Below are 115,343 nucleotides of genomic sequence, written 5' to 3'. Positions count from 1 at the left end.
GTACCCGTCCTGGATGGCCTGGGCGAACTCTTCGGGCGTGGTCTTTCCGAGCAGAAGAGCCTGGCACTCGGGGGTCATGACACCCATGCCGATTCCCGGAGTTGCATTGGCGATGAAGTCCACCGCCCCTCCGGATTCGAGAACGGTGTTGAATGCCTGGGTGGTCTCCTGGACCAGCTGAACATCACTCGTGGGTACGGGCAGGTCGGTGGGGCCGCCCGGGGAGCAGCCGATCGCGTCGACAACCATCTGACGCGCTGACTCATCGGTGTGAATCCAGTTGAGGAAGTATGCCGTGACGTCCTTGTTCGCAGCGGTGGCAGGAATGACGTAGTTGGCGGGAGACGCCATCGCCTTGAGATCGGCACCCGCCTGGGCTCCTGGAAAGAGGAAGAAGCCGACCTTGTCCCCCATGACCGAGGCGAGTCGCTGGGCCTCCCAGTCGCCGTTGGGGACGAAGAGCGCATCGCCGGCCTGGAAGTCGGCCATTGAGGTGGAGTAGTCGACCGAAACGGCGTCGGAGGGAATGACCCCGTTGCCGACCCATTCCTGGATCTTCGTGGCGGCTTCAATCATCGCGGGCTGGACAAAGGTGGCCCCGGACTTCTGGAAGATCCAGTCGTTGATCTCTTGCGAGTCGCCGTAGGCGTTCTGGAGCATCTGGAGGAGGTAGGGGGTCCCCACGTCCTTTCCGGCCATGGCGATGGCCTTCTTGCCCGCGGCTACCGCGGCGGCGCAGGCGGCGTCGAACTCGTCCACAGTGGCGGGCGGCATCGTAACGCCCAATTCGGAGGCGAGCTCCTTGTTGTAGAAGATACCGGTGACGTTGTAGCCGATTCCTACCGCGTAGAGGGAGCCGATGCCCCGCTGACCGCTGTCGTCCATTCGCGCGATCGCGAGCAGCGGCTGGGACCAGGAGTCCCAGCCGTAGGCCTCCGCATAGGGATCCATGTTGGTAACAATCTTATCCTTCGCCGCGGCGCTCAGCGCCGGCATGAAACACAACTCGGGAGGATCGTTGCGGGTGAGGATGCGGGATATGTTCTGTGCCAGTGTAGCATTCGCCTCAGCAGTGATCTCGAAGGTCACCGTATTGTGCTGAGCGGTGAAAGCCTCGCCGAGAGCCGTCACCGCGTCAGCGGCCTCGGTGCTGGTCATGATGCGAATCTTCACGGGCTCGGTAGGCAAGGTCGTGGAGACGGCCTCGGGCGCCGACCCTTCGGCGGAGGCTCCGCCGGATCCCGGCGCCGAGCATGCGGCGGTTGCGGCCGCAACCAGCGCCACGGCACTGGTACCCAGCATGCGACGGCGATTCATAAGAGGAAGGTGCTTCGCACTCACGTCTGACTCCTTCGGTCGTCGTTGACAGGATGATCATCTTCCGGAGCGACCTGCGCGGCCGCCGCCATGTGGTCTCCGTTTCGGGGCCTCCCACCGCCGAATGGCGGTGGGGCGTCCCGAGGGTGCCGCGGCCCTCGCCGAGGTCGGCCGCATTCACCGGAGTCCGTCACAGTTGTCCCCGCCAGGCACAAATCACGACTGAAGGCCACTACCTAATCTACCGAGAAGCTGGTAGAAGACCTCTGTGAAGACCGTACGCATACTCATGCGCAGCCTGCGCGAGTACAGGAAGGCATCGTTGCAGGCGCCACTGTTCATGGTGGGCGAGGCCGGACTCGAGTGCATCCTGCCCCTGATGATGGCCGAGCTGATCGACACCCTCACCGGCAACTCCATGGGCCCGATCCTGAGGATCGGCCTGGCCCTCGTCGTGATGGCGATGATCTCGCTCGCCTGCGGCGTCCTGTCCGGCGTGCGCGCCGCCACCGCCGCCGCCGGCCTGGCCCGCAACCTGCGCCAGGACCTGTTCTACCGGGTGCAGGAGTTCTCCTTCGCGGACATCGATCGCTTCTCGACGTCGTCACTGGTCACCCGCATGACCACCGACGTCACCAACGTGCAGAACGCCTACCAGATGATCATCCGGGTGGCCGTGCGCGTGCCCCTGATGGTGATCTTCTCCATCATCATGGCGCTGACGATCAATGCGCGCCTGGCACTGATCTTCATCATCATGCTGCCCTTCCTCGGAGGCGCCCTGGTTGGCCTCGCCGCCTACGTGTTCCCGATCTTCCAGCGCATCTTCAAGAAGTACGACGCCCTGAACAACTCCGTGCAGGAGAACCTCTCCGCGATCCGGGTGGTGAAGTCCTTCGTCACCGAGGAGCACGAGAAGACGAAATTCCGCGCCGCCTCCCAGGAGGTCCGCAAGGACTTCACCTACGCCGAGAAGATACTGGCGCTCAACGGCCCGATCATGGTCTTCTTCATCTACGTGGCACTGATGCTGGTCAACTACCTGGGCGCCCGGGTGGTCGTGGCCAGCGGCGCGACCGAGCTGACCACCGGCGAGTTCTCCTCCCTGATGACCTACGGCGTGCAGATCCTGGCATCAATGATGATGCTCGCGTTCATCTTCGTAATGGTGTCGATGTCGGTGGAGTCCGCCAACCGCATCGCCGAGGTCATCGAGCACCGCCCCACCCTCACCTCCCCCACGGGCGGCCTGAAGGAGGTTCCCGACGGCGAGGTCCGCTTCGAGGGGGTCTCCTTCCGCTACACCGCCGACGCCGAGGCCGACGTCCTGCACGGCATCGACCTGACGATCCCGTCGGGCTCCACCCTCGGAATCGTGGGCGGCACCGGCTCGGCCAAGACCACGCTCATCCAACTAATCTCCCGCCTGTACGACGCCACCTCCGGGCGGGTGAGCGTGGGCGGCGTCGACGTGCGCGAATACGACCTGGAGAGCCTGCGCGACGCGGTCGCCGTCGTGCTGCAGAAGAACGTCTTGTTCGCCGGCACCATCAAGGAGAACCTGCGCTGGGGCGATCCCGACGCCACCGACGCGGAACTCATCCACGCCTGCGAGCTGGCCCAGGCCGACGAGTTCGTGCGTCAGTTCCCCGACGGATACGACACTCGCATCGAGCAGGGAGGCACCAACGTCTCCGGCGGGCAGAAGCAGCGGCTGTGCATCGCCCGCGCCCTGCTGAAGAAGCCGCAGATCCTGATCCTGGACGACTCGACCTCCGCCGTCGACACCCGCACCGACGCCCTCATCCGTCGCGCCTTCGCCGAGGAGATCCCGGACACCACGAAGATCATCATCGCCCAGCGCCTGAGTTCCGTGGAGCACGCCGACCAGATCATCGTCCTCGACGACGGCCGCATCCTGGAGCGCGGCACGCATGCGGAGCTGATGGCCCTGGGCGGCGAGTACCAGCAGATCTACGAATCCCAGAACCGCACCAGCCAGACGCAGGAGGTGGCGTGACCGTGGCGCGCACCCGCAATCAGCAGCCCCGGGACCTGCGTCCCGACGCCGACCAGCCGGACCCGCACGACCTGCCGCATATCGAACACCCGGCCCGCCGGCTGCTGGCCTATGTCTTCCACTACTACCCGTGGCAGTTGATCGTCGTCGCCGTCAGCATCGTGATCGCCTCGGTGGCCTCCACCGTCGCCTCGATCTTCATGCAGCGGGTGGTCGACGAGGTGATCACCCCCGGGCTGAGCACGGGCCTGGACGCCGTAATGCCCACGCTGGTGCGGATCATCACCGCCATGGGCGTGGTCTACGCGCTCGGCGTGCTCACCAACTTCCTGTACTCGCGGATCATGGCGGTGGTCACGCAGGGCTCGCTCAAGCACATGCGTGACGACATGTTCGACCGCATGCAGTCCCTGCCGATCAAGTACTTCGACACCCACGCCCACGGCGCGATCATGTCGACCTACACCAATGACACCGACGCGGTGCGCCAGCTGATCGGCCAGTCGGTGCCCACCCTGATCCAGTCCGCCCTGACCCTCGCCGCCATGCTGGCGATGATGCTCTACTACAGCCTGTGGCTGACGATCCTGGTACTGGTAGTTGCCGCGATCATGGTCGGCGCCACCCGCAACCTGGGTGGGAACTCGTCGCGCTACATGGTCGCCCAGCAGCAGTCGCTGGCCACCGAGGAGGGCTTCGTCGAGGAGATCATGGGCGGGCAGAAGGTGGTCCAGGTCTTCAACCACGAGGAGGCCGCCAAGGCCGACTTCGACGCCCTTAACCGGCAGCTGTTCGCCGACTCGGAGAAGGCCAACCAGTACGGCAACATCCTCGGGCCCGTCATGGGCAACCTCGGCAACCTGCTGTATGTGCTGATCGCCATGGTGGGTGGCCTGCTCATTCAGCTGCAGGTGACCAACATCGGCTTCGCCGGCATGGGCACCATCACCGTCGGCATCATCGTCTCCTACCTGACGATGGTGCGGCAGCTGTCCCAGACCATCAACCAGGCCTCCCAGCAGGTGGCGCTGATCGCCATGGGCCTGGCCGGCGCCGGCCGGGTCTTCGCCCTGATCGACGAGCAGCCCGAGCAGGACGGCGGTTATGTGGGTCTGGTCGACGCCGTCGAGACGGCCGACGGCGGCGTTCAGCCCGCGGACCACAAGACCGACGTGTGGGCCTGGCGCCACCCCCACCAGGCAGACGGCACCGTCACCTACACGCGGCTGCGCGGCGAGATCGTCATGAAGCACGTCGACTTCTCCTACGACGGCGTCAAGGAGGTTCTCCACGACGTCTCCCTGTGGGCCGAGCCGGGGCAGAAGATCGCCTTCGTGGGCGCCACCGGCGCCGGGAAGACCACGATCACCAACCTGATCAACCGCTTCTACGACATCGACGACGGCAAGATCCGCTACGACGGCATCAACATCAACAAGATCGCCAAGGCGGACCTGCGCCGCTCACTGGGCGTGGTGCTGCAGGACGTGCGCCTGTTCACCGGCACGGTCATGGACAACATCCGCTACGGGCGCCTGGACGCCACCGATGAGGAGTGCATCGAGGCGGCGAAGCTGGCGAATGCCGACGGCTTCATCCGGCGCCTGCCGCACGGGTATCAGACGGTGATCTCGGGCGACAGCTCGAGTCTGTCCCAGGGGCAGGCGCAGCTGCTGTCGATCGCGCGCGCCGCCGTCGCCGACCCACCGGTGATGATCCTGGACGAGGCGACCAGCTCCATCGACACCCGCACCGAGGCGCTGGTGCAGGCCGGCATGGACAACCTCATGCGGGGGCGGACGGTGTTCGTGATCGCCCACCGGCTGTCCACGGTGCGCAACTCGGACGCGATCATGGTGCTGGACCACGGCCGCATCATCGAGCGCGGCAGCCACGAACAGCTGATCGAGCAGCGCGGCACCTACTACCAGCTCTACACCGGCGCCTTCGAACTGGAGTGATCCCGCTTCCCCGTCGCCGAGGTCGGTAGATCTTACGTACCGAGGTCGGTAGATATGGTTACGGGGATGAGCCATATCGACCAAAACCGGCGCTTCCGGTTTGGGGGTGTGGGGACGGAATCATGCGGAAAACACGTCAGGCGGTGAACGGGGCATTCGGCTCTCATGTGCGCCGACCCCCGCGGCGCACATGGGAGACAACCAGCCTCCTTAGGCCCAAAACCAAGAACGTTGAAATACCAGGCAAAACTCGCTGTCCGGTCAGAGCGACAAGCTGACTGAGCGTGCGCCGCTCCCGGGAGTACCCGCTCGACCGGATCCTTACCACCCACCAACCGCCCAACGCCAACACCACCCACACCCGCCCACCCACACCCACAAACCGGAAGAGCCTATTCAGCCCTTCCGGTTTGTGGGTGTGGTGATTGTGCCAGGGTGGGTGTCTGCTGCGCCGGTTGGACGTTAACAACGCTACTTAACCGTCTGCTGTATACCTCAGTGCCCTTCAACAGACCGTTAAGTAGCGTTGTTAACCCCGAAGTGGCGTTGCAGATGACCCCCGACGACCGTGCTGCCTGCGGCAAGAGCGTCCTCGCCGGCCCAAGGACGACCCCGCCGCCCGACGACGACCTCATCGCCCCGACCACCAAGCCACACCGCGCAACCCGAGCTGGAAACACCACGCCCTCGAACCGGAAGAGCCCATTTTCACCGCCCCATTCGCCAGAGCAGCCGTCCTTTTCAATCGATCTCAGCACGTAACTTCAACCGATCTCGGCGAGAGGGGGCGGGGCCGACGGCGGCGTCAATGCTGCCAACCGGCGCCCGCCCCTCTCACCGAGGCGACGCCCGCACTTGTCGGGGCCGTCCGTCACAGGCTCTCGAGGATGCTCTTCCCGAGGGTCAGGTGGCGGTCGAGCTGCTCGTCGGCGTCGTTGAGGTAGAAGGCGTGGCCCTCATACTCGGAGATGAAGGCGCCCTGGAAGCCGCCGTCGGCCAGGATGGACAGCGCCTTCTCATACGGGATCGTCGGCTCGAAGACCTTGCCATCCGCGTCGAGTTCCAGGTGGTAGAACTTGCCGTGCACGTACTTCACGTAGGGCACCATCGCGGCGAAGGAGTCGAGTTCCGCCGGCGCGAAGGACAGGTAGCCGAACCATTCGGAGATGGCGACCTTCTCCCCCTCGCCGCCGCCCATGTTCTTGGCGACGTGCTCCTGCATCTCCTCCTCGGTCATGCCGTTGTGGCGGTTGGCGATGATCCAGTCGAGGGTCTCCCGCTTGGCGCCCAGGCCCACGTAGCGGTTGATGGCGATCTCGGTGGGCCGCTCAATGAACATGCCGAAGTCGGGCACCAGCCCGAAGGACTCGAGCCGGTTCTTCTCGATCGTCTCCATGAATCCGCGGGTGGTGGCGTCGGCCGGCGTGTGCGGAGCGTGGATCTCGAAGCCGATCTGCACGCCGTAGCGCTCGGCCAGGTCGTTGACGGCGGGGGCGAGCTCCGGCTCGAAGCCGGTGGCGCGCAGATACTTCGCGCCGAGGCTGCGGGCGGTCATGATGTCCAGGCGGATGTCGGAGAGGATGTCCTCCCGGCTCATCTGGTAGCCCGTGATGCGCCCCAGGTCCACGTAACCGCCGTAGGAGAAGACCTCCACACCGTGCTTCGCGCCGGCGGCCAGCACCGCGTCGATCTCCTCGGGCCGCGGGGTGGGGTACTGCTGGAAGGTCTGGGCGCCGACCAGCTCCACCTTGCTGACGCCCTTGGCGGCGACGTGCTCGAAGATCGTGTCAATGCTCCAGTCGTCGTTCTCAATGAACTCCTGGGTGTAGCTGTAGCAGGAAATGCCCTGTTCAATGCCGTTGATCGTTGCCATGGTGGTCTTGCTCCTCAGTTCTCAGAGTTCTCGGCCACGGTGAGGGTGGCTGATGCGGAGGCGTCGAACATTCCGTAGACGCCGGGGGCGAACTGCATGTAGACGACGCGCGCCTCGCACACGAAGTCGACGTCGTGCGGCCCGGCCGCCAGCGGCTCGCCGGTCACGTGCAGGCGGATCGGGGTCTTGACGCCCCAGTACTCGGTGAAGGCCAGCGGCACCTGCTTAAGGCGCAGGAACTTGCCGTTGATCTCCACCAGGATGCGGTCGTCGTCGACCCGCTCGCCGTCGATGCTCAGTTCCATCCGCTCGACGGCGGAGATCGGGGTGCCGCGGTAGTAGTTGAGGCCGACGTCGAGGACGTAGCTGTCGGAGTCGTTGGCGAGCCGGCGCAGCACCTGCTCGTCGAAGCCGAGCTTCATGAATTTGGTGGGCATGGGTGATTCCTTCGGTTGGTTCGAGTTTGGTAGCTAGTGAGGCAGCAGTGAGGTGAACACTGTTTCAGGCCACCGCGACCCTGCGGGTGAAGCGGTTCTCGGAGACGAACGGCAGGTAGGACACGCGCAGGCGCAGGTTCACGTGCACGTCGTGCTCGCCGGGGGTCAGGCCGCCGGGCCGCAGCACGGTGATGGTCGCGAAGGTGCGCAGCTCCCAGCGCACGTCCGAGACGTCGGCGAGCTCGGCGAAGGTGCGGGTCACGCCGTCGTAGGTGAAGCGCAGATCCTCCGCGGGCACCGCCTCGCCGTCGACGACGACGTCGGGCGTCTCGATCATGGACAGTCCCAGGCCGCGGTAGTAGGGGATGTGGGCTTCGAAGGAGAAGCCCACCACCTCGCCGTCGGGGCCGGTGACGTTGCGGACGCTTCCCTCGCGAATGATCATCTCGTCGAACATGTCAGTTCTCCTTCCCGATCAGTGCCTTGAGCATGTTCTGGTGGGTGGCGACCTGCGTGACGGAGTCGACGGGCTCGGCGTCCTCGATGTGGCGGTTTCCCTCGTACTCGCTGGAGAGGTAGCCGTCGTAGCCGATCTCGTCCAGGACGGGGACGATCTCGTGGTAGGGGATGGAGTACTCGTGCCAGTAGTCGAAGCCCTCCACCTGGTGCATCTCGTAGAACTTGGCGTGGATGTGCTTGATGAACTCGGCGTGGTCGCGCAGGCAGTCCACGGGTTGGGCGATCATGTGGACGCCGTTGCGGGCCAGGCCCAGGGTGACACCATCCGTGCCCTGCCGCTCCAGGCGGTCGAAGAGGGCCTGGGTGTCGCCGTGAGAGTTGTAGGTGTCCACGATCTCGCGGGCCAGCTCCGGGTCGGCGCCGTCACGCAGGGCCCGGTCGACGACGACGCGCGGCAGCTTATGGACGAAGATGCCCATGTCCGGCACGCAGCCGACAACGTCGGAGCCCACGCGCGCGGCGACCTCCAGATGCCGCTTGATCCAGTCGTCCTCGAAGGAGTATGGCGAGTGGACCTCCACACCCATCCACACGCCGTGGTCGCGCGCGTAGGGGGCGGCAGACTCAACGACCTCGGGCGGGGTGTTGACGATGATGCGGATGCCCTTGGCGCCGAGCTTGGCGGTGTGCCGGATGTCCCGTTTGAGGGAATCGACCATCTCGGAGTGGTTGAGCAGGCGGCCGCGGTAGCGCTTGGTGTCCAGGAACATGTCGTGGACGGTCGGCGTGGTGCCGTACTTCGCCATGAGGTCCTGCCACCAGGAGTAGAAGGAGTCGGGCAGGTCGGGCTGACCGGGGAAGGGGAAGCCGGGGATCATCTGCTCGCCGAGGGTCTCGATGCCAAGCGCGCCCTCCTTGGCGGCTGCGGCGACGCAGTCCTCGAGGTCCATGGTGCCGTGAACGTATTCGTGCTGGTACGAGTACAGGCTGACTCCGCGTTTGATCTGTGAGGTCATTGATGCGCTCCTCTCTGAGTGCGGATTGCGGGTGAGTGTGGTTCGGCCCCGGCCCCGCGGTGGGGACCGGGGCCGAACCTGTTGCTGTCCGTCAGGCTGCGCCCGAGGGCGCGGCCGGGACGGTGCGGCGGGTATTGATGGATTAGGACTGCGGCAGGGGCGACGGCGTCTAGCGGGCGGGCGAAACTGTCGGGCCGGGTAAGCGACGCCGTCGGGCCGTCAGTCGAAGTAGACGGGCTTGCCGCCCTGGGCCGCGGACTTGTAGATGCCGTCGAGGATCTCGGTGACGACGACCGCCTGGTCCGCGGTCACGTAGGGCTCGGTGTCGTTCAGGATGGCGTCGAGCCACAGGCCGGCCTCTAGGCCGCCCATGTAGGCGAAGCCGGTCTGGGCCTCGCCGGCGGCACCGGCGGAGAAGTAGGCGCCACCCTCGCCGAAGCCGGTGTTAACCTGCCTACCGCCCTCGATGGAGTTGACGTCGACGATCAGGTTGGCCGAGCCGGCCGGGTCCTGGATGGTCTCGGCACCGGCCTCGGTGCCCATGATGGTGATGCAGCCCTCGCGGGCGGCCTTGATGTTCAGGGCCCAGGAGGCCTCGACGAACAGGGAGGCGCCGTTCTTGAAGGTGACGAAGCCGAAGGCGGAGTCCTCGACCTCGTAGGTGGCCGGGTCCCATTCGCCGCCGATGTTGCCCTCGGGCTTGTCGGCCAGCTTGTAGTTGACCACGCCGGTGACGGAGGCGACGTCGTAGTTGTTCATCAGCCACAGGGCGACGTCGATGGAGTGGCCGCCCAGGTCGATGAGCGGGCCACCGCCCTGCTTGGTCTTGTCGGTGAACACGCCCCAGATCGGCACGCCGCGACGGCGGGTGGCGTGGGCCTTGGCGGCGTAGATCTCGCCGAACTTGCCCTCGTCGGCCAGGGCCTTGAGGAACTGGTACTCCTCGCGCTGGCGGTACTGGAAGCCGACCGTCAGCTTCTTGCCGGTGCGCTTGGCGGTGTCGCGCATCTTGCGGGCGTCCTCGCCGGTGACGGCCATGGGCTTCTCCACCATGACGTGCTTGCCGGCCTCCAGGGCGGCACAGGTGATCTCGCAGTGGTTCGCGTTCCAAGTGCACACGTGGATGACGTCAATCGAGTCGTCGTTCACGAGGTCCTTGTAATCGGTGGTGGTGTAGGCGTCCGTGTTGCCCCACTGAGCCTTGCCGGCCTCGGCGCGCTCAATGTCGAAGTCGCAGAAGGCGACGATCTCGCACTTGTCCTTGTGCTGCGCCAGGCCCACCAGGTGCTTCTGGGTTCCGATGAATCCCAGGCCCACGATGCCGATGCGAAGCTTCTTGCTCATGTCTGAACTCCTGTGTTCGGGTTGAGCCCGCCGGCGGTGGCTGGGCCCGGCAGGATGCGTTCCCGCCTCACAGGATCGATTCAACTCGGCCGCCATAGCCGAACCCAAGCCCACACACGCACACTTGCGCCTCGTGCGTGCATAAGTGGCAGTCGGCGTCGGCCCCACGCACCCGCCAGCAGAGGGGACCGGTAGCCGGTGCAGGCGTTGATCTGTCCCATTCCCCAGCCCTCGTCACCGATAGGGTCTCCGCCGCCGGTGCGGGGTTGGCAGTGACGGGGCGGGGTGGCGGCGGTTGACGACCCGGAATGTCCAAATCCGGCATAAACGTTCACCCCCGGTTCCCCTGCATTTCGAAAACCGTTGAAATCAAGCCGTTCTGCACAACCGACCGAACGGCCCCTTTCCGCGTTTATGCCGCTCTTGGACAGTTCCGGTCAAGCATCAGGGCAGCGACTGCACTGCGGATGGCTTAGTGTCTTTGTTGGATGCTCATCCCATAGACAGGGCGATGATTCCATGGTTTCCCCCGTCGACCGCGGAATCATGGAAAGCCTCCAGTGTGCAGCCCCTACGCGCCCACTCCAACCACACCCAACCCGGACATAGCCTCCGCCACATCAACCGACGTCGGCACGTAACTTCCACCGACCTCGGCACGTAAGATCAACCGAACTCGGCACGTAAGATCAACCGAACTCGATGGAGGGGACTGGAGGGGCTAGCGGAGGTGGACGGGGCCGAGGAGGCCGTGGGGGACGCTCGGGTGTTCCACCGCCCAGGGGCCAGTCATGTAGGCGTCGGCCGCGAGGGTGGCGTTGCGCAGCGTCGTGCGCACCTCGATCTCAATGATCGGCTCGCGGCCCGCGGCCACGGCCGCCGACAGCGCGCCCCCAATCGCGATGGCCGCAGCGTCGCGCAGCACCGGCCCGAAGACCCGGTCGCCCACCCGCACCACGGCGCTGCCGCCCAGCTCCCCGAGCGTCAGCACCGCATCCGCGAGCGCAGCCCGGCCAGCGTCGCCGCCACTGCCCACTTCCGCGCGCACCCGGTACAGGCCGGTGCCGGAGACGTCCTTCAGCGCCGCGATGTCGCGCCAGTCGCCAGGCCCCTGCCCTGGCAGGACGATGGTGCGGGGCCCGGCGGGCTCCTCGCTGATGACGGTCAGGCTCCAGTCCGTCAGCACGAACTCCTCGCCGCCGGCACTAACGCGGGCGGTGGCCGCCGAACCTCCACGCAACGCGGCGGCGTCCACGCCATACGCATCCGCTGCACCGCCCACGGCCCCGGTTCCGATCACCGCCCCGGCCACCGCACGGGCGCCGACTTCATCGACTGTGTCGCCACTCCCCGCGGTCGCGGCGGCCGCCACTGCGCCCTCCCCCGCGGGCACGACCCGCAACATCACCAAGCCGAGCGGCTCCAGGCAGGCCTCCACCCGTGTACGCCCGCCGGCCACCTCGGCACCCACACGCGTGATCTCGCCGGCGTCCAGGTCCAGGACCTCCACGCGCCCGGCCCCCTCGATCTCCAGCGGCAGTGCCACCGCCTGCGCGGCGGGGTTGTAGACGAGCACGTAGCGGCCCTCGACGGCGTCACGCACCTGGGTCAGCAGCACCGGCCCGTTCCAGGCCACGCGGGGCCGCACCCCGAGTGCCGCGAGCGCGCCGGCCACCTCCGCCCAGGCGTCCACCCGCTTCACGCGCGGTCCCGCGAGCGCGGAGGCGATCGCCTCACGGACGGCCGCGCCGGCGTCGGCGCCGCCCCAACCGGCATCCCCGGTGGGCGGCCGGCCGACGAGCACAATCGCCAGTCCCTCCGCGGCGGCGCACGCCAGCCCACGGGCCGCATCCAACGGGATCGCGCCGCCCTGAAGCGCGGCATCCAGCACCAGTGCCCGGTAGGCGGGCCCCTCCGGGAAGAGCACAACTCGCCCCGCTTCGAGGCCGACGACACCTGCCTCGGCCAGGCCGACCGGGTCGAGTAGCTGCACGTTGTAGCCGGCGCGCTCCAGGGGCTCCGCGTCGATGAGCCGGTCGGGGGCGGTCGCGTCGGCCTCGGCGTTGCCGCGGGCGGCGGTGGTCAGGAAGCCGTCCCGGTAGACGGCCACGTCCGCTCGGGGCGTGCCGGTCTCCAGCACCGCGGTGCCGCGCGCCCAGTAGTCGGTCAGTCCCTTCCAGTGCGGCCACTGGGGGAAGTGCCGGTGGTTCCAGGACTCGGAGACGATGGTGCCGAAGCGGCCCCGGGTGGGCCAGGGCGCCTCGGGGTCCTGGGCGGCGAAGCCGTGCACGAAGGGCTTGGTGACGCCGACGGCCCACTCCTTGTCCAGCATGTGCCGGTAGTCGGCCAGGGAGAAGTCGTAGCACTTGTCCATCTGGGCGCCGAGCTCGGTGGACACGCGCGCGGCCCCGCCCTGGTGGGCGCCGGCCACGCAGCTGCGCTGCCAGTCCAGGGCGAAGCGCCAGTTCGGGTGGTCCATGTTGATGGGCGCGCGGTCCCCGGAGTTCAGGGACTCCACCTCCGCGCGCCCGCCGCAGCGCACCAGCTCCCGGAAGGAGCGGACCGGTTCCAGGTTCTGCCCGTAGGCGGCCTGCGCCTTGTGCCGCATGCCGTGCCCGACGGCCCAGTCCTGGATGAGGGCCAGGTGGTCGGTGACGTACAGGTCGGTGACGGTGCGGTCGTAGTCCGTGCGCACGCGCCGCCCCAGCGAGGTCGGGGCGCCGTCGGGATCGGCGGAGTCGAAGTCGGGGCGCGGCGGCGTCTCGGGCACCCAGTACCGGCACTGGCCGTGGGCGATCAGGAGCGGCAGGTAGCGGGTGGGGTCGTAGCCGCGCCGGGCCTGGAAGCGCTCACGCAGTTCCGGGCTCCAGAACAGGCAGTCGGCGTTCAGTTCCAGGGAGTCCTCGAACAGCTCGGTGGCGGTAGACCCCTCCGCCCCCAGTGCGGCCGCACCCGCCTGCCCGAGCTGGTGCTCATCCAGGTAGGCCAGGGCGGCGCGGGCGGCGGCGGCGTCCAGGAAGCTGGTCACCCCCTGCTCGCTGTCGCGGCTCCAGAAGGCCATGAGCGCCCACTGCCCCGGCCCGGGCTCCCAGTCGACGACGGCGCCGGTCCCCTCACCGCGCACCTGCCCGGTCAGGTCGGTCAGGGTGGTCTCGTCCAGCAGGGTGGAGTGCTCGGGCTCGATGATCTTGGTGGGCTTGCCCCAAGGGTTGCCGGAGTCCACCACCCGCGGTGGTGTGCCGCGTCGGACCACCCGGGCGGAGACGACGGCGACCAGCTTCCCGCCGCGCGCCAGCTCCGCGTCGTCGAAGGGGGTGGGCACGGGGGTGGTGACCGCGCCGCGGCCACCACCGGGCCCATGAATCTCGGCGGCGGCCCGGCCAGCGTCGCCCCGGGCATCCGCCCGGCCCTCGCCCTCAACCCACCTCACCCCGTACTGGAGCTCCTGGGCGGCGTAGGCGGTGCCGCGGGTGGTGTTGGGGGTTTGCAGCGGCCAAGCGGCGCCGAGCGTCATGGCCACGCCCACCCCCCGGTGCCGGGCCTCGGCCAGGACGGCGGCCAGCGCCTCACGCTGGGCGGCGTCGGCCCAGAAGCCGGGCGAGAAGGCGATCTCCACCTCCCCGAAGCCGGCGGCGGCGATGGCCCGCAGCTCCACCAGCAGTTCCTCAACCGGAACCGGTTGCTGCCACCACCAGCGGATGCCGGGCCGGTCGGTCATCTCCGGGGTGGCGAAGCGCGCCCGGGTCAGGGCGGCGCGGGTGGCGGGTCGGCGCAGGTCGGCGGGCGCGGTCATTGTGTGCTCCTGGCTGTGACGTGCGGCCCTTACAGGGCCCGGTAGCGGAAGTCGGTGATGCGGGCGCTGCCGGGTCCGGCGGCGAAGACGGCGGGCCGCAGCGAGACCAGGTCGTTCGCGGTGTTGGCGTGGTAGCCGGAGCACTCCAGGGTGAGTGGGTAGTGGGTCCATTCCGTCTGCCCGAGGGTGCGGTAGTACATCTGCACGATGTGCTCGTGCTTCTCCAGGGCGAGTTCCAGGGCGCGGGTGCCCTCCGGCAGCGGCTGACTCCCCCAGGTGCGGGTACCGCCGGTCCAGGCCTGCAGGCGCCCGGCGGCCAGCTCCAGTCCGAGGAAGAGCCGGTGGTTGAAGAACAGCAGCAGGCCCGCCGTCGTCCCGGCTCCCGTCGGCTCGTCCCCGGTGCCGGCGGCGTCCAGCAGTTCGATGCCGACCTCCACCCGGTAGGAGCGGTCAGGGGCGCGCACGGTCATGGGTGAGGCCGACGCCGGGTCCTGGCCCTTCCCGGCCAGCACCAGGCCCGCCTCGGTGAAGGCCGCGCGGGCGGTCTCGTCGGCACCCGGCCGGTCGAAGGTCCAGCGCCAGCCCCAGGCCGGGGCGTGGAAGTCGTCGGACAGGACGACGCCGTGGGGCCGCTGCTGGCTGCCGCCGCCGGGCAGGGGCAGGGGCGCGGTGAGGTCGCCGCCGCGGGCGACGGGCCAGCCGTCGTCGGTCCAGTCGACCGGTTCCAGCAGGATCTGCCGACCCAGCCCCTGCGCGCCCCGCTCGTAGGCGTGGTAGATGACGTACCACTGCCCGCCGGGTCCCTCCAGCAGGGTGCCGTGGCCCCGGGACCACCAGGGCTGGGCGGCGTCGGTGCAGCGCACCAGCGGGTTGGTGGGCATGTTCTCCCAGGGGCCGTCGATGCTGCGGGAGCGGGCCACGATGACCATGTGCCCGGTGGCCGGGCCGGCGGTGCCGCCGACGGCGGAGACCAGGTAGTGCCAGCCGTCCCGCTGCACGTGCTTGGGGCCCTCCAGGGAGTAGGCCTCCACCACCCAGTCCTCCGGGTAGTGCCAGCCGTCATAGACGTGCTCCACCTCGCCGACGGTTCCCAGGCCGTCGGGGGTGAGCCGGACCCGGGCGACGCCATTCAAAAACAGGTAGCGTTCGCCGTCCTCCCCCACGGCGTGCCCGGGGTCGATGTAGCCGCGCAGGCCCAGGTCGATGGGGCCGTGCCAGGTCCCCTCGACGTCGTCGGCCCACATCACCGCGATGGTGGGGGCGTCCACGCGCGACCAGGAGGTGGGCATGAAGGGGATGTACATGTAGTAGCGGCCGGCGTGCTCAACCAGGTCGATGGCGAAGACGCTGCCCCAGGGCTCCGGGCAGGTGGGGCCGACCGGCTCCCAGTCCACCAGGTTCTCCGAGCGCCACAGCACAATGCCGGGGCTGGACTCGAAGGAGGAGTAGGTCAGGTAGTACCGGTCCCCCACCCGTAGGACGGTGGGGTCGGGGTAGTCGCCGCCCATGACGGGGTTGCGGTAGGTGCCGTCGCCGAGGTTGGCGCGGCGCTGGTTCTCGATGCCACGCCCCCAGGCGGGGGCGGCGGACGGGGCGGTGCTCGATACGGCATTCGGGGTCGTGGCGGTCATGCGGTTGCTCCGGTGGTGCGACGGCGGTTGTGTACGGCTTGCGGGTAGTTGAGAGGGGTGCGGGCGCACTCAGCGCAGCACGTCGCCGATGAAGGCGGCGAAGTGGGCGCAGGTGGCCTTGGCGGTGGGCAGGCCGGGCACGGACAGGTGGCCGTGGGTCTCCCCCGGCACCGTGTGCTGCTCCACGTCGACGCCCGCCTGTGCGAGCTGGTCGGCGAAGCGCTCCCCGGAGGCGCGCAGGTCGTCGGCCTCGCAGTTCTCGATATAGGTGCGCGGGTAGCCGGCCAGGGACTCGGCGTTCCCGGGCATGGCGTAGTCGAAGTGCTCGACGCCGGTCATCTCGGGTCCGAGGAGCTGCCCGATGAGGTAGTCGTTCTGGGCGACAGCGGCCTCACGGCCGGCCCACAGGAGGGGCGGGAGCGTAGCGAGTACGGCGGCGAGTTCCGCGGATGGCTCCGGCAGCGGGTAGTGCACCAGCGGGTAGGCGAGGAAGACGCCGGCGGGGGCCTGCCCGGCGTCGCGCCCGTGCAGGCCGACGGAGGCGGCCAGGCAGGCTCCGGCGCTGCCGCCGCCGACGGCCACCCTGGCCGGGTCGGTGGGCAGTCCGTGCCCGCCGGCGCGCACCCACTGGTAGGCGGCCCAGCAGTCGTCGTGCGGGATGGGATGGGTGACGCCGTCGACGGCGAGCCGGTAGTCGACGCTGATCACGGGCAGCCCGGTGGCGTCGGCCAGGCGGGCGGCGGTGTGGTCGGCCTCGGGCATGTCCAGGTCGCCGAAGATGAAGGCGCCCCCGTGGATCCAGACGACGGCGCCGCGGCGGCCGGCGGCGTCGGGGGCGGCGAGCCCGTGCGGGGTGTACACGCGCACGGGCACGTCCCCGTGCGGGCCGGGGGCGGCAGCGTCCCGGCGGGCCACCTCGGGCAGGTCGACGGGCTCGACGGGTAGGTCGTAGCGGTCCGCCTGAGCCATCACCGCCGGCGTCCACTCCGGGCCGCGCTGAGGCAGGCCGTCCAGGACGTGAATCCGCTCGCCGTGGATGCCGGCGACGCGGCCGACCTTCTCGGGGCCCGCGGTGACGACGACGGGGTCGTCGGGTGAGTTGAAGCGCATGGGTCGTACCTCCTCGTACGTGCTTGCAGGTGCTTGTGCGCGGGGTCAGTCGGTGACGGTCAGCAGTAGGGGATCGGCGTCGGGGTCGTCCCCGAGGCGGATCTCGAAGTCGCCGGGCTCGACGCGCCAGCCCTCCCCGTCGTCATCCCACAGCGCCAGGTGGCTGCGGTCCAGCCGGAAGGAGACCGCTTGGCTGCCGCCGGCGGGGACGGCGACGCGCTGGAAGCCGGCGAGCCTGCGCACGGCGGGGGCGAGCGAGGCGAGCACGTCGCGGGTGAACAGCAGTACCACGTCCTCACCGTCCCGCTCCCCGGTGTTGGCGACGGCGGCCGTGACCTCCACGGCGGCGCCGACGTCGAGCTCCGCCCGGGAGATGGTGGTGCGGGAAAGGGCGGCGTCGCGGTAGGCGAAGCTCGTGTAGGACAGGCCGTGGCCGAAGTGGAAGCGGGGGCCGAGCGGCAGGTCGCGGTACTTAGAGGTGAAGAACTCCTGGAGGTTGGCGGGGCCGTCCAGGCCCATGTCGAAGACGGGCTTGACCATCTCCCCGCCGCGGGTGGCGGGGCGTCCGGTGTTCTCGTGGGCGTCGTAGGTGGCGGGCAGCTGCCCGGAGTGACGGGGGAAGCCGATGGGCAGGCGACCGGAGGGGTTGACGGCGCCGGTGAGGACGTCGGCGATGACCTCCGGGCCGGTGGTGCCCAGGTGCCAGGCGGCCAGGACGGCACCCGGCTCCTCGATCCAGTCCTCCACGACCAGCGGGCGCCCGGCCACGAGCACCACGGCCAGGGGCGTGCCGGTGGCGGCGACGGCGTGGACGAGGGCGGCCTGGTCGCCGGGCAGGTGCAGGTCGGCGCGGGAGGTGGCCTCGCCGGTGAGTTGGCTGGGTTCGTCCAGGGCGAGGATCACCAGGTCGGCGTCGGCGGCGGCCGCGGCGACGGCGTCGACCTCCTCCCCGGTGACGCCGAGCGGGTCCTGCCCACCCAGCACCGTCAGCTCGGGGGCGGGCGTGCCGGCGTCGGCGGCGCGGGCCTCCAGGGCCGCGGCCAGCGCGTCCGCGAGTGAGCGGGTGGGTGGGGCGGCGAAGTGCTGCACCCAGGCGCCCAGGTGGTCGGTGTGGGTGGCGGCCGGGCCGGCCAGCAGGATGCGGCGGGCGGTGGGGGCGATCGGTAGGGAACCGTCGTTGGTGAGCAGCACGGGGCACTTCTCGGCGGCGGCGCGGGCGGAGGCCAGGTGCTGCGGGGTGGGGGCGGTGATCTCGGCGCCGGGGTCCACGTAGGGGTTGTCGAACAGGCCGAGGGCGAGCTTTAGGGCCAGGACGCGGCGGACGGCGTCGTCGACGCGCGCCACCAGGGCCGGGTCGTCGCCGTCCAGGAGGGCGGGGTGGTCGGGGTGGGCGTCCGGGTCGTGCAGGTGCCCGCCCATTTCGATGTCGAGCCCGGCGGAAAGCGACGTGCGGGCGGCGTCGGGCAGGTCGGCGGCCACCCCGTGGGGGATGAGGTTCTCCACGCCGGAGGCGTCGCCGACGATGGCGCCGGTGAAGCCGAGCTCGTCCTTGAGGAGGCCGGTGAGCAGGCGGCGGTTGGCGTGCACCGGGCGGCCGTTCACGGTGTTGAAGGAGGCCATGACGGAGCCGACACCGGCGTCCACGCAGGCGGCGAAGGGCGGCAGGTAGACGGAGTGGAGCCGCTGGTCGGACATGTCCACGGTGTTGTAGTCGCGACCGCCCTCCGCGGCGCCGTAGCCGATGAAGTGCTTGGCGGTGGCCACCACGGTGCCGGGCTCGTCCAGGCGCTCATGCTGGTAGCCCGCAACCATGGCGGCGCCGAGTTCGGCGGTCAGCAGGGGGGCCTCGCCGAAGCCCTCGGCGACGCGCCCCCAGCGCGGGTCGCGGGCGACGTCCACCATGGGCGAGTAGGTCCAGGTGACGCCGCCGGAGCGGGCCTCGGCGGCGGAGACGGTGGCGCAGGAGCGGGCGACGGCGGTGGAGAAGGAGGCGCCCATGGCCAGCGGGGTGGGGAAGATGGTGCGTTGGCCGTGGATGACGTCCAGGCCGATGAGCAGGGGGATGCCGTGCGGGGTCTCCTCCACGGCGGCGCGCTGGATCGCATTGGCGTCTGCCGCGTTGCCGGGCCAGAACAGGGCGCCGATACCGGCACGCGCCGCCTCCAGACACTCCTCGGTGGTCATCTTGAAGGTGACCTGCACCTGCGCCAGCTTCTCCTCCCAGGTAAGGGACGCGAGGATGGACTCGATGCGCTCGCGCTGGGCGTCGGTGAGCTGTGCGGCGGGGCTCTTTGGGCTGGTGGCTGGGTGGTTGGCGGCGGGGGCGGCGGTCACGGGAGGGCTCCTCGTTGAGCGGGTTAGCGGGTGGATGGTCGTGCGGCGTTGACTGGGTCGGGCGGGCGCAGGAGGGTGCCGGCCCTGCGGCCGATCATCCGCCTGCACCCGCCCGCGGCGTAATTAGATCTCGCCGCGTTCCTCGGCGGCGCGCTCGGCCGCCTCGGCGAGGCGCTCGGCCTCCTCACGGCTTACCCCCTCGGCGAGAGCCTCGGCCCGGGCGGCACGCTTGACCTCGAGCTCGGCGGAGATCTTGGCCATCGTCTTCGTGTCCAGCTTCCAGAACAGGAGCGGGATAAAGGCGAGGAAGGCCATGATGGCCGGCACCAGGTTAGCGGCGATGTTGATGCCGGTTAGCGCGCTGGCGCTCTGCACCTTAAGCGCCCCGTCATAGCCGAACCAACCCATGATGTACAGGGCGGCGGCGCCACCGATCGCGTTGGCGAACTTGGTGGACAGTGAGACGGTCGCGTAGGAGGTGCCGTCGGCGCGGATGCCGGTCTTGTGCTCGTAGTAGTCGACCGCGTCCGGAACCATGGACAGAGCGATCGGGGAGGCGAAGCCGGACAGTCCATAGAGGAACTGGAGGACGAGTAGCACGGTGAGATTGGTCTGCCCGAAGAAGAAGATGAGCAGAAGGGTGATCCCTCCCGAGAGCACCGAGATCATCATCATGTTGCGCTTGCCCAGCTTCAAGGCGAAGGGTGGCAGGAGAATGCCACCAATAATGCTGCCGACCTGGAATGAGCTCATAACACCGGCCATGAGGAGAGAGTTCCCCAGAATCCAGGAGCAGTAGTAGAACATAACGCCGATGCGGCCGAAGAGGCCGAAGAGCATAAGCAGCAGGGTGAAGAAGACGACCATGAGCTGGCCATTGCCGAGGACCGCCTTGACCGTCCGACTGAAGGGGACCTTCTGCTGCTCCGGCGTCATGGTGATGCGCTCGCGGACGTTGATGCCTGTGATGAGGAAGGACGGCAGCGCAATAAGCGCATAGATCAGCATCGTGAGGAAGTAGGAGCGGGAGTCCAAGCCACGCTCCTTCCCTGCCTCAGAGGCGACAAGAGCAAGTAGCAGGAAGGGAGTCGCCACATTCATAATAAGCTGGGCGGCCTGGGAACCGATGTTGCGAATCCAGTTGAGCGTCACGCGCTCGCCGGAGTCGGTGGTCATGACGCCGGCCAGCGAACCGTAGGACATATTGGCGACGGTGTAGAGGAAACACAGCAGTACATAAGTGATCGCCGCCCACACGGCTTTGCTGATCGAGCCGCCATGGAAGGGCATCCAGAAGGCCAGAATCATGGAGATCGACAGCAGCGGGGCACCGAAGATCACGTAGGGGCGGAAGCGACCCCACCGGGACTTGGTGCGTTCGGCTATGTAGCCGAACCCGAGGTCCTGGATGCCGTCCAGGACGCGGGCTAGTAGCAGGATGTTGCCGGCAACTGCCGCTGGGATGAGGGCGACGTCGGTGTAGAAGGTCATAAGGTAAGAACCGACGGTCGTCCAGATGAATTGGGAGCCGAACTCGGCGAAGCCGTAGGAGATCTTCTCCTTGAGGGGGACCTGGGCCCCCGTCTTGGCGGGTGCCGCAGACTGCGTCGTCATGACGGGCCTTTCTGTGATGCGAAGTGCGGGCTGCTCTGCCCGGAACTCCCGAGGCCAGGGACTGCGACGTCCGCACCTCGTTGCGTTCTGCGCTACAGTCAACGCGGGGCAGCCGTGGGCGACAAGCACACCGCCCCCTCCTTCCGCACTGCCCGTGCATAAGGTTGAGCCTTCGACACTCGCACGACCATCCCGCTCACAGCCCCGACGCACTAGCTGCCATACCCACGGTAAACAAACCCTCAGCACATTGACAGCCAGGTATTGGGGTCACATCGACCGCCTTCAAGTTTCGCACGATTGAGGCATAAGTCGCGGCATTGTTGCCATCATTCCGGTTGACGCATACGAAAGTGGGACGGACACTGCCTGTGTGACACCTCGAGACCGCCAGCACGAAGGCGTGCAGCCGCCCGACACCTCAGCGCCAGCCCGGGGTACAAAGACGAGCACACCAGTCCCGCTCCGCACCCCCTCCTTCGCCCACGTCTCCCAACTGGCGGAGCTCATCGCTGAGGCACGCCAGTATCCTCAAGGCGTCTCCCGTGCTGACCTGTCCGAGACCCTGACGCTGGGCCGGAACGCCGTCGACCGGCGACTCAAGATCGCCGTCGAGCTCGGGCTGCTCGCTCCCGCCGGCCGGGGCGTGTCAACCGGCGGGCGCGCCCCGGAGATGTGGCGCTTCAATCCGTCCGCGGCCACAATCCTGGTCCTGTCGATCTCCTACCGTTCCAGCACCGCGGCACTGACGGACTTGAGCGGTGCGATTCTCGATCGGATCAGCTGGGAGGAGGGCATTCTCAGCGATCCGCAGACAGTCACCCGGCACGCCCTGGAGCATCTGACCGCACTGCGCAACCGCCACCCCGAGCTTCCACCTACCTGGGGCGTGGGCGCCTGCATCCCGACGGCCGTGGACTTTCGCGATGGGAGTCTGATCGCCCCGGCTACGGCCAGGGCCGGCGGCGCCTCCGACACCCTGAGCTGGACCGGCTTCCCGCTGCGCCGCCGACTGGCGCAGGCGCTGGGCCTGCCGGTCTGGGTCGACGACGAGGTCAATGTCCTGGCGCTGGCCGCCGCGAAGCGCATCGGCGCCCCGCAGGACCTTTTGTATGTCCGCCTCAGCCTGGGGCTCGGCATGGGCATCGTCTCCCGCGGGCAGGTGCACCGGGGTGCCGCTGCGGCCTCCGGGGAGATCGCCCACATCCAGATGACGGGATCGGGGGGGACGCGCCTGCCGCTGCGGACGCAAGGGGTGCTTGGAGACGACGCTCTCCGGCGGCGCCATGGAGGAGGCTGCCGTGACCCCGCAGGCCCTGAAGCGCTCCTCCTATCTGCGCCGACTCGACGAATCCGGAGGCGTCCGCTGCGAACACGTCTTCCGCGGCGCGGCGGAGGGCGACCCCGTGTGCATGCGACTGCTGACCGAGGCCGCGGACCGACTCTCCGTGGTGCTGGCGGTACTGACCACCACATACAACCCCGGGGAGGTCGTGTTGGGCGGCGGCGTGGCCGAGGCCGGCGAGTTCTTCTCCCGCGCGGTCGGTCAGGCTCTGCGCCGTCGCGTCCTGCCGGCCACCTCCGAGCGCCTGCGCGTGCGCATGGGCAACGAGGACGACGCGTTGGCAGGTGCTTGCCGTATGGTCACCGACCGCCTGCTGTCCGCTCACGTAATGCACGTCTGGCTTTCCCACGGTTCCCCGGTGGGGGTGCAGGAGCTGCTCACCCACCGCCGCCAGGATGCGTAACACGAACGCGCGACACATGGCGACGGGTCGACGGCCCCGCACCAATCGGATTATGCGCGCCACCTGCTACGCCCTTGACCCCGGGGATCGTCCCCACTCTCATTTGAATTTGAACGCCTGCCAAATACGGGAACCTGTCGCCGCCCGTCGCCTGGGGCATCGGAGATAGCGGAGTTGACGTAGTAGAGGGTCACTAATTCCGCGCGGCTGCGTGCCTTCAGCTTCGCGCGTAACCGGCTGACATAGGTCTTCACCGATGTGGGAGCCAGGAACAACTCGTCCGCAATCTCAGAGTTGGTCTTGCCCATGGCAATCAGGCGCAAAACCTCAGACTCACGTTGAGTGAGACTCACGGGTACACCCAGGCCTGTCTCAATCTCCTTCACCGTTGAGTCCTGGGCCGAGCCACGCAGCATGTCCAAGACCCCGCCAGTAACTTCGGGGGACAGTACTCCCTGCCCGGAACCCACAAGGCGCACCGCCCTCAGCAAATCCCTCACCGGACTGTTCTTAATGACGAACCCGGAGGCTCCGGCGGCAACCGCCGCCTCGACATCCTCAGGCTGATCGAATATCGTGACCACGAGTACGCGAACATCCGGCGCCTTTGCCACCATCTTCCGTGTGGCCTCAACCCCGTCCATCGCCGGCATATGGAGATCCATAAGCACCACATTTGGTCTCGTCCCCGGCAGCTTACGCAAGGCATCGAGGCCGCTCTCGGCCTCACCGACCACCTGCATGTCATCCTGAGCGCCGATCAACTTACCGTAAGCTGATCGTGCGACCGGATCGTCGTCGACTATCATTACACGGATCACCCTGAATCATCCACCTTCGATCCGATCGCGGTGCGCACGGGCACCACGATCTCTATATTGAACACGCCATCCCGCTCCATTATCTCAGAGCGCCCGCCCAGAGCTGAGATACGCTCCTTAATTCCCGACAGCCCCATCCCGTGCGCGGAGTCACGCGTCATGCGATCGAAGTGATTACGTGCCCGCACGCGAAGTTCGGGGCGCCGGACGTCAATCTCCAACTCACCAGCGCTGCCACTAGCATGCCTACCGATATTAGTGACCAGTTCCTGCACGACGAGGTACAAGTCATACGCAATCGGCGCGCCCGCCAGACTCCCGAAGTCCATAACAGCGTCGACCTTGAAACCATTCGCACGACTCCGATCAACCAGCGCGCCGATATCTTCTGTCGTCACCACATACCGATCCGCCTCGCCCGCACGGACTCCGCCCAACACAGATCGGACTTCCTCAAGCGCATCGCGACTAGCATCCTCGATATCGTGAAAGGTGCGCAGCACCTCTTCGTCGCCGCTCTCATCGAGTTCCGCAGCAACGGCCGCACGTATACCAATTCCACTCAACGTGTGGGACAGTATATCGTGAAGATCTCGCGCCACCTTAGCCCGGTCCTCAAGTACACGCGTGCGTTCACGGGCTATTTCCGCCCTCGCTTTTTCCTCCGCCTCCGCCTTACCCTGCACGCCAAGCAGCCAGGATCCGAACAGCAGTACCGCACTCATAACAACCTGCAGCGTCAACGCTTCTCCCGCCGGCGCCCTGACACTGAGTAGACAAAACAGCAGCATGGACGCGACTGCCAAGGCAGTTGGCACTACGTATCGCAGACCGCGCATCAATCGCCCCGCACAATACAGCGCCCATGATGCAACGACGAAGGGCTCACGTGTAAGCTCAAGCAGCCATCCGGCTGCAGTAAACGCAGCGATGCCCAACACCATTAGCCACGGCCGAGACCAAAAAAACAATACGGCCAACGCATAGCCGCAGACCATAGCGAGTTGAAGCAAACGCATCGCCAAAGTGCCCGGATCCTTCGTGAGCCAGAACCCGACATATATCACGCAGACGATGGCGACGCCCGTGCGAGGCAGCGTTATCCACGGCGACGCCACTGCCGAAAACCTGTTATGCGATGAGCTGCTCCTCGGCCAGGCGCCGATAGAGCGCATTAGATTCGAGCAGTTCATCGTGCTTCCCCCCTTCCAACCGCACGGCAAGAATCTGACCAGTCGATCCGCCGAACTAGCCGCAGAAACGCACTCCCACACCAGAAGGCCGATGCACCCCCATCCTCGGGCATGCGTATCTCTTCATCGCATAACATGGCAATGCTGCTGTCACTTCCTATAGCCGGTTGTCGAATCACTGACCCGAGGCCTTGCCGCGTCATGTTCACACGGTACACGGCTAGATGGACGCGAACCCTGGCACGTCGGGCGCTACGACACCTTCATTTTGACCCGTCATGGCTCGCGGTCCGTCCCGACCCTAGACCTCCAGCTCACCTACGCCGTAAAGACCGTTCGCAGAATACCGCACAACGGCGCCACCATAGAACCGGGCAATAACTCCTAGGTTATTCATACGCAGCGCCTCTGCCCCCATCCTCGGCCTTCTTCGCTACCAACCCGTGCAGTTGCACTTGTTTACTTTGGAAGACACCTCACAGAACGCCGGCGAGTCCGGCGGGCGCCCACCGCAGCGCGCTCCATACCTCGGGGCGCCCTCACCTCTACAACGCTGGTTCGAGCACCCGTGCACACTCGCAAACTGCAGTAGTTAGTTCGCGCGCCGGTGCCGTGCCCCGCTGTTCGTTAGAACACCACGAAACTCAGTCACCGGTCAGACCCTGAATGACGGCGAAGTCAACTCAGGGAGACATTTTCCCGCGGACTATGTACCAGAGAAACGCTCGCACGATAGCATCCACCATAGTAACCGTACCTACAGGAGGGTATTAATGCAGGCATTGGCAAAGCGCTTGCGGATCGCGTTACTTCGCGTTCCGCAAGAGCACCCCGACTCCACTTCATGTGCCAGCCTCGCAGGCCGGCCAAGCGCGACCCCAATGACTGCCGCAATTGCAGCGGAGGTACGCAAAACGGCCTCGCTCACAACCATTCGTCAGTGTGTGCTGCTAGGTTTGACAGGAATTGCAGCGGTGTCCTGGTTCGGCGTTCTGCAAACAATCAGCTACACCCAGGCGGGCCGGCCTGAGGATACCGGCGGCATAGCTGCAGCAGACTGGCCGCTGCTGGCATTGCACTATGGCAAGGTCATCCCAGTCCTCCTGGGCGCATGGATCTTCGGGCAAGACATGGCAACCGGAACACGGCGCATGATGTTCCTGGCATCATCTTCACGGATCAGGATCGCGTGCGGAAAAATGTTCCTGGCGACACTACTTACTAGCGCGACGGCATTGGCGTGTTCGCTTGGCGCCCTTACCCCATTCCTTGGTGCATCCGAGCGCGCAGCGGATGGTGTAGGCGGATTCCAGCTCAGCCCGGCACGGTTTGGCTGGCTCATCGGATACTGGGTAGTCATAGCGCTGCTGTCTGCAGCGATTACAGCGGCAACGCGAAATACGGTCATAGCCGTGGCGCCGTTGCTAATATGGACTATCGGTCTCTCCGACCTGTTAACCAACGCCTTGCCGTCATTAAAGATCGTCTTCGATCAGGTTTTCAAGACTGCCTACCAAAGCGGCTTCACTCCTTCGGCGTCTGAACTCACCGCCACGGCAATTCAACTGATCGTCGTAATGACGATAGGGGCCGTCATATTCATCCGTCGGGACTGCGGGTAATCACCACAACAGAACACCATGAAATCCGAACCATTCCAACATGAGGACATCCAAAATGATTGAAGTATCCGAAGTATCCAAAAGGCACGGAAAGGTGCTGGCTGTTGATAGGGTCAGCTTTTGCGCACCCTCCGGCATGATCACAGGACTGCTCGGCCCGAATGGAGCAGGAAAGTCATCGGTCATGCGTATCATATGCGGCCTAGATCGTGCTGACGGCGGTACCGCGACCGTCTGTGGGTCGCATTATCGGCAGCACCCATTCCCCATGAGAGTCGTCGGCGCACAGTTCGAGGGATCGGGCACACATCCCTCCCGCACAGCGGTAAATCATCTGCGGTGGGTGGCGCGCGCAAATCGCATCTCCGACGATCGCGTGGAAGAAGTCTTGAGCATAGTGGGCCTGCAACCCGGCGACTGGAGACGGCCAGTTGGCGGATTCTCGCTCGGAATGCAACAACGTCTTGGAATCGCCACGGCTCTTCTAGGCGATCCCCAGGTGATGATATTCGACGAGCCTGCCAACGGACTCGACCCGTTCGGAATTCAGTGGCTGCGGGACCTTCTTGCGCGGCTTGCACATGCCGATAAGACCGTGCTCCTCAGTTCTCACCTGATGGGCGAGACTGAAGTTATTGCTGACCGAGTCGTTCTTATGGACCGCGGCCACGTGATCGGTGAAGGCCGAGTCGAGCAACTCGTCGCGGAACATGGCTCGCTCGAACAGGCGTTCTTCAGTCGTTTGGCGGACCACAGGAATACAGACGTTCCTCCTACCGGAGGCGATAAGCGATGAGCTTCGTCGATGTGCTAGCCAGCGAGACCCGCAAGGCATTGACTCTGCCGTCCCTACGACTGACTGTCACCCTCACCATTCTTCTCATGGCATCATACTGCGCACTTGATGCTAGGGGTGCTCGCTCTGCGCTTCTTTCCGGTCAGGACGCCATGGGCCCACAAGAATTAGGAGTGTACGCCCTGGCGAATCTCGCATTCCTCCCCGTAATCGCGGCGGTTCTTATAGCATCTAGCGAGCACGTGGGCGGACAGCTGACCGACTCGATCCTAGCCGTACCGCGCCGGCACCTGCTCGTCCTTGCGAAACTGACGCTTGCCGCCATGCTGATCTTTGCCGAGGCCGCACTGCTGTCCATTATGATATTGGCATTTTATCAAGGCGGTCTCGGCTCCATTTCGGTATTCGCGTCGGGCGCGGGCACCCATTACCTCGCATCACTGGCCATGGGGACCGCGTACTGGACTCTCCTTGGTCTGTTCAGCACCTCTGTTGCTATGGTTGTACGATCTCAAACCACGGTGCTGGCAGTCATGATTCTGCTTACCGGCGCTGGCATGGCCTTCCTAATGATCAATAAAGTATTTCAGTACCTGCCGACCAATGCGGGACTGATGATGTTCATTGGCGATCAAACGGAAGACCTGGCTAATCCGCCCGACCTCGAACCGACCCCTGCGACTGCTGTCGTGGTGGCTTGGGTTTTGGCCGCGATTGCCACGGCGTTGGTAGCCATCAAGCGACGGGACGTCGGCGCCAGACAAGTCACGCCCCAGTAGCTTCGCCCGGGCCTGCGCAACAAGTTCACAGAGATCTCAAACGAATCCAGACAGACCAGCACGTCGCACCCCGTCGAAGCAGAAGCGTGAGTGCGTGTGCATTGACACCACCGTTCGTCACGCCCGCATTAGCTGTCGGCGGTGGTGAAGACGGCGCATCGCCGTTCTCAGCGCCGCAGCACGCGCACCCGCACCGCGCCAGGCGGTCCAGCGGCAGCAGGTTCAGGCCTGAGTCGTGCCAGTTTAGTGCCCTGCGGCGTTCAGGTTGTTGAGGATTTGCTGTGCGGTCTGGGTGGTCTGGGGCTGGGCGATGATGTGGTGGCCGTTGATGGTGATGGTGACTTCCTGGAGCGGCCGCAGTTCGCGGACGAGCCGCTTGATGCTCACACCGGTGGCTTGTTGTAGGTGGCGGGCGACCGCCAAGGCGGCCATGACGACTGTGAGGTGGGCCTGGATGGCGTCGTGGGTGTGGTGGAAGACGGGCCTGGCCCGCAGGTCGTGCTTGCTCATGCGGAAGGACTGCTCCACGTGCCACAGCTCGTGGTAGGAGGCGATCACCTCACCGGCGGGCATCACCGTGGCGGGGATGTTGCTGACGTAGCCCTTGAGCCCCGCCAAGCGGCGTGCTCTGGCTAGAGCCTTCTCATCCAGGACCTGGTCGCCCTTGCGGGTGGTGACGAAGCGGGTGCCCTTGGGGCGCCGCTCCCCAGCGACCACCGCCCTAGCCCGGTTCTCCTGCGCGGTCAGGGTCTTGTTGTCCCGAGCGAACCGCCTGGCGCTGTAAGCCCAGATCGCGCGCCACGAGCTCGGAAACTCCGCCGCGCTCCAGACGGGCTCATCACGCGTCTTGTCGTCCCTCTCGGTCGAGCGCGTGCATCGACGTGGGGTGATCGTATCGATCACCTGCCCGTCGGTGAACGCGTCCCCGCGCCAGGCGAAGTGCGCCGCCAGGTCCGCCGGCGCCTTGGTCATACGGGACCCGACGATGAACCCCAACCCGGCCTGATCGAGCGCTTCGAGGTTGGCCGCGGAGAGCATGCCGGCGTCTGCGACCACGACCAGGTGATCAATCCCGGATGCCTTCCGGAACTCCTCGACCATGGGGATCAGCGTGCTGGTTTCGGCCTTGCTGCCCTCCCAGCAGCCGATCTGTAGGGGGAAGCCGGCCCTATCCACCAGCAGCCCGACGATGACCTGCGGGTCCACCCTGCGTTCCTTGGAGTAACCCACCCGCCGTAGGTCGTCTTCCTTCTCCGCCTCGAAGTACAGGGTCGTAACGTCGTATAGGCACAGGGACAGGTCGCCGCGGCCGGTGACGTGGGACAGGCAGGCGGCCGCTATCCGGTCTCGCCACTGGCGGCCCGCGCAGCGGGACAGTGAGCGGAACAGTGTCCTCCTGGAGGCCGGCTGGACACCCAGCCCGGAGATCACCCGGGGTACCTGCTCCTTACTGGTGGGCTCGACCAGACGGGCCAGCACCATCTGCCTGAACCCCTCATCCCCACCCACCGCTTCATCCAGCCCCAGGGCCTCATACGCCCCCCGACAGGACATCCCACAGCAGAGCCGACCGCTTGGACTCAACCACCGCCGGAGCCACCACCCGGGCAGAATTAGCGACCAGGGACTCAAGATCAAGAGCCCTCTGGCCCGACCCGGCGGTGATCTTCTCCCGCCCAGCCTGAACCAGGGCGGCCAGCTCCGCCTCATCGTGGGCCGAGCCCAGGTGCTCCACAATCCGGCGCACACCGTGCTCCTTAGCCACGATCTGCACCGCCGTAGCCCCCGACGCGGTACGCACCTTACGAACATACGGGCTCACACACCATCACTCTACCGCCACCGGATTAGTGCCCCACAACCACCAACCCAACCACACCACACCAACGAAAAACCCCGATCATGACGCACCGTCACCAAAAGTGGCACGAGTCAGGTCAGGCGCTCATCACCGTTGAGGTTGCATCCGCCCAGCCACCCCCACCTCGCAGCTCTGCTATCATGGTGATGATAAAACGTCTTCGATGCGGGATTGAGGATACCCATGCCAGTCATCCGCCCGATCTCCGACCTGCGCAACAAGTTCACGGAGATCTCAGCAACTGTCCATGAGGACGATCGCCCTGTCTTCCTGACCCGCAACGGGGTGGGCGACATGGTGGTGATGAGCATCGAACACTACGAGGCGCTTGCGCTCAACCGGGAGATCACCGAGGCGCTGGCCGCGGCGGAAGTCGAGATGGAGACAACCACGGAGCGTTTCACCTCGGAGGAAGTACTCGCGTACGCACGCGCCGCGATCGACAACGCCAACGAATCCAGACAGACCAGCACGTCGCACCCCGTCGATACAGAAGCATGAGATCGTACGTAGTCCGCTACCTGCCCAGAGCACAGCAAGAACTCGCCGATGCTGGGCTATCGGTACTCGAGGTATCTGGAGACGTTGATTCCGCAGTGCGGACAGTGCGACACATCGTCACTGTCATCAACTCGTTGAGCACCATGCCGAGTCGCCACCGCGTCTATACGCCATCTCGTTCGCTCTCGCGCGAGTATCGATATGTACGCGCCGACCAGCACCTCGCCTTCTACTGGGTCGATGACGAGTCTGCAACCGTAACCGTCGTCCGGATTATCCATGTGCGCGCGGACATCAGCCGGCACCTGGAGTGAGTCCCAACCGGCTCCCGTCTTTGCACCATCACCCAAACTAGTCTGCTCCCAGTCACCTCCACCGCCGCAGCACGCGCACCCGCACCGCGGCCAGGCGGTCCAGCGGCAGCAGGTTCAGGCGCTCGTCGCCGTTGAGGTTGCGGCCACTGACCCACTCCCCCGCCTCGTAGCGGCCCTCGACGGCGTCGTCGATCTCTACGATCTCTCCCGGGGCACCGGCCGCCTCCAGCATGAGTCCCTGGCCGATCGCCAGCACCTCATCCTTTCCCAGGTCGATCAGCACGCCCATGGCACGCGTGTCCGCCGGCGCGGGCATGAGCGCCTCCTCCAGGTTCTCCTGCTCACCGCGCGCCTGCGTGCGCACCTGCACACCGGCATCCAGAAAGATCTTGCTCAGCACGTCGACGGCGCCGCGCACGGTCCAGGTCAGGCCGCCCAGCTCCACGACGGCGGTCTCCTCCGCCTCCAGCAGCACGGGCCGGATGCGGCCCTCGCACTGCGCCGCCACAATCACGTCCTCCGCCCCGGCGAGCAGGTGGTAGGCGGCGGCGAACTGTCCGTCGGGGCGCAGGTCGTCCACTCCGAAGACGTTGAAGCCGACCGCCCCCGAACCGACCGCCCAGAAGACGTTGCCGACAGCCACCTGTGACTCGGGCACCAGCAGCGCATTGTCCTCCCGCACGTACCCGGACACGGCGCCCTTGACGTCGTCGACGTAGATGTCGGGGCCGAGCAGGGCCAGCGTCGGCGCCGCCGCCTTCCACACGTCCACGACGCCGGCCACGGGCCCACCGCTGGGGTACTGGCCCGGCAGCTCCTGCCCCGGCTGGGGGCCCAACCAGGCGTTGGCGTAGTAGGCGACGTCCAGGTGCTCGGCCGCGGCGGCGGCCAGCGCCTCGCAGTAGGAGGCGAAGCCCCAGGCCATGAAGACCTCGTCGGCGCCCGGGCCGTCCCCGAACACCTGGGGCCAGTTGCCCGCGGCGGGTGAGCCCTGCTCGCGCCACAGCCGCGAGGCGGTGCCGGTGGCCTCGGGGTGCGCGGCGAGCCAGTCCAGCAGCGCCGTCGGCACCGGGGCGGACCAGGCGGCCTCGGCGTCCGCCGCATGATCGCGGGAGGCGCCCAGCAGGCCCGTTTCGTTCTCCACCTGCACCATGACCACGGTGCCGTCGGCGTCCACTTCGGCGATATGGCGGGCCAGGGCGGTGAAGGCGCGCCGGTCGGCCTCCAGCAGAGCCGGAGAGAACACCGACAGCACGGGGGTGCCGGGTCGGGTGAAGGCACCGGTGGCGCCGTCGGCGCCGGCCTCCGCGCGCGGGAAGCGCCCGGTGTCGGCACGCACCCAGCGGGGCGCGTAGGTGGAGGCGGCGTTCTTGAAGGCGCCGAACCACAGCAGGGTCAGCGCCAGGCCGCGCTCGCGCGCCAGGTCGATCAGCGCGTCCACGCCCGTGAAGTCGAAGGTGCCCTCGCGGGGCTCCACCAGGTGCCAGCTGGCGGTGGCGGTGACGGCGTTGCCGCCGAGCTCGACCACGCGGTCGAAGGCGACGCGGGCGAGCTCGATGTCGGAGCTGGTGGAGTTGTGCAGTTGCCCGCCCAGCAGCAGCCGGGGGCGTCCCCCGACCACCAGGTGGCGGCTGTCGATACGGTTCATGGGAAAGTCTCCTTCGGCTTTCGGAATGGTCGGGGCTGTGGGCGGTTGCGGAATCTGGCGTCCGACGACGGCGGCCCGGTGGCGAGGAGCCAACCGGGCCGCCGTCGTCGGGATGTGCCTGGGCCGGCTCAGACGGTGACCGTGCGCTTCATCTCGCCGGAGAAGGGCACGGGGATATAGGCCACGCGCGCCGAGACCCGCAGCAGTACCTCGTGCTCACCGGGGGCCAGCCCGCCGTCCTGCAGCACGCGCACGGTGGCCTCGTCGGCGTACTCCCAGCGGAAGAAGGTGACCGTCTCCATCTCCCCCAGGGTGAACCAGTGCTTGCCGTCGTCGGCGGTGAAGCGGATGTCCTCGCGGGGCACGGCCTCACCGTCCACCTCGACCTCGACGTCGTGCACCATCGACAGCGGAATGCCGCGGTAGTAGGGAATGCGGGTGCGCATCTCGAAACCGATGGTCTTGTCATTCTCCTCAACGTTTGCCAGGGAGTTCTCGGTAAAGATGTATCCGTCGAACATGGGTGCTGCTCACTTTCCGTCGTTCTGGGCGGCGTCGGCGCCGCCGTTCTTGCCGTCGCTTAAGTGCCGTTCCATGAGCTCCTGGTGACGGCGCACCTGCTCGAGGTCGGTGATGGGCTCGCCCGGCAGTACGAAGCGCTGCCCCTCGTACTCACTGCACACGTAGCCGTCGAAGCCCAACTGGTTGAGCCGGGTGAAGATGCGGCCGTAGTCGATGGAGTACTCCTCGCCCTCATCGGTGACCTCCCAGAACTTGCCGTGGAAGGACTTGATGTAGGGCAGGTACTCGTCCAGGGTGTCCAGAGAGGTGTTCTCATACCCGGTGGACATCATGGCGTAGAAACGGTCCTGGAAGGTGTGGAAGTGCCGGGTAAGCTCCTCCGGGAACTCGTAGTCGTCGGGGTTGTCCGGGTTGCGGGGGAAGAACTGGCGCGGGTCGATGCCGCGGGCGAAGATGTCGTCGATGTACTTGATGACGTCCTCGTTGACCCCGAGAGTCTCGCGGAAGTAGTTCGTGGACACCCGCGGGTGCCGCTGGCAGTAGATGCCGAAGTCGACCACGAGTCCGACGTGCGGGTTGTCGACCTCCTTCATCTCCTTGATCCAGGCCTCCGTCATGGGGTGATCGAAGCTCATACCGGCGTGCACCTCGACCGCCATGGTGATGCCCAGCTTCTCCGCCAGCGGCAGAGTCGGGCGGATCACGGCCGGGTCCGTCTGGGAGACGATGCGCACCAGCGGGAAGCCCAGCCGGTGAGTCAGGCGCAGGTCCGCACTGAGCAGCTCGACCTGCTCCTCAAGCGTCAGCCAGCGGTTCTTGTACAGCGAGGAATTGATGAAGATGTCATTGGAGACTCGCTCGAGCGGGTGCCGCTCCATTATCGCGTCCCACTCGGCGAGGGTCTCCTCGCTGGCACGCGCGGCACCGCGGATCATCTCGTCAGAGAGGATCTCGATGCCCTGTGTGCCCATTTCCTCGACGGCGGCGACGGTGCCCTCAAGCCCGAGGCCGCCGCGTCCATAGGCGTCCTGCAGCGAGTACAGGGAGACGCCCTTCTTGATAGTCATGTATCCGTCCTCTCTCCGTCCTTGGAGGGTTCCTCGAGGGTGCTGAGTTCGTTGCGGCCGGCAGGCGCCGCGGGCGGGATTGCCCGCGGGCGATAGCCGCAGCTGTCTCGGGATGCCCCGGATGCACCGAGGTTATGGCGCGACGGTTGGGGGCGGCCAGGCACCCGGACACCGCTTCTGCACGATCACGGCATTAGCGGTTCTTCGGGTTTGAGGGTGTGGTGGTTCGGGTGTGTGGGGTCGTTGTCGGTCCGGCCGGATCATTGTGGCTTCCGGGTCACGTCGTCGCGGGTTAACCCACGTCCTCGATGAGTCCCCACCGACCCGCCCGGGCAAACAGCAACGCGCAGCACTGATACCGTCCTCGTCGGCCCGACGACGTTCTCGTCAGCCTGACGACATTGTCGTCGGTCCGAACACGACCCTGTGAAGTCGAAGACGTCCTCGTCGGCCCGACGACGACCTTGCGAGCCCGAAGACGTCCTCGTGAGCCTCAGAACGACCCGTCCCGGCCGGGCGAACACGTCCTCTTCAACCCGAAGACGACCCCGACCGGCCGAGTACGACCTCCTGCGCCCGAACGCGACCCTCGCAGCGTAGCCCCGCGCCGAACCATCACGGGATACCGGCACGAGCGTGGCGCCTCGGTCCGGCGTGTCGCGGGGAGGCCCGCCGGTTCGCACCGGGACCCCCGCACTCGGACCGGTTTCTTCAGTTGGTCCGTCTGAGAGTGCGTCTGAGGCGGTCCATCCGCAGGCGGGCGGTCCAAGTGGATGCGGGCAGTCCAATCCCTGGACGAAGGGGGCGCCGACGAGCGCCTGGGAGCACGCCTTGCCTACGCCAAGCAGGCAGGGGTGGGGAACATGCCGGCGCCGGGGCCCCCGGCGGCGTGCGAGGGCGACGCTGCACGACCCTCGTGTGTGTTGCACGACCCCGGGGTGGTCGTGCAACACACACCAAGGTCGTGGAACGCGGCCCGAGGTCGTGCAAGTACATAGGGGCGGGGTGAACATCACCACCACCCCGACACACGCACCCGCGACAACCCCACCACCACACCCTCAAACCGGAAGAGCCGCATTAGCTTCGCCGATGTCGTCCGGCCCGCGGTCTCTCAGCCTGAATTAGGCTGAGGGCACGTCGACGCCCATCCCCGTGCGGCGCCGCGGTCATTCACACCGGGAGGCAGCCGTGTCCAGTCCCATCGCCGCAATTGACACCGATGTGCTCCTGACCGTCAACCTCATCCGCACGGGCCGTGCGATTACCCGGCAGCAGCTGGCGCGTATGACTGGAATGAGCCGCAACACGATCTCCTCGCTGATAAACACGGCGATCGACGCCGGGCTCATCGCCCCGGACGGCTCGGCTCCCTCGACCGGGGGCCGAGCGCCCGCCACGTGGAGATTCCGTCAGGAGGCCGGGCTCGTGCTCGCAGTGGGCGTGCACACCTCGACGCTGCGCCTCGCCGTCACAGACCTCGCCGGGCAGCCGGTGGAGCGACGCACCCTGGACTGGCCCATAACCCGCGGCCCGGAAGCGACCCTGACCCGGGCCGCCGAAGAGCTGCAGGACATGACGCGCCGCCACGAGCCACCGGTGTGGGCGGCCGGAGTCTCACTCCCCGGCCCGATCAACCAGGAGACCGGACGCCCGTCGAGCCCGCCGATCATGCCCGGCTGGGACGACTTCGACGTCGTCGGCACCCTCGAGCCCGCCCTGGGCGTGCCGGTCGCCACGGGAAACGACGTCAACATCATGCTGCTGGGTTACGCCTCCACCCTGCCCGACCAGGGCAGGCGGGAGTCGGCAAACATCCTCTACCTGCAAGTCGGCACCGGAATCGGCGTCGGAATCATGTCCAACGGACACCTGCACCTGGGTGCTGCAGGCGCCGCCGGCGACATCGGGCACGTGCAGGTCTCCGGAACTGACTCGGTGATCTGCCGCTGTGGCCGTACCGGATGCCTGGAGGCCGTGGCTGGCGGGTGGGCGCTGCTGCGTGACGCCCACCGAGCCGCGGTGGAGGGGTTGAGCCCGCACCTGAAGGAATGTCTGGATCGGCGTGGCGAGCTGACCGTCGAGGACATCGTCACCGGCGTGAACGCCGGCGATACCGAATGCGTCACCCTGATGGTGCGCTCCGCGACCGCCGTCGGCGATGCCCTGGCCATGGTGGTCAGCTTCTTCAACCCCGGACGGGTGGTATTGGCCGGGCCGATGCCGCAGGGATGCCCCATGTTCCTGGACGTCATCCGGCGCATCGTGTACGAGCGCGCACTGTCCTTGGCCACCACCGACCTGGAGATCCTGCCCGCGGGCAGCGGACTCGACGACGAGCTGCGCGGCTGTGCCCTGCTCGCCGTCAACTCGGTCTTCACCGCCGCCACCGCCTGACCCGCTCCCCTCCCTCTCTCCCCGAGGTCGGTTGAAGTTACGCGCCGAGGTCGGTAGTAATGTCGCAGCCGCACCGTCGGCAGCCGCTGCCCCTGCACGAAGGAGTTCCCATGATCCGCATCATCGCCACGTTCACGGTCCGGCCCGACGCCGTCGGAGAGTTCACGGCCAAGGCGCACGAGTTGGTGGAGGGTTCGCGCGCGGAGCCCGGCAATATCTCCTACGAGTTGCTGCGCGCCCGCGACGACGCCACGACCCTCACCTTCCTGGAGGCATGGGCCGACGACGCCGCCATTGAGACGCACAACGCCTCGGCGCACTTCACAACGATCATTCCCCAGCTGATCGCCCTGTCCACCGGCGATCCGACGATCGTCCAATACGAGCCGGCCTGATTTCCATCGCCCCAGGAAATGCGGCTCTTCCGGCTTGAGGGCGCGATGGTTCCGGCTGCCTCATTCTCCGTTGATCAGTGCCTGGAGCATCTGCTGGTGGCGGGTCAGCTGCTCGACGTCGGGAATCGGGTCCCCGGGGATGATGAAGCGCTGCCCCTCGTACTCACTGCACAGGTAGCCGTCATAGTCGAGCTGCTTCAGGCGAGCGACGACGGCCGGGTAGTCTATGGAGGCCTCCTGGTAGCCGCCGACGCCGTCGGGAACCATTTCCCAGAACTTGGCGTGGAAGGACTTGATCCACGGCAGGTACTCGTCCAAGGTGTCTAGGGACGTGTTCTCGTAACCGGAGGCGTTGGTCGCGTACACCTCATCCACAGGCGACTTGAACAGGCGCGTGAGCTCCTCGGGGAACTCGTAGGCGTCCCGGTTCTCCTCCCCGGTGGCACGGGGGAAGGCTCGGCGACCGTCGGATCCGGAGGCGTAGATGTCGGCGATGTACTCGACCACATCTTCGTTGAGCCCTTGTGCACGGAAGTAGTTCGTAGCGATTTCGGGGTAGCGGTGGCAGTAGATGCCGAAGTCGACCACGAGTCCGACGTGCGGGTTGTCCAGATCCCGCATCTGCTCGATCCAGGCGGCGGTGAGGGGGTGGTCGAAGCTCATGCCTGCGTGCACCTCGACCGCCATGGTGATGCCCAGCTTCTCCGCCAGCGGCAGTGCGGGCGGGACCACGGCAGGGTCGGTTCGGGAGACCAGGCGCACGAGCGGGAAGCCGAGGCGCTTCGCCAGCCGCAAGTCCGCCTGAAGGGAGGCGACCTGCTCCTCCAGGGTCAGCCAACGATTCTTGTACAGCGAGGAGTTGATGAAGATGTCGTTCGCGACGCGCTCCAACGGATGCCGTGCCATGATCGCGTTGAACTCATCAATAACTGCGTCGCTCGCATTCTGGGCGCCTTCGAGCATCTGGTCGCTGAGGAACTCGATACCCTGAGCGCCCATGTCCTCAACCAGACTGATGCACCCCTCCAGTCCGAGACCGCCACGCCCGTAGGCGTCCTGCAGCGCATACAGGGTTACTCCACGTTTGAGAGTCATGTTTCCGTCCTTTCTTCTGCATGTGGGAAGGAAGGCGGCCGAGGCCGGGCACGCGGAACTGCGAGCGCGGACGACCGCACAGTTCCGGGGGAATAGCCCTTTCAACCCCGGTACCCGGGAGTCTGCGTCGGCTCCCGGCCAGCCCGGTCATCTCCGGTCCAGAGCGGACGTGCCCCTACGCCGTCGACGCCGAACGCCCACGACGCTACGGTCCGCGCCGCTTCCGGGCCAGGCACCGGAGACGGGCTTTCGCACGATCAGCAAGAAAGTGAGAGCGGCAGTCGCAAGAGTTACGACGGCACCGCCCCATAGCGAATCAGCGGCCAGAAGTGTCCATCCGTGACCACTGCCTCCGAGATACCTTGACCGGCCGGTTCGCGCAAACGGCCATTCGATCAGGGACGCAGCGCATCCAGCGGGAAGGTCAGCGTGCCGTCGGGCAGCGTGGCCGTGAATCCGGTTCCGGTGATGACGGCCCGGAACGCCGGCGGCGGTGCGTCGATCTGCGCCACCGCCTGCGAAAGCCGCGCTGCCCCGGCGGAAACCTGACCTCCCCCGAGCTTGACCTCCACCGCGGCCCACGAACCGTCCGGCATGGTAATCACGGCATCGATCTCATGCCCGTTCGAGTCACGGTAGCGATGCACGCGGCCGCCCACCGCCTCGGCGTAAACGAGTAGATCGTGGACAACGGCGGACTCGAACAGGAAGCCGAGCGTCTCAAGGTCGCGCGTCAGGCGCGCAGCGTCGGCCCCCAGGGCGGCAGCGGCCAAGGCCGGATCGGCGAGGTGGTAGGCATTGCTTCGGCGCAGCTTCGCCTTCGAGCGCAGCGCAGTCGCCCACGGCGTCACGGCCTCAACCACAAACACACGTTGCAGCAACTCGAGCAGTTTCGCGACGGTGGCCTCAGACGGCGCCGGGAGCACGCGGGCGATATCTCGGCGCAGCGTTGCCTGCGAGACCTCGCTAGCCGTGGATCGTGCTAACGCCACCAGCATCTGTTCTACGAGGACGGGCTCAGAGCGCAGCGTGGCGAGTCTCCCGAGGTCCGTGGTAGCGGTGTCCTGAAGGTAGCCGTTCAACGCACGGGTACGCACCTGCGCGTCGGCTGTGCGCAAGGCCGGGAAGCCCGGAGTAAGCACATTGTTGACTACATCGGCGAGCGGGCTGGTGCGCATTGATGGTGTCGGCTGCGAGCCGGAAAAGAGGTCTTGCAGCCCGATACCCGGCGTTGTCAGTTCACCGGCCTTCTCCGCCCAGGTCATGGTGCGCTGACGGATGCGGATGAATCGGCTCGCTCCGGTGTGCCTCACCGAGTCGGCGGTAGGCACGGCCGAACCGGTGAGGATGAAACGCCCAGGTTGATTCGAGAAGTCGACTGCCCGGCGAGCAAGGTTCCAGACCTGCGGGACGGTCTGCCACTCATCGAGCAGCCGTGGCGTCTCGCCCTCGAGCAATATGCGCGGGTCGACGTCGGCGGCGGCCTGCGCCTCGGGGGTGTCGAGCAGAACGTACGATCCGGCGTGATGTAGGCCGGTCATGGTCTTTCCGCATCCCCGCGGCCCCTCCAACACGATGGCACCGACGGACTCGAGGGTTTTGCTGACCGCCGCATCCACGGCGCGCGGGAGGTAGGCAATACCCACTTCCTGTGCCGTATCCATGCCCGCAGCATAGCTGAAGGTAGGGATTTGCAGGAGCCGAAGGTAGGGATTTGCAGGACCCGAAGGTAGGGATTTGCAGGAACCCTTCCGCCCGGGGCGTGCAGTTCCGCGCGCACCCGCACTGTCTGTGGCGCCCTCCCCCGCGCGAGGATGGCGGGACCGGTCAAGGAGGATCCCGCCATGTCAGTTCCCAGCGTCCAGCTCTACGCCGTCCGCGACGCCCTCGCCGCAGACCTGGAGGGCACCCTCGCCCGCATCGCCGAGATCGGCTACACCCGCGTCGAGGCCTTCGCCTTCGTCGAGCAGGCGGAGCGGCTGCGCCGCGCCCTGGACGCCGCTGGCCTAACCGCACCAACCGCGCATGCCTCGATCATCGAGGCCGAGGATCCCGAGCAGGTCCTGGCCGCGGCCACGGAGATCGGTACCCGGCTGCTCATCGACCCGTACCTGCCACCGGATCGCTGGCGGACCGCCGACGACGTCGCCCGCCTGGCGGAGAAGACGAATACGGCGGCAGCACTTGCAGCACAGGCGGGGATGACACTCGGCTACCACAACCACGCCTGGGAGACAGCGACCCTGATCGGCGGCAAGCATGCGCTGGAGGTGTTCGCCGATGCGCTTGAGCCGGGTGTGGCCCTGGAGGTGGATACGTTCTGGGCAACCTTCGGCGGTGCGGATGCCCCGGCACTGCTGCGGCGCCTGGGCGACCGGGTCAGGGCAATCCACGTCAAGGACGGCGTCCTGCCCTCCACTCCCCCGCGACTTCCTGAAAGCATTGAGGGGATCACCGCCGTCATGGCGCAGTACACGGCCCAACAGCAGCCGGCCGGCCGTGGCGCGGTAGACATCGAAGCCTCGCTGCGTGCGGCGCCGCAGGCGCTGCGCGTGGTCGAGTTCGACGACTATGCGGGCGACATCTTCGAGGGCATCGCGGCCTCACTGACCTGGCTGCGCGAGCACGACGCCTGAAGGCGCGTTCACTCTAGGCCTTCTGCACCATGCGCGCAGAAGGCGGGCGTCTGGGCCTGTCCACGGCCGAACCTGCATCGGTAGCTTCGCATTTGTCGGGGGGCTCGGATCGGGCGATGCCGCCGCATCAGCCTCCGGACGGCCGTTTGTCTGCGAAGGAGCTTTGTCATGCCGCGTCCCATCAATCTGTTCACCGGCCAGTGGGTGGATCTGCCGTTCGAGGAGGTGTGCACGCTGGCGGAGCAGTGGGGCTTCGATGGCCTGGAGGTACCGGTGGCCGGCGACCACCTGGACGTCTACCGCGCCGCCGAGGACGATTCCTACTGTCAGCAGTGGAAGGACACCCTGGCCCGTCACAACCTGAGCGTGTACGCCATCTCCAACCACTCCACGGGCCAGTGCATCTGCGATGACCCCATCGACTTCCGCCACCGTGGCCTGCTGTCCGATCGCGTCTGGGGCGACGGCGAGGCGGAGGGCGTGCGCGAGCGCGCCGCCGAGGAGCTCAAGCTCACCGCCAAGGTGGCCGCCAAGCTCGGCGCCAAGGTCGTCACCGGATTCACCGGCTCCAAGATCTGGAAGTACGTGGCCATGTACCCGCCGGTGGGCGCCGAGGTCATCGCCGACGGATACGAGGACTTCGCCCGCCGCTGGAACCCGATTATCGACGTCTTCGACTCCGAGGGGGTCAAGTTCGCCCTCGAGGTCCACCCCAGCGAGATCGCCTACGACTACTGGACTACCAAGGCGACCCTGGACGCCATCGGCAACCGCGAGGCCTTCGGCATCAACTGGGACCCCTCCCACATGATCTGGCAGCAGATCGACCCGGCCGTCTTCCTCACCGACTTCGCCGACCGCATCTACCACGTCCACTGCAAGGACACCAAGACCCACTTCGACGGGCGCAACGGCCGCCTGTCCAGTCACCTGCCCTGGGACGACCCGCACCGCGGCTGGACCTTCGTCTCCGCCGGCCTGGGCGAGGCCGACCTGGACGGCTACTTCCGCACGCTGAACCAGATCGGCTACGACGGTCCGATCTCGATCGAATGGGAGGACTCCGGCATGGACCGCCTGCACGGCGCCCCCATGGCCCTGAAGTTCGCGCGCGAGCACGTCTACGACCTGCCCGACGCCGCCTTCGACTCCCACTTCGACAACCGCTAAACCGTTAAGGCGGAGCCCAGAATCGAGCTCCCCGACGCACCGCACCGGCGCCCCACAGCTTCCGGCAGGAAGGTGTGGGGCACCGGCGTCTCATGCGGGTATCCCCATGGCCGGACCGTGGCGCCTTGTGGCACCCTGGGGATCGTGGATGCTTCCCCCGTCGATGATGACGCCTCTCCCGCCTCCGCCCCGGTCACCCCGGCTCAGCGTCGCAGCACAGAGATGCTGCGCGGTCTGCGCTTCGGCGCCCTGGCCGTCGCAGTGATAGCCGGCGTCTGGGCATGGCGACAGGCCGGCCGCTACTACCACGTATTCTGGTTCCCCGAAGAAGAGAATGCGCTTTCGCTGACGCGGTCCATGCCGGTAGTTGCATTCCTGTTGTGGGGATCATTCGTCTGTGTTGCCCGGTTAGAACGCCCCAGCGGCTTTCACAGGGGCCTTTCACTGTTTACGACGGCAGCAGTAGGCTCGCTGGACTGCGCCGTTTTCGCTTGTCTGTGGTGGGGCGAGTCGCAGGAGATCCAGATGTCCTATCCGGCGCTCGCCCAGCTCGCGGTCGCAGCACTCGCCCTCGGCGCCGCAGGGGTCGCGGACATACTCATCCGCGACCGACGCAACCACCACGCAAAGCCCCGTTCCCGCCGAATCCGTCTACTCCGCCCCACCCGGCCGGCCGCCGTCGCGACGGCACTGACACTCGCTGTTGGCGCTGTGACTCTAGCCCTGCCCGCCGAGCACTACGCGGCCAAGTCCGTGCAGGTACCCGCCGCCCCGGCCCAGCCGGTACCCGAGTCCCTGAGCGATTCCGTCACCTGGCGACGGGCCATTCAGATTCCTAATGCGGGAGACCTGCAGCCCATCGGCGGTGTGATCGCCGGGGCAGCCGGCCCCATCGTCATAACCGACCACGGCGCCATGGGCCTCGACCCGAGCACCGGGGAGACCACCTGGTCCTACACCCGCGGCGGCAAGCTCGTGACATTCGGGGACGACTACTGTTGGAAAGAGGGCAATGCCTGGTGCTACGCGGCCATCAGCCCGGACCGGAGCCGACTCGTGCTCGGCTACGACGCCGGCAGGGTTGGCACACCGCTGGTCGTACTCGACACCACCACCGGGGAGGTCGTCTTCGAGTACATCAACAATTATGATTCCATTGCCCGTTTAGGACCAAACATCCAGGTCACCGACCAGGTACTCAGGGCGGGACGCAACATCCTATCACTCAGGGACGGCAGCATTCAATCAACTCTTCCCTACAGCACATTCTATGAATACGAGAATCCGCATTACTGCGGCGATAGAAACATAAAGCGCTGCTGGAAATACCCCGGGCCGACGCAGGGCGGGCACTCCACCCTGGTTTACGGCACCATCTGCGGAAACCCCAGCCACCCCGAGAACATAGAACCGAAGGACGACCGCAACCGCTGGTGCGAGTTGATCACCGCACCGGACGACGATCCGACCGCGCTCACCCTGGCCGACGCCGTAGTCCCGACGTCCCGGGACGCACCGGAATACGTCGGCGGCTGGACCGTGCGCTACGCGGACCCAGACGCCGCCTACACCGAACTAAGCCGACACCAGGATCCCAAGGAAGTGGACACTCTCAGCTTCCCCCTCGAAGCCGTCAGCCTAGACACCCTTGCCGGAGTCGATGATGCCGAGCCCGTTGCCCTCGGCAGCCTGAACCGCCCCGAATACAACCGCAGCACCCGCACCCTCGCCGTACTCGGAGCCGCCCCCACGGCGGAGGAGGCAACCGTACAGGCACGCTTCGACCCAGTCACCCGCACGGTTTACCACGTCGACGACGCCGACTCCGATCCCACCGGGCCCGGATACCTCGACGACCTGCGGCTCACCGCACCACAGGCCCAGGAAGGAATAGACCTGGTGCGCAGCGACGGCAGCCTCGCCCTGCACCTGGACTACTACTCCGAAGACCCCGCCCAGGAGCCGTATTACACGAGCAATGACGCCCCATACATCGTCCAGGCCCCCGGAGTTATCACCGTCGTGGACCTCCACAGCGCCCGGGACAGCAGTGGCGACGGCTATAGACACGAACTCGTCATCTACGGCGTCGGCTAACCGGGCTACAGCCGCGTCCGAGCCCGCCAACGGGCAGTCCGCCCCATGGCCGGGTGCGGTACCTCCTGCCACCCTGGGAACATGCGCACTCCCTCCCGCGACGACGTCGCCGCCACAGCCACCCCACCCCGACGCCGCAGCACCGAAATACTCCGCGGCCTGCGCGCCGGCGGACTACTCACCGCCCTGACCGCAGCAGCCTGGGCCTGGTGGCAGACCGCACACTACAACGGCACATTCCAACTCTCCGAGGACGTCCGAAACCTCGCTCTCGGTGGCGGCCTTATCCTGGTGGCGGCCGCATGTTGCGTCTGGTTACTGCTTGCTCCCGCGACATCGCAGACAAAACGGCGTCGTGCACTGGTACGCGCGCTCGTACCCGCAGTATTGTTCGCCGCCGCTTCGCTCCTATTCTGCTGGACATGGTGGCGCGAGTCGCAGGACATCCAGATGAGCTACCCGGTACTCGCGCAACTCGCCGTCGCGGCCGCCGGACTCGCGGTCGCCGCCGGCTCCGACCTGCAACTGCGTCGTACCGGACCGCACACCCCTAAAGCGCCGGCACGCGCCGAGCAACACCCACACACGACGACTATCGCGACCGGCGCCGCTGCGGCGCCGCTCGCCGCGGCCGTCATCGCGTTGACCATCCCCTCACTGATGTACGCCCCCACATCGGTACAGGTCGCCGCAACCGAACCGGCGCCGATCCCCGAAACCTTGACCGATGAGGTGCGCTGGGAACGAGTCATTGAGTACGACCGCGACGATGACATCAAGGGCGTGATCGCCGGAGCAGCGGGGCCCATCGTCGTCACCAAGCACGGCGCCATGGGGCTGGCCCCCGACACCGGCGAGACCACCTGGTCCTACACCCGCCCCGCCGACCTAGATTCCATAGGCCGCGATTGCAACACACGCGAGCAGGCATACTGCACCGCGGTATTGACCCCGGATCGCACCCGGCTGATCATGGGTTACGGGTACCACCCTTTGGAAACGGAATTCGTTGTACTCAATACCTTTACCGGAGAGGTCGTCTTCGAGCACGTGTACAGGGATCTCTCCAAACTTGAAGAGAACCGCGGTAGGCCCTGGATCTATTGGTACCCCAGCGTGCAAGTCACCGATCACGTGCTCGTGGTCGAGCAGGAGGTACTGTCTCTGACCGACGGCAGTCTGCTGAGAACGCTGCCAGACGAACGTGCACCGAAGCTCAACCTAGGCAACCGCTCCGAATGCCCCCGTGACGATTCTCCCCGGTGTGGGGGATATCTGCCCCCGTCCCGTGCCGGCCACTCGACCCTCATCCTGGGAATCACCTGCTGGAGCCCGGACAATGATCCAGAGAATTATGTCGATTATCCCTGGTGCGAAATGGAAGTGGCGCCGGACAGCGACCCCTCGGCAGTGAGCACGGCCAGCGGAATCGTCCCGCCAGACCCTGACCGCTGGGAATCCGACTCTGTAGTCGTGGACGGGTGGACCGTGCGCTACGCCGACCCGGACGCCGCCTATGAGGAACTGAGTCGGCACAACCTGATGGAGGAGGCGACCTCTCTCAGTTTCCCTCTGGAGGCCGTTAGCCTGGACGCCCTAGCCGGAGTCGATGATGCCGAGCCCGTCGCCCTCGGTAGCCTGAACCGCCCCGAACACTACGAGGGCGCACACACCCTTGCCCTCCTGGGCGCCGCGGGGCCGAATGAGACGGCCACGGTCCAGACCTGGTTCGACCCTGTCACTCGGCAGGCCTTCACCCGCGACGACATCGACGCCCACCCCTCTGGTCCTGGCTATCTCGACTCCCTGCGCCCCACCAAGTCACGGACGAACGACAGTATCGATCTGCTTCACCCCGATGACACCATCGCCATGCACGTGGACTACCCCAATCAGCAGGAGATTCTCGACTACGAGTCCGAGTACCCTCCGTACCTCGTACAGGCGCCCGGAACAGTTGCGATCGTCGACCACTGCAGCATCTGGCGCACAGACACGAATGACCCCGCCCCCACGGGCTACGAAACGGTGATTTACGGCGTCGGCTGACCCAGCAAGGCTTGCCACGCCTGGCCATGGGTAGTCCGTCCCACGACCAGGCGTGGTGCCATCTGTCACCCTAGAGTCATGCCTGCTTCCCCTGCCGATGACGACGCCCCCGCCGCACCCGCCCCTCCCCAACGGCGCATTCCGGCTGCACGATAGCTATCTAAACGACATCCTGTGGTTCGCTTTCATCGTGCTTGCAAGCACGTGCCTTGTCTGGTTACTGCTCTTCTTCGATACCCCAGGACCGCCACCGAAGCGGACCCGGCCGGCGATACCCTCGCTACTGGCCGCATCACCCGCAATTGCGGCCTCGTTCTTATTCGCCCGGCTGTGGTGGCACGAGTCGCAGCGCATCCAGGCGACCTACCCCGTACTTGCCCAACTCGCCGTCACCGCAGCAGGAATCGGAATCGCCGCCGGCTCAGACATAGGTCTGCGTCGCGCCATGTCGCGCGCCGCCAAGACCGCCAAAACACCGACCCGGACCGCACGCAGTCCCCGCATGACCGGCGCGCCTACCCGCGCCGCGGCGGCGACCCTCGCCGCCGCCGCCGTCGCACTGTCCGTACCCTCGGCAGTATTCGTAGCTACGTCGGTACAGGTCACCGCAGCCGAACCAGAACCGATCCCCGAAACCTTGTCAGACGGGGTGCGCTGGCAACGGGTAATCGATCACGACTACGACGATGACATCGCGGGCGTGATCGCAGGCGCGGTCGGCCCCATCCTCATCACCGACCACGGCGCCATGGGGCTGGATTCCAGCACCGGAGAGACCACCTGGTCCTACAGCCGCCCCGCCAGGCTCCACGAGATCGCCCACGACTGCTCCCCGAGCACACAGGCGCACTGCGACACGGTTTTGAGCCCCGACGGGACCCACCTGGTCATCGGCTACGGTCACTATCCACTGGAAATAGTGTTCGTCGTCCTCAACACCACCAACGGAGAGGTCGTCTTCGAGCACACCTACAAGAGCAAGTTCGACCGCGATGAAGACATAGACGAGCTTTGGGAATACAACCACCCAGTTGTACAGGTAACCGATCACGTGCTCGTGGTCGAGCAGGAGGTGCTGTCGCTGACCGACGGCAGTCTGCTTGACACTATGCCGGATGCGCAGGCTCTACGCGGCGATGTCCCGAAGTGTCCAGCTGACGACTCGGTCGGCTGCCGGCGCCGTCGTCCGCCTGCGAGCGCCGGGCACTCTACCCTTGTATTGAAGACCGTCTGCTGGGGCCGCGACGATTATCCGGACAACGACTTTAACGATGTCGATTACACCTGGTGCGAGATGGGCGTAGCGCCGGACAGCGACCTAACGGCGGTGACCACGGTCCGCGCCGTTGTTCCCTCTGACGAAGCGGACTCGGATGTCGGCCCGGTGGTGGGCGGGTGGACGGTGCGCTACGCCGACCCCGACGCCGCTTACGAGGAGTTGATCCGGTCCAACCAGTCGGAAGACCCGGATTCCCTCAGCTTCCCACTTGAAGCCGTCAGCCTGGATGCGATGGCCGGATTCACTGACGCGGAACCGGTTGCCCTCGGCGACCTCAACCGCCCCGAACGCAATGAGACTGCCCACACCCTCACCATCCTAGGCACCCCCGAACCATACAAGCTGACGGCTCGCACGCACTTCGACCCCGTTACCAAGCAGGTTTACGCCGACGCGGACGCTCCGTTCGTTGGCCCCGGCTATCTCGATTCTCTGCGCCCCTCCGAATCACGGACGGATGACGGCACCGACCTGGTTGGAACCGACGGCACCATCGCCATGCACGTGAACTACCCCGACCCGCAGCCGAACCTCGAGTACCAGACCAGATTCTCCCCTTACCTGGTGCAAGCACCCGGGGCGGTCGTGGTCGTTGACACGCGCCAGATCCACCAGCGAGGCAACTACGACCCCACACCCATCGGTTACGAAACGGTGATTTACGGCGTCGGCTGACCGGGCAAAAGCCGCGTCCGGGCCCGCCAACGGGCAGTCCGCCCCATGGCCGGGTGCGGTATCTCCTGCCACCCTGGGAACATGCGCACTCCCTCCCGCGACGACGTTGCCGCCTCCGCCCCAACCGCCGCACCCCGGCGCCGCGGTACGGAAGTACTCCGCGGCCTGCGCGCCGGCGGACTACTCACCGCCCTGACCGCAGCAGCCTGGGCCTGGTGGCAGACCGCACACTACAACGGTACATTCCGACTATCCGGTGAGGATCTGGATGCCATTTCGTGGGTCGCCATCGGGTCGCTCATGCCCGTGCTGTTCTGGGGCTACTTCGCGCTTTTGGCGCGACACGAACGCCCTGGCCGCCTACAGACGACACTCATACTGCTTCTGGTGGCGGCTGCGGCCTTGGCGGGAGCTGTCGTGTTCGGCCGCCTGTGGTGGCGCGAGTCGCAGGACATCCAGATGAGCTACCCTGCACTGGCGCAGTTCGCCGTCGCCGCGGCCGCTCTGGGCATCGTCGCTATCAGCGACATTCTCATCCGGGGGGCGCAACGCATATCGGACCAGGCCGCGCACTCGACGGCTCCATCTCCCCCGTCCCACGCTGCCACTGGTGCTGACTGTCATCTTCACCCTCACCATCGGTGGAACGGTGCTGGCCGCACCCGCCCGCCTGTATGCCGCCGAGTCCGTACAGGTTGCCGCCGCCCCTGCACCAGCAATACCCGAGTCCCTCAGCGACACCGCCGCCTGGCAGTTGACTTTGGACTACGAGGACACTCGCGTGGAGGGTGTCGTTGCCGGCGCGGCAGGACCGATTCTCGTCACCGATCACGGCGCCATGGGACTCGACCCCCACACGGGCGAAACCACCTGGTCCTACACCCGCCCCGCCAAGACCGTGCACTTCGGCGCGGGGTGTTGGGAGGCCAGCATCTGGTGCTACGGCGTTCTGTCCCCGGACCGGAACCACCTCGTGCTGGGCTACGACGCCGGCAGGCTCGGAACGCCGCTCGTCGTGCTCAACACCGCCAACGGCGAGGTCGCCTTCGAGCACTATTACAGCGACCGCACCTGGAGGGGCAAGAACCGGGGGACTGAATTCGACAGACGCGAGGGGCCCAGCATCCAGGTCACCGATAACGTGCTCTGGGTGGGGCAGGAGATCCTCTCGCTGACGGACGGCTCCCTCCAGGCGACGCTGTCCGACGACTATGACGCGCGCTACGGCAGTGAGGACTGTCCCCGTGACGATGTGCAGTCTTGCAGGCAACTGTTTCCCCCGGAGCACGGCGGCCACTCCACCCTGGTTCTTGGATCAACCTGCTGGAACCCGAACTATGTCTATGAGGAGAACGACCAAAGCGTTTGGTGCGAGGTGGCCATCGCACCGGACGACGACCCCACGGGCATCATCACGGTAGACGCCGTCGTACCCAAGTCTGCTGCATGGCCGCGCCTAGTCTTCGCGGACGGTTGGACCGTGCGCTACGCCGACCCCGAGGCAGCCTACGCAACTCTGTCCGAGCAGACCTCAAGGGAACAGACCGAGAAACTGAACTTCCCCCTGGAGGCCGTCAGCATTGACGCTCTCAGCGGCACCGAATCCGCACCGTCCATACCTTTGGGTGAGTTCAACGGCCCCATCGACGACTACTGGATGCATCCCCGCACCATCACCCTATTTCAAGCCCAGGCAAACCCTGACGAAACCGGTTCCAGATCCGTGTTCGACACCACCAGCGGTCACATCTACACCTATGACGAACTGGCCGAGCAGACCTCCGGCTACACCTACCTCGACTCCCTGCGCTTTAGCAGCAACGGCGCAAGCACCAATGTCATCCGCACCGACGACTCCATCGCCCTGCTCCTCAGGAACCTGGACCTGAATCGCAGCGCCCTACCTGGCGATGACCTCGACACCAATCTCTTACAGGCACCCGGCGTTATCGCCGTAGTGGCCCGGCAATACACCTACACCGTGAACGGCGACCTCGACCGCACGACTACAGTCATTGTCGGTTTTTGTGGTTGACCGGCCCATTCTCCTCGCCCCCAGCCCGCCCACGGGCAGTGCGCCCCATGGCCGGGTGCGGCGCCTCCTGCCACCCTGGGAACATGCGCACCTCCCCCGCCGACGACACACGCCTCCGCCCGCCTCGCCCGGCACGGGCGATCCGTGAAGCAGCTCTGACTACCGCCGTCGCCATCGGCCTGGTATCGCCCATGCTGGCGGGCTGCACCGACTCGGTCCCGACGTCCACGCCGTCGACGGCCTCCCCTACCCCCACGACGGCGGCCGTCTCCACCACCGCCCCCGCAGGCATGGCCGCAGACATCCCGGAGGCCCTGGGGCAACAGGTGCGCTGGCAACGCGTCATTGACGATGACGACGCCGAGATCTACCACGTCGAGGGCGTGCTGGCCGGGGCCTCTGGACCCATTGTCGTCACCGGCCACGGCGCGATGGGCCTCGATCCCGAAACCGGTGAGACCACCTGGTCCTACCGCGATCCCGAAGGCACCATGCCGGTAACCGGATACGGCGTCGTCTCTGCCGAACGGGCCCACGGCCAGGCGGTACTGAGTCCGGACGGCACCCGCCTGGTTCTCGGGCTGAGCTCGAGCACCAGCAACTTCGCCACCCGGCTGGTCGGGCTCAACACCGGCACCGGAGAGGTGCTGTTCGACCATGAGGTGACCGGCTACGCGATCGTCAGCGAGCGGGCCGTTGACCTGCATATCCAGGTCACCGATCATGTGGTCATGGCCGAGCGGGAAGTGATCTCGCTCGAAGACGGCTCCGTCCTGGCCACCCTGCCCCCGGACCCGGCCGTCGTCGACGGCGACCGGCAATGCCTGCGCACCGACGTCGGCTCCTGCGAGAGCTTTTGGCCCGGCTCCCAGGGCGGGCACTCCACCCTCATTCTGGACTCGACCTGCTGGAGCCCCGGCCAAACCGCGACCAGTTGGTGCGAGTTGACCCTGGCGCCCGATGACGACCCCACGGTATCGCGACAAGTCGGCGGCTTCGTACCCATCGACCGGAGCACGGGCGACGCCGAGGGGCAGAGCAATGTCGCCGGGGATAACCTTGACGACGTCTATCCCGTTCTGACACCGCCCGTACTCGACGGTTGGGCCATCCGCTATAGCGACGCCGACGCCGCCTACGCCTCCATGCGCGATGAGGACGCGGACCCGCTCTCCCTTCCTCTGGAGGCCATGAGCCTGGACGCCCTCGTGAGCACCAACGACGCCGCACCGGTGCCGCTGGGCACCTCGGGGCAGACCGTGCGTGACTACGGCGCCCGCACTCTGGCCGTGGCAGGCGCGGACGGGAAACCCGGCGACGCGGTGGTCTTCGACCCGGCCACGCGGCAGGTACAGGGCGTCGACCAGGCGCTAGAGCAGGGAACCGGGGCGATTTATCTGGATGCGCTGACCGTCACCAGATCTGGCAGCGACCTGGACATCACTCGCCCCGACGGCTCCGTTGCCCTGCACCTGACCGAATACGACGCTCGCATCGAGCACACCGACGCCTACCTGGTTCCGGCACCCGGTGTGATCGTCGCTGTAGAGCATCACCGCACTACCACAGAGGACGGGAAGACCGATGAGTCCGAAGTCGTCATCTTCGGCGTCGGATAGCGGCTCCGCGCCCGCCCGCGGTGACGGTGCCCGGCGCCGCGGGCGCCTCAGCCGACCGGCGTTCCTCGCCACCGTCCTCACGCTCGCCATCGGCGCCGCAGCGCTGGCCATCCCGCAGAGGATGTACGCACCGGAGTCCGTGCGGGTGCCGCCCGCCGCCGTCGCCCTCAGGCCCGATACCCTCGGTGAGGAGGTCGCCTGGCAGCGGGTCATCCGCTACGACGACCGCGACGCCGTAACCGGGGTTACCGCCGGAGCGGCAGGCCCCGTCATCGTTACCGCTCATGGCGCCGCGGGCGTGGACCCCGCGACCGGCGAGCAGACCTGGTCTTATACCCGCCCCGCCTCACTCCGCAGAATCGGAAATCCCTGCGAACGTGATGGGGTGCCCGAGCCGCATACCGACGCCTCGTGCTACGCGGTGCTCACCCCGGATAGAAGCAGACTTGTCTTGGGCTACGACGCCGGCCCGCTCGGAGTTCTGCTGGTCGTGCTCGACACCACCACCGGCGAGGTCGCCTTCGAGCACATGTATGCATACCGCGGTGGCGAGGACAGCCGCACCAGTGCTGGGAGACACGTTGACGTCCACGTCACCGACCGGGTGCTCATGGTGGGAGAGGAGGTGGTGTCACTCGAGGACGGGAGCCGACTTGCCACAGTTCCCGGAAGAGCGCTTCCCGACGTCGGCTTCACCAATGACTGTCCCCGCGACGACGTGGAGCTGTGCGAGAGGTTGGAGGGGCCTTCACGCGGCGGTCATGCGACGCTCATCCTCGATCTGACCTGCTGGCGGCCGGACCACGACTACGACAAGAACTCGACCTGGTGCGAGGCGCGGATCGCCCCGGATGACGATCTCACTGCCATCCAGACCGTCGCCGGTGTTGTCCCCGCAGAGAGCGGCGGCCCGGAGGTCATCGAGGGGTGGGTCGTGCGTTATGCCGACCCCGATGCCGCCTACGCGGAGCTGTCCCAAAGCTCTCGAGAGGACGTCGACGCCAGTGAGGGGGCGGCCGGGCGCGGCCTCCCCCTTGAGGCCGTGAATCTGGACTCTGTCTCCGGTTCCGAGCCCGCGGAGACGGTGCCGCTGGACGGTGTCGGTGCGGTCCATTCCTACCGCATCCGGCATCCGTACCGGGTGCTCACAGCCGAGGGCGGGCCCGAAAAGGCGGAGCGGTCGGCCGGGGACGCGGCACCTGACACGGCGGTTGAGGCCTTCATCGTCCCTTCCGCAGACGGGGTGTATACCGCTGCCGAGCTTGCGGGGCAGACGTCCGGAGCCGCCTGGTTGGAGACGCTCCAGGTACACAGGTCAAAAGGCGAAGGCGTAAGCGTGATGCGCCCGGATGGTGAGGTCGTCCTGCACCTGAACGACTACCCCGCCGCCGCCAATTGGCTCCCGACCTCCGGGGTCGGCTACATCCTCCGGGCTCCCGGCGTGACCGCCGTCGTCGATCAACACGCGATCGTAGAGAGCACCGGGGACGCCTCCTACGAACTCATAATTACCGCGCTGCGCTGACTCGGTTGGCGCGGGCAGCCCGCCCCATGGCCGGACGCGGGGCCTTCTGTCACCCTCGTCTCATGGCCACCGACGACGACGCCCCGCCCTCCCAGCCCACGCCCGGCTCGCGGCCCCTACGACGGAACCGGATCCGGAACCAAACCCGGCGCGACAGCATCCTGCGCGGCCTGCGCACCGGCGGACTACTGGCCACCGCCATGGCAGGGATTGCCGGCGCCTGGGCGCGCCGTGGAATCACCGTCGACACGGAACTCCCGGAATGGCTGCGTCCGGACGCCAGACTCATCCCGGTCCTAATTCTTCTCGCCTCAGCCATTTGGATAGCGACGAGTATGCTCCCAGAACGCAAGCGAAGGTTATTCCCCGGACGCAGCATCCTGGCTGTACTGTTGTTGGGCATGCTGCTTGTCGTCGCCGCATGCTGGTCGTTGATCGGGCTGATGTCTGTCAATGACATATCCCTCATCCTGATCCTGGCTATTCTCGCCCCGATCTTCTGGGCAGCGGCCGTTTCTATGACGGAAGATCTTCGCACGAGTCCTCGCGGGAGGCACACAACCATTGCAGTCATAACGATTCTGCTGGGAGCACTGCCCAGCACCGGCACCTACCTGCTCGGCAGATCGTGGTGGCAGCAGTCGCAAGATATCGGGCTTCCCTATCCGGTGCTATGGCAATACGCCGTCGCCGTCGCCGGACTAGGAGTCGGCGCGGTGGCCGGAGTTCTTCTGCACGCAACCACTGCTGGAACCTACAAGGAACGGCGTCACATGCTGAGGCTCCCGCACACAGGCCGGACATCGACAATCACCATGAGCCTCACTGTCGGCATAGCGGTCATAGCCCTGATGGCACCGTCCCAAGTATACGTGTCGCAATCAGTCCAAGTCCCCGTCACAGACGGACAGCCCGTACCCGAAACACTCGGCAACCATTTCGCTTGGCAACGCGTTTTCGACCGTCAAGACGAGGGCCGGGTCCATGGTGTCATCCCGGGTTCGGTCGGGCCAATTGTCATCACCGAACACGGCGCCCAGGGCCTTGACCCCAGCACCGGCGAAACCACATGGTCTTACCACCGCGAAGCTCAAACCACACTTCTCGCCTTCAATAGTGCGCCCTGCGACGAAGAAGAGCAGGCGCACTGCCACGCGGCGCTGTCGCCGGACCGCACCCACCTGGTAATCGTCTACGCCGGCGCCGGCGGAGACCTGTTCGTCTCGTTGAACACGACCACCGGCGAAGTCGCCTTTGAGCGCACCGTCACGGATTGGCGGGACAGAGAGGTTCCAATCCAGATCACCGATCACATCGTCACGGCGGGCACCGAGCTTCTGTCTTTGACGGACGGGAGCGTCGTGGCCGAGCTACCGGACCATGACACCGGCAGCGATCAGAGTGAGGCACAGTGGCCAAAATACGTGCACAGTTCAGATCCTGAGGCGCCCCGAGTCTATTCGCCCTTCCTTCAGGGTGGGCACTCGACCCTCATTCTTGGAGTCAACTGCTCAGACCTCGGCATTGGTTCCGAATATGCCACGTGGTGCGAGATAACCGTGGCCCCGGACACCGACCCCGAAGCGACCAGGACTGTGGAAGGCATCGTTCCTGTATTTGAGGACTGGGATTACACCGGGATCGCCATTGCCGATGGTTGGACCGTGCGCTACAGCGATCCCGCAGCCGTCCATGAGAGTCTTGGCACTCGATTCGGAACCGACTCGCTCGGATACTCTATTGAAGCAGTCAACCTCGATGCCCTTTCCGGCGTCGATGCCGATGCACAGCCGGTAACGCTGGGAGACTCGGACCGCCCTATTCCCCCCAACGCTGCAAGCACGCTCGGCATCCGCGATCCGGAAGCGTACGCCTACCGCTTTTACCGCCCGGCCCTTTCGGCCGTATTCGATCCCATGACGGAGCAGGTGCACTCCGCCGGGGATCTGACCGAGCAGGCCACGGGCCGCGGCTACCTCGACACCCTGGTCGTGGAGAAGAGCGTTGACTACTCGGGCCTGGACGTCCTCGACCTGAACGAAAAGGTGGTACTGCATCTGAGCCTCAGCCAGATCGCTTCCCCGGAAGACTTCGCCACTGCGAACGACACCCCGCTTGTCAGCAACGGATACCTCGTGCCAGCGCCCGGAACCGTGGCACTCGTCTATGAGCGCCTCGCCGTGGACAGCGCCAAGCACCCAACCAAGGAACAGATCGTCGTCTGCGGTCTGGCATAGAGGCGGATACCGCCAAGGGACGGCGCGCTCAGTGGGCAGCCCGCCCCATGGCCGGACGCGGGGCCGCCTGCCACCCTCTTGCCATGGCCAACGACGACGCCCCGCTCTCCCAGCCCACGCCCGAATCGCAGTCCCCGCGACGGAACCGGGTCCGGAACCAAACCCGGCGCGACAGCATCCTGCGCGGCCTGCGCGCCGGCGGACTACTGGCCACCGCCATGGCAGGAGCCTGGGCCTGGTGGCAGGCCTGGCGGAACCCGGGCATGTTAGGCCCACACGGCAGCGGCTTGGATCCGCTCTCGCTCTCCTTCATCCTGCTCCTCGCAGCTGCGACGGTCTGGGCCTTTTACGCCTGCATAGTCGAACCGGCAGACAGTCCCCGCCCCCGACGTACGCTCCTGCTCGCCGCGCTGCTTGTACTGATTCCCTCAACCATCGCTGTAGTTCTGCTCGGCAGGTACTGGTGGCAGCGCTCCCAGGCCATTGGTCTGCCCTACCCAGTGCTCTCCCAACTCGCCGTCGTCTCCGCCGGGATCGGCGTCACAGTCACCGCCGGCCTCCTGCTGCACCTGGAACGCGGCAGTCGTACACCTTCCAAACAGCTCCTACGCCGCCGCCCCACCCGAACCACGACGGCGGTCGCCGTCCTCACCATCGCCGTCGCCACCGCCGCACTCGCCCTGCCCGCCAACACCTTCCAACCCCGATCCACGCAAGTCACCGCCACCGAAGCCGAGCCAATCCCCGAGATACTCGGCAACCATGTCCTTTGGCAGCACGTCTTTAACGGCGACGAAACTGACGTCCGCGGCATCATCTCCGGAACAGCAGGCCCCATCGCCATCACCAACCACGGCGCCCAGGGCCTGGACCCCCACACCGGCGAAACCACCTGGTCCTACACCCGCCCCGCACACACCTCGGTGTTTAACCGTATGTACGACACATCCTGCCAGGGTGCGGAGCAGGCGGCATGTCACGCGGTCCTGACCCCCGACCGCAGCACCCTCATCGTCCGTTACGACGCCGGACCGTCAAACGCACTGCTCGTCGCGCTGGACACAATGACGGGTGAAGTGCGCTTCGAACACATGTATCACTTTGTTGGGGACAACCGGTTCTCGTGGGATCGGGGACCGAACGTACAGGTGACCGACAACGTGCTCGTAATCGATCAGGAGATCCTGTCCATCACCGATGGCAGCCACATGGGGAGCCTGCCCAGAACCGACCTGCCCGACTGCCCGGGCGACTCGAGCTGTTCGAACTACGACCTGGATTCCGAGTGGGTGTTCTCCCCATTCTTCCAGGGCGGACACTCAACCCTCATCCTCGGAGCGACATGCCGGTACTATGACGCCTCCGGATTTGAAACGTGGTGCGAACTCATCCTCGCTCCCGATAGTGACCCCGCAGCGACGATGAATGTAAGCGGCATTGTCCCCTCTGACAGCTCAATCGCGACCCGCGGGCCGACCGTCGTCGATGGCTGGACTGTGCGCTATCGCGATCCTGAAGTGGCTGGGCAAGAGCTAGACCGGGAGCAGAAACAAGGTCGTTTGAAGGAAGACGCCCTCGCCAACCTCGATCTGCCCATTGAGGTAGTGAGCCTCGATGCTCTCTCGGGCACCGACACGGACCAGCAGCCGGTCCCCCTCGCATACCCTGGCCGTCCCATGGCCAATCGCGCCACTCGCACCCTCGGCATCAGTGGCACCGAAAACGTAGGTGAGAGGTACCAGCATCCCGTGCTATCGGACGTCTTCAATCCCGTCGACGCCCAGGTGTATCCCATTGAGGAGTTGACCGAGCAGGCCACGGGCCTCGGCTACCTCGACACCCTCGCCGTGACACAGCCGAATGACGTCCGCGGAACAGGCCTAAGTGGATGGAAGAGCCTTGATGTCCTCAACCCAGACGGCTCCGTGGCCCTGCATCTGGACTATGAGGACATCACCGATCCGGCCGATATCGCCGCCGCCGACGGAACCCTGGCCTACTACCACGACGGCTACCTCGTGCCCGCGCCCGGCGTCGTGGCTCTGGTCTATGACCGCGCCGTGCTCCAGGACAACGACGACGGCGCCAACAATTTCACCGCCCGCCAAACCGTGGTGGTCGGCCTCGGCTAGGAAACCGCCGCGGTCAGCTGCGGACGGGACCGCCCGGAGTGCACTCTGAACGACCTTGGGGACGTTCCACGACCTTGGGGTACGTTCCACGACCACCCCGGGGTCGTGAAACACACCCCAAGGTCGTGAATCGCGCACCGCGCCCCCTAGTCCGCCGTCAGCTGCCATCCTTGGATCATGTGTCCCTCCCACGGCTCCACCTCCCACGACGCAGCACCGTCCTCAGGCGCTCGATCCGCCGATTACGGCACCCGCCCCGCCCCGGAGTTCCCGCCCCCTCCGCCGTCGTCCATGCGTGAAGCCGCCGCCGAGCCCCGGAGCACCTTCGAGGTCCTATGCGGTCTGCGCGCCGGCGGAGCGATCACCGCCGTCGTGGCCGCAGCCCGGGCCATGATCCAGGCATCACGCAACCCCGGCATGCTGGAAGCCGCGGCCGACGTGCTCATCCCCGGTCTCGCCCTACTGACGCCCGTGGCCCTACTGGTCTGGGCGTACTATGCGCACCTGGTCGGCGTACGCCCCCGTCATCACCGCACCCGGATCGTCACTCTGCTCGTGCTGCTCCTGGTCATCGTGCCGGCATTCGCTGTGACGGTCCTCCTCGGCAGACTGTGGCTGCAACAGTCCGGGGAGATCGGCATGGATTATCCGGGGCTGTTCCCACTCACCATCACCGCCGCGGGGCTGGCCCTGACCGTCACCGCCGACGTCCTGCTGCGTTTGACCCGACAGCGGCACCCAGCGGCACCCCGACCGCTCCGACGCCGCCTGCGCCCCACGCCGACAGCGCTGGCCGCCGCAGTTCTCACGCTGGTCATCGCCGCCTCCACGGTCATCGTCCCGTACCTGTCCTTCCCGGACCGCGCCCGGTCCGTGTGGCTGACCGCCGTGCGCCCGGTGACGGTCCCCGACACGATCGACGACGACGTCGCTTGGCAGCGGGTGTTCGACGAGACCGAGCCCGTCCGAGGCGTCGTGGCGGGAGCGTTCACCCCCATGGTCATCACCGACCACGGCGTTCTCGGACTCGATCCCAACAGCGGCTACACCGATTGGATCCAAACCCGCGCGGCGTCAACCATTGCGATCGCCGACTGCGACGGCGACCAGCGGGAGGCGTCCTGCTACGCAGCCCTCAGCCCGAACCGCGCACACCTGGTCGTCGCCTACGGCGCCGGCCCGACCCGCACCCTGCTCGTGGGCATCGACACCGCCACCGGGCGCATCGCCTTCGAACACATGCACCACCACTCCAATCCTGATTGGTCAGGCACCGAGAACCGCCTACAGATCACCGACCACGTGCTCATGGTCGACGACGACGTGTTGTCGCTGACGGATGGTTCCCTCCTGACCACAATGCCGGAGACACGTCTCCCGGTCTGCGAGGACGACTGGGGCTGCGCCATCTCCGGCTGGGAGCCCGCCTCGTTCTTCCAGGGCGGGCATTCGACCCTCATCCTGGGCACCTACTGCCCGAGCGACCGGGAGGGATGGTGCGAGCTGACCCTCGCGCCCGACGATGACCCCACCGCCATCACCACCGTCGACGGCATCGTCCCCGCCGGACACCATGGCGGCCCGGTCGTGGTCGACGGGTGGACCGTGCGCTACCGCGCCCCCGACACCGTCTACCAGAAGCTCGCGGACCAGAGCCAGGACACCGCCGAGACAACCACCCATCCCCTGGATGCCGTCAACCTCGACGCCCTATCCGGCGCCGCGCCCACATCCGTCGTACCCCTGGGTGACCTCGCGGCCCCGGTACAGAACCACGCCGCCAGGACGCTGCGCGTCCAAGCCGGTTCCTCGGCCGACTCCACTGACGCCGTCTTCGATCCCGCTACCGGGCAGGTCGGCACCGTCCAGGCGCTGACCGAGCGGGCCTCCGGCCGCGGGTACCTCGACACGCTCACGACCGGGCGCTCCGGAAGCACTTCTTCGCCGGATGACGTCGGCTTCGACATCGTCGCCCCGGGCGGCGCCACCGCCGTACACCTGGACCGCGACGCTATTGAGGGCCACACCGCGGTCTCCGCGGCCGACCAGCGCTACCTCGACGACGGTTACCTGGTGCCGGCGCCCGGCATCATCGCCCTGGTGTGCTCGCGCTCGGCCACGGCCGAAGACCCGGATGGCTCCACCCGGGCCTCCTCCGGAGCCGGGAATTCCGGAAGTACTGAAACCGTCGTCGTCGGGCTCAGCAACCGGCAGGCGGCGCCCATGGGGCGACCCGCCTGAGGCACTTGCCGTATTCCCAGTATGGGCCACCAACCCGGGCACTTTGCCGTGGGCGATAAGGCTAGGCGGACCTCAATACGCGAGGATAGCCTCGTCTCATGACCACTGATTCAGCGAACGCAAATGCCACTCCCGACTTCGACTCCCGCTCGGTGGCCCGCGTGGCGACCGACAGGCCGGCCGACTACGGTCGCCGCCTCGTCAGCCACATGAGCCGCAAGATCGACGGCGAGTGGAACGGCGCCGACTCCACCGGGCATCTGGTCTTCAACCGCGATGGGGTCGTGACCGGCGTCGCGGAGTTGGCAAGCGAGGAGGGCGCGCTCGTACTGACGCTGTCCGCCTCCGCGCAGGAACTGGCGCGTCTGGAGGAGGTCGCCGGTCGGCACCTGGCGCGCTTCGGCTATGAGGATGGCTTGGTCGTCTCCTGGACGCGCGACGACGGTTCCGCCGGCACCACGCAGGGCCCGCTGACCAAGGAGGACCTGGACCGCCTGCGCGCCGAGTACAAGGCTCGCGCGGCCCGCGAGGGCGAGTCCGACGCCGCCGAGGACTTCCCGGACCTGCGCGGCTGACATAGCTTCCGTGATACTCACGCTCTGTCCCGTCTGTCCCGTCGAACATGCGCATCGAGTCCGCATCCAGTCGACTCCCAGCCCGACGCGGTAAGACATCAGCGCCACGTAAGCGCACCGCACAGGAAGGCTCACCATGCCCGACGCCATCACCCCCATTTACACCATCGAGGCCCTGGCCTCCGGTGACGGCCGCAACGGCCACGTCACCTCAACCACCGGCCGCATCGACACCGACCTGGCCGTGCCGAAGGAGATGGGTGGCTCCGGTGCGAACCTGCCCAACCCGGAGGAGCTGTTCGCCGCCGGTTACGCCGCCTGCTTCCACTCCGCCCTGCAAGCGGTCGCCCGGTCCCAGAAGGCTGATCTGGGTGACTCCAGCGTCGGCGCCCGGGTCTCCATCGGCTCCAACGGCGAGGGTGGTTTCGGCCTGGCCGTCGAGTTGGAGGTTGTCATTCCCGCGCAGCCGCATGATGCGGCGCAGGCGCTGGCAGAGGCCGCCCACCAGATGTGCCCCTACTCCAATGCCACTCGCGGCAACATCCCGGTGACCATCACCGTCTCCGACGACTGAGGCCGGCCGCGGGCGAGCAATATCAACCGATCTCGGCACGTAACTTTGACCGATCTCGGCGAAGACGAGGACGGCGCCATTACTCGCCAACGGTGATGTGGCCGGCGGGGTCCTGGACCCGCAGCATGAGCAGCAGGCCGACGGCGAGCACCGTCACGATCCCGAGAATGCCCCAGTAGCCGGCACCGGCGCCTACCACGTGCGTGCCCACCCAAATGGATGCGCCATACATCATGGGCGCCATGAATGACACGGCCCGCCCGGTCGTGGCGTACAGGCCGAAGATCTCGCCCTCACGCCCCTGCGGTGCCAGCCGGGCCAGATAGGAGCGGGCCGCGGACTGGGCGGGCCCCACACAGCCGGACAGCACCAGGCCCAGTATCCAGAAGACCCGTGCGCCCGCCGTGTGCAGGACGAACACGAGTAGGCCGGCCGCTACCAGCACCGTCAGCGCGCCCAGGATGACTCGACGGGGGCCGAGCAGGTCGTCCAGCCGCCCGGCGGCAATGGTGGCGACGCCGGCGACAACATTGGCGGCAACGGCGAAGACGATCACCTCGCCGGAGGTGAAGCCGAAGGTGTTCTGGGCGATGATCCCGCCGTAGGTGAACACCCCGGCCAGCCCGTCGCGGAATACCGCCGCCGCCAGCAGGAACCACAGCACCTCTGGATGGGTGCGATACAGTCCCACGAGCGTGCGCCACAGGTGCTTGTAGGAGGCGGCCAGGGGCTCGTGGCGCATGATCCGCGCCGGCGCCTCAACCGGATCCACGGGCTCGCTCTCCAACCCGGCCAGGGCGCGCTCGTCCCCACCGGCGGCGGCCTCGATCGCGGCCCACCGCCGCCAGGCGTGCTTGCCGGACTGGGTGACCAGCACGGGGATCGCGCACAGACCGAACCAGCCGGCGGACACCAGCATGGAAACACGGATATCCATGCGGTTCTCGTCCGTCACCCCGAACCAGCCGACCTCCGGGTTGATGAAACCGACGTACAGGATCAGCAGCAGCACAATGCCGCCGAGGTACCCCATGCCCCAGCCGAGCCCGGAGACGGCGCCCACCCGGTCCTGGGTTGCCAGGCGGGACAGCAGCCCGTTGTAATTGACGGAGGCCAGCTCGAAGAACACGTTGCCGACCCCGAGCAGCGTGATGCCCAGCCACAGATAGCCGGGCTCGGGCAGCACGAAGTACATGGCCGCGCTGACGGCGACCACGATCGCCGTGTACGCCCCCAGCCAAAACACGGTGCTGCCGGAACGATCGGCGCGCTGCCCGGTGACGGGCGCGAGCAGGGCGATACACGCCCCCGCGATGGCCAGACCCACCGAGAGGGCCGACTCGTTGGCGGCGGGATCACCAAACGCTGAGCTGGTGAGGTATACCGAGAAGACGAAGGTGGTGATCACCGCGTTGAAGGCCGCCGAGCCCCAGTCCCACAACCCCCAGGCGAGGACCGGCCAGGTCAGCAGCTTGCCGCGCGCAGACGCGGCGCGCTCACCGTCCGCCGCGCCGGCCGGGGTGAATTCGGCATCCCGTCCAGGAATATGTGGCCTCATGGCCTAGAGCCTAAGACCGAATACCCTCCCGGCGGGCGAGTACGTCGGCCAAGGCCAGGTCCAGTGGCGTAGTCACCTTCAGGGCGAGCGGGTCCCCGGCGACGACGACGACCCGGCCGCCCATCGCTTCCACAAGAGCGGCGTCGTCCCTGGCGGCGTGGGTCTCATCGGCGGCGCGGAGCGCCCCCAGCTGGTGCGCGGCCTCGAGAGTGGCGCGGGCGAAGCCCTGCGGGGTCTGGATCGCCCGCAGCCGTGCCCGGTCCGGGGTGCCCACCACTCGCTCCACCCGCTCCCCCGCGTCGGTCACCTCCTTAACGGTGTCGACCACGGGCAGCCCGGGGACGACGGCGTCGTGCCCCGCGCGCACGGCGGCGACGATGCGCCGGATCAGGTCGGGCGGGGTCAGGGCGCGCGCGGCGTCGTGCACCAACACCACTTCAGCCTCGGGGCGCGCCTTCAGCGCGGCGTCCAGTCCCAGGGCGACCGAGGCCTGTCGGGAGTCCGGCGAGCCGGCAACCACGACGACAGCCCCTTCACCCGCAAGGTCGACAACCTCCGCGGTGAAACGGTCGATCTCGGCGCCGGGAGCGGTGATGGTGATGTGGTCGATGACGCCGGAGGCGAGCAGGCCGCGGGCGGCCCGGTGCAGCAGGGACTCGCCGCCAACCTCCACCAGCGCCTTGGGCCCCCGGGCGCCGAGCCTGGTGCCGGAGCCGGCGGCGGTGAGTACGGCGACGGCGATCCCAGCGGTCTTATCCGACATGCGCGGGACCTTACCAGTGTCGCGGGACCGCGTGGCCGCAGCCGGGTTTCAGACCGCGACGAGTGTCAAGACAACACGAACCGGGGGTGGATGCCTTCAGGCCGCCGTGCCCGAGGCGAGCACCTCGTCGAGCGTGTTCTCGGCCTCTTCCTCGGGGGTCTTCTGCGCGAGCGCGAGCTCGGAGACGAGGATCTGCCGGGCCTTGGCCAGCATGCGCTTCTCCCCGGCGGACAGACCGCGGTCGGTGTCCCGACGGGACAGGTCGCGCACCACCTCGGCGACCTTGATGACGTCACCGGAGGCGATCTTCTCCTGGTTGGCCTTGAAGCGCCGCGACCAGTTGGTGGGTTCCTCCGTCAGCGGCGCCCGCAGCACCTCGAAGACGCGCTCGAGTCCGGACTCGTCGACGACGTCGCGCACGCCGATGAGGTCGACGCTTTCGGCCGGGACCAGAATGGTCAGGTCGCCCTGAGCGACCTCGAGCTGCAGGTAGGTCTTCTCCTCGCCCCTGACCTTGCGCTGACGGATGTCAATGATCCGGGCGGCTCCGTGGTGGGGGTAGACGACGGTCTCGCCGACTTCAAATGTCATGTGTGAGGTCACTCCAGAATTTGTCGCGGGACTCCATTTTATCAGGAAATAACGCCGGAAGATCGGGGAGCTAGCTCACACGAGCCCGGGGTCAGTCGGCAGCGACCAGCCGATAGCCCACGCCGCGCACGGTGGTAAGCAGCGTCGGGGAGCTGGGGTCCGCCTCGATCTTGGCGCGAATCCGCTTGACGTGCACATCCAGCGTCTTGGTGTCCCCGACGTAGTTGGCGCCCCACAGACGCTCAATGATCTGGGCGCGGGTCAGCACCCGGTCGGGGTGGCGCAGGAACAGTTCCAGCAGTTCGAACTCGCGCTTGGGCATGGGCACCACCTGCCCATCCACGCGCACCTCGTGGCGGCCCACGTCCATGGCGACCCGCCCCGCCGTCAGCACCGGCTCCTCGGGTGCATCGTCCGCGGTGCGGCGCAGCACCGCGTGCACGCGGGCCACGAGTTCCCGGTAGGAGTATGGCTTGGTGATGTAGTCGTCGGCGCCGAGTTCCAGTCCGGCGATCTTGTCCATCTCCGCATCCCGGGCGGTGAGCATGATGACCGGCACACGCGAGCTGCGGCGGATACGGCGGCACACCTCCGCCCCGGACATGCGCGGCAGCATCAGGTCCAGCAGAACCAGGTCGATGGGCCCGCTGCCGCCGGGCGCCCCCGCGCGCTCAAAGCGCTCCATGGCGGCGGCGCCGTCCTGCGCCTCAACCACCTCGAAGCCGTCGCGGCGCAGGTTCAGCGCCAGTGGCTCGCGGTAGTTCTCCTCGTCCTCCACCAGCAGGATGCGGGTCACGACTGCTCCTTCCCCCGGGCGGGCTCGTCGGAGATGGCGGCGATGGCGGCGAACGAGGCGCCGGCGGCCCCGCTGGCCACCGCCTGGACCGCCTCGGGGTCCGGCCCGGGCCGGTCCGCCTCGGTGCGGTGGCGGGGCAGCACCAGGGTGAAGGTGCTGCCGCGCCCGGGCGCCGACCACAGCTCCACCGTGCCGCCGTGGTCGGCGGCCACATGCTTGACGATCGACAGGCCCAGCCCGGTGCCGCCGGTGGCCCGCGAGCGCGCCTTGTCCACCCGGTAGAAGCGTTCGAAGACGCGCTCCTGCGCCTGCTTGGGGATGCCGATCCCCTGGTCGACGACGGCGATGCGCACCAGCTCCGGGTCGTGGGCGTCCACGCTCAGCCCCACGCTGACGCGGGTGCGCGGGTCGGAGTAGCGGATGGCGTTGTCCAGCAGGTTGCTGACGGCCGTAACCAGCAGGGAGGCGTCACCCAGGACGTGGAGGTTCTCGGCACCGCCCGCGACCAGGGCGACCTCCTTCGCCTCGGCCTCCACCCGCACGCGGTCCAGGGCGTCGACGACGACGTCATCCAGGCTCACGTCCTCGGGCTCGACCAGGGCGTCACCGTCCTGCAGGCGGGACAGCTCGATAATGTCCCCCACCAGCAGTTCCAGGCGGTGCGACTCGCGGTTCATGCGTGCGGCGTAGTCGACGACGAGCGTGGGATCGTCGGCGTTCTCGCGCACGGTTTCGGCCAGCAGGGAGATGGCACCGACGGGGGTCTTGAGTTCGTGGGAGGCGTTGACCACGAAGTCGCGCCGCATCTCCTCCACGCGCCGTGCGGCGGTGCGGTCCTCGATGAGTACCAGCACCCGGCCCCGCCCGATTCCGGCGACGCGCACCTGCAGGTGAAAGTTGCCCGCGCCCGGCAGTCGACCGCGCGCCACCGTGATCTCGGCCTCCTCGGCCTGACCGGAGGAGCGCACGCGCTCGACCATCTGGGCGACCTGCGGCTCGCAGACCTCGTCGTCGCGCACCAGGTTGTAGGTGTAGGCAGCGGCCGAGGCGCGCAGGACCTCGCCGTCGTCGTCGAGCAGGACCACGGTGGAGCTGAGCGCGGCCAGCACCGGGATCAAGCCGTCCCGCTCAAGGGTCGAGCCAGAGGTGATCCCGTTGCCCTGTGCGTCGCGCGTGGCGTGCCCGAGCGCGAGTCCTGCCGCCGCGCCCGCGGCGACACCGGCCACGGCAACGGCGATGATCAGCCAAACGGTTCCCACGCCCCCTAGGGTAGAGGGGTGGGCGGGCCGTTCGCGAGCCCCGAGCGCCGACACGTGGGAGGCAGCCGTGCGCGACATCTTCAACCAGGAGCTCAAGCAGCTGGGAACCGATCTGGCGTCCATGGCGGAACAGGTCGCCACGGCCATCGAGCGCGCCGCGGAGTCGCTGCGCAGTGGCGACATCGTGGTGGCCGAGCAGGTCATCGACGCCGACGAGCGCATCAACGACCTCCAGCGCGACATCGATGACATGTGCGTAATGCTGCTGGCCCGCCAGCAGCCCGTGGACCGGGATCTGCGCAACGTCATCTCCGCCCTGCGCATGGCGCAGACCCTGGAGCGGCAGGGTGACCTTGCCCGCCACGTCGCCGCGATCGCGCGCGGCCGCTACCCGCTGCCCGCGGTGCCCGAGCCGGTTTTCGGGCTGATGGTGCAGATGGCCGACGCCGCCGTGCGCGCCGGTCATGATGTCAGTCGTCTGATTCAGACCCAGGACCTGCAGCTGGCCGCGCAGATCCAGGAGCGCGACGCCGAGCTGGACGCGCTGCACCGGAAGTCCTTCCAGATGATCCTCGACCCGGAAAACGAATTGACCCGCCAGCAGGTGGTCGACGCGGTGCTCATGGGGCGCTTCCTGGAGCGCTTCGGTGATCACTCCACGTCGGTGGCCCGCCGCATGGCTTACCTCGTCTCGGGTATCACCCCGCCCAGTCCCAGCGAGTCCTGAAATATGCCTTTCCGCTCAAGGGCTGGGGTGGTGAGTTATCGGCGTGGGTGTGGTGTCGACGATCGGGGTTTTGGCTGCTGTGGTGCGGGAAAACTGGGTGAATATGGCCTGGCGGGTGATTCCGGGGCGGTGCTCGACACTCGTGGGTAAACGCGCAAGCCGTGAGACCGCGGCCCCCGCGCAGGGCCATGCCCGATCTGCCAGACCCCGATGAAGAAGTCCGGCCGCACCGCCGCAGGCAGCCGACGGTGAAAAGCGAACCACCTGCCCGACTTCCGCGCCCCGCCCGGCCTCGCCTCATACCAGGCACGCCCGGTCCGTAACCGGCGAGGCGTACTCCGGACGCTCATCGGCGCCGAACCACATAGGGGCCCGTTATGTGCGGGGTGGCGGTGATACTCATCCCGCCCCTATGTATGTACTGCACGACCCCGGGCCGCGTTCCACGACCTTGGTGTGTGTTTCACGACCCCGGGGTGGTCGTGCAACGCACACCAAGGTCGTGCAGTGTCGCCCAGGGTCGTGCAAAAGCACCGCCACCCCGCACGCCGCCGAGCTAAAACACCACGTTCGCGCCGATAACCCGCGGTGGTTGCCCGATGCCGGCAGCCGAAGATGAGCATCGGGCGGGGCTGAACGACGTCATGAACGTCGTTCAGCCCCGCCCGATTAGTTCGACCTTGGCCGCCCCGCGCGAAAGCCCCTGTGGGCCGGCGATTACGCGGGTGGCCGCGGATCACTTGCCCTGGTTGGCGACGGCGGCGATCTTCGCCTCGGCCTCGGGGTCCAGGTAGCGCCCACCCTTCTTAATGGGCTTGAGGGTCTCCTCATCGAGCTCGTAAACGAGCGGAATCCCGGTGGGAATGTTCACGCCGGCGATGTCCGCGTCCGAGATGTCGTCCAGGTGCTTGACGATCGCGCGCAGCGAGTTGCCGTGGGCCGCGATCATGATCGTCTTGCCGGTCTTGATCTCGGGGACAATCGTCTCCTCCCAGTAGGGCAGCAGACGGGCAAGCACGTCCTTCAGGCACTCGGTGGTTGGAATGGGCTCGCCGGCATAGCGCGGGTCGGTGTCCTGGGAGAACTCCGAACCGAGCTCGATGGCCGGCGGCGGCACGTCGTAGGAGCGGCGCCAGAGCATGAACTGCTCATCGCCGTACTGCTCGCGAATTTCCTTCTTGTTCTTACCCTGCAGGGCGCCGTAGTGGCGCTCGTTGAGCCGCCAGTGCCGCTCCACCGGAATCCAGTGCCGGTCGGCCGCGTCCAGGGCCAGGTTCGCGGTCATGATGGCGCGACGCAGCACCGAGGTGAACAGCTTGTCGGGCAGGACGCCGGCCTCCTTGAGGAGCTCACCGCCGTGGACGGCCTCGGCGCGCCCCTTCTCGGACAGCGGGACGTCAACCCAGCCGGTGAACAGGTTCTTTGCATTCCATTCGCTCTCGCCGTGGCGGAGCAGCACAAGGGTGTAAGCCATGTGGCCCATTGTGCCAGGCCCAAGCAGATGCCACCAGGTCCCGAGTCCGAAAAGGGCCCGGGACCTGGTGCCTACGAGAGCGCGCAATGCGCGCGGCGGCGTCGGGGGGCGTTGGCGCCCGACGACGGCGCGGCTCAGGCGTTGTTGTTGCTCGGGTTGTTGGCCGCCATGTAGGCCTCGCGTACCGGAGCGGGGATGCGCCCGCGGTCGGAAACCTCGTAGCCATTAGCGCGCGCCCACTCGCGGATCTTCTGCGTGACACCGGCTGCCGGGCGACGGCGAAGCGTGCGGCGGCCACCGCGGCGACGGGCCTTAATGGTCCACTCCTCGATCGACTCACGCAGCGCGGCTGCGTGCTCCTCGTTTAGGTCGATCTCGTACGTGACACCATCGAGGGCGAAAGTGATGGTCTGAGTCGCCTCGGACCCATCGATGTCATCAACTAGAACAATCTGCGTCTTCTGCGCCATATTGGTCCTCCTTGCCACAGATTTGCGGGTTCCGCCTCTACTACGGAATCACCCGCGAAACAGGATACGCATATCTGCGCAATTAAAGCAAGAAACTCGCCGAATACGGCACGCCGGCCGGTGGACGCGCACGAGCCCTCGGCACGCAAGAGCCAATGGAGCCACCTGTGGGAATCGAACCCACGACCTATTCATTACGAGTGAATCGCTCTGCCGACTGAGCTAAGGTGGCCTGCCGCCAAAGCGGCGAAACGCAGGCTACCGCCTGCCGGCGCCGCCACGCAATCCAGCACCCCAATCACACCGGGTGGTTTACAGCACAGCGGCGCCGCCTGCGTAGGCTGTCCATATGCACGTCCACTTCACCTACGCCGGTGGGACCATTGGCATGGTTGACTCCCCCCACGGGCTGCAGCCAGGTGCCGACTTGGAAGCCTGGCTGGCCGACCTACTAGCCGCATTCCCCGCACCGAAGCACATGCCGGTGCCCCCACGCAGTGCCGGGCGGATCGCCCCGGACCGCACTGACGCGCAAGGCCGAAACACCTCTCTGACAACGCTGCACCCTTTGCTTGATTCTGCCCAGGCGGCACCACAAACCTGGCAATCGATCGTCAATGACCTGTATGCCCATGCCGGCGTTGCCGACGCCTTTGTGGTTCTGCACGGAACCGACACCATGGCCTACACGGCCTCCGCCCTGTCCTACGCCCTCACGGAACTGAAGCAGCCGGTCATCGTCACCGGCTCCCAGCTGCCGCTGGGAGTATCCGACTCCGACGCCGTCGCAAACGTCGTCGGCGCCTTGCAGGCGCTCACCCAGGGCGCACCCCGCGGTGTGCACCTGTTCTTCGGCGGGCGCCTGCTCGCCGGCAACCGCGCCACCAAGATCTCCACCTGGAGCCTGACGGGTTTCGACTCCCCCAGTGCCGCGCCGCTGGCCCTGGCCGGCGCCCCCTGGCACTGGACGGCCAGCACCGCGGCCGGTGCGGCAGCAACCGTGCCCGGCGTCGTCTGGAAGGAACCGGCCCCCTTCGGCCGGCACGACGTGATCGTCGTCGACGCCGTCCCCGGGTTGAGCGCCGCGCGCCTGGCGCAGCTGCTGACGCCGCCCCCCGTGGCGGTGGTACTGCGGGCCTTCGGCGTCGGCAACCTGCCGCCGGAGCTGACCGCCGTGATTGCCCAGGCGGTGGCCGAGGGCGTGGCGGTGGTGGTCTCGTCCCAGTGCCTGCAGGGCGAGGTGGAACTCGGCCGGTATGCCGCCGGCGACGGGCTGGCCGCGGCCGGCGCGGTGGGCAGCGGCGACATGACCCTGGAGGCCACCTACGCCAAACTGCAGTTCCTGGCCTCCCAGGGGCTGCGCGGGGCGGAGCTCGGTGCCTGGATGGGGCGCAATCTGGCCGGTGAGCTCACGGTCGAATAGTCAGCCGCGGCAGGTGAGCCCCGCCTCGGGCAGAACGCCGGCCAGCAGGTAGTCGTCGACGGCGGTGGTCACACAGTCGCCGGCGCGCCCGTAGGCGGTGTGCCCATTGCCCTCCCAGGTGAGCAGGTGGCCGTCGTCGAGCTGCTCGGCCAGTGACTGCGACCAGGCGTAGGGGGTTGCCGGGTCCCCGGTGGTGCCGACCACCAGGATCGGAGCGGCGCCGGTGGCGTGGATCGCGGCCCGCTCGCGCGTGGACTCGTGCCCCCAGGTCTGGCAGAACAGGTCGGAGTAGCCCAAGTCGGCGCCGAAGGTCGGGGAGGCCTCCTCCAGCTGCGCGTGTTCCGCCGCCCAGCTGTCGGCGTCGCCCTCCACCGGGTGGTCCAGACAGTTGATGGCGTTGATGGCCTCATCGCCGTTGCCGGAGTAGGAGCCGTCATCCTCCCGGGAGGCGAACAGGTCGGAGATGAACAGCAGCAGCGTGCCGTCGTCCTGGTTCATGGCCTGGTCCAATGCCTCGGTGAGCACGCTCCAGGACTCCGACTGGTACATGATCCCGAGGATCGCGGACTCGGCCAGGGAGTAGGTCAGAGGCCGGTCGGGGTCGGAGGTGGGAATCGGGGCGCCCTTGGTGACCTTGAGGAAGTCCTGAATCTGGGCGACACCGGCGTCGACGTCGCCGTGCAGCGGGCACTTGTCACCGCTTTGGCAGTCCTCAACATAGGTGCGCAGGGCGTTCTCGAAGCCGGCCGCCTGGGCGAGGGTCGTCTCACCGGCGCTGAGCGTCGGCTCGATGGCGCCATCCAGCACCATCCGCCCGACGTTGCCGGGGAACAGTTCGGCATAGGTGGCCCCCAGGTAGGTGCCGTAGGAGTAGCCGAGGTAGGTCAGCACGTCTTCGCCGACGACGGCGCGCAGCATGTCCAGGTCGCGGGCGGTGGAGATGGTGTCCACGTGGTCGAGCAGGTCGGCGGGGGTATTGGTCTCGCACTTGCCCTCATACCACTGGACGTACTCCACTACCGCCTCCTGGGCGGCGGCCTCGTTGTCCGCACCGTCCGCATCCGCGGTGGACTCCGCAATCTCGGAGGAGGCACGGTCCTCGTCCAGTTCGGCGTCGGTCAAGCAGTCGATGGCCGTCGAGTTGCCGACACCGCGCGGGTCGAATCCGATCACGTCGTAGGAGGCGATCAGCTCGTCGGAGAAATAGCCCTTGGCGGTTTCCACGAGGTCGACGCCCGAGCCGCCCGGGCCGCCCGGGTTGATGAACAGGGTGCCGATCGCGTCATCGGTTGCGGCGCGCCGTTTCATGGCGAGGTCGATCGTCTGGCCATCGGGGTCGTCGTAGTCCAGCGGGGCGGTGACGTAGGCGCAGGAGTAGTCCGCGTCGCCGTCAGTCTCGTCCATGCCCACGTTGGCGCACGGATACCAGTCGACCTCCTGCGCGTAGAAGTCCTCCAGGCCCGCGGGCACGGCGCTGGTCGACGCCGTCGCCCGGGCGGCGGGAGAGGGACTGGGGCCCGAACCGGATAGCGGACTGTCACACGCCACGAGGCCGGCGGCGGCGAATACGGCGGTCAGTGCCGCAAGCGCGCGGCGGCCAGGTAACTTGAACGGCTTCACCCGTGCAGCTTACGGGGTGGCCCCTCCCCCAGGCGGACGCGCGGCCGTGGAGCTCTCCCCATTGCGACGCAGCCGTTAGGCTCTGTCACCACGTCCCAGGGCCTATCCCGCCCCCTCTGGTCCCACCTGAACCTTGACGGGGACTGGGCGGGCCTCCCACGGCGGCCGGGCGGCGCCTACGCTGATCCCATGAGCCAGCAGCCGCCCGTATCCGCCGACGCCCGCGCCGAGATCAAGGACTTCCTGACCACCCGCAGGGCAAAGGTGACCCCGCAGATGGTGGGGCTGCCCGTCGTCGCCGGGCACCGCCGGGTGCCGGGGCTGCGCCGCGAGGAGGTCGCCATGCTCGCCGGGGTGAGTGTGGACTACTACACGCGCCTGGAGCGGGGGAATGCGGCCGGCGCCTCCGACGAGGTACTGGAGGCCCTCGCCTCCGCGCTGCTGCTGGACGACGCCGAGCGGCAGCACCTGATCGACCTCGCCCGCGCCGTCACCCCCACGGGCCGGATGCGGCGCCGTCGCGGGCGGGCCAAGAGCTGCGCCGTACGGCAGGACACCCAGTGGCTGCTGGACGCGACGCCCATGCCGGCCGCGGTGCGCAACGGCTCGGGCGACTACGTGGCGACCAACACCATGGCGCGGGCGCTGTACTACCACATGTTCGTGGACCCGATCCCGGAGGTGGCCGCGGAGCACCCGAGCATGGCCCGCTTCATGTTCCTGGACCCGCGTTCGCGGGACTTCTTCCCCAACTGGCAGATGGGTGCGGAGGACCTGGTGGCGATGCTGCGGCTGAGCGCCGGCGAGGACCCGACCGACCCGTGCCTGCAGGCGCTCATCGGTGAGTTGTCCACGCGCAGCCGGGAGTTCGCCGACCTGTGGGCGCGCCACGACGTCCGCTACGTGTGCCGCAGTGAGAAGGTGGTTAATCACCCGATCGTCGGCCAGATTCACCTGTGCTACGAGCCGGCCGCGATGGCGACCACCCCCGGAATGACCATGCTCGTCTACGGCGTGGAGCCGGGCAGCCCGAGCGAGGAGGCGCTGCGGCTGCTGTCGTCCTGGGCGGCCACCGAGCTCGCGCCGGAGGACACCGCCGCGGCACAGCCGGCCGAGCCGCGTTAGGCGGAGCCGGCGGGCTTCCTTGGCAGCGCCTAGGCCTGGGGACGCAGCTGCACCATGAGGGATTCGACCGCCAGCAGCGGAGCGGCATTGGACCGCAACCGCTCACGGCACTCCTCGATGGCGGCGATGCGCGCCAGCGACTGGCGCGGCCCGGTGGAGGCGGCCACCTGTGTCACCGCATCGGAGAGGTCGATGTTGACCTGTTCGACGTCGCTGCCGAGCTGGACCACCAGCACGTCCCGGTAGAAGGACAACAGGTCGATCATCGCCCGGTCGAGCACGTCGGTGCGAGCACGCCGGGCGCGCCGCTTCTGATCCTCTTCCAGTTGCCGGACCTGGGCGCGCAGCGACGGCGGAACCCGCCCGCCCTCCTCCAGCCCGAGGGCTCGCAGCAGAGCGGCCTTCTCCACGGCGTCGCGTTCGGTGGTGGCCTGCGCGGCCTCCGCCTCGGCCGCGTCGACCAGATCGGCGGCGGCCAACACGGCGTCCCCCACACTGCGCAGGGAGATGGGCGCCAGCAGCAGGCGACGGCGCCGCTCCCAGGCGCCGGGGTCGGTGGCCAGGTGGCGGGCGAGCCCGATGTGGGACTGGCTGGCGCGGGCGGCGCGGGCGGCCAGCTCCGGCTCGGCGCCGTCGCGGCGCACCAGCAGTTCGGCTACGGCGTCGGCGGGCGGGACGCGCAGCGTCACCAGCCGGCAGCGCGAGCGGATGGTGGGCAGTACGTCGTCGGCGCTGGGCGTACACAGGATCCACACGGTCTGCGGGGGCGGCTCCTCGATGGACTTCAGCAGCACGTTGGTGGTGCGCTCGGCCATGCGGTCGGCGTCCTCCACCAGGATCACCCGCCAGTTGCCGGTCCAGGGACGGCGCTGCGCCTCACCGATCAGCGTCTTGACCTCATCCATGGTGATCAGGAGCTTCTCGGTGGCCATGCGCACCACATCGGGGTGGCTGCCGCTGAGCACGTCGCGACAGGCCTTGCACACCCCGCAGCCGGGAACTTCGCCGGTGCACTGCAGGGCGGCGGCGAAGGCGCGGGCGGCGACGGACCGGCCGGAGCCGGGCGGACCGGTCACCAACCAGGCGTGGGTCATGGCGGAGGCGTCGACGGCGCCGGCCTCACCGGCGACTATGGCCTCACCGGCACCGGAATCGCCTCCCCCGCGCGCGGCTACGACCACGCGGGCGGCCTCGGCAGCCGCCCTGAAGGCGGCGACGACCCGCTCCTGCCCGACGACGTCTTCCCACACGCTCATACGGGTACCCGGAGGCGAGGGAATGAGCCGTTGATCACCGGCGTCGGGATGGACTGATTCACCCCACCAGGCTAGCGGCAACCGCCGACGCGTTCAGCCCGCCGATCCGCCTTGCTCGCCCGTGCCGGCGGACAGCTCGACCGAGCTTCAGGTCCCGCCGAGCGGCCCGAGTGTCAAAAACGATGACAAACGGCTCGCGTGGCCACGCGCACCGGCTCGACATCCGCATGATTCCGCCATTTTCAAGAGCGTCGTGGACGTCGACGCCCCCGTTTGTCATCATTTTTGACTCTTAGCCACCCAACCTTGGGCGCGCCGACACATAACCGTGCCGCCAAACGCCAGCGACTGGGCCGCGGCAGCACAAACTATGAGACTCGGCGCCGCGAGGAGGCGCGCACCACGAGGGTGGGAGTCATCAGGCGAACGGTCTGAGACGTCTGTTCACTCAAATACGTCCGTAAGAGCCTGGCAGCGGTTTGTCCCATCTCGCCCGGTTCTCGATGAACGGCCGTAACATCGGGAGTCAGTACACGCAGAACGGCAGAGTCCTCCAGGGACACGACGGCGACGCCGGGCCCGATGTCGCTCTGATCCTGCTTCAGCACGGACAGACCACCAACCGCGAGCACTTCGTTGTCGTAGATGATTGCGTCGGGGACGCGCCTGCTCCCGATGAGTTCGGCAGTGGCCTGACCGCCGGAGCGCTCCGAGTAGTCGGGAGCCTGCACGACCATGATCTCGACTCCCTCACGCCTGCCGGACGCGGATAGGGCGTTGGTGCGCCGCGCATTGTGCATGACGCCGGCGGCACCGGAGACGTAGGCGATACGAGCGCATCCCTGTTCGATCAGGTGCATCAGGACCATGTCCATCATGCCCTCGTCGTCCCCGACGACGGCGGGCATACCGGACACATCCGGCTCACCGACCAACACATACGGAAGGCCGAGTTCACCAAGAACTGCCAAGCGCGGATCCTCGCTGCGCGGGTCGACCACAACAACCCCGTCGACACGGCGCTGCGCCCACCACGAGCGGTAAGTAGTGATCTCCTCCGCCGTTGTCTCGACAATCTGCAGCACGAGGGCGAGTCCGTCTGCCGCCAACTCCCCCTGCATACCAACGATGAATTCGAAGAAGAAGCGTTCGGCGGCGACAGCATGGCTCGGCTTCGCAATGACCAGGCCCACAGCACCCGCCCGGGAGGCAGATAGGGCCCGCGCGGCGGCATTCGGCGTCCAACCCATCTGATTCGCAACGGCAACCACCCTGCTGCGGGTGCTCTCCGAGACGCCCGGACGGCCGTTGAGGGCGAAAGACACAGCCGATGGGGATACACCGGCTACCTCCGCAATATCACGGATGGTGGGACGTTCCATGATGGCAGTATGCCATAGCTGATCGTCTTATGAAGTTCCGTCGAAAACGCTTGACCCCCTACATAACACGGTTTAGCCTGGGCTGCCATCAGGCAGTCCGCCACCGACGACGGACACTCGCCGTCTCATCCGCCCGCGCCGATGGAGGCCGCCGTGCACGACAACCGCCCGATGCTCCTTAAGCACATTGACCGCATTCTCAATGAGAAGGTCCGCCCGGCCGGCCTCGAGACAATCGCCCCCTTGCACGTCGAGGCCTGGGAGGTCACCGATGACGCCGGACCTGTGGCTGGCGTCCCAGGGGCAGGCGCTCCAGTCCCCTTCTCGGTTGCTATGTCTTCCCACACCCCCTACCGCACCTTCACGGTCCCCGGAGACTGGGGACCCGCGTGGGGCACTACCTGGTTCCGGGTGAGTGTTCAGATCCCCGCCGAGCTGCGCGGCGAGCACCTTGAGCTGGACATCGACCTCGGCTGGGCCTCCCATTCCCCCGGCTTCCAAGCCGAAGGACTGGTGCGAACCCCTGACGGAAGCATCCTCAAGGCCATCAATCCGCGGAATCAATGGGTTCCCGTGTCACCGACGCTACTGGACGATGCAGGACGCCTCACGTTGTACATCGAGGCCGCATCCAACCCGCTGCTTCTCGGGGTTCCTCCGTTTCAGCCCACGGCCGCGGGATCCCGGTTCACCCAGTCCTGTGCACCGCTATACACGTTCCGCACGGCTCGTCTTGTCCGAGTTCACGACCAGGTGCGCGCCCTCGCCGCGGATGTCGACACCCTGTTGGGTCTCGCACGGACACTGCCAGAGGATTCTCCGCGCATGTGGAAGGTCCTGATCGGCACCTCGGAGGCGATCGACCGGCTCGACCCCGCAAATGTTCGCGCCGCGGCCGCTGAAGTGCGTGAGCTGTTGAGGCCGCTCCTGGCCACACCCGCCGATCATGACGCGGTGACTCTCGGGGTGATCGGGCACGCACACATCGACTCCGCCTGGCTCTGGCCCGTCCGGGAGTCACGGCGCAAGGCGGTCCGCACTCTGGCCAATGTGATACGCCTGCTCGAGGACGGATCACCCATGATCTTCGCCCTCCCCGCCGCTCAGCACGCCGCATGGGTCAAAGAGGAAGATCCGGCGCTGTTCGAACGCCTCAAGACCCAGGTTGAGGCTGGTCGCATTGTTCCGGTCGGCGGTTCCTGGGTCGAGCCCGACGCGGTCCTGCCCTCGGGCGAGTCCCTGGTGCGCCAACTGACCGAGGGAACGGCCTTCTTCCGTGACGAGTTAGGAGCCGTATGCCATGAGATCTGGCTTCCCGACTCATTCGGCTACACCGGAGCGCTGCCGCAGATCGCCCACCTCGCCGGTTACGACAACTTCCTCACGCAGAAGATCTCCTGGAACCAGGTTGACGTGTTTCCCCATCACACGCTGTGGTGGGAGGGGATCGATGGCACACGGATATTCACCCATTTCCCTCCTGCGGACACCTATGGCGCCGAGGCTAGCGCGGAACAGATACAGCACGCCCAGCGCAACTTCAAGGAGAAGGGGCGGGCCACCACCGAGCTCTTCCTCTATGGCTACGGCGACGGCGGGGGTGGCCCGGTCCGCGAGATGCTCGACCGCATAGAACGCAGTCAGGATCTCGCCGGTTCGCCCCGGATGGAGCACATGACCTCCGAGGAGTTCTTCAATCGCGCTCGCACGGAGTATTCGACGGCTCCGGTATGGGTCGGGGAGTTGTACCTGGAGAAGCATCGCGGAACACTCACCAGCCACGCCGCCATCAAGCGCGGCAATCGCGAGGCCGAGGCGGCGCTGCGCGAAGCCGAGACCTGGTGCACGACCGCCTGGGTACGTGGTCTACTCGCCGAAGACGTCTACCCCGCCGCCCTCCTCCGCCGGCTGTGGCGCGCCACCCTGCTGTGCCAATTCCACGACATCTTGCCGGGATCATCAATCGCCTGGGTTTACGAAGAGGCCGAAACCGCGCTTCAGCGGGTCATAGCCACCGCGCGCGCCCTGGCCACAAGCGCGCGTCGTGCTCTGGCCGACCAGACTCCGACCGCTCTTCTTTCCGAGCCCGCCCCCGCCGCTCCCCGCGGGACGCTTCCTCCCCCGGAGCACAACGCTGCGCCCGGCGATGCTCCATGCCGGCTGGTCTTCAACACGGCGCCGGCATCGCAGTTTGTGGACGGCGTGGAGATTCCGCCTCTGGGAGCCGCATTGGTGACGGCCGCAGACGCCAGCGCCAAGGCCGAGCAAACCGACGTCGTGATCACGCGATTGGAGGACGGCGGCGCGATCCTCACAGTCGACGACGCACATGCGGAGCTCGATGCGTCGGGAGCGGTCGTCTCACTGTCATTTAATGTTGACGGCAGTCGCCAGGAGATCATTCCGCCCGGGCAACGACTCGGCTGCCTCCAGATCGCCAACGACTTTCCCAACGAGTGGGACGCCTGGGACCTGGATCCCTTCTACCGCGCCTCCATACATGAACTCCCGGGCCGGTTGGTCGAGACGCGCGCGGAGAACGGGGCGGCGCAAGCCGTCGTCGAGGTGCCCTTCGGGAACTCGCACGCCCGACTGACATGGACCCTGACAGGCGACAGGATCGACCTCAGAGCCGACGTCTCCTGGCACGAGAAGGAAAAACTGCTGAAGCTGGCATTCCCCGTCGACGTGCACACCGACTCCGCAACCTATGGGGCGCAGTTCGGCCACGTACGCCGTCCCACCCATGAGAACACCTCCTGGGACGCTTACCGCTTCGAGGTGTGCGCTCACAAGTGGATTCAATTGGGCGAACCCGGCCGCGGCGTAGGCATCGACAACGACGCCACCTACGGCTGGGACATAACCCGCCACCCCCGTAAAGGCGGTGGCACCTGGTCACTGGTACGGGCATCGCTGCTACGGTCCGCCCGCTTCCCAGATCCGAACCAGGACCAGGGCGACCACCTGTTCCGTTTCTCAGTGCTCCCCTCAGCCGGAACACGACAGACCCGAGAGGCGGCGTACCGTCTGGATCTACCGGTGTGGGAGTGCGCCGCTCCAGGTGACGCCGTCGGCGTCGTCCCACTGGTTACCGCGACCGGCGCCGTCATCGAGTCGCTCCACCCGGCCGATGACGACTCCGGGGATGTGCTCGTGCGCCTGTATGAGGCGGAGGGCGTACGCACCCGCGTAACGCTGCGTTCCGAAGACCTGGTCGGAGCCGTCGGCACAGACCTGCACGGGCATCCCGACTCCACGCTGGGCGTTGATATAGCCCCCGTCACGGGTGAGACGGGGGCCTGGGGCTTCGAATTGCACCCCTTCGGAATCGCAACCGTGCGGATGAGTCAGAAGCCGAAGCACGCAGGAGGCCACTGACAATGAGGTTCGGCGTCAACTACACGCCCCGTGTGGGGTGGTTCCACTCCTGGCTGGATCTGGACCCCGCACTCGTCTCCGAAGACATGGCCACGATACGGTCGATCGGGGCGGACCATGTGCGGATCTTCCCGTTGTGGCCACTGCTGCAGCCCAATCGCTCTCTCATCCGACCAGCGGCCGTCGACGATGTTCTGCGTGTAGTAGATATCGCGGGCCAGGCCGGTCTCACGGTTACCGTCGACGCACTGCAGGGGCACTTGTCCTCCTTCGACTTCCTGCCATCGTGGGTGACCAGCTGGCACGATCGGAATCTCTTCACCGATCCGAAGGCAGTGTCGGGCCAAATCAGGCTGGTGCGAACTCTTGCCCGAGAGCTCTCTTCGCGCCCGCACGCCGACGGCTTGAGCCTGGGCAACGAGTTCATACAGTTCGCCTCCGCCCGACACCCGCACCGTTCACAGCTGAGCGCCGACGAGGCCGAACGCTGGCTGACCACGCTTTTGGGGGCCGCACGAGAGGCGTGGCCCACCGGCGAGCTCACACACTCCTTCGACGACGACCTGTGGTTCGACGATTCCCACCCCTTCACGCCTGCCCATGCACTTCTGGGAGACACTACGACGGTGCACTCGTGGGTGTTCATGCAAGTAGGCCCGCGGTACGGCAGCGGACATCCCGCTCTGCCGCTGTTCGCACGCTATCTCGTCGAGCTGGCCCGCGCCTGGGGAGGACCGCGCCGATCCATTTGGTTGCAGGAGGTCGGCGCCCCGGTTACATACGTGCCCAACAACGACGCGCCCGCTTTCATCACCGACACCATCGCGCACCTCACGGGGTTGGACGGCATGCCGTCAGCGCGGAACCTGGAGGCGATCACCTGGTGGTGCTCCCATGACGTCTCGCGCGACCTGACTGATTTCCCGGAGCTTGAGTACTCCCTCGGCCTCATCGACTCCACTGGAGCGATCAAGCCCGCAGGACGCGCCTTCCGCGAAGTCGTCGATGCCGCGCGCGACTCAGCATCCACGCACGCAGCATCACCGGGAGACCAGCCGCGGTTCGTCCTTCCCACAGCGGATCCCGCGCGCCGTTCCACGACCGGCCCGAACTCGGAGTTGTTCGACCAATGGCTGCGAATGGCTTTGCAGGGCACCATCCCCGAACTCCGGCTGCCCTGAGGTACTCAATCCGTACTAAACCGGTGTAGTCTCTATCCAGTGGCACGGACGCCACCGCTTCAAAGACGAAGGGAGTCCACCATGAAGCTCACCCGCCGCTCTCTACTCATGGGCCTGTCCGTCACAACGGCAGCGACTCTGTCCGCCTGCACCGGGTCCACCGGCTCCAACAGCTCGGGTTCGAACACCGGGGCCGCATCCGGGTCCGGAGAGCTGTCCGGCGAGATCACCTTTCAGACCTGGTCACTCAAGGACGACCGCTTCACACCGTACTTCGAAAACCTCATCAAGTCCTTCCAGGACGACAATCCCGGCACCACCATCAACTGGATCGATCAGCCCGGAGACGGCTACGAGGAGAAGGTCCTCCAGCAAGCAAACTCCGGCGAATTACCCGACGTCATAAACCTTCCCGAGGGCTTCGCCTACAAACTCGCTCAGGTCTCGCAAGTGCTGGATCTGAAGGCGGCGGACGCAGACCTCCTGAGTTCCTACGTTCAAGGCGGTCTGGACGCCTACACCTACGACGGCATCGAGGGCGTCTACGGCTACCCGTGGTACCTGGGCACGGACGTGTGCTGGTGGAACACCGAAATGCTGGAGCAGGCCGGCCTGTCCATTGACGACGCCCCCACCGATCTCGACTCGTACATCGATTGGTGCACCACCGCCGCACAGAAGGGGGTCTACCTGGCCTCCACCATGCCCGGCCTCACCGAGATCAGCGACTACGGAGTCGACATCTTCAATGGCGAGGAGTTCGCCTTCAACACCGACCAGGCAGCCGAAATCGTCAGCCGGTACGCCGAGTTATACGAGATCGGAGCCATGCCGGCCGAGGTGCTCAACGACGACTATGCCGGCAATGCCACCATGTACACCCAGGAAAAGGTGGGATACACCACGGCCACCGGCTCGTTCGTCACCCAGCTGACAAACGACGCCCCGACCCTCCTCGACAAGACGGACTGCTCAGCACGCTTCACCACGCCGCCGCTGTACATCCAGGGCATCAGTGTTGCCGCGAACTCGGCGAATCCCGACTTGGCGCTCGCGTTCGCCCAATACGTGACGAATAACGACAACCAGGTGGAGTTCGTCAAGATCGCCCAGGGCTTCATGCCCGGCACCCTCGAAGGCAATGAGGATCCGGATGCCCTCACTGAAGACATCTCCGACCCCCTGATGAAAAAGGCAGTGGAACTGGCGGCGGCCGCGATGTCCAGCGCCGAGACGGTCAAGCCGATCCAGTACACCGACGATATGGACACCTACACACAGCAGCAGATCGCGCTCGCAATGAAGGGAGACATCTCCGCCAAGGAAGCGCTGGATGCCGCCGTTCAGTACTGCAACGAGAATCTCAACGTTTAACACTCCATGACGGGGCGGGCGCATGCCCGCCCCGTCTCCCCGTTCCCACGTCCGGGCCTGCGCTTCACGCAGCCACTCACCCACCGGAGGCCAACCGCATGCGTCTGCGTCAACGCCTTACCCCCTACATCTTGGTCGCACCGGCGACGATCTGGGTCCTGGTATTCGCCCTGTGGCCGTTCCTCAATACCGTCATGCTGGCCTTCACCGATGCGAGACCGCTACGTCCCGCCCAGTTCATAGGCCTGGACAACTTCAAGAGGATTCTGGACGATCCACAGGTCGGCTACGCCCTGACCACCTGTTTCGTCTACGTACTCGTGTGCGTTCCACTACTGACAATCATCCCCCTGCTTCTGGCACTGTTGATATCGAAGTACATGCCCGGAATGTCGTTCTTCAGAACCGTCTACTACTTCCCGGTCATAGCCTCGGTAGTTGTCGTGGGCATCATCTGGTCATGGATGTTCGACTCACGCGGGGTCGTCAACCAGGCGATCGAGTTCCTGGGCGGAACAGGCATCTCCTTCTTGACCGATCGCTGGTGGATCCTCATGTGCTCCATACTCCTGACCACCTGGAAAGGGCTGGGATACTACATGGTGGTGTACTTGGCCGCCTTGGGCAACGTGGGTCGCGAACTGCACGAGGCGGCCGCATTGGACGGCGCCGGCCCGATTCGCCGCTTCTGGTCCATCACGGTCCCCGGCGTACGAGGAGCCATGCTTCTGGTCTCCGCCCTGATCACGACCTCCGCGATGCGCATATTCTCCGAGATCTACATCCTCACCAACGGTTCCGGCGGGCCCGGTGGGCAGGCCATGAGCCTCGTCATGCTCATTCAGCGCAAGGGAGCGGGACTGGATGGCCAACTCGGCTATGCCTCCGCGCTCTCCGTGGTGCTCTTCCTGCTAACGATCGGGCCTCTACTCCTAACCGCTTTCATCAACAACGGCACCGACATAGCCGCCATGCGCAGCAGGTTGCGCAAGCGCCGCGCGCACCGGGCGGCACTGCGCGAGAACGCCAAACGGGCTAGTGAGAGGGCCTCGCGATGACATCGACAGCAGCCAAGCACGCGGAGGCCCCCGCTCACACCCTCGCCAAGCCTTACAAGGATCGTTTCTGGCGGCGCAAGGGGGAGTCGGACTTTCTGAAGCCCACTGTCGCCGGCGCCGTCGTGCGCTATGTCCTGCTCATTCTCATGGCGGTAATCGCCATCTTCCCCTTCCTGTGGCAGCTGTCCACCTCGTTGAAGGGCGCATCCGAGAATATCTACGCATTCCCGCCGCATCTGGTTCCGGAGCATCCGACACTGGAGCACTACGCGACGGTCTCGCGCACCATACCGATTCTGAAGTACGCCTGGCACTCCCTGCTCGTAGGTGTGGCCACAGTGGTCAGTCAGGTCTTCTTCTGCACCTGCGCCGGCTACGCCATGGGCATCTTGAAGTTCCGCGGCAAGTACCTCTTCATGGCGATCTTCCTGTCGACGCTGCTCCTTCCGGGCGAAGTCACGCTGACCAGCCAGTATCTGACCGTCAGATCGCTCGGCTTCGCCAACTCTCTTGTCGGCGTCTTCCTGCCCGGGGCGATCGGCGCCGTCAACGTCCTATTGATCACGACTGCGTGCGCGATGATCCCCAAGGACATCCTCGAAGCCGCAGAGATTGACGGCGCGTCCACCTGGCAGCGTATCCGGCATGTGGTGTGGCCGAACATCCGCGGTATGGTCAGCGTCGTCGCCCTGTTCTCCTTCATAGGCGCCTGGGATGACTTCCTGTGGCCCCTCGTAGTCCTGTCGGATCCCGAGAAGTACACGCTCACGGTCGGAATGCAGTACCTGCAGTCAAACTTCGGTTCCAACCCGCGCGTCGTCGCCGCCGGCACCATCATCGCGCTCGTCCCCATCATCATCCTGTTCGCGCTGGCGCAGAAACAATTCTTCAGCGGAGTTCAGGAGGGCGGCGTCAAGGGCTAGTTGTCAACAGGACTTCCTCGGCACGTTACTGTTGCAGGCCTCGGCGGGGAAGGACGGCGCGGAAGGCCTTCAAGGCAGCATGGGCGGCATGGCCCGCGGAGTTGGCTCCCGCGGCGGCGCTGGCTCGGGCACCCCCGCTCTCCAGACGCAGTCCCGCCCCGCGGGCGGCAATGAGCTGCTCGACCAGCCCGGTCACCTCCGCAGCCACCACCTCGACGGGCCGCTCGGCGTCGACGAGCTTGATGCGTTCGGGCTCCTGGCGCGCCAGCACCCGGAACTCCTCACGCAGGGCGGCGTGGAAGGCGTCGGGCTCGCGCTCCAGGCGGTCGCGCCGACCGCGGGCGTCGGTACGGGCGGAGCCGACGGCGGGATCGGCGTCGAGCAGGATGGTCAGGTCGGGCAGCAGACCGTCGGTGGCCCACAGGGACAGGTCACGCACCTCCTGCGGGCCGAGCGCACGGGCGGCGCCCTGGTAGGCGACGGAGGAGTCCAGGTAGCGGTCGGTCAGTACCACCTCGCCGCGGGCGAGCGCGGGACGCACCACCGTGGCGACGTGGTGGGCCCGGTCGGCCGCATACAACAGGGCCTCGGCGTGCGGACTCACGTGGCCGCCGTGCAGCAGCAGGTCGCGGATCCGGTCGCCCAGCTCGGTGCCGCCGGGCTCGCGCGTGCGCCGGTAGGCGATCCTTGCCGCGGTCAGCAGCGCGCTCAGGCGGTCGATCTGGGTGGTCTTGCCGACACCGTCGCCGCCCTCGAAGGAGATGAACAGGCCGGGATAGGCGTGCACAGGGGGCACCGGGGCGAAAACGGACAAGTTCACGGCGCCAGGGTAGCCGGAGACCACGCCGAGTCGGGGCGGATCCCCGTTCACCGGACCGCCCCTGTCACAAAATGCACCACTTTCCAAGGACTGGCCGTGTTCTAGAGCCGACAAACCGTAGGATTCCGCGGTCACAGTCGGCATAAGCTGCGGCAGCAAGTCCTAAAGTGGTGCATTCCATGACACCACCGCGCCGCCCGGCGCCGTACCCGCCTCAGAAGGCCGGAACGTAGATCTCTACGCGACGGTTGAGTTGGCGCCCGGCAGGATTGTCTGAGCCGTCCTCGTTCTCGTTGGGCGCCACCGGCCGGGTCTCGCCGAAGCCCTCGGCCTCCAACGGCGCGGTCACTCCGTCCTGCTCCAGGGCGTCGAGCACCGCCTGGGCCCGCTGCTCGGCGTCGACCTCGATGCTCTGCACGCCTCGACTGACCAGCGCGGTACCGTCGCCCTCGTTGACGATGCTCACCGAGCCGTCCTCATAAACCGCGCCGCCCTCACCGTCGTTGACCAGGGAGGAGTCGCCGTCCGAGGTGATGACCGAACCGTACCCGCCGACGACGGTCATGCCGCCGTTCAGGACCCCCGCCTCGTCACAGCGCGCCGGGGAGACGGTGATGCCCGGGCGGGACTGGATGTCCCCGGTCAGGTCCGGGGTGAGGCTCCCGGTGGAGGCGGTCAACAGGCCGAGGTCGGGCAGCGCGAGTGCCAGGGCGCCGACGGCGATGCAGGCCGCGGGGTCTGGGGGAAGAAGCGGCGGCACCGGGTGGGGGCGGTTCGGGGATTCACGACGTGGGCCCTTGTCGCTGGTTCTCTGTGGGTGTCGGGTGTGTACGTCTATCGGGATGCGCGGGGTGGTCCAGGGGGTGCGGCGGCGGGCGGGCCGGCCACCGGCAGGGTCAGCCACACCCGGGTGCCCACCCCCTCACGGGAGGCCATGCGCACCTGCCCGCCATGCCGGCCGACGATGGTGCGCACCAGCGCCAGCCCCAGTCCGGAGCCGGGCAGGGCGCGGGCGTTGGAGGCGCGCTCCAACTCGCGGAAGACGCCGTCCAGCTCCGCCTCGGGCACGCCGATTCCGGTGTCGGCCACCTCAATGGTGACGGCACCGGCCTCCTCCCTGCCGCGCACTTCCACGGCCCCGCCGTCCGGGGTGTACTTGGCGGCGTTGGTGAGCACGTTGTACACGGCCGAATACAGCAGGTCGCCGTCACCGCGTACGTGCGGCAACGGCCAGGGCACCGCCGGCAGGTCCAGACGTACCCGCACCGCCGCGCCGCGTCCGGCAGCCTCCTCGATGACGGCGGAGACCGCGTCCTGGACCGTCTCGGCCAGGTCCACGTCCTCCACCGCCAGCGGGGCGGTCTCCAGCTCGGCGAGCTTGCGCAGGTCGGTCAGCAGACGACTCATCCGCCGCGACTGGGCATCCACCACCTCCAGATCCGCGGCTACGACCGGAGTGGCGGTGCGGGAGGCGTCGGCGACGGCGGCGCGCACCGCCGTCAGCGGGTTCTTCAACTCGTGGTCCAGGCGACGTAGGAACTGCCGGTGGCGGGTGCGTGCCTGTGCCTGCGCCTGCGCGCGCAGCCGCTGCTGTTCGGCCCGGTGGCGTCGCCGGGCGACGACGACCAGCGCCACCGCCGTCAACGCGCCCCCGCCGGCCATGGCAACGGCCACCGGGACGGCGGTCGTAACCGACAGGGTCAGCCCGCCCCAGGCCGCTTGGGCGAGGGCGGTAAGCGCCGACACGGCGATGACGCCGCAGCCCCACCACAGCCAGAACCGGCGGCCGGACCGGGTGTGAGTGCCGGAGTCGGCGTCGACGGGCCCGCCCCCGTTTTCCGCTCTCAGGCGTCCACCGTCACCGATCGAACGGAGCGCGCCGGATACGTCCGATCCCACCGGCGCGCTCACGTGTGCACCTCGGCGCAGAAACGGTAGCCGCCCTGCGGCACGGTCTCAATGAAGATCGGGTGGGTGGCGTCGTCGCCCAGGGCGCGGCGGATCTCGCGGATGCGGTGGTCTACGGCGCGGGTGGAGGACACGAAGTCGATGCCCCACAGGGCGGACAGCAGCGCCTCGCGAGTGTGCAACTCGCCGGGGTGGCTCATCAGGTAGTCCAGCAGGGTGACCGCCTTCGGGGTGAGGGACACCTCCCGGCCGGCCAGGGTGACGCGGCGGGCGGCGCGGTCCAGGGTCAGCTCACCCGCCATCAGCCGGGACGCCGCCGTCAGGGGTTGGCCGACGCCGCGGGTGCGGCGCAGGACGGCGCGGATTCGGGAGGCGAGCTCGGCGGGGTCGAAGGGCTTGGACAGGTAGTCGTCGGCGCCGTCATCCAGGGCGGAGACGCGCTCATAGGAGGCGTCGACCTGGGTGAGCAGGATGATCGGGGTCCAGGTGCCGCCGGCCCGTACCCGCCGCACGAGTTCACGCCCGTCCATGCGGGGCATGAGCACGTCACTGACGATGATGTCGATGCTGTAGGCGCCAAGCAGGTCGAGCGCCTCCACACCGTCGCTCGCGCGCAGCACCCGGTAGCCGCTGCGTTCCAGGTAGGAGCCGAGCGAGGCGCGGATGGGGGCTTCGTCGTCGACGAGCAGGACGGTAGCGGCGGGTTGGCCGGCCGCCGGGGAGGCGGCAGGCTGGCCGGCCGCCGGGGCGGCGGGGGGCGGGGCGGGTACGGGCCGGGGCATGGGCGGCACGGTCGGGTTGTCCGGGCCGGTCAGTCGGTCAGCTGCTCGACGGTGTTGTCGGCGCCGATGTCTTGAATGCTCGGGGCGCCGTCCAGGTAGTAGACGGTGACGTCGGAGCCGAACACCTGGATCGTGTCGGCCTGGCGGACGTAGACGGTCACGTCCGAGCCCTGCACGGTCAGCGTCCCGATGGTCTCCGCGGAGACGGTGACCTCCGAGCCCTGAATCGTCAGGCTATTGAGCTCTCCGACGAGGTTGTAGGTGCCCCCGGAGCTCTGGATCGCGTAATCGCCGGACACGTTCTCCTGGGTACCGTTCGCAATCACGCCGAGCCAGTCGGAGTCGGTGATGTCAACGGTGGAGGCGCCGACGGCGGTGTCCGCGTCGGTGTCGTCCGTATCGGCGTCTGCGGCGGCATCTGCGTCGTCCGTATCGGCGTCCTCGCTGTCGTCGGCGTCGGTGTCGGTGTCGTCCGCGCTCTCGGTTGTCTGTGTGGCCTCCTCGGTGGCCACGGCGGCGGTGGTCTCCTCCGAGGCGGAGTCGCCTTCCGAGCCGCCGACGCTGATGGAGCAGGCGGCCAGGGAGACGCCCAGGGCCATGACGGTGGCGGGGACGAGGAGCTGGTTGGGGATACGCATTGGGGGTTCCTTCCGGCGTACAACAATTCGTGTGTCGGAAGATTACAGGCCCGCATAAGACAGCCGTGTCGCTGCACTGTCGCAATCCTGCGATCTGGACGCAGGTCACATGCGAGCTCCGGACAACGCCGGGCACAGCCGCGCCCACGGAGACTTGGAGCACTCCGGGTTTGAGGGTGTGTGGTGGGGACTGCGGCGGCGTCTGCGGTGTGTGGTTGCTTGCGGTTGGGTCGACTGACCCGTGTCTGCTTGGACCGCCGGGCTGCACTTGGACCGCCAGGCTGCACTTGGACCGCCGGGCTGCACTTGGACCGCCCTAGACGCTGTCTCAGGCGGTCCAACTGCGATTACGCGGTCCAACTGGAGGAACGCGGTCCAAGTAGAGACCCGGGAAAGGTGCGGGCGCCGGTCCCGACCGGCCGCACCGCCGCCAACCAGCGCACCGGGCGCGAGCAGGACCCAAACCCCCCGGGGCCGCCCAGACCAGCTGTGCTGGTCTCCGCCGAGTACGGCAACGCCTTGAGAGTCCAAGCGGACCCAAGCCGGCTCTTCCGGCTCCCAGGGGGTCGTGGTGTCGGATTCCGGGGCGGCCTCGGGCACGCGGGGAGCCTGTCCGCCCACGAACCGCCGTCGGCGTCGAGTCCCGCGCGTGGCGGCACAAAGTGTCCAGGATCGGCACAAACGACTCCGACGCGGCCCGCGGCCGTGGACATAACGTTGGAATCATGCGGATTCCAAATCGGCTCCAGCGGTCGTGGACGGCCTTAGTGCCGAATTCGGACATTCCGCCCCACGGCGCGGCACCCGGGCACACCCCACCCCGCCAGCACCCAGCCCACCAGGCCGGCAACACCCACCACCCACCACACCCACAAACCGGAAGAGCCGCGAGAGCCCTAGATTCGCGATAGCCTACGCGCTTGTAACTATACAGTTCGCACAGATGCACAAACCGAATTGTGCTCGGAGTACATCACGCCCCAAAAGGGCTCCATCCGATCTAGTCGGAAGCACCAGTTCCGACGAGGAGACGACATGCCAACAACCAAGACGGCGCGACTCGCGCTCGCATGCACCATCATCTACATCGCGGGGATGGGGGTCTCAAACCTCTTGATCTACCGCGTCTTCAACGTGAGCTACAACGATGCCACCTTCGTGAAGACGCTGCTGCCGTTCATCTCCCTGCTGGCGCTATGGGCGCTGGGCAGCTTCCTAGCCCTGCGGAATCGGCTCACACCTCCCGACGGCCCGAGACGCTACCCTGCGTTCCTAGTCATATTCATTCCACTCGTAGGCATGGCCCTGTACTACTGGGCAACTCACGGCGAACTGACACCCGCATTTGCAACCCCATTGGTCGCCACTGTGCTCATAGGGCTTGCCGAAGAGATGATGTTCCGCCGGGTGCTGTACGTCGGCCTGCTCCAGGAGCCCCAGGGAACGCAGATTCGAGGCGCGCTACTCGGCTCCGCGGTGGTGTTCAGCCTGCTTCACTCGGTGAACGTGCTCGCCGGACTGCCCTTCCCGAACATGCTGCTGCAGCTGGTGACCACCTTCATCGCCGGACTGTTCTATGCCCTGATGTATGACTACACCAAGAGCATCGGCCTCATGATCGCCTCACACTTCCTGTGGGACTACCTTATCTTCAGTGGAGCAGTTACGAAGATTCCAGTGTTCAGCGGCGTCATCACGGTACTGAACATTGCAGAGTTCGTCATCGTAGTCGTACTCCTCACCAAACGATGGCAGCAAGAGAGGCTCTCATCCGCTCAGAACGCATGATGACGTCTCGCTGGCCGCGGCCGTCCACACACCGGCAAAACTCTGCTCGAGGGCGCGGTTGCCCCTCCACGACACCACGCTCCTAGACGACGGAGGACGGACATCAGCGGGACTTCTTGGCGGTGGTCTTCTTCGCCGTGGTCTTGCGGGTGGTGCGCTTCTTGGCGGGACCCTTGGCGCGCTTCTCCGCCAGCAGCTCGTAGGCGCGCTCGGGGGTGACGGTGGCCGGATCATCGTCGCGGCGCAGCGTCACATTCGTCTCCCCATCGGTGAAGTAGGGGCCGAAGCGGCCGTCCTTGATCACCACGGGCCGGCCGGTGGCTGGGTCGGTGCCGAGCTCGCGCAGCGGCGCCCGGGAGGCCGCCTGGCCGCGGCGCCGCTTGGGCTGGGCGAACAGCTCCAGCGCCTGCTCCAACGTCACCGTGAACAACTGCTCCTCGCTCTCCAGGGAGCGCGAGTCCGTGCCCCGCTTCAGGTAGGGCCCGTAGCGGCCGTTCTGCGCGGTGATGTCCACGCCGTCGGCGTCTTGCCCCACCACCCGTGGCAGGCTCAGCAGGTCGAGGGCCTGCTCCAGGGTCACGGTGGCCAGGTCCATTGACTTCAGCAGCGAGGCGGTGCGCGGCTTGGGGCCCTTCCGGGACCGGCGTGCCGAGCCCTTCCCGGCCGACTTCGACGCCGCGGCGCCCTGCCCCGCCTCCGCGGTCTCGTCCGCGGCCGGCTCCGGCTCGGGCAGGATCTCGGTGACGTAGGGGCCGTAGCGGCCGTCCTTGACGACGATGGTGTGGCCGGTGGACGGGTCCGTGCCCAGCTCGCGGCCGTCGTCGGCGGCACGGGTGAACAACTCGCGCGCCTTGGCCACCGTCAGCTCGTCGGGCGCCAGGTCACCGGGGACGTTCGCGCGCTTACCCTCGGCGTTCTCCAGGTAGGGGCCGTAGCGGCCCACGCGCAGGGTGATGCCCTCGCCGATGTCTATGGAGTTGACGGCGCGGGCGTCGATCTCCCCCAGGCCGTCCACCATGGCCTTCAGGCCCAGCCCGTCCTCGGCGGTGGGGGCGGTTCCCGCCACACCCGCCTGCCCCTGGGGGCCGTAGTAGAAGTGGGTGAGCCAGTCGACCCGGTCCTCCTCGCCGGCGGCGATGCGGTCCAGGTCTGCCTCCATGGAGGCGGTGAAGTCGTAGTCGACCAGCTCGCTGAAGTTCTCCTCCAGCAGGCGGGTGACGGCGAAGGCCAGCCAGGTGGGCACCAGCGCCTGGCCGCGGTGTTCCACATAGCCGCGGTCGGAGATGGTGGACATGATGGAGGCATAGGTGGAGGGGCGGCCGATCTCCCGCTCCTCCAGCGCCTTAACCAGAGAGGCCTCCGTGTAGCGGGGCGGCGGCGTGGTCTCATGCCCGGCGGCCTCGGCCGTGAGCGCCACCAGCTCCTGGCCGGCGATCATGGCGGGCAGACGCACATCCCGGTCCCGGCCGGCGGCGGCGCCCGCGCCGGCACCCGAGGCGGAGCCGCTGCCCGAGGCCGTCGGCGCAGCCCCGTCCGTCACCGCGGGGGCGGTCTCGGACTCGTAGCGCTCGGCGTCGCGCCCCTCCTCGTAGGCGGCCAGGAAGCCGCGGAAGGTGATGACGGTGCCCGAGGCGGTGAACCCGGCCGTGTTGAAGGTGATGCCCGAGTCACGGGAGCCGCCGTCGGCGGGACGCAGGGGCACGTCCACCCGCACCGTGGCCGTGGAACCGGTGGCGTCGGCCATCTGGGAGGCGACGGTGCGCCGCCAGATCAGCTCGTAGAGGCGGAACTGAGCGCCGGTGAGCCGCCCGGACACCTGCGCGGGGGTGCGGAAGTGGTCGCCGGCGGGGCGGATCGCCTCGTGCGCCTCCTGGGCGCCCTTGGTCTTGGTGGCGTACACGCGCGGCTTGGGCGCCACATACTCCGCACCGTACAGCTCGGCCACCTGGCCGCGAGCGGCGGCGACCGCCTGCCCGGACAGCACCGTGGAGTCGGTACGCATGTAGGTGATGAAGCCGTTCTCGTACAGGGCCTGCGCCACCCGCATGGTCTCGCGCGGGTTCATGCGAAGCTTGCGGCTCGCCTCCTGCTGCAGCGTGGAGGTGGTGAAGGGCGCGGCCGGGCGCCGCCGGTAGGGCTTCTCCTCCACCTCGGCCACGCGCGGCACCGCCCGGGTAACGGCCTCGGCGACGGCGCGCGCGGCCCCCTCGTGCAGGTGCACGGTGCCGGCCTTCACGGCGGCGGGACGCAGCGCCCCGGCGTCGGTGAAGTCACGTCCGGTGGCCACGCGCCGCCCGTCCAGTGCGGTCAGGCGGGCGGTGAAGGCGGTGTCCGCCGCGGCCGCGGGGCGCAGCGAGCTGCCGGCGGCGAGGTCGGTGGACAGCTGCGCCTCCACACCCCAGTAACCGGCCGCCTTGAAGGCCATGCGCTCACGCTCACGCTCCACCACCAGCCGGGTGGCCACGGACTGCACGCGCCCGGCGGACAGCCCCGCGCGAACCTTGCGCCACAGCACCGGGCTGACCTCGTAGCCGACCAGCCGGTCCAGGATGCGGCGGGTCTCCTGCGCGTCCACCCGGTGGGTGTCCAGGTCGCGGGTGTGGTCCAGAGCGCGGGTGACCGCCTCCTTGGTGATCTCGGTGAAGGTCATGCGCCTCACCGGTACCTTGGGCTTGAGCACCTCCAGCAGGTGCCAGGCGATGGCCTCCCCCTCGCGGTCGTCATCGGTGGCCAGGTAGAGCTCATCGGCGTCCTTGAGCGCCTTGCGCAGCTGCGTGACGGTCTTCTTCTTGTCCGGGTTGACCACGTAGTAGGGCTTGAAGCCGTCGGTCACGTCGACGGCGAACTTGCCGTAGGGGCCCTTCTTCTCGGCGGCCGGCAACTCGGAGGGCTGGGCGAGGTCGCGGATATGGCCGACCGAGGCCTCGACGTCGAAGTCCTTGCCCAGGTAGCCGGCGATGGAGCGGACCTTGTTGGGGGACTCGACGATGACGAGTTTCTTGGACACGGAGACCTTCTTCGAGTGCTTCGGTTTTACGGCGTTTCAGCGGCGTGGCCCCAGCGGACCGCGGTAGACCGGTGCGGTGCCGCCCGGGCGCGCCGGAGGGGTGAAGACGGCGGCTTGAGGCTGCGAGCGTGACTGTAGCGCACCTGTCCGACAGGATTCCGCCCCGCCCCGCCGCCATCCAGCCCTGGATTCACAGCTGCACCACAGACTAGACGTGTTCAATGAGCCGCATGAGCACCCCCGCCGAATCTCTCACCCGACCTGACGGCTCCCCCATACGCGTTCTGGTGGTCGACGACGAGCAGACCCTCGCCGATCTGCTCGCCTCTGCACTGCGCTACGAGGGCTGGGAAGTGACCACCGCCGGCACCGGCCGGGCCGCGGTGCGCCTCGCCCAGGAGCTCACCCCCGACGTCATCGTGCTGGACATCATGCTGCCCGACTTCGACGGCATGGAGGTCATGCACCGCATTCACGGTCACCAGCCCAACGTCCCCGTGCTGTTCCTCACCGCCAAGGACGCCGTCGAGGACCGGGTTGCGGGGCTCACCGCCGGCGGCGACGACTACGTGACCAAGCCCTTCTCCCTGGAGGAGGTCGTCGCCCGGCTGCGCGCCCTACTGCGGCGCTCCGGCGCCAGCGCGGAGAAGCCCGCGAACGTGCTGGAGGTGGGCGACCTGCGCATGGACGAGGACTCCCACGAGGTGTGGCGCGGCGAGGACGAGATCCACCTGACCGCCACCGAGTTCGAACTGCTGCGCTACCTGATGCGCAACCCCCGCCGAGTGCTGTCCAAGCCGCAGATCCTGGATCGCGTGTGGAACTACGACTTCGGGGGGCAGGCCAACATCGTGGAGCTGTACATCTCCTACCTGCGCCGCAAGATCGACAAGGGCCGCGAGCCCATGATCCACACCATGCGCGGGGTCGGCTACGTGCTCAAACCCGCCGTCGCCCAGTAGCCCCGGCAGGCACCGATGCGGCTCATGGCCGGCGTCCGCCGGCGGCGGGAACCCGGCGGCACGGCTCGCGGCCCCACAAGGCGCTCGGCTAGCCTCGGGCGCGTGCGTCCAACACCACGCAGCCTGCGAACTCGGCTCGTCGTCGGCGTGATCGGCATCGTGCTGGTCATGGCGGCCGGCATCGGGGCCCTGTCCACACTGATGCTGCGCCAGTCGCTGGTGGACCGGCTCGATGAACAGCTGACGGCCGCCTCCGATCGCGCCGCCGCCCGGCGTCAGGACGCCAACCCCGCCGGCGTCGGCCTGGCCGGGAGCCAGAGCTCGGACTCGGGCCAGGACACCACCCGGCCCGGGGCCGACGTGGCACCGCCCACTGACGGCGCCGCCCCGCCCGCCGCACCGAAGGGCGATGTGCCCATCGGCCTGGACGCCGTCGGACAGTCCACCGGCACCCTGACGGTTATCGCCTCCGGAGCGCGCGATGGCGCCGATGACTCCGGATCGGCCGTCTCCACGGTGAAGGCCGGATACATCGACGACGACGGCAACTACCGCACCCTGACCGACGCGGAGTGCGAGGCCCTGCTCGCGCTGGAGGTCACCGGCGAGCCGGTGACGGTGTCGATTGATTCCCTGGGCAACTACCGGGTGCTCGCCACCGAGGACTCCGCCAGCGGAGACGTGGTGATCACCGGCCTGTCGACCGCCGCCGATGAGAAACTCATCCGCACCCAGCTGCTGGCTCAACTGGGGATAGCGCTGGCCGGAGCCCTGATCGCCGCCGTCACGGGCCGGGCCATGGTGCGCACCTCGCTGGCACCGCTGGAGCGCGTGGCGGACACGGCCGAACAGGTCGCCTCCCAGCCGCTGTCCCGCGGGGAGGTGAGCATCCGGGAGCGAGTCTCCGCCGCCGACATCGCCTCCTCGCAGGAAATCGGCCAGGTCGGCAATGCCCTGAACACCCTGCTCGGGCACGTCGACGACGCCCTCACCGCCCGGCAGCGCAGCGAGACGCAGGTGCGCCAGTTCGTCGCCGACGCCTCCCACGAGCTGCGTACACCGCTGGCCTCCATCCGGGGCTACACCGAGTTGATCAAGCGCAGCGGCGCCGACGCCGTACTGCCGGAGGATGCCGTGCACGCCCTGGAGCGGGTGCACTCGGAGTCGGTGCGGATGACGGCGCTGGTGGAGGACCTGCTGCTGCTGGCACGCCTGGACGCGGGCCGCGAGTTGGAGCACGGGGAGGTCGACCTGGTGGAGATCGTCGTGGATGCGGTCGCGGACGCCCGGGCCGCGGGCCCCGACCACACCTGGGAGTTGAATTTGGCGGTGCTCGAGCCTCCCGCCGGGCTGAGCGACGAGGCGGCGGACGAGTTCGTGCCCGAGCCGACACTGGTGGTGGGCGACGAGGCGCGGCTGCGGCAGGTGATGGTCAATCTGCTGGCCAATGCCCGCGTGCACACTCCGGCGGGCAGTCGGGTGACCACGACCCTGTCCCGGGGCGAGGACGGGACGCTGGCAATCGCCGTCGCCGACGACGGCCCGGGCATCGACCCCGCGGTGCGCGACCGTCTGTTCGAACGCTTCGCCCGCGGGGACGCCTCGCGCGAGCGGCGCACCGGCTCCACCGGTCTGGGCATGAGCATTGCCCTGGCGATCGTGCAGTCCCACCACGGGACCCTCAGCGTGGACTCCCGCACCGGCACCGACGACCACGGCACCACCTTCACCGTGATCCTGCCGGCGGCCCCGGCATCCGCGGACGCCGCCTGACGCGGACGACCCAAATCCGGCGGAAAGTTCGGCACCGATAAGCACCGAAAAGCACACCACGCCGACTTTCCAACACCACACCGGCCAAAAGTCCAGTCTCAAACACCGCGTTCACGCCGAGAGCTCGTGTTTAGCCCGGCGACGTTCGGGCCGGTGTTTTGCACGACCCTGGGTGACACTGCACGACCCTCGTGGGCATTGCACGACCCCGGGGTGGTCGTGCAACACACACCAAGGTCGTGGAACGCGGCCCGAGGTCGTGCAGTACATAGGGGCGGGGTGAGCGCCACTGCCACCCCGGGGCTATCGGCGTGGATGAGGCGTTTTCGACCGGGGCTATCGGCGTGGATGAGGTGCCTTAGACCGGCGCGCCTCGGTCCTCTAGCTGGATCGTCCAGCCCAGCCCTTGCAGTCCCAGAGACCCTCCTCGCGATGAGGCGCGTTTCCCGCGTGGTCCATGCTCGTGGCGACCTGCGCGCCGACGGCTCATCAGGCAGAACAACGGTTCGTCAGGTGCGCTAACGGTTCATGCGTTCTCGGCGACGATTAGCCACGAACACGCGTTCGCGTCACGAACACGAGTTTTAGAGCTTTGCACGTGCCCCGCACCCGCAAACCTCCAAAACTCGTGTCCTTGCGGGAAACTCGTGTACAAGACACGTCCCAGCCGCCCCGTCGGCGCCGCGCATCGAAAGGTCGGCGACCGCTCAGTCGTCGGGGTCGGCGTTGACGGCGCCCTCGACGTCGTGGAAGAGCAGGTTGGAGATCTCCACCTGCACCATCTCCACGTCGGGCACATCGACCAGCACCAGGGGCTCATCCGCGCTGGTCTGCAGGGAGAGGCTGCCGCAGCCGAACATGCGGTCGGTGATGGTCCGCTCCTGCTGGACGTCGGAGATGCGTGACAGCGGCAGGTCGTGGCCGGTCTTGTTGATAATGCCGGAGCGGGTGATCACACGCTTGGAGGTGACCGTGTACGTCGTGGTCATCCAGCGCAGCCAGGGCACCACGAAGGCCGGCATGACCGCAATGACGACCAACACCCACACGGCGATGACGGCACCGGTGCGCCAGTTGGCATCCGGGAACAGAATGGAGGCGACCACGCCTACGGCCAGTAGCGCGATCACCACGAGGGAGCGCCACAGCAGGATCTTGGGGTGGGTGCGCATATGGCGCACGACGATCTCGTCCTTGCTGAGCAGCTTCTGGGGTAGAGCCATGCCCCCAGTGTGCCACCCGGCTAGAGCTCGCGCCGCATTGCCGGCATCGCCGGCTCATGCGCGGGCAGCTGGCCCCGCCTGGCGGACGCCGCGCGGCGTGAGCAGGGCCAGCGCCGCCATGCCCATGCCGGCCACCGCAACCGTGCCCACGGCACCCGCCGCATAGGCGATGAAGACAGCGGTGCGGCTGAGCTGCGCGGCGGCGACCGCACCGGCTCCACCGGCGTCGACGACGCCCCGCCAGGTGAGCACCTCCAGCATCAGGGCCGCTGCACCCGCAAGGATCCCGAGCCCGCCCAGCACGGCGGCGGACGACAAGCGCGCCGGCGGCAGCTCACCCGCTGCGGCGCCGCCCTCCGCCTCGGCGGGCGTTGGCGGCGTCGCAGGCGCTGGGCCGGCAGGCTCGGAGTCGGCGGGCCCCGTCTCATCCGCCCAGGCGCCGCAGGCGATCGCCACCGCGCCCCAGGAGGTGGCCAGCAGCAGGGCGGCGATAACGTCACCGGGACGATGCCACTGGCACACCAGAGTGGAGTAGCCCATGGCGGCGGCCAGCACCGCTCCCGCCCAGGCCGCAGCCCCGCGCCACCGTGGGCCGGTGACCAGGATGAGGGCGACGGCAGCGGATGCGGCCACCGCGGTATGCCCCGAGGGCAGGGTGTTCATGCCGCCGAATTTTCGGAACAGCCCGTAGTCCGGGCGCCACAGGATCAAGTACTTCAACACCTGGGTGGAGATGTTGATGGCGACGACGGCGCCCGCAGCCCACAGTGCCCGCCGGCGGCTGCCGCGCCACCGGGCACCGACCAGCACCACGAGCACCAGGCCGATTGCGGCCGGCAGGGACACCACGTGCAGCAGGTTGCGGGCGTGGTCGGACACGATGTGGGCGCCGATGCGGGAGCCGTCCAGAGCCGCCTGCTCCATGGCCTGCCCGGTCAGGTGCACCACCAGCAGCCACCAGGTGAGCGCCACGCCGACCATACAGACGACGGCGAGCACGCCCGCCAGCAGGCGCGAGCGCCGCTGTGCGCGCCGCCCGGGGTCAGGAAGTTGCGTCAGGGAATTGTTGCGAGACGTCATTGGGCCCGGATGATACGACCTGCGGCTGGGTGGAGTCGGAGTCCGGCGTCGCGGCCGGCGTGGCGGTGCGGGTGCGTGTGCCGCGCTTGCGGGGCGGGTAGCCGGAGCGCCACACGTACAGACCCACCAGGACGAAGCCTGCCGCCAGGCCCACCGCCCACCAGGGGAACGAGGGCACCGTGGGGGGATCGCCGGCGGCGTCCAGGTCCTCCTGCGGGGTGGGGTAGACGCGCTCCCCGGTGACCAGGATGCGGTGGGTGTTGATGCCCAGTGGTGTGCAGGTGACCAGGGTGACCAGGTCGCGCCCCTGCTCGGCGCGCAGCGCCTCGGTCTCGTCGGGCTCGACGACCTTGGTGTCGAACACCCGATAGGTGAGTACTTCCCCGAACACCTCGATGACGAAGGTGTCACCGACCTCCACCTGGTTCAGGTCGGTGAACATGCGGGCGTCCGCCAGACCGCGGTGACCGGTGAGCACCGCGCGGGTGCCCTCTCCCCCGACGGGCAGGGAGGTGCCCTCGAGGTGCCCCAGCCCCTCAAGTAGGGTTTCATCCGAGGTTCCGTGGTAGACGGGCAGGTCCAGGTTGATAGCGGGGATGCGCAGCCGGGCCATGAGCCCGGCGCCGTTGGCGTCCAGGATCGAGTCGTAGTCGAGGGTGTCGTCCCCGCCCTCGCCGACGCCGGTGGGGACGTTGGTGTTGGCCTCCAGCACCGCGCCGACGGAAAGGGCGTCGTTGTAAGCATGCGCCTGGGCTAGCTGGGTGGCGGCGTCCGGGTCGGCGGAGTCGACGTCGGAGGCGTAGGTGGTGATGATCTTGGACTGGTTGTACTGGGTAACCCAGGCGGCGACGGTCGGGTAGGCGAACAGCAACATGCCGGCCAGCGCCAACAGGGCAGACACCAAAGCCGGACACGACAAGCGCCATCGGTCGCCACCATCACCGACCTGGTGGGAGCGCCGGGGTCTGGTTGACAAGGATCCTCCTCTCCCGAAGTCAGTGACAGGCACGCGGCGTGGCGGGGAGGCCGTATGTCCTCCCCGCCACGCCGCACGGCTCAGACGATCGGTCGTCCGGGCCTAATGCGCGATGTCAACATCAGCGGGTTCAGTCCTGCGATGCTGCCGGGTTCTTCGAGCGTGACACGAATGCCCTGCCGACGCCGATCATCACGAAGGCCACGCCGAGCAGCATCATCAACAGCGCACCGTTGGCACCCGTAAGCGGCAACTGAGGCACATTCTGCTTGGTGTTGGGCACAGACAGGTCGTAGTCAGCGGCCGCGGTGACCCCGGCCGTGACAGTCAGCGGTGTGTCCGCGTCGGAGGGCAGTACGTATCCGGCGGGAGCAGCGGTCTCGACCAGCACATAGCAGCGCTGGGTGTGCTCGGGCGCAACCGACTCATCCGTGGCAGCACCGGCCTTCTGGTCAACGAACAGACCCGCGATGAACACCAGCCCATCCCCGTCGGAGGTGAACTCAGTCGCCCCGTTGACCGCGATCGGATCGCCGACCTTGACGGCATTGTCGCATGAGGTCGCGTAGGGGTCTGCGGCGTTGTAGACCTGGAATGTAGCGCCCTGGAGGGCCTTGCTGTTGTCCGCGTCGACCTTGGACACGCGCGCGTCGCCCCACGAGGTGACCACCTTGTTGGTAGGCGTGCCCGGCTCGTCCGGGGGAGTCACCGGCGGTTCATCCGGAGTGTCACCCGGAGTGGTGTCTACGTACAGCGTCGCCGTGTTCTCAATGATCCCGCCAGAGGGCACGGTCCCGGTCTTGGCCGTAAAAACAACCTCAATCTGCGCGTTCGGCTGGGTCTTCAGATAGGCCAGACCGGCCCGGTTGAAGCCGACCGACACCGTCTGCCCCGTTGTCACCGTGTAGTAGGACGCGTCAACGTCCGAGCCGTTGAGCTTCACCGACGCCACGTTCCCATCGGACAGGCTGGAGTCCAGCGGATCGGAGACCACGAAGTACTTGAACGAGTCAGTGTCGGCAATGCTCGGAACCTTCGCAGTCACCGGGAAGGAGACCTGATCATCGGTGTTCAGACCATTTGCGGTCACGTTCACACCCTTGGTGGGAGCCTCGACGACGACGTTCTTCGGATAGACGTTCACGTCATACAACCAGTTCCCGTCCGCGCTGGCGGTGTTGGCCGCGTTGTTCGGGAAGGGAATGGTCACGAGGAACGGCGCGGCAGCGGTCTTCACTGTGCTGGGCGCACTGGTCTCGCACACCAGATATGCCGCCACCGGCAACGGGTTGATGCTGGTCTCGCCGCTCGCATCGGTCGCGGCGCTCGCCGTACCCGTATCGAAGGTGTAGCTACCCAGCTGCGGCGAACGGTTATCGGAGCCGCAAGCGTCTGCGGGAACCGCGACGTCGGCCAGGCCGTCCCAGGCGGCCTGAGTGGTCAGGTCCAGGTTGGTAATCCGATAGGCCGTGAAGACGACTCCCTCAACGGGGTCGCCACCGGTTGTGGTCTGACCATCAGGCGTTCCGTTAGCGCTCTGCGAGCCTGCCTCGTGCTTGTGGATCAGGATCGATCCGGTCGCCCCGGTATCGATGTTGGCCAGGTCGGCGGCCTGCGCCGTCGCGGCAAGGCTCAAGCCGGTTGCGGCAAGCGCCATCATGCCGAGGGCCGCGGCCGCGCGGCTGCCGAGACCGTGGGAAGTGGTTCTCATGGGGTCGAGTGTCCTTTGTTCGTGCGCGGCGGGCCGCGCGGATGCGATTGGATGATGTGATTACTGGTCAGGCTTGCGCGCGCCGCCTCCTCACAATTCCTACAATCAGAGCGACCAGGGCCAGGACCCCGCCACCGATCAGGAACCAGTCGGAGCCGAGGCCACCGGTAAGGGGGAGGGACGGAACGGAAGTCTTGGAGTTCTCAAAGGGCTCGGCGAACGCGTAGTCGAGGCTGTCGGTCGTAATGACGAAGGCGTGTGGAGTGGCATCCATCTGGTATCCGGCCGGCGCAGCCACCTCGGTCAGGACGTAGCTCTCTTCGCTCCAGACCAGGCCGCCTACTTTGAAGGAACCCGCAGCCGGGTCCTCGTCCCTGTAGGCACCGGGTGTGCAGGGTTCGGCGACACAGTCGTCGACCACCGTGCCCTCGGGCACCTCCGGTCCGGTCAGCCCCCAGGCGGCTCCTGCCAGAGGCTCGCCATTGTCCGCATCGGTCTTCGTCCAACTCACCGAGCCGGTTAGACGCTCATTGACCACGCCACCGTTCACAACGCCTTCCGCCTCGATCAAGGCTCCTTCCACGGACGAACCCTCGATCCTAGTGAAGGCGAAGGAGCCGGTAACGGGTCTGTACCCCGCAGGCGCAACCGCCTCCTCAATCGCATAGTCGCCCCAGCGAAGTCCGGTAAGGCTGAAAGCCCCGGCCGCTGGATCCTGATCCGTATAAGCACCGGCCGCACAAGCACCGACGCAGTCCGTGATCACTGTGCCGTCCGGAACGCCCGGCCCGGACAGGGTCCACTGCGACCCGCCGATGGCGGTGGAACCATCGACTTCCACCTTGTTCCACGTCAAGGTACCGGGCTTGGTGGTGTTGGCAATCGTACAGGTGACGCGGTCTTGGTTCCTGACAGTCAGTGTCGCCTCTCCGTCGGTCGATTCACTGACAGTCGAGGAGTACGTCTCCGAGTCGGTTCCCGGTGTCTCGATGCATTCCCACTGACCCGCCTGGTATCCGACGGCCTGGGGGTCATCCGAGCTCTCATACAGGGTCATCGACCCCTGGTCGACGGCCCGCGGCCCGCCCGTACTCCCCTGCCCGGACAGGGCGACCGTTCCGTTCGCGCCAACAGTCCACTGCTCGGCTGACAAGCCGGGCACCTGCTCTGAGGCATAAGCGTTATCCACCGTTTTGATAAGTTCGAGGGTGGGAACCATCACGGTGATCTTCCCGTAATCCTCAACCTCACCGGATAGGGTCACACCGGTGGCCCGCGGGACAACGAGGGAACCATCCGGATTCCTGTCTCCCGTGATACGCAGGCGCATGAAGGTGGAGGACGCACTCCCCGTTTCTCCATCGACGCTTCGGACAACGTCTGAGGGCACAGTCCATGTCAGAGAAGCCCGTCCGGAAGCTGGGCACACCGTGGGTGCGGACGCCTCGGCGTCGTCGAAAGTACCGTTGTGGTTCCAATCGATCCATCCGACGATATTGCCCTCGCCATGGCAGATGATGTCGTGCTTCGTCCACTCACGACCTGGGGCGGTGCGGATGATACCGTCCCAGTTGTCAGGGCCCACCGGAGCCGTCGGGTCAATTGACAACGCATCCTCGTCATCGGGCGGACTGAAGTCGACGTTCGAGTCATAGCGGTCATCAAGGTCCGCATTCTCCGAGTAGTACTGGAAGATATCCGGGTCGGTGAAATAGCCCAAGCGGATGTCAGGCGCACTCACCCGAGCGGCCTGTCCGGCTTCCTGAGCGGCGCTGAGGTCATACCAGGTCCCCTCAGCCCCAACAGGGGCAGGACTGGAGGCAATATCCCCTCCCAGCTCGCCTCGATCCCAGTTGGGCTGGAAAAGAGAGGCGGCGCTTCCGTAGCTCTCGGGCGCGTCTCCGTAGTCCAAGTAAGTGACGACGCCGAAGGCGATGGCGGAGACCCCTCCGCCTTTGAGCTCGACATAGCCACCATTGGCCTTCTCCATGAAGAGGATAGACGAGGGGCCGTAGCCCTCGTAATTGTACGGCCTGCCGCCCGCGGTCCGTGTCGCACACTCGGAGGCCTCACCACCAGAGGCGGTGGCAGGACGCAGCTGGAAACCGTTCTTCACGCCGGTCGGATAAGGGAAGTCACGCTGACCGACCCAGGAGTGCACCGTGCATCCCTCGGAGCGAGCGGTTTCAAGGTAGCGCCACTTCACATCAGAGGTCCCATAGCCGTCCATCGGGATCGGGGCGACTGTCTCCGACTCGTACTGCCCGTCCCTCCAGTTCGACCCCTCTGCGTCGGCATAGACGAATCCCTCCATGGGAAGCTCCGTTTTGGGCAGGTCCGAGATCTCCGACTTTGTCGGCTGGACGGCGGACTCCACGAGATAGGTTTTGCACTGAACCTTGAAGTATGCGTTCGCAGACTCGTTGTAACGTCCACCCTGAGCGTTGGCAATGCCAACAGGAAGGCCGGAACGCACATTGACATCCCTGTACGAGATCCCGGGAACACCATAATTCGGGTCGATCTCGACACCACTGTCGTATCGTGTCGAGTCGTTGTAAAGACGAGCCATGCCGTCGCCGATCCAGGACCCCGTATCGTAACCGATCACAAGGCCGGCATCGTAGGTCTCGGTCACACCCTCATGGGTGACCTCGTAATGAGTCTCGACCTCACTAATGCTGCACTGGCTTGATCGCCACAGGCCGTCACCAACCCGCGATGGAGTGGACCATACAGTAGAGTTCGCTCCATCAGGAAGGATCATCCGGCCTTCATTGTCAACGGTGACATTTGAAGCCTCGGTCCAATCGATCCAGTCGATGACGGACTCGAAGCGGCCAGACCCTCCATCAGGCGCGGCATAGACCGCCTGCGCAGCAGGAACTACTAGGTAACACACAGCGAGGGAAGCTGCAAGGAAGAGCGCAGTAAGCCCCGATAGCGCGGGACGATAGCGCCGCGCGCAGCGGGTACCGTCACGTTGAGCATGGCGCAGCATGTGCTTCACTGACAGCTCCTTGAAAACACTAGGTGGCGAGGGAAGAGCCACAAAACTCCATGGGTTCGGGACGGCTGAGAGCCGCCTGCGTAACGCACAAGACGCAGGATCTGATTGATTGCTGGTCCGACCTTAGCGCCCTTTGGAGGCGCTTAGGGTAAGCGAACTGAGCTGTGCTAAACCTGTGGCATACCCGTGCCGGCGTCGCGGCAATCCGGTTATCAAAGTAACCCTATTGAGTTGAATCACGCATTTAAAACGTCAGATACCAGAGATATTCCGCGACTCAGGAGCGGCGCGCGTAACGCACCCGACGCACCACCCGCCGCCCGGCTGCGACGGTGAGCACGGTCAGGATCACGACGACGGCGCCGATCAGCCACAGCATCCACGGACGCATGGGCGCGGGAGTAGCCGCGGCCTGCTCCGCCTCGGCCTGTACCGGGTCCATGGCCACGCGCGTCCCGGTGACCAGCAGGCGGTGGGTGTTGACGCCGTAGGGGGTGCAGGTGATCAGGGTGACCAGGTCCTCCCCCGGCACCTTGTTCAGCGATTCCGTCTCGGTGGGCAGGACCACGCGGACGTCGTTGACCTCGTATTTGAGTGTGCGACCGGCGGCGGTGATGTAGAAGACGTCGCCCTCCTCCAACTCGGTCAGGTCGTCGAAGAGCGTGGCCGACCCCAGGCCGGTGTGGCCCGTCAGAACGGAGTGGGTGGAGGTCCCGCCCACGGGCAGGGCGGTGCCGAACAGGTGGCCGACGCCCCGGGAGAGAGTCTCGGCCTCGGTGCCGTGGTAGACCGGCAGGTCCACATGGATCTTGGGGATGACGATCCGAGCCATGACCTCGTCCAGATCCAGCTCGGCCAGGTAGGCCTGGTACTGGGGGGTGTCGGGACGCTGCTGGTCCAGCCAGGGGTCGAGGATCGGGGAGGAGGCGAGCTCCTGGTTGTACTCGTCGGCGCTGGCGAGCTCGGCGGCGAGCACGTCGGGGCTGACGGCGTCCATCTGCGCCTGGTACTGGTCGGCGATCTCCTGCTGGCGGGCGTTGTTGTGCTGGGTGGCCAGCACCGGGTAGGCCAGCACGAGTGCACCGGCCAAGGCCAGGATGAAGGGCAGCACCCCCAGCAGGCGGCTGCTCCGATTGGGTCTTCCGCCGGACTTCTTACTCGGTGGCTTGGGGGGCTCGGCGCTGCCGTGCGCATCATCGGGCTGCGCGGGCCTGTCCGCGGAAGCGTCGCCCAGGTCGCGACCGGGTTCATCCAGGACGTCGGCGATTGACGGAGTCTGGCCCATTGGCTTCCTTCTGTGTGGCTCGTGGCGGATGTGAGTGTGGCTGCGCGCTGACGGTGCCGGTGACACCACGGTAGAGCGCCTGGGGCGGTACCGGTGACGACGACGGCGTGCGCGTCCGGAGTATCCGGCCGGCGCACGCCGTCGTGTCACCGGCTGGGGCGGCCATCATGCCGCCCCAGCCCTGTGGTTGTCAGTCCTCGGCGCCGCGGCGCTTGTTGTGCACCGCGAGGAGGACCGCACCGCCGACCAGCAGGATGCCGGCGATGGTGAGGAACAGAATTCCGTTGGCACCGGTCAGCGGCAGGCGGAAGCCGGCGTTGGAGGGCACGTCGGTTACCGTGAACTCGATGGTGTAGGGGGAGGCCTCAACCTGGGACTTGAGCACCTGGAAGGCGATGGGGTCGCTCTGGAGCTCGTAGCCCGCAGGAGCCCTGGTCTCCACCAGGCAGTACCATCCGGGGTTGGTGACGTCGGCGTTGTTGATGAAGTCGTTCGTCTGGAGGGCGTCGATGGTGACGGTACCGTCCTCGCCGGTGGTGAACTTCGCGGTGTCCTCGGTGGTGATACCGTTCGCGACCTCGTTGGCGGTCAGCGCGTCGCCGGTGATGTTGGCGGCGGCGCGGTCAATGGTCTGTCCCTGGGAGGCACCGGTCGGGCTGCACTGGTAGACCTGGAACTCGGCGCCCGCGTAAGTGGACGCGGCCTTACTGTCGGTACCGGTCTTGGTGATGGTCACCTTGCCGTAGTAAGACTTGACCTCCTCGGTGGGCGTACCGGGAACGTCCGGGGTCGGGTTCTCGGGGTCCCAGGTGGTCTGGGAGTCGTTGGGGATGAGGGAGGCCTCGTTGCTGATGGCGCCCTGGCCGGAGCCGATCTCCTCGACGACGGCGTTGATGACCACCTGCACCTGGGTGCTGGAGTCACCGTCGACGCGGGCCTGCGCAATCTTGGCCCGGCCGTCCGCGGTGAAGGTGACGGTCACGTAGGTCCTACCGTCCTCACCGGTGGCGGTCACGACGTTGTAGTCGGTGCCCTCGGTGAGGGACACGGCGCCGGTGCCGATCATGGACACGGTGGCGTTGGAGTAGGACAGGCGGGAGTCGAGCGGGTCGACGATCTGGTAGTTCTTGATCGTGGCGCCGCCGGCGACGTCAAGCTTGGGCACGTCCGCCTTGATCGTGTAGGTCAGTGTGTCGCCGACCGACGGGGCGGAGGAGTCGCTGACCTCCTTGCTGGCGTCCACGATCGCGTTCTTCGGGTAGACGTGCACGTCGTAGTTCCAGGACGTCTGGGTGCCGGCGTTGGTCATCGGCAGGGTGACGATGAAATCCTCCGCCGGGGTGACGTTGGCGGGGGTCCTCGTCTCGGAGACGATGTAGGCGCCCAACTCCACGTCGTTGAACACGGCCAGGCCGTCGCCGCCGGTCACCGCGGTGTAAGTGGTGCCGGTGGCGTGGCTGCGGGCCGCGGAGACGTCACCGTCCAGGGCCGCGAGGGCCTGCCAGCCGGCCTGGGTGGTCAGGTCGAAGTCCAGCTTGGTGATGGTGAAGGTGACGTCGGAGACCGGGTCGCCGGTGGCGCTGGGGTCCACCAGGCCGTTGCCGGCACTGGTGCCGTTGGAGTCGGTCTGGGCGAGCTTGTGGATGGTCAGATCCGGCGTGGCGGCAGCGTCGATCAGAGCGACGTCCGCGTCGGTGGCGTCCACTGCGGCAAGGATCGCGGGGACTGGGGCAGCCGTGGCGACGGGCGCCGCGACCGCACCACCGATTGCAAGGGCCACCGCCGCGGCGAGGCCGGCGCAACGGCGCCTGGTGAGGGATGTCATGGGTTCTCCTCGTTGATGTGGTTGTGGGTTACCCGGCTGCCCGGTTGGCCCCTGGCTGTTCCCGGTCGCTCAGGCCCTACGGCCCCGGCGGCGGGAAGTCTGGGTGATGGTCAGGACCAGTGCCGCGGTGAGCAGCAGCCCGGCCCAGGCCACGTACACGCCTATGCCGCGGCCGCCCGATAGGGGCAGCGTGCCGGTTTCGACGTCGTGGATGTTGATGCCGATGGCGGTGACGACGTTGCCGTCGGCGTCGGTGACGGCGGGGATCACCGCGATGGTGTCCGCCGTCAGGTTGGTTTCGGCGAGCGTGATGGTGGTGTTGCCGTCGGCGTCCACACCCAGGTGGAACTGGATGGGCCGCGGCAGCAGGCTGTGCCCGGCGGGCGCCTTGGTCTCAACCACCCAGTAGTCGTGGTTGATGGGCAATCCCGCGGAGGTGAACAGGGAGCCGTCCACCGGATCCACGCTCACGCCGTTCTCAATCGGGGTGGCGCCGTCCGTGGCCGGGTCGACGTCGTAGATGTCGAACTCGGCGCCGGGCAGGTTGGTGGTGCCGTCCGCCTGCACCTGGGTGCCGGTCTTGCGCAGCGTGATGATGCGCTTGCCGGCGTCCGGAGTGACCGGCTCGCAGGCGGTGTTGTCGCTGCGGCCGGAGGCGTCGCGCCCGTCGGTCGGGTAGACCTCGTTGAACAGGCCGTGGCCGGGGGTGCGGGTGCCGTCCGCCTCGACGGAGCACTCCAGCAGCTCCTCCGAGTAGTCGGTGTTGCCCGGGTCGACGGTCACCGTGAAGGTGATCGTGTACTGGGCCGTCTGGCCGGGGGCGATCACGTCGCCGGCGGTGAGGGTGTAGTAGCCCTCGGCGTCGGCCGCGGCGGCCACCGGGTCCCCGCCGGGGGCGGTGACGGTCACCTGGTCGATGTCCAGGCCGGGAGCGAAGTCGGGCTTGTCGCGCAGCAGCCCGGTGGACTGGGCCAGCTCGCCCTCGTTGGTCACCGTGATGGTGTAGGCGACGTCGAAGCTGGAACTGGTTCCCACGCCGGTGGTGGCGACGGACTTGGACACGGTCAGCCGGGGTGTGAGGTCCAGGCAGGCGGTGTTGTTCTCATCGCCGTCGGTATCGCCCACCATGGCGGTGGTGTTGACCAGACCGGAGGGGGCGCCGTCGGCGCGCTCGTGCCCGCACTGGTAGTCGGTGTCCTCGAAGTCCGCGGCGGAGTCGACGGTGAAGCTCACCTGGACGGTGATCACGCGCGTGCCGCCGCCGGTGACGGTGCCGTCCTCCCCGGCGGTGCCGCCGGCCAGCACGGGACCGGAGTCGGCCCGGGCCAGGGTGATGGGCCCGTCCAGCACGCCGTCGGTGATGCCGGGAATCTCGGCATCCGTGGCCGCCTCACCGTTCTCGAGGACGGCGACGCCGGTGATCTTCGCGGTCTCCGGCAGGGCGGGGGTGTCGGTGACGTCGGCGATGATCTGGCTGGCGGCGCGGGAGGTGTTCTCCACGGTCACCGTGTAGGTCGCGGTGTAGGTGTCCCCGTTGCGGGTCACGTCGACGCCGTCCTTGCGCACCGAGAACTTCGGGTTGGTTGGGACGTCGCCGCAGTCCTCGGCGGTGTCCGTGACCTCGCCGGAGGTGACGGCGGCGGTGTTGTGGATGGCGGTGCCGTCGGTGGCGGCCTGCGCGCTGCACTCGCCGTCACCGACGCCGGGGATTCCGGTGTCGGGGGCGGTCACGTTCAGCACCACGGTGTAGGTGTGGGTGGCGCCGGCCGGCAGGGTTGCGCCGTCGACCACGGTCACGGGCCCGGAGGCCTGCGTGAGCGCGTCTGCCAGGGCGGCGCCGGTGACGGTGATGTAGTTCAGCGTGGTGCCCTCGGGCACGGTCGGGGTGTCCACCAGGTCGTAGGTGAGGTCCTGCACCTGCGAGGGGTTGGTGACGGTCACCTCGTAGGTGACGTCCCAGGTCTCGCCGGTCCAGTTGCCGTCGGCGTCCAGGTGCTTGCTGGTGCCCGTGAAGGTCTTGTTCACGCCGGCGTGCGGGGCGACGTCGTTGGTGACCGTGGCGGTCACGGCGGCGTCGGCCTGTGCGGGCAGGGTGAAGGTGACCGCTCCGGGGGTGGAGGTGTCGGCGTCGGCGCCCTCGACCTCGTAGGTCATGGGGTCGGTCCATGTGAAGGAGCCGTCCGCGGGCGCGGCGAGGGCGTCATCCCCGGGCGCCGCCTCGGTCAGGGTGCAGGTGGCGCCCACGGGCACGTCCGCCACGGCGACGGCGGTGCCGTCGGCGGGCAGGGTGAGCGTGCCGGTGAAGGTGTCCTGCCCGGCGGTGCAGGTGTAGTCCACCGTGTAGCTTTCGCCGGTGGCGCCGTCGGTGGCCCCGGAGATGGCCTTGTTGACGGTGAAGCCGGTGGCCAGGGTGCGCTCGTCGGCGGCGTTGGTGACCTCGGCGGTGGAGGTGGCGTCCCGGGCGATGGTCTGCGCCTGGGTGACGGCGCCGTAGTCGCCGTCGAGCTCCGGGTCCGTCCACTGGTAGGACGGGTCGCCACTGACCGGGGCGGTCGGACGGCCGGTCTCGGTGACCGTGCAGTCGGAGCCGACCAGGATCTGCGTGTAGTCGCCGGTCAGGGTGGCGGCGCCGGCGCCGGTGACTCGCCAGGTGCCCTCGTTGCCGGTGCCGTCAGGGGCGGTGCAGGCCCAGGTGCCGGCGTAGGTGTTGGATTCGGCGGCGGTGACGCCGTCGAGCCCGTTCACGAGCTTGTTGATGGCCAGGGCGCCGTAGATGCGCTGGGTGGAGTTGGTGACCCGCAGCACCGGGTCGGAGTCCTGGGCGATGCCCGTCAGCGTGTTGCCGTCGGTGAAGGTCTGCCCGTCGGCGGCGACGTCGTAGGCGGGGTTGTTCCACGCGTAGGAGACGTCCGTCAGCCCGGAGGTGTCGATGGGCGTGTCCTCGGTGAGGGTGCAGTCGGCGCCGGCGTAGATGGTGGCGCCGGCGGCGCCCTCACTGACGGTGGCGGAGCCGCCGGAGGCGGGCAGCTCCCAGCGTCCGCCGACCTCGCTGCCGTCCGCCTGGGTGCAGGACCAGCCGCCGCGCACGGTGGCGCCGTCGTTCAGGGCGCCGTCGATGCCGGTGTAGGCCTTGGTGATGGTGAGCGGCTGGGCGGCGCGCTCGGCGTCGTTGGTGACGGTGAGCGTGTTGGCGGCGGCGTCCGCACCGATGGTGACCGGGTCGGAGACGGTCGGCTCGGCCCAGCGGTAGGAGATGTCCTTCAACTGGTCCTGAGTGGGGGCGTCCTCGGCGGCGGTGCAGACGGTGCCCAGCGGCAGGCCGCCGGTGGGCAGGCCGTCGATGGTGGCCGCGCCGGCGCCGTCGGCCGTCCAGGTCAGGCTCCAGTCCTGGGTGATGCCCTGGCCGTCGTCGTAGTGGCAGGCGATGTCGCCGGAGAAGGACTCGTCGACGACGACGCCCTCGGACAGCCCGTCCCCGTAGGCCTTGGTCAGGCTCAGGTCGGAGGTGACGCGGCGGATCGTGTTGGTGGCGGACACGGCCACGGTCTCATCCTTGGTGATGGTGACCTCGTCGGGGAAGACGGTGGCCATCTCCCACGCGTAGGAGGAGTCCTTGAGCTGGTCCTGGGTGGGGCTGGTCTCGCTGATGGCGCAGGTCCAGCCGGCCGGGATCTCCCGGTCGAAGGCGACGCCGCTCTCGCCGTCCGCGACGGTGGCGGTGGCGGTGAGCTCGCCGTCCACGCCGGGGGCGGTGCAGGTGGCGTTCAAGGTGAAGGTCTGGCCGTCCTTGAGGCCGTCCGTCTCCCCGATGACCGTCTTCGCGGCGGTCAGGGAGCCCATGTCCCGGTTCACGGTGTTGGTGACGGTCATCGCGGCGGTGCCGTCCGCCGTCACGGTGGCGGCGTCGTAGCTGGGCTCGCCCCAGGAGAAGGAGGGGTCGGTGTCGGGGGCGCCGGAGGCGTCCAGGTTCTCGGTGGGCGTGCAGGTGGAGTCGACGTAGGGGGCCTCGCCGTCGTCGTAGGTGATGGCGGCGTTGCCGGCGCCGTCCACGCTCCAGGTGCCGGTCACGTCGGCGTCGCCGTCGTGGGTGCAGGTGAAGGCGCCGGAGTAGGTGTTGTCGGCGCCGAACTGGGTGGCCAGTTCGCCGGAGAGCACCTTGTTCAGGTTCACGTCGGCGCGCACGCGCTCAATGGTGTTGGTGACGGTGACGGTGCCGGAGGAGGCGTCCTCGCTGGTGATCCGAACCGGGTCGGTGATGGTGGGTGCACCCCAGGCGTAGGAGCCGTCGGCCAGGCCGCCGCTGATGGTGCCCTCGGTGACCGTGCAGGTCTGGCCGAGCGGGATGTCGCCGACCGTGACGGTCTCGCCGTCGGCGAGGGTCCCGGAGTAGGCCTGGGCGCCGTCGCAGGTGACGGTGACGGGGAAGAGCTTCTCCCCGGCGCCGGTGAAGCCGTTCGCCTTGTTGTTGTCAGCCACGGTCTTGGTGACCTGGATGGAGCCGAAGCGCTCACTCATGGTGTTGGTGGCGGCCACGGCCACACCCGGCTCGTCCCCGCCGGGCATGGTGAAGGAGATGCTCGCGCCGTCCGCGGACACGGCCGCACCGCTCGACGGCGTGGCCGTCATGGAGGTGCCGTCGGCGTCCCAGCGGTAGGGGTCGATGGCGGCGGGCAGGGCGTCCGTGCTCTCGGTGACCGTGCAGGATGAGCCCTCCGGGATGCCGGTGATGGGCTCGGTGACCTGGCCGGCGCGCACGGTGGCGGTGCCGGTGATGGCCTCGCCGCTGAGCGGGGTGCAGGTGTAGGTGAAGGTGAAGTCGGTGTCGGCGAAGCCGGTGCCGGCCTCGGCGCCCTCCACGCTCTTGGTGATGGTCAGCCCGCCGGTGGTGCGGGCGACGACGTTGGTGACGTCCACGTTGCCGGTGCGGGTGTTAGGGTCGATGGTGACCGGGCCGGAGGTGGTGCCGGCGGTGGAGAACACGTAGGAGGAGTCGGCGGCGTTGGGCGCGCCGGGGTCATCCTCGGTGACCGTGCAGGTGGAGCCGAGCAGCACGGCGGCGCTGGTGCCGCCCGCGGTGGCGGGACCGGAGGTGACGCTCAGCGTGGCGGCGCCGGAGCCGGTCACCGACCAGGTGCCGGTGGCGTCGTCGTCGCCGGGGTGGGTGCAGGTCCAGGTGCCGGTGTAGGTGTTGTCGGCGCCCTGGCCGTCCAGGTCGGTCAGCTGCTTGGTGATGGTGAAGTCGCCGTAGTCGCGCTGCCAGGTGTTGGTGACGGTGACCTGCTCGGTGTGGTCGCCCTGGACGGTGACGGTCTGGTCGGCGGGGCCAGTCTGCCAACTGTAGGAGGCATCGGTTAGGCCCGTGGTGCCGGTGGGTGCGGTCTCGCTGACGGTGCAGTTGGCGCCGGCGGCGATGTACGGGGTGGTGGCGGTGGCTTCCGAGCCGGTGGCCGCCAGGTCGAAGGCGCCGGTGTAGTTCTCGGTCTCACCCTGGGCGGGCGCGTCACAGGTGACGGTTACGGGGAAGGTGGTGCCGGCGGTCACGGGGCCGGCGTCGGGGCTGACGTTCTTGGTGACAGCCACCTTGCCCCAGGCGGCCTCGGTGGGGTTGACGACGGTGACGGTCTTGCCGCCGTCGGCCGCGTTCACCATGGTGCCCTCGGCGGCGTCGAGGCCCTCGTAGCTGGGGGTGCCCCAGTCGTAGGCGTCGGCGAGCAGGCCCTCGTTCAGGGAGGAGGCGGGCTCGGAGACGGTGCACAGGGCGCCGCGGGGTACCTGCACGGTCGTGGAGGCACCATTGGCGACGTCGACGGTGCCGGCGTAGTCGGCTCCGCAGTCGTAGTCGATGGCGAAGGTGGCGTCGCCGCCGTTGTAGCCCTCGCCGTCGACCTGCTTGGCGACGTTCAGGTCCACCAGCACGCGCTTGTAGGTGTTGGTGACGGTGATGGTCTCGGAGGTGTCCTTGCCGACGGTGACGCTGGAGTTATCGAAGCTGCCCGCGCCGGTCCACTCGTAGGAGGAGTCCTTGAAGTCGCCGTCCGCGGTCTCGGGGGCGGTCTCGGTGAAGGAGCAGGTGGTGCCCGCGGGGACGGTGAGCGTTGCGGGGGTTCCGGTGGAGACGTCCAGCGTGCCGGAGCCGCCGTCGCCGTCGCAGGTGTAGGAGACCTCGAAGGTGCGGTCCGCTCCGCCGGTCCAGCCGCCCGCGGCGGTCTCGTCGGCCGGCTCGACGGCCTTGTTGACGTCGATGGTGCCGGTGTTGCGGACGATGGTGTTGGTGACGTTCACCTGGCCGGCGGCCGGGGCGGTGGGCACCTGGACCGTCGGGTTGTCGATGCTGGGGGTGGTCCACTCGTAGGAGGAGTCCTTGAGGTCGCCGCTGGGGGCGTCCTCGGTGACGGTGCACTCGGCGCCCACGGGCAGGCCGGAGATGACGGCGGGCGTGGCGGTGGTGGCGGACCACGTGCCGGCGAAGTCGCGGCCGTTGGCGCTGCCGCAGTCGTAGGTACCCGTGTAGGTCTTGTTCTGATCGGTCAGGCCGCCGTCGGGATCCGAGACGGTCTTGTTGATCTGGATGGAGCCGGTCTTGAAGGTGTTGGTGACGGTGCAGGTGACCTGCTCGTCGACACCAAGGGTGACCTGGGAGTCGGTGACGGCGACGGCATCGCCGTCCTGGTTCACGCAGCTCCAGTCGCCCTGCTGGGAGAAGCCCTCAACGCTGCCGGTGGTGGCCTCCGACAGGGTGTAGGTGCCCGAGCGGGTCCACTGGCCGGTGACGGACTCCTCGCCGGACAGGCCGGAGATGGTCCGGTAGGGGAAGGCGGTGCCCTCGGGGGAGGTCTGGGTGGGGGTGGCCGTCAGGGTCCAGTTCTTCTCGCTGACGGCGGGGAAGGTGAGCCCATCGATTTCCTTGACGAGGGTGAGCTGGGAACGGCCGACGTACTCGTTGTGCCAGGTGCAAGTGATGGCGGTGTTCTCGGCCGTGTCCGCCAGCTCGGAGCTGGACAGGTCTAGCGTGCCCTCGGAGAGGTTGACGGCGGAGTCGGTGAGCACCTCACCCCTGCGGTTCAGGAGCTCCTCGCCGTTGCCGTCGGTGACGCAGGTGACTCCGGTCAGGCGCCAGCCGGAGGTGGTGTCCGTTGCCGTGTTGGCGTTGCTCTCCTTGATAATGGCCTGGTCGTCCGGGGCCAGCAGTTCGTAGTGCTTGAGGTCGTGCGCGGTGCCCGACTCGCCCCAGTCGGTGGGGGTCAGGGAGTTGATATGCCCCCAGTCGGCAAGCGCCGTGGAGCCTTCGGCGGAGACGTTCTCATAGTCGAAGGCGGGGATGGCGGTCGAGTCTTCGAGCGAGGGGTCGGTGGTGACGTCCTTGGCGAAGGTGACGGCGCGGACCTGTTCCAGGGAGCCGTACAAGCAGCCGTAGGTCTCGGCGTTCTCCTTGGTGATGAAGGTGTCCTCCAGGTTGTCCTCGTCGGACAGGTCCGTGGAACAGGTGCCGCTGGTACCGTTGTTGACGAAGCCCCACAGCTTCAGCTTGTACTGGATGCCGGTGGTGGTGTCGGTCCAGGCGGTTGATTCGGTCGCGGAGGCCACCTCGAGGATGTCGTCCTCGCAGGACCGGCCGGACTTGTCGTAGATGGCGCCACCATCGGCACCGGCAGCCTCGCCGTCGCCGTTAGGAAGAGACACTAGATTGCCACTACGGTTGTAGGCGTAGTGGAACTCTGTGTGCCAGTACCCGACGTATTCCCATCCGTTCCAACGCCACGTTCCCGTGGAGCGGGGCCCTATGTTGCCATTCGCATCAAAGGCGTACTGGCCGCTGCCGTCGGAGGCGTAGTTGCCCTCGGCGTCAAAGGTGGAGCGGCAGGTGTTGGTGGTCTCGGTCAGCGTCCAGGGGAAGGAGGAGCTGATGGCGCTGCCCAACGTGAGGTCCATGGTGCCGTTGACCGTCTCGGTTCCACCGGTCCCGACAATGGGGTTGTTTCCATGACGCATGGTGGCTACCAGGAATGGGGTACCTGCGGTCACCCTGTCAGTGCGCTCCGGGCGTAGCCCCACCGTACTCTGGGTGGACTCGGTGTAATTGGAGGGACAACGATTGACGACGTTATAGCCGTAGCCGAATGAGGCGAAGTCTCCACTTGTGGAACTCACCAACGAGGTCGTGCTGTAGTAAGGGCTGCCCTGAGGGGAGTAACGCACGCAGCCCTGCTGGTAAGCAGCCCAGACAGAGGGGTATGAACTGGTCGTCACATCATGCTGAATTGCGGTGGCCTCACCCAGGTTGACCACAACTTCGGCCGCGGCTGCAGTCGGCTGGATCGGCAGCACCATGCCACCGATGAAGGCGCTGGCGAACAGCGCAAGCACGGTGACGACCGCCGTCAGCCTGGACCGAGAAGGCAAGCGCTTCCGGCGCGATGAATCGGCGTGATGCATTGACGACTTCCCCACATATGTCAGAACAACTAAAACCGCCCCCGTAGAAAGCGGGCTCGCGAGCGACATCGACTACTCGCGGAGCATTAACGGTACCGCCTCTTCTCGTCATCTGACTCTCGTTTGACCGTCTTTGCTGCAACATTTCAAGCACGATCTTAACAATCTGCATACAATGCAACGTTCCGGTCGCAATCTGCCCCCAATTAGAAATACACGGGGCCTCATCTAGAAAACGATGCACCGATCGCCCTCTAGACGCATGGTTCACGTTGCCCGGTGTGGACTCCCAGCCGACCACGGGCCCCACCGCCTGTGCCACGACAAACTTCCGAAGCACGCGTTCGCCAACGACCCTGAAGGTGATTCGATTCAACCGAGGCCAAGCGTTCCGACCGCGCATATGGGCTTCAACCAGGGAGTCAATATGCCGTCGGCCAGGAGCCCGACTCAACCGGACTGGAACCGCTGCCCGGCCGCCTCACCAGAGGGTTTGAGGCTCTTCGTGTTTGGGGGGTGTGGCTGGTGGTGTGTTCTGGTCGGCCTGAGAACGACCTTGGTTCGGCCAGAACGTCCTCGTCAGCCCGAAACCCTCCCGAATGTGGAGGGTTTGGGGCCGAAGAGGTCGTGTTCGGCAGGCCGGCACCTACCGGCAACGGCCTGCCGCGTCCGAGAACGGCCTCGCCCGCGCCCGAAGGCGGCCTGCCGCACCCGAGGACCCTCCCGCGCCCGCGCGCAGCCTCCTGAGCCGCGCGGTGTATCCTGCAAGCACGTCAAGCCAGGGTCCCGCGCCGGGCGGCTTGCCAATACGGCACTTGGTGAACAGCCCCGGTGCTCGCCGCCGAAGCCGAGCTCGCGCTCTCCGTTAGCGATTGGGACCAGTCGTGCAACAGTTCGCGACCCGCGGGCGATGTTCACCGTGGCGCCACCTTCCACCTCCGCCAGCAGCGGCGACAGACGTGTCTTCACCTGATGAACCGACGAGTTATCGGCGTGAACGTGTTGCTAAAGATCGGGATTTTGGTTGCTGTGGTGCGGGAAAGTCGGGGTGATTATGGCCTGGGAGGTTAACCCGGGGCGGTGGTTGACTTTCGGGGGTAGATGTGCGGGCCGTGAGAACACGGTCCCCACGAGCAAGGCTCTGCCCGATCTGTCAGACCCCTATGAAGAAGCCCGGCCGCACCGCCGCAGGCACCCAACGGTGGAAGTGCACCGCCCCGGTTGGACCGCCCACGCCCCGTTGGACCGC

General features: G+C 67.2%; 77 protein-coding genes, 1 tRNA gene and 3 pseudogenes (1 of these 81 running past the window's edge). 36 read left to right on the top strand and 45 right to left on the bottom strand.

All coding sequences use genetic code 11. The annotated features are described in order from the left end of the window. Nucleotides 1-1,341: the 5' portion of an ABC transporter substrate-binding protein gene (locus tag ACGLYG10_RS05910; RefSeq protein WP_139240861.1), read on the bottom strand. 21 nt of this gene lie to the left of the window's left edge; the window shows 1,341 of its 1,362 coding nt (coding positions 1-1,341); the start codon lies at nt 1,339-1,341; the stop codon falls past the left edge of the window. A gap of 244 nt (nt 1,342-1,585) precedes the next feature. On the opposite strand from ACGLYG10_RS05910, the gene ACGLYG10_RS05905 reads away from it, so the two are divergent. Both ACGLYG10_RS05905 and ACGLYG10_RS05900 read left to right on the top strand, forming a co-directional pair. Further along, the gene (locus tag ACGLYG10_RS05905) at nt 1,586-3,337 is read left to right on the top strand and encodes an ABC transporter ATP-binding protein (protein ID WP_073328958.1); all 1,752 of its coding nucleotides are present in this window, start codon (nt 1,586-1,588) and stop codon (nt 3,335-3,337) included. A 35-nt stretch (nt 3,338-3,372) separates the two neighbouring features. Next, nucleotides 3,373-5,298 (top strand): ABC transporter ATP-binding protein, encoded by a 1,926-nt coding sequence (locus ACGLYG10_RS05900; protein WP_073329302.1) that lies wholly within the window; start codon nt 3,373-3,375, stop codon nt 5,296-5,298. Nucleotides 5,299-6,169: 871 nt separating this feature from the next. On the opposite strand, the gene ACGLYG10_RS05895 is transcribed toward ACGLYG10_RS05900, so the two are convergent. From ACGLYG10_RS05895 to ACGLYG10_RS05850, 10 genes are all read right to left on the bottom strand, one after another. Then, on the bottom strand, nt 6,170-7,171 hold the full coding sequence (locus ACGLYG10_RS05895; protein ID WP_073328956.1) for a TIM barrel protein: 1,002 nt from the start codon (nt 7,169-7,171) through the stop codon (nt 6,170-6,172). 14 nt (nt 7,172-7,185) lie between these two features. Then, complete coding sequence (locus tag ACGLYG10_RS05890; protein ID WP_073328953.1) at nt 7,186-7,608, bottom strand: C-glycoside deglycosidase beta subunit domain-containing protein; 423 nt, start codon at nt 7,606-7,608, stop codon at nt 7,186-7,188. A gap of 64 nt (nt 7,609-7,672) precedes the next feature. Further along, a complete protein-coding gene (locus ACGLYG10_RS05885; RefSeq protein ID WP_073328951.1) occupies nt 7,673-8,065 on the bottom strand; it encodes a C-glycoside deglycosidase beta subunit domain-containing protein in 393 nt (130 codons plus the stop codon). A 1-nt stretch (nt 8,066) separates the two neighbouring features. Further along, complete coding sequence (locus tag ACGLYG10_RS05880) at nt 8,067-9,083, bottom strand: sugar phosphate isomerase/epimerase family protein (RefSeq protein WP_073328948.1); 1,017 nt, start codon at nt 9,081-9,083, stop codon at nt 8,067-8,069. A 219-nt stretch (nt 9,084-9,302) separates the two neighbouring features. After that, nucleotides 9,303-10,427 (bottom strand): Gfo/Idh/MocA family protein, encoded by a 1,125-nt coding sequence (locus ACGLYG10_RS05875; protein WP_073328946.1) that lies wholly within the window; start codon nt 10,425-10,427, stop codon nt 9,303-9,305. Between the two features lie 721 nt (nt 10,428-11,148). Continuing rightward, nucleotides 11,149-14,220: a glycosyl hydrolase gene (locus ACGLYG10_RS05870; protein WP_073328943.1), complete on the bottom strand. Its 3,072-nt coding sequence runs from the start codon at nt 14,218-14,220 to the stop codon at nt 11,149-11,151. Between the two features lie 29 nt (nt 14,221-14,249). Next, entirely contained in the window at nt 14,250-15,851 is a 1,602-nt protein-coding gene (locus ACGLYG10_RS05865) for a family 43 glycosylhydrolase (RefSeq protein WP_073328940.1), read from the bottom strand. 69 nt (nt 15,852-15,920) lie between these two features. After that, entirely contained in the window at nt 15,921-16,961 is a 1,041-nt protein-coding gene (locus ACGLYG10_RS05860) for an alpha/beta hydrolase (protein WP_073328938.1), read from the bottom strand. Between the two features lie 45 nt (nt 16,962-17,006). Beyond that, nucleotides 17,007-19,295, bottom strand: a complete 2,289-nt coding sequence (locus ACGLYG10_RS16820) for a glycoside hydrolase family 3 N-terminal domain-containing protein (protein ID WP_211482982.1) — start codon at nt 19,293-19,295, stop codon at nt 17,007-17,009. A gap of 123 nt (nt 19,296-19,418) precedes the next feature. Beyond that, on the bottom strand, nt 19,419-20,909 hold the full coding sequence (locus ACGLYG10_RS05850) for an MFS transporter (RefSeq protein ID WP_073328935.1): 1,491 nt from the start codon (nt 20,907-20,909) through the stop codon (nt 19,419-19,421). Between the two features lie 673 nt (nt 20,910-21,582). Here ACGLYG10_RS05850 and ACGLYG10_RS16970 point away from each other — a divergent pair. Together ACGLYG10_RS16970 and ACGLYG10_RS16815 are read left to right on the top strand one after the other, a co-directional pair. Next, nucleotides 21,583-22,113: pseudogene (locus ACGLYG10_RS16970) on the top strand (ROK family protein); the annotation flags it as partial. Between the two features lie 34 nt (nt 22,114-22,147). Continuing rightward, nucleotides 22,148-22,657 (top strand): annotated as a pseudogene (locus ACGLYG10_RS16815) (ROK family protein); the annotation flags it as partial. 50 nt (nt 22,658-22,707) lie between these two features. Here the strand turns inward: ACGLYG10_RS16815 and ACGLYG10_RS05835 are convergent. Together ACGLYG10_RS05835 and ACGLYG10_RS05830 are read right to left on the bottom strand one after the other, a co-directional pair. Next, entirely contained in the window at nt 22,708-23,466 is a 759-nt protein-coding gene (locus tag ACGLYG10_RS05835) for a response regulator (protein WP_083565681.1), read from the bottom strand. A gap of 8 nt (nt 23,467-23,474) precedes the next feature. Continuing rightward, complete coding sequence (locus tag ACGLYG10_RS05830; protein ID WP_170866464.1) at nt 23,475-24,545, bottom strand: sensor histidine kinase; 1,071 nt, start codon at nt 24,543-24,545, stop codon at nt 23,475-23,477. Nucleotides 24,546-25,552: 1,007 nt separating this feature from the next. Here ACGLYG10_RS05830 and ACGLYG10_RS05825 point away from each other — a divergent pair. Further along, nucleotides 25,553-26,293 carry a hypothetical protein gene (locus ACGLYG10_RS05825; protein ID WP_139240860.1) on the top strand — a complete coding sequence of 247 codons (741 nt, stop codon included), beginning with the start codon at nt 25,553-25,555 and terminating at the stop codon, nt 26,291-26,293. Here the strand turns inward: ACGLYG10_RS05825 and ACGLYG10_RS16570 are convergent, their stop codons facing one another. Next, on the bottom strand, nt 26,294-26,479 hold the full coding sequence (locus ACGLYG10_RS16570) for a hypothetical protein (protein WP_244542606.1): 186 nt from the start codon (nt 26,477-26,479) through the stop codon (nt 26,294-26,296). Between ACGLYG10_RS16570 and ACGLYG10_RS05820 the strand changes: the two genes are divergently transcribed. Then, complete coding sequence (locus ACGLYG10_RS05820) at nt 26,430-27,089, top strand: ABC transporter ATP-binding protein (RefSeq protein ID WP_244542603.1); 660 nt, start codon at nt 26,430-26,432, stop codon at nt 27,087-27,089. The two genes, ACGLYG10_RS16570 and ACGLYG10_RS05820, sit on opposite strands and share 50 nt — an antisense overlap. After that, a complete protein-coding gene (locus ACGLYG10_RS05815; RefSeq protein WP_139240859.1) occupies nt 27,086-27,868 on the top strand; it encodes a hypothetical protein in 783 nt (260 codons plus the stop codon). The genes ACGLYG10_RS05820 and ACGLYG10_RS05815 overlap by 4 nt, the downstream gene beginning before the upstream one ends. 243 nt (nt 27,869-28,111) lie before the next feature. Here the strand turns inward: ACGLYG10_RS05815 and ACGLYG10_RS05810 are convergent. Further along, nucleotides 28,112-29,690, bottom strand: a pseudogene (locus ACGLYG10_RS05810) (IS1634 family transposase). Nucleotides 29,691-29,912: 222 nt separating this feature from the next. Here ACGLYG10_RS05810 and ACGLYG10_RS05805 point away from each other — a divergent pair. Beyond that, entirely contained in the window at nt 29,913-30,230 is a 318-nt protein-coding gene (locus ACGLYG10_RS05805) for a type II toxin-antitoxin system Phd/YefM family antitoxin (RefSeq protein WP_073328917.1), read from the top strand. Next, nucleotides 30,227-30,544: a type II toxin-antitoxin system RelE/ParE family toxin gene (locus ACGLYG10_RS05800; protein ID WP_073328915.1), complete on the top strand. Its 318-nt coding sequence runs from the start codon at nt 30,227-30,229 to the stop codon at nt 30,542-30,544. The genes ACGLYG10_RS05805 and ACGLYG10_RS05800 overlap by 4 nt, the downstream gene beginning before the upstream one ends. Before the next feature lie 52 nt (nt 30,545-30,596). Here the strand turns inward: ACGLYG10_RS05800 and ACGLYG10_RS05795 are convergent, their stop codons facing one another. The 3 genes from ACGLYG10_RS05795 to ACGLYG10_RS05785 form a co-directional block, all read right to left on the bottom strand. Continuing rightward, a complete protein-coding gene (locus ACGLYG10_RS05795) occupies nt 30,597-32,192 on the bottom strand; it encodes a DUF5597 domain-containing protein (protein ID WP_073328911.1) in 1,596 nt (531 codons plus the stop codon). Nucleotides 32,193-32,320: 128 nt separating this feature from the next. Further along, complete coding sequence (locus tag ACGLYG10_RS05790) at nt 32,321-32,713, bottom strand: C-glycoside deglycosidase beta subunit domain-containing protein (protein WP_073328907.1); 393 nt, start codon at nt 32,711-32,713, stop codon at nt 32,321-32,323. Nucleotides 32,714-32,722: 9 nt separating this feature from the next. Next, on the bottom strand, nt 32,723-33,781 hold the full coding sequence (locus ACGLYG10_RS05785) for a sugar phosphate isomerase/epimerase family protein (RefSeq protein WP_073328904.1): 1,059 nt from the start codon (nt 33,779-33,781) through the stop codon (nt 32,723-32,725). Between the two features lie 1,191 nt (nt 33,782-34,972). Between ACGLYG10_RS05785 and ACGLYG10_RS05780 the strand changes: the two genes are divergently transcribed. Then, the gene (locus ACGLYG10_RS05780; RefSeq protein ID WP_073328902.1) at nt 34,973-36,178 is read left to right on the top strand and encodes an ROK family transcriptional regulator; all 1,206 of its coding nucleotides are present in this window, start codon (nt 34,973-34,975) and stop codon (nt 36,176-36,178) included. Nucleotides 36,179-36,288: 110 nt separating this feature from the next. Beyond that, nucleotides 36,289-36,573 (top strand): putative quinol monooxygenase, encoded by a 285-nt coding sequence (locus tag ACGLYG10_RS05775; RefSeq protein ID WP_073328899.1) that lies wholly within the window; start codon nt 36,289-36,291, stop codon nt 36,571-36,573. 60 nt (nt 36,574-36,633) lie between these two features. On the opposite strand, the gene ACGLYG10_RS05770 is transcribed toward ACGLYG10_RS05775, so the two are convergent. Together ACGLYG10_RS05770 and ACGLYG10_RS05765 are read right to left on the bottom strand one after the other, a co-directional pair. Next, nucleotides 36,634-37,668, bottom strand: a complete 1,035-nt coding sequence (locus ACGLYG10_RS05770; protein WP_073328897.1) for a sugar phosphate isomerase/epimerase family protein — start codon at nt 37,666-37,668, stop codon at nt 36,634-36,636. Nucleotides 37,669-38,063: 395 nt separating this feature from the next. Further along, entirely contained in the window at nt 38,064-39,332 is a 1,269-nt protein-coding gene (locus ACGLYG10_RS05765; RefSeq protein WP_073328894.1) for an ATP-binding protein, read from the bottom strand. A gap of 180 nt (nt 39,333-39,512) precedes the next feature. Here ACGLYG10_RS05765 and ACGLYG10_RS05760 point away from each other — a divergent pair, with 180 nt between their 5' ends. The 13 genes from ACGLYG10_RS05760 to ACGLYG10_RS05700 all read left to right on the top strand — a co-directional run bounded on the left by ACGLYG10_RS05760 (nt 39,513) and on the right by ACGLYG10_RS05700 (nt 60,512). Next, on the top strand, nt 39,513-40,304 hold the full coding sequence (locus ACGLYG10_RS05760) for a sugar phosphate isomerase/epimerase family protein (RefSeq protein ID WP_073328891.1): 792 nt from the start codon (nt 39,513-39,515) through the stop codon (nt 40,302-40,304). Between the two features lie 168 nt (nt 40,305-40,472). Further along, entirely contained in the window at nt 40,473-41,474 is a 1,002-nt protein-coding gene (locus ACGLYG10_RS05755) for a sugar phosphate isomerase/epimerase family protein (RefSeq protein ID WP_073328889.1), read from the top strand. Nucleotides 41,475-41,618: 144 nt separating this feature from the next. Continuing rightward, nucleotides 41,619-43,571: a hypothetical protein gene (locus tag ACGLYG10_RS05750; RefSeq protein WP_139240858.1), complete on the top strand. Its 1,953-nt coding sequence runs from the start codon at nt 41,619-41,621 to the stop codon at nt 43,569-43,571. A gap of 81 nt (nt 43,572-43,652) precedes the next feature. Then, complete coding sequence (locus ACGLYG10_RS05745) at nt 43,653-45,620, top strand: hypothetical protein (RefSeq protein ID WP_139240857.1); 1,968 nt, start codon at nt 43,653-43,655, stop codon at nt 45,618-45,620. Nucleotides 45,621-45,810: 190 nt separating this feature from the next. Then, entirely contained in the window at nt 45,811-47,574 is a 1,764-nt protein-coding gene (locus ACGLYG10_RS05740) for a hypothetical protein (protein WP_139240856.1), read from the top strand. 610 nt (nt 47,575-48,184) lie between these two features. Next, entirely contained in the window at nt 48,185-49,609 is a 1,425-nt protein-coding gene (locus tag ACGLYG10_RS05735; RefSeq protein ID WP_073328878.1) for a hypothetical protein, read from the top strand. An 83-nt stretch (nt 49,610-49,692) separates the two neighbouring features. Then, nucleotides 49,693-51,228, top strand: a complete 1,536-nt coding sequence (locus tag ACGLYG10_RS05730) for a hypothetical protein (protein ID WP_073328876.1) — start codon at nt 49,693-49,695, stop codon at nt 51,226-51,228. Then, nucleotides 51,194-52,753 carry a hypothetical protein gene (locus ACGLYG10_RS05725; RefSeq protein WP_139240855.1) on the top strand — a complete coding sequence of 520 codons (1,560 nt, stop codon included), beginning with the start codon at nt 51,194-51,196 and terminating at the stop codon, nt 52,751-52,753. Before ACGLYG10_RS05730 ends, ACGLYG10_RS05725 begins: the two co-directional genes overlap by 35 nt. Before the next feature lie 62 nt (nt 52,754-52,815). Further along, the gene (locus ACGLYG10_RS05720) at nt 52,816-54,990 is read left to right on the top strand and encodes a hypothetical protein (protein WP_073328870.1); all 2,175 of its coding nucleotides are present in this window, start codon (nt 52,816-52,818) and stop codon (nt 54,988-54,990) included. A gap of 83 nt (nt 54,991-55,073) precedes the next feature. Then, nucleotides 55,074-57,122, top strand: a complete 2,049-nt coding sequence (locus tag ACGLYG10_RS05715) for a hypothetical protein (protein WP_139240854.1) — start codon at nt 55,074-55,076, stop codon at nt 57,120-57,122. A 177-nt stretch (nt 57,123-57,299) separates the two neighbouring features. Next, nucleotides 57,300-59,363 carry a hypothetical protein gene (locus ACGLYG10_RS05710; protein ID WP_139240853.1) on the top strand — a complete coding sequence of 688 codons (2,064 nt, stop codon included), beginning with the start codon at nt 57,300-57,302 and terminating at the stop codon, nt 59,361-59,363. Between the two features lie 98 nt (nt 59,364-59,461). Then, complete coding sequence (locus tag ACGLYG10_RS05705; RefSeq protein ID WP_073328861.1) at nt 59,462-59,938, top strand: DUF2218 domain-containing protein; 477 nt, start codon at nt 59,462-59,464, stop codon at nt 59,936-59,938. 136 nt (nt 59,939-60,074) lie between these two features. Further along, nucleotides 60,075-60,512, top strand: coding sequence for an organic hydroperoxide resistance protein (locus ACGLYG10_RS05700; protein ID WP_073328858.1), 438 nt, complete (start codon nt 60,075-60,077; stop codon nt 60,510-60,512). Nucleotides 60,513-60,591: 79 nt separating this feature from the next. Here ACGLYG10_RS05700 and ACGLYG10_RS05695 read toward each other — a convergent pair whose 3' ends face one another. The 5 genes from ACGLYG10_RS05695 to ACGLYG10_RS05675 all read right to left on the bottom strand — a co-directional run bounded on the left by ACGLYG10_RS05695 (nt 60,592) and on the right by ACGLYG10_RS05675 (nt 65,479). Beyond that, entirely contained in the window at nt 60,592-62,070 is a 1,479-nt protein-coding gene (locus ACGLYG10_RS05695) for an MFS transporter (protein WP_083565587.1), read from the bottom strand. 10 nt (nt 62,071-62,080) lie between these two features. Beyond that, a complete protein-coding gene (ispD, locus tag ACGLYG10_RS05690; protein WP_073328856.1) occupies nt 62,081-62,833 on the bottom strand; it encodes a 2-C-methyl-D-erythritol 4-phosphate cytidylyltransferase in 753 nt (250 codons plus the stop codon). Nucleotides 62,834-62,929: 96 nt separating this feature from the next. Next, complete coding sequence (locus ACGLYG10_RS05685; RefSeq protein ID WP_073328853.1) at nt 62,930-63,424, bottom strand: CarD family transcriptional regulator; 495 nt, start codon at nt 63,422-63,424, stop codon at nt 62,930-62,932. A gap of 91 nt (nt 63,425-63,515) precedes the next feature. Continuing rightward, nucleotides 63,516-64,220 (bottom strand): response regulator transcription factor, encoded by a 705-nt coding sequence (locus tag ACGLYG10_RS05680; protein ID WP_073328850.1) that lies wholly within the window; start codon nt 64,218-64,220, stop codon nt 63,516-63,518. Next, nucleotides 64,217-65,479: a sensor histidine kinase gene (locus ACGLYG10_RS05675; RefSeq protein ID WP_073328848.1), complete on the bottom strand. Its 1,263-nt coding sequence runs from the start codon at nt 65,477-65,479 to the stop codon at nt 64,217-64,219. The genes ACGLYG10_RS05680 and ACGLYG10_RS05675 overlap by 4 nt, the downstream gene beginning before the upstream one ends. 67 nt (nt 65,480-65,546) lie before the next feature. On the opposite strand from ACGLYG10_RS05675, the gene phoU reads away from it, so the two are divergent. Next, a complete protein-coding gene (gene phoU, locus ACGLYG10_RS05670; RefSeq protein WP_073328844.1) occupies nt 65,547-66,206 on the top strand; it encodes a phosphate signaling complex protein PhoU in 660 nt (219 codons plus the stop codon). 736 nt (nt 66,207-66,942) lie between these two features. Here phoU and ACGLYG10_RS05665 read toward each other — a convergent pair. The 3 genes from ACGLYG10_RS05665 to ACGLYG10_RS05655 all read right to left on the bottom strand — a co-directional run bounded on the left by ACGLYG10_RS05665 (nt 66,943) and on the right by ACGLYG10_RS05655 (nt 68,382). Next, nucleotides 66,943-67,680 carry a phosphoglyceromutase gene (locus ACGLYG10_RS05665; RefSeq protein WP_073328842.1) on the bottom strand — a complete coding sequence of 246 codons (738 nt, stop codon included), beginning with the start codon at nt 67,678-67,680 and terminating at the stop codon, nt 66,943-66,945. 134 nt (nt 67,681-67,814) lie between these two features. Continuing rightward, nucleotides 67,815-68,150, bottom strand: coding sequence for a histone-like nucleoid-structuring protein Lsr2 (locus ACGLYG10_RS05660; protein WP_073328839.1), 336 nt, complete (start codon nt 68,148-68,150; stop codon nt 67,815-67,817). 156 nt (nt 68,151-68,306) lie between these two features. Further along, nucleotides 68,307-68,382: transfer RNA gene (locus tag ACGLYG10_RS05655), tRNA-Thr, on the bottom strand. Between the two features lie 117 nt (nt 68,383-68,499). On the opposite strand from ACGLYG10_RS05655, the gene ACGLYG10_RS05650 reads away from it, so the two are divergent. Next, complete coding sequence (locus ACGLYG10_RS05650; protein ID WP_073328835.1) at nt 68,500-69,573, top strand: asparaginase domain-containing protein; 1,074 nt, start codon at nt 68,500-68,502, stop codon at nt 69,571-69,573. Here ACGLYG10_RS05650 and ACGLYG10_RS05645 read toward each other — a convergent pair whose 3' ends face one another. Continuing rightward, on the bottom strand, nt 69,574-71,193 hold the full coding sequence (locus tag ACGLYG10_RS05645) for an alpha/beta hydrolase (RefSeq protein WP_073328833.1): 1,620 nt from the start codon (nt 71,191-71,193) through the stop codon (nt 69,574-69,576). A gap of 189 nt (nt 71,194-71,382) precedes the next feature. Here ACGLYG10_RS05645 and ACGLYG10_RS05640 point away from each other — a divergent pair, with 189 nt between their 5' ends. Next, nucleotides 71,383-72,318: a helix-turn-helix domain-containing protein gene (locus ACGLYG10_RS05640; protein ID WP_073328830.1), complete on the top strand. Its 936-nt coding sequence runs from the start codon at nt 71,383-71,385 to the stop codon at nt 72,316-72,318. Nucleotides 72,319-72,347: 29 nt separating this feature from the next. Here the strand turns inward: ACGLYG10_RS05640 and ACGLYG10_RS05635 are convergent, their stop codons facing one another. After that, the gene (locus tag ACGLYG10_RS05635) at nt 72,348-73,574 is read right to left on the bottom strand and encodes a DNA polymerase III subunit delta' (protein ID WP_073328828.1); all 1,227 of its coding nucleotides are present in this window, start codon (nt 73,572-73,574) and stop codon (nt 72,348-72,350) included. Between the two features lie 368 nt (nt 73,575-73,942). Continuing rightward, entirely contained in the window at nt 73,943-74,956 is a 1,014-nt protein-coding gene (locus ACGLYG10_RS05630; protein ID WP_073328825.1) for a LacI family DNA-binding transcriptional regulator, read from the bottom strand. 153 nt (nt 74,957-75,109) lie between these two features. On the opposite strand from ACGLYG10_RS05630, the gene ACGLYG10_RS05625 reads away from it, so the two are divergent. The 5 genes from ACGLYG10_RS05625 to ACGLYG10_RS05605 all read left to right on the top strand — a co-directional run bounded on the left by ACGLYG10_RS05625 (nt 75,110) and on the right by ACGLYG10_RS05605 (nt 82,873). Continuing rightward, nucleotides 75,110-78,337, top strand: coding sequence for an alpha-mannosidase (locus ACGLYG10_RS05625; protein ID WP_073329297.1), 3,228 nt, complete (start codon nt 75,110-75,112; stop codon nt 78,335-78,337). Nucleotides 78,338-78,339: 2 nt separating this feature from the next. Continuing rightward, a complete protein-coding gene (locus ACGLYG10_RS05620) occupies nt 78,340-79,518 on the top strand; it encodes a glycoside hydrolase 5 family protein (protein ID WP_073328823.1) in 1,179 nt (392 codons plus the stop codon). Nucleotides 79,519-79,599: 81 nt separating this feature from the next. Next, nucleotides 79,600-80,892 (top strand): ABC transporter substrate-binding protein, encoded by a 1,293-nt coding sequence (locus tag ACGLYG10_RS05615; RefSeq protein WP_073328820.1) that lies wholly within the window; start codon nt 79,600-79,602, stop codon nt 80,890-80,892. A gap of 98 nt (nt 80,893-80,990) precedes the next feature. After that, nucleotides 80,991-81,950: a carbohydrate ABC transporter permease gene (locus ACGLYG10_RS05610; RefSeq protein WP_073328818.1), complete on the top strand. Its 960-nt coding sequence runs from the start codon at nt 80,991-80,993 to the stop codon at nt 81,948-81,950. Further along, on the top strand, nt 81,947-82,873 hold the full coding sequence (locus tag ACGLYG10_RS05605) for a carbohydrate ABC transporter permease (protein ID WP_073328815.1): 927 nt from the start codon (nt 81,947-81,949) through the stop codon (nt 82,871-82,873). The genes ACGLYG10_RS05610 and ACGLYG10_RS05605 overlap by 4 nt, the downstream gene beginning before the upstream one ends. Before the next feature lie 25 nt (nt 82,874-82,898). Here the strand turns inward: ACGLYG10_RS05605 and tmk are convergent, their stop codons facing one another. From tmk to ACGLYG10_RS05580, 5 genes are all read right to left on the bottom strand, one after another. Next, on the bottom strand, nt 82,899-83,693 hold the full coding sequence (gene tmk / locus ACGLYG10_RS05600; RefSeq protein WP_244542585.1) for a dTMP kinase: 795 nt from the start codon (nt 83,691-83,693) through the stop codon (nt 82,899-82,901). A gap of 214 nt (nt 83,694-83,907) precedes the next feature. Next, nucleotides 83,908-84,453: an OmpA family protein gene (locus ACGLYG10_RS05595; RefSeq protein WP_073328812.1), complete on the bottom strand. Its 546-nt coding sequence runs from the start codon at nt 84,451-84,453 to the stop codon at nt 83,908-83,910. Between the two features lie 74 nt (nt 84,454-84,527). Beyond that, the gene (locus ACGLYG10_RS05590) at nt 84,528-85,604 is read right to left on the bottom strand and encodes a sensor histidine kinase (RefSeq protein WP_244542584.1); all 1,077 of its coding nucleotides are present in this window, start codon (nt 85,602-85,604) and stop codon (nt 84,528-84,530) included. Beyond that, nucleotides 85,601-86,383 (bottom strand): response regulator transcription factor, encoded by a 783-nt coding sequence (locus tag ACGLYG10_RS05585; protein ID WP_073328810.1) that lies wholly within the window; start codon nt 86,381-86,383, stop codon nt 85,601-85,603. Before ACGLYG10_RS05585 ends, ACGLYG10_RS05590 begins: the two co-directional genes overlap by 4 nt. A gap of 29 nt (nt 86,384-86,412) precedes the next feature. Further along, on the bottom strand, nt 86,413-87,021 hold the full coding sequence (locus ACGLYG10_RS05580; RefSeq protein ID WP_073328807.1) for a DUF3060 domain-containing protein: 609 nt from the start codon (nt 87,019-87,021) through the stop codon (nt 86,413-86,415). Nucleotides 87,022-88,056: 1,035 nt separating this feature from the next. Here ACGLYG10_RS05580 and ACGLYG10_RS05575 point away from each other — a divergent pair. Further along, entirely contained in the window at nt 88,057-88,809 is a 753-nt protein-coding gene (locus ACGLYG10_RS05575) for a CPBP family intramembrane glutamic endopeptidase (RefSeq protein WP_073328804.1), read from the top strand. A gap of 103 nt (nt 88,810-88,912) precedes the next feature. On the opposite strand, the gene topA is transcribed toward ACGLYG10_RS05575, so the two are convergent. Next, nucleotides 88,913-91,816: a type I DNA topoisomerase gene (gene topA / locus ACGLYG10_RS05570; protein ID WP_073328802.1), complete on the bottom strand. Its 2,904-nt coding sequence runs from the start codon at nt 91,814-91,816 to the stop codon at nt 88,913-88,915. Between the two features lie 230 nt (nt 91,817-92,046). On the opposite strand from topA, the gene ACGLYG10_RS05565 reads away from it, so the two are divergent. Together ACGLYG10_RS05565 and ACGLYG10_RS05560 are read left to right on the top strand one after the other, a co-directional pair. After that, nucleotides 92,047-92,778, top strand: coding sequence for a response regulator transcription factor (locus ACGLYG10_RS05565; RefSeq protein WP_073328799.1), 732 nt, complete (start codon nt 92,047-92,049; stop codon nt 92,776-92,778). A gap of 168 nt (nt 92,779-92,946) precedes the next feature. Beyond that, nucleotides 92,947-94,551, top strand: a complete 1,605-nt coding sequence (locus ACGLYG10_RS05560; protein WP_244542602.1) for a sensor histidine kinase — start codon at nt 92,947-92,949, stop codon at nt 94,549-94,551. A gap of 707 nt (nt 94,552-95,258) precedes the next feature. Here the strand turns inward: ACGLYG10_RS05560 and ACGLYG10_RS05555 are convergent. From ACGLYG10_RS05555 to ACGLYG10_RS16325, 8 genes are all read right to left on the bottom strand, one after another. Next, a complete protein-coding gene (locus ACGLYG10_RS05555; RefSeq protein ID WP_073328794.1) occupies nt 95,259-95,774 on the bottom strand; it encodes a PH domain-containing protein in 516 nt (171 codons plus the stop codon). 54 nt (nt 95,775-95,828) lie between these two features. Continuing rightward, nucleotides 95,829-96,854, bottom strand: a complete 1,026-nt coding sequence (locus ACGLYG10_RS05550; protein WP_073328791.1) for a phosphatase PAP2 family protein — start codon at nt 96,852-96,854, stop codon at nt 95,829-95,831. After that, on the bottom strand, nt 96,817-97,755 hold the full coding sequence (locus ACGLYG10_RS05545; RefSeq protein ID WP_244542601.1) for a class C sortase: 939 nt from the start codon (nt 97,753-97,755) through the stop codon (nt 96,817-96,819). Before ACGLYG10_RS05545 ends, ACGLYG10_RS05550 begins: the two co-directional genes overlap by 38 nt. Nucleotides 97,756-97,960: 205 nt before the next feature. After that, nucleotides 97,961-99,541 carry a SpaH/EbpB family LPXTG-anchored major pilin gene (locus tag ACGLYG10_RS05540; RefSeq protein WP_073328789.1) on the bottom strand — a complete coding sequence of 527 codons (1,581 nt, stop codon included), beginning with the start codon at nt 99,539-99,541 and terminating at the stop codon, nt 97,961-97,963. A gap of 67 nt (nt 99,542-99,608) precedes the next feature. Further along, entirely contained in the window at nt 99,609-102,542 is a 2,934-nt protein-coding gene (locus ACGLYG10_RS05535) for a CshA/CshB family fibrillar adhesin-related protein (protein WP_244542600.1), read from the bottom strand. Between the two features lie 286 nt (nt 102,543-102,828). Continuing rightward, the gene (locus ACGLYG10_RS05530) at nt 102,829-103,836 is read right to left on the bottom strand and encodes a class C sortase (protein WP_139240851.1); all 1,008 of its coding nucleotides are present in this window, start codon (nt 103,834-103,836) and stop codon (nt 102,829-102,831) included. Between the two features lie 190 nt (nt 103,837-104,026). Continuing rightward, nucleotides 104,027-105,661, bottom strand: coding sequence for a SpaH/EbpB family LPXTG-anchored major pilin (locus ACGLYG10_RS05525; RefSeq protein ID WP_073328782.1), 1,635 nt, complete (start codon nt 105,659-105,661; stop codon nt 104,027-104,029). A gap of 69 nt (nt 105,662-105,730) precedes the next feature. Next, nucleotides 105,731-114,061 (bottom strand): DUF5979 domain-containing protein, encoded by an 8,331-nt coding sequence (locus ACGLYG10_RS16325; protein WP_211482981.1) that lies wholly within the window; start codon nt 114,059-114,061, stop codon nt 105,731-105,733. Nucleotides 114,062-115,206: 1,145 nt separating this feature from the next. On the opposite strand from ACGLYG10_RS16325, the gene ACGLYG10_RS16965 reads away from it, so the two are divergent. Beyond that, nucleotides 115,207-115,343, top strand: a 137-nt coding sequence (locus tag ACGLYG10_RS16965) for a transposase-like zinc-binding domain-containing protein (RefSeq protein ID WP_432416224.1), incomplete at its 3' end; no start/stop codon positions are given.

The sequence above is a fragment of the Actinomyces glycerinitolerans genome (assembly GCF_900098745.1).
Taxonomy (GTDB): Bacteria; Actinomycetota; Actinomycetes; order Actinomycetales; family Actinomycetaceae; genus Actinomyces; species Actinomyces glycerinitolerans.
Note: the sequence above shows the minus strand (reverse complement) of the source record. Positions and strands in the feature narration are given on the sequence as shown.

What these genes read in the sequence shown, in the direction of transcription:
- ACGLYG10_RS05895 (WP_073328956.1), bottom strand. Translation starts at nt 7,171, where the DNA reads ATGGCAACGATCAACGGCATTGAACAGGGCATTTCCTGCTACAGCTAC.
- ACGLYG10_RS05890 (WP_073328953.1), bottom strand. Translation starts at nt 7,608, where the DNA reads ATGCCCACCAAATTCATGAAGCTCGGCTTCGACGAGCAGGTGCTGCGC.
- ACGLYG10_RS05885 (WP_073328951.1), bottom strand. Translation starts at nt 8,065, where the DNA reads ATGTTCGACGAGATGATCATTCGCGAGGGAAGCGTCCGCAACGTCACC.
- ACGLYG10_RS05880 (WP_073328948.1), bottom strand. Translation starts at nt 9,083, where the DNA reads ATGACCTCACAGATCAAACGCGGAGTCAGCCTGTACTCGTACCAGCAC.
- ACGLYG10_RS05875 (WP_073328946.1), bottom strand. Translation starts at nt 10,427, where the DNA reads ATGAGCAAGAAGCTTCGCATCGGCATCGTGGGCCTGGGATTCATCGGA.
- ACGLYG10_RS05870 (WP_073328943.1), bottom strand. Translation starts at nt 14,220, where the DNA reads ATGACCGCGCCCGCCGACCTGCGCCGACCCGCCACCCGCGCCGCCCTG.
- ACGLYG10_RS05865 (WP_073328940.1), bottom strand. Translation starts at nt 15,851, where the DNA reads ATGACCGCCACGACCCCGAATGCCGTATCGAGCACCGCCCCGTCCGCC.
- ACGLYG10_RS05860 (WP_073328938.1), bottom strand. Translation starts at nt 16,961, where the DNA reads ATGCGCTTCAACTCACCCGACGACCCCGTCGTCGTCACCGCGGGCCCC.
- ACGLYG10_RS05850 (WP_073328935.1), bottom strand. Translation starts at nt 20,909, where the DNA reads ATGACGACGCAGTCTGCGGCACCCGCCAAGACGGGGGCCCAGGTCCCC.
- ACGLYG10_RS05835 (WP_083565681.1), bottom strand. Translation starts at nt 23,466, where the DNA reads ATGATAGTCGACGACGATCCGGTCGCACGATCAGCTTACGGTAAGTTG.
- ACGLYG10_RS05825 (WP_139240860.1), top strand. Translation starts at nt 25,553, where the DNA reads ATGACTGCCGCAATTGCAGCGGAGGTACGCAAAACGGCCTCGCTCACA.
- ACGLYG10_RS05820 (WP_244542603.1), top strand. Translation starts at nt 26,430, where the DNA reads ATGATCACAGGACTGCTCGGCCCGAATGGAGCAGGAAAGTCATCGGTC.
- ACGLYG10_RS16570 (WP_244542606.1), bottom strand. Translation starts at nt 26,479, where the DNA reads ATGACCGATGACTTTCCTGCTCCATTCGGGCCGAGCAGTCCTGTGATC.
- ACGLYG10_RS05815 (WP_139240859.1), top strand. Translation starts at nt 27,086, where the DNA reads ATGAGCTTCGTCGATGTGCTAGCCAGCGAGACCCGCAAGGCATTGACT.
- ACGLYG10_RS05805 (WP_073328917.1), top strand. Translation starts at nt 29,913, where the DNA reads ATGCCAGTCATCCGCCCGATCTCCGACCTGCGCAACAAGTTCACGGAG.
- ACGLYG10_RS05800 (WP_073328915.1), top strand. Translation starts at nt 30,227, where the DNA reads ATGAGATCGTACGTAGTCCGCTACCTGCCCAGAGCACAGCAAGAACTC.
- ACGLYG10_RS05795 (WP_073328911.1), bottom strand. Translation starts at nt 32,192, where the DNA reads ATGAACCGTATCGACAGCCGCCACCTGGTGGTCGGGGGACGCCCCCGG.
- ACGLYG10_RS05790 (WP_073328907.1), bottom strand. Translation starts at nt 32,713, where the DNA reads ATGTTCGACGGATACATCTTTACCGAGAACTCCCTGGCAAACGTTGAG.
- ACGLYG10_RS05785 (WP_073328904.1), bottom strand. Translation starts at nt 33,781, where the DNA reads ATGACTATCAAGAAGGGCGTCTCCCTGTACTCGCTGCAGGACGCCTAT.
- ACGLYG10_RS05775 (WP_073328899.1), top strand. Translation starts at nt 36,289, where the DNA reads ATGATCCGCATCATCGCCACGTTCACGGTCCGGCCCGACGCCGTCGGA.
- ACGLYG10_RS05770 (WP_073328897.1), bottom strand. Translation starts at nt 37,668, where the DNA reads ATGACTCTCAAACGTGGAGTAACCCTGTATGCGCTGCAGGACGCCTAC.
- ACGLYG10_RS05765 (WP_073328894.1), bottom strand. Translation starts at nt 39,332, where the DNA reads ATGGATACGGCACAGGAAGTGGGTATTGCCTACCTCCCGCGCGCCGTG.
- ACGLYG10_RS05760 (WP_073328891.1), top strand. Translation starts at nt 39,513, where the DNA reads ATGTCAGTTCCCAGCGTCCAGCTCTACGCCGTCCGCGACGCCCTCGCC.
- ACGLYG10_RS05755 (WP_073328889.1), top strand. Translation starts at nt 40,473, where the DNA reads ATGCCGCGTCCCATCAATCTGTTCACCGGCCAGTGGGTGGATCTGCCG.
- ACGLYG10_RS05745 (WP_139240857.1), top strand. Translation starts at nt 43,653, where the DNA reads ATGCGCACTCCCTCCCGCGACGACGTCGCCGCCACAGCCACCCCACCC.
- ACGLYG10_RS05730 (WP_073328876.1), top strand. Translation starts at nt 49,693, where the DNA reads ATGCGCACCTCCCCCGCCGACGACACACGCCTCCGCCCGCCTCGCCCG.
- ACGLYG10_RS05725 (WP_139240855.1), top strand. Translation starts at nt 51,194, where the DNA reads ATGAGTCCGAAGTCGTCATCTTCGGCGTCGGATAGCGGCTCCGCGCCC.
- ACGLYG10_RS05720 (WP_073328870.1), top strand. Translation starts at nt 52,816, where the DNA reads ATGGCCACCGACGACGACGCCCCGCCCTCCCAGCCCACGCCCGGCTCG.
- ACGLYG10_RS05715 (WP_139240854.1), top strand. Translation starts at nt 55,074, where the DNA reads ATGGCCAACGACGACGCCCCGCTCTCCCAGCCCACGCCCGAATCGCAG.
- ACGLYG10_RS05710 (WP_139240853.1), top strand. Translation starts at nt 57,300, where the DNA reads ATGTGTCCCTCCCACGGCTCCACCTCCCACGACGCAGCACCGTCCTCA.
- ACGLYG10_RS05705 (WP_073328861.1), top strand. Translation starts at nt 59,462, where the DNA reads ATGACCACTGATTCAGCGAACGCAAATGCCACTCCCGACTTCGACTCC.
- ACGLYG10_RS05700 (WP_073328858.1), top strand. Translation starts at nt 60,075, where the DNA reads ATGCCCGACGCCATCACCCCCATTTACACCATCGAGGCCCTGGCCTCC.
- ACGLYG10_RS05695 (WP_083565587.1), bottom strand. Translation starts at nt 62,070, where the DNA reads ATGAGGCCACATATTCCTGGACGGGATGCCGAATTCACCCCGGCCGGC.
- ispD (WP_073328856.1), bottom strand. Translation starts at nt 62,833, where the DNA reads ATGTCGGATAAGACCGCTGGGATCGCCGTCGCCGTACTCACCGCCGCC.
- ACGLYG10_RS05685 (WP_073328853.1), bottom strand. Translation starts at nt 63,424, where the DNA reads ATGACATTTGAAGTCGGCGAGACCGTCGTCTACCCCCACCACGGAGCC.
- ACGLYG10_RS05665 (WP_073328842.1), bottom strand. Translation starts at nt 67,680, where the DNA reads ATGGCTTACACCCTTGTGCTGCTCCGCCACGGCGAGAGCGAATGGAAT.
- ACGLYG10_RS05660 (WP_073328839.1), bottom strand. Translation starts at nt 68,150, where the DNA reads ATGGCGCAGAAGACGCAGATTGTTCTAGTTGATGACATCGATGGGTCC.
- ACGLYG10_RS05650 (WP_073328835.1), top strand. Translation starts at nt 68,500, where the DNA reads ATGCACGTCCACTTCACCTACGCCGGTGGGACCATTGGCATGGTTGAC.
- ACGLYG10_RS05640 (WP_073328830.1), top strand. Translation starts at nt 71,383, where the DNA reads ATGAGCCAGCAGCCGCCCGTATCCGCCGACGCCCGCGCCGAGATCAAG.
- ACGLYG10_RS05635 (WP_073328828.1), bottom strand. Translation starts at nt 73,574, where the DNA reads ATGAGCGTGTGGGAAGACGTCGTCGGGCAGGAGCGGGTCGTCGCCGCC.
- ACGLYG10_RS05630 (WP_073328825.1), bottom strand. Translation starts at nt 74,956, where the DNA reads ATGGAACGTCCCACCATCCGTGATATTGCGGAGGTAGCCGGTGTATCC.
- ACGLYG10_RS05620 (WP_073328823.1), top strand. Translation starts at nt 78,340, where the DNA reads ATGAGGTTCGGCGTCAACTACACGCCCCGTGTGGGGTGGTTCCACTCC.
- ACGLYG10_RS05615 (WP_073328820.1), top strand. Translation starts at nt 79,600, where the DNA reads ATGAAGCTCACCCGCCGCTCTCTACTCATGGGCCTGTCCGTCACAACG.
- ACGLYG10_RS05610 (WP_073328818.1), top strand. Translation starts at nt 80,991, where the DNA reads ATGCGTCTGCGTCAACGCCTTACCCCCTACATCTTGGTCGCACCGGCG.
- ACGLYG10_RS05605 (WP_073328815.1), top strand. Translation starts at nt 81,947, where the DNA reads ATGACATCGACAGCAGCCAAGCACGCGGAGGCCCCCGCTCACACCCTC.
- ACGLYG10_RS05585 (WP_073328810.1), bottom strand. Translation starts at nt 86,383, where the DNA reads ATGCCCCGGCCCGTACCCGCCCCGCCCCCCGCCGCCCCGGCGGCCGGC.
- ACGLYG10_RS05580 (WP_073328807.1), bottom strand. Translation starts at nt 87,021, where the DNA reads ATGCGTATCCCCAACCAGCTCCTCGTCCCCGCCACCGTCATGGCCCTG.
- ACGLYG10_RS05575 (WP_073328804.1), top strand. Translation starts at nt 88,057, where the DNA reads ATGCCAACAACCAAGACGGCGCGACTCGCGCTCGCATGCACCATCATC.
- ACGLYG10_RS05565 (WP_073328799.1), top strand. Translation starts at nt 92,047, where the DNA reads ATGAGCACCCCCGCCGAATCTCTCACCCGACCTGACGGCTCCCCCATA.
- ACGLYG10_RS05560 (WP_244542602.1), top strand. Translation starts at nt 92,947, where the DNA reads ATGGCGGCCGGCATCGGGGCCCTGTCCACACTGATGCTGCGCCAGTCG.
- ACGLYG10_RS05555 (WP_073328794.1), bottom strand. Translation starts at nt 95,774, where the DNA reads ATGGCTCTACCCCAGAAGCTGCTCAGCAAGGACGAGATCGTCGTGCGC.
- ACGLYG10_RS05550 (WP_073328791.1), bottom strand. Translation starts at nt 96,854, where the DNA reads ATGACGTCTCGCAACAATTCCCTGACGCAACTTCCTGACCCCGGGCGG.
- ACGLYG10_RS05540 (WP_073328789.1), bottom strand. Translation starts at nt 99,541, where the DNA reads ATGAGAACCACTTCCCACGGTCTCGGCAGCCGCGCGGCCGCGGCCCTC.
- ACGLYG10_RS05535 (WP_244542600.1), bottom strand. Translation starts at nt 102,542, where the DNA reads ATGCTGCGCCATGCTCAACGTGACGGTACCCGCTGCGCGCGGCGCTAT.
- ACGLYG10_RS05530 (WP_139240851.1), bottom strand. Translation starts at nt 103,836, where the DNA reads ATGGGCCAGACTCCGTCAATCGCCGACGTCCTGGATGAACCCGGTCGC.
- ACGLYG10_RS05525 (WP_073328782.1), bottom strand. Translation starts at nt 105,661, where the DNA reads ATGACATCCCTCACCAGGCGCCGTTGCGCCGGCCTCGCCGCGGCGGTG.